This window comes from Escherichia sp. MOD1-EC5433 (assembly GCF_002966005.1).
Lineage (GTDB): Bacteria > Pseudomonadota > Gammaproteobacteria > Enterobacterales > Enterobacteriaceae > Escherichia > Escherichia ruysiae.
In genome coordinates this window covers 115343-230685 of record NZ_PTRL01000001.1, presented here as the reverse complement: position 1 = coordinate 230685, position 115343 = coordinate 115343, and the positions used below count along the sequence as shown (strand labels likewise).

Sequence of the window (115343 nt, the reverse complement as noted above, 5' to 3'; positions counted from 1 at the left end):
AGTGGTCGGATCACCTGCATACGATAAGAAGGAAACACTATGACCCTACGCAAGATCCTCGCGCTGACTTGCTTGCTACTGCCGATGATGGCCTCCGCGCATAAATTCGAAACTGGTCAGCGCGTACCGCCGATTGGTATTACCGATCGTGGCGAGTTGGTGTTTGATAAAGATCAGTTTAGCTACAAAACCTGGAACAGTGCGCAGTTAGCGGGAAAAGTGCGAGTACTACAACATATTGCCGGTCGCACCTCCGCAAAAGAGAAAAATGCGACGCTGATTGAAGCAATTAAATCGGCGAAATTGCCGCACGATCGCTACCAGACGACCACCATTGTCAACACCGACGACGCTATCCCTGGTTCCGGTATGTTTGTACGCAGCAGCCTGGAGAGCAATAAAAAGCTCTATCCGTGGTCGCAGTTTATTGTCGACAGCAATGGCGTCGCGCGCGGAGCCTGGCAACTGGATGAAGAGAGTTCCGCCATTGCAGTGCTGGATAAAGACGGTCGCGTACAGTGGGCGAAGGACGGGGCGTTAACCCCGCAAGAAGTGCAGCAAGTCATGGACTTGCTGCATAAATTGCTTAATAAATAGAAACCCGGAAGCCGGGGTTAAGGAACGATTCGCGCGGAGTGTAATCCAGCGGTTTGCCCTGCCAGTTGTGAACGTGTGCTCCGGCGGCGGCGGCCACGGCATGACCGGCAGCGGTATCCCAAATATTCGTCGGCCCGAAACGCGGGTAGAGCTGCGCCTGACCTTCCGCCACCAGGCAGAATTTCAGTGAAGAGCCGATGGATGTCGTCTGGTGTTCACCAAGCTGTTGCAGATACTCTTTCAGCTCAGCATCCGCATGGGAACGGCTGATGACGACTAGCGGCGGACGGGCGTCGCGTACCTGAATCTGCTTGCACACGCCGCACTCTTCTTTCCAGGCTTTGCCTTCCGCCGCGCTGTACATGACGTTCATTACCGGCGCATACACCACACCTAATACCGGTTTGCCTTTGTCAATCAGCGCAATGTTAACGGTAAATTCACCATTTCGTTTAATAAACTCTTTGGTGCCGTCCAGCGGATCTACCAGCCAGTAACGTTGCCAGTGCTGGCGGACTTCCCAACCGGGAGGATCTTCTTCGGAAAGAACCGGAATATCCGGCGTCAGGGTACGTAAACCGTCCATGATTACGGTGTGCGCGGCAATGTCCGCCGCCGTCACCGGAGAGTTATCCGCCTTGCTGACGACGTCCATCGGTTTCGTCCCGTCGTAGACCTGCATAATGGCATCGCCCGCATTCCGTGCGAGTTGACATACTTGTTCTAACATTCTCCACCTCTTTTGTTTCAGTGGTGTTAACTTGTTGTTTTACTTATACCCTATCGTTACAGAATCCGCCAACTGTGATGGCGTCATCGTTTCCTGATTTATTATTTATGGCATCCTTCACGCTCCATATGAAAGACGTCTCATCTTCTTGTTCATAAAAGGATGCCCAGATGGTTAAGTTTAGTGCAACGCTTCTTGCTACGCTGATTGCCGCCAGTGTGAATGCGGCAACAGTCGATCTCCGCATAATGGAAACCTCTGATTTGCATAGCAACATGATGGATTTCGATTATTACAAAGATACATCCACAGAAAAATTTGGACTGGTACGTACCGCGAGCCTGATTAATGACGCGCGCAACGAAGTGAAAAATAGCGTACTGGTCGATAACGGTGACCTGATCCAGGGTAGCCCGCTGGCAGATTACATGTCGGCGAAAGGATTAAAAGCAGGCGATGTTCATCCGGTCTATAAGGCGCTGAATACGCTGGATTATACCGTCGGCACACTCGGCAATCATGAATTTAACTACGGTCTGGATTATCTGAAAAATGCGCTGGCTGGAGCGAAATTCCCCTATGTGAATGCCAACGTCATCGACGCTAAAACCAAACAGCCGATGTTTACACCGTATTTAATTAAAGACACCGAAGTGGTCGATAAAGACGGCAACAAACAGACGCTGAAGATTGGCTACATCGGTGTTGTACCACCGCAGATTATGGGGTGGGATAAAGCCAATTTGTCCGGCAAAGTCACCGTTAACGATATAACAGAAACTGTGCGCAAATACGTGCCTGAAATGCGTGAGAAAGGTGCCGATCTCGTTGTCGTTCTGGCGCATTCCGGGCTGTCTGCCGATCCGTATAAAGTGATGGCGGAAAACTCAGTTTATTATCTCAGTGAAATTCCGGGTGTTGACGCCATTATGTTTGGTCATGCTCACGCTGTTTTCCCGAGTAAAGATTTTGCGAATATCAAAGGGGCTGATATCGCCAAAGGCACGCTGAACGGTGTTCCGGCGGTAATGCCGGGCATGTGGGGCGATCATCTCGGCGTGGTCGATCTGCAACTCAATAATGACAGCGGAAAATGGCAGGTGACGCAGGCGAAAGCGGAAGCACGGCCGATTTACGATATCGCCAATAAAAAATCCCTTGCGGCGGAAGACAGCAATCTGGTCGATACGCTTAAAGCCGATCACGACGCCACTCGCCAGTTTGTCAGCAAGCCAATCGGTAAGTCTGCCGACAATATGTATAGCTATCTGGCGCTGGTGCAGGACGACCCGACCGTGCAGGTGGTGAATAACGCGCAAAAAGCGTATGTCGAGCATTACATTCAGGGCGATCCCGATCTGGCAAAACTGCCGGTGCTCTCAGCTGCCGCACCGTTTAAAGTCGGTGGTCGCAAAAATGACCCGGCAAGCTATGTAGAGGTGGAAAAAGGTCAGCTGACTTTCCGTAATGCCGCCGATCTTTATCTCTATCCCAATACGCTGATTGTGGTGAAAGCCAGCGGTAAAGAGGTGAAAGAGTGGCTGGAGTGCTCCGCCGGACAATTTAACCAGATTGATCCTAACAGCACGAAACCACAGTCACTCATCAACTGGGATGGTTTCCGCACCTATAACTTTGACGTTATTGATGGTGTGAATTATCAGATTGATGTTACCCAGCCCGCCCGTTATGACGGCGAGTGCCAGATGGTTAATGCCAATGCGGAAAGGATTAAGAACCTGACCTTTAATGGCAAGCCGATTGATCCGAACGCCATGTTCCTGGTTGCCACCAATAACTATCGCGCTTACGGTGGCAAATTTGCCGGTACGGGCGACAGCCATATCGCTTTTGCTTCACCGGATGAGAACCGCTCGGTGCTGGCAGCGTGGATTGCTGATGAATCGAAACGTGCGGGGGAAATTCACCCGGCGGCAGATAACAACTGGCGTTTAGCACCGATTGCTGGCGATAAGAAACTGGATATCCGTTTCGAAACCTCTCCGTCAGATAAAGCCGCAGCGTTTATTAAAGAGAAAGGGCAATATCCGATGAATAAAGTCGCGACCGATGATATCGGGTTTGCGATTTATCAGGTGGATTTGAGTAAGTAATACACTTCTTTTTCGGCCTATAAATCATCAACCGCATCCGGCATTTATTGGCGGATGCGATGCTGGCGCATCCGGCAGTTATGCCGCACGTTCATCCCGCACCGCCAACACCTCGGGCAAATTCAACTCAATCCAGTCCGCCAGTGCAGCAACCTTTTCGCTCACCTGCTCGCCCAGCGGCGTGAGGCTATATTCCACATGCGGCGGCACCACCGGATACGCGATACGGTTAAGAAAACCATCCTGCTCTAGCGCCTGTAACGACTGCGCAAGCATCTTTTCACTCACCCCGCCCATTTTGCGCCGCAGGTCGCTAAAGCGATGAGTGCCTTCGCGTAGCGCCACCAGAATCAATACCCCCCAACGGCTGGTGACGTGTTTCAACACCTCGCGCGACGGGCACTGTTCCGCAAAGAGATTTCCCTCTTTCAGTTGTTGCGACAGGCTAACCTGACTCATTTCATACTTACCTTTTTGTGCGTACTTACTAAAAGTAAGTTTAGGTGTTAGCGTATTTAAACACAAGACAAAACGATGGAGACTTCCCATGATCGCTATTACTGGTGCCACTGGCCAACTTGGTCACTATGTTATTGAATCCTTGATGAAAACGGTTCCTGCCAGCCAAATAGTGGCTATCGTTCGTAATCCGGCAAAAGCCCAGGCCCTGGCAGCACAAGGCATTACCGTGCGTCAGGCTGACTACGGCGATGAAGCCGCACTGACATCTACACTTCAGGGAGTGGAAAAACTACTGCTGATCTCTTCCAGCGAAGTGGGTCAACGTGCCCCGCAGCATCGTAATGTTATTAATGCCGCAAAGGCGGCTGGCGTGAAATTTATTGCGTACACCAGTCTGCTGCACGCGGATAAATCTCCGCTCGGCCTGGCTGCTGAGCATATCGAGACGGAGAAAATGCTGGCTAATTCTGGCATCGCTTATACCCTGCTGCGCAACGGCTGGTATACCGAGAACTACCTCGCCAGCGCCCCGGCAGCACTGGAGCACGGCGTATTTATCGGTGCGGCGGGCGATGGCAAAATTGCCTCAGCAACGCGGGTAGATTATGCAGCCGCTGCCGCGCGCGTGATTAGCGAAGCCGGTCACGAAGGCAAGGTTTACGAACTGGCGGGCGATAGTGCCTGGACGTTGACACAGTTAGCGGCAGAGCTGACCAAACAGAGCGGCAAGCCGGTTACCTACCAGAACCTGAGCGAAGCCGATTTCGCCACTGCGCTGAAAGGCGTTGGTCTTCCTGTCGGACTGGCGGACATGCTGGCTGATTCTGACGTTGGCGCATCGAAAGGTGGTCTGTTTGATGACAGCAAAACGCTGAGCAAATTGATTGGTCGCCCAACGACAACGTTAGCCGAAAGCGTAAGCAATCTTTTTAATGTTAATAACTAGTTAATTAAAGTGGCATCCTCCCGCATCCTCTCTGATAATGACGGGATGCCGGGAGCAACCATGTCTGCTTCCTGAACATTTCTTCTGACAGACCAGTGGATGCCAGTGATGATTAGCGGCGTGCTGTACGCCCTGCTAGCAGGGTTGATGTGGGGGCTTATTTTTGTCGGGCCGTTGATCTTGCCGGAATACCCGGCGATGTTGCAGTCGATGGGGCGTTATCTGGCGTTAGGATTAATTGCACTGCCCATTGCCTGGCTGGGACGCGTGCGTCTGCGTCAGTTGGCGCGTCGCGATTGGTTTACCGCCTTGATGCTCACCATGATGGGCAACCTGATTTATTATTTTTGCCTTGCCAGTGCCATTCAACGTACCGGCGCGCCTGTTTCCACGATGATTATCGGCACCCTGCCGGTGGTTATTCCTGTCTTCGCCAATCTGCTTTATAGCCAGCGCGACGGCAAACTCGCATGGGGAAAACTCGCTCCGGCGCTGGTTTGTATTGGCATCGGCCTGGCGTGTGTGAATATTGCTGAGTTAAACCACGGACTCCCCAATTTTGACTGGGCACGTTATACCTCGGGTATCGTGCTGGCGTTAGTTTCCGTGGTCTGCTGGGCGTGGTATGCCCTACGCAACGCCCGCTGGCTGCGGGAAAACCCAGACAAACATCCAATGATGTGGGCGACGGCGCAGGCGCTGGTCACGCTGCCGGTTTCTCTCATCGGCTATCTCGTCGCCTGTTACTGGCTGAATATACAAACGCCGGACTTCTCCTTACCTTTTGGCCCCCGTCCGCTGGTGTTTATTAGTCTGATGGTTGCGATAGCCGTGCTTTGCTCATGGGTTGGCGCACTCTGCTGGAACGTCGCCAGCCAGCGATTACCGACAGTGATTCTCGGGCCGCTGATTGTTTTCGAAACGCTGGCAGGTTTGCTGTACACCTTTTTACTCCGCCAGCAAATGCCGCCGCTAATGACGCTGAGCGGTATCGCGCTGTTAGTGGTTGGTGTGGTCATTGCAGTCAGAGCAAAACCAGAAAAACCTTTAACCGAACCTGTCTCTGAAAGTTGACACCTTGCCAGTCTGTTAAATAAGCCTCTGCTACGTAAGGGTTATAGCTTTTAACTTAAAGATGCATTTAAAATACATCTTATCTTATTAAGAATGAGGTATCAGCTATGGCTTATCGCGACCAACCTTTAGGTGAACTGGCGCTCTCTATTCCTCGCGCTTCGGCTCTGTTTCGTAAATATGATATGGATTACTGCTGCGGCGGTAAGCAGACGCTGGCGCGCGCAGCGGCACGTAAGGAGCTGGATGTTGACGCCATTGAAGCCGAACTGGCAAAGCTTGCTGAACAACCGATTGAGAAAGACTGGCGTAGCGCGCCGCTGGCGGAAATCATCGACCATATCATCGTGCGCTACCACGATCGTCACCGCGAACAACTGCCGGAACTGATTCTGCAAGCCACCAAAGTCGAGCGCGTTCACGCCGACAAACCGAGCGTGCCAAAAGGGCTGACAAAATACCTGACCATGCTGCATGAAGAGCTTTCCAGCCATATGATGAAAGAAGAGCAAATTCTCTTCCCGATGATTAAACAAGGCATGGGCAGCCAGGCGATGGGACCTATCAGTGTGATGGAAAGCGAGCATGATGAAGCGGGCGAACTGCTGGAAGTGATTAAACACACGACCAATAACGTCACACCGCCGCCGGAAGCCTGCACCACCTGGAAAGCGATGTATAACGGCATTAATGAACTGATTGATGACCTGATGGAGCACATCAGTCTGGAAAACAATGTACTGTTCCCACGCGCACTGGCGGGTGAGTGATCTAAAAGCTGGATGGCATTGCGCCATCCAGCATGATAGTGCGGCTATTTCCGCAGTTCAGCAGCCCGCTTCTTACCAATAAACAGCCAGCCCAGCCCCAGTACAATAAACCACAACGGGGTAACCAGCAGCGCCTGGCGGGTGTCATCTTCCAGCGTCAGCAGCACGATGACGAATACAAAGAATGCCATACATACCCAGCACATCAGTTTGCCGAGCGGCATCTTGTAGATCGACTTCTCATGCAGGAGCGGACGTTGTTTGCGGTACACCAGGTACGAACAAAGGATAATCGTCCAGACGAACATAAACAGAATCGCGGAAACTGTAGTGATCATCGTGAACGCGCCAATCACGCTTGGATTCACATACAACATCACCACGCCGCCGAGCAGACAGATGCAGGAGAAGGTCAGCCCTTTCGCTGGTACTGCGCGTTTAGAGAGTTTAGCGAACGCTTTCGGCGCGACGCCTTCCTGTGCCAGACCAAACAACATACGGCTGGTAGAAAATACGCCACTGTTAGCAGAAGAAGCCGCAGAGGTCAGCACCACAAAGTTAATCACGCTTGCCGCCGCAGGCAGCCCCACCAGCACAAACAGTTCAACAAATGGGCTTTTCTCCGCGACCACAGAACTCCACGGCGTCACGGACATAATTACAATCAGCGCGAAGACGTAGAACATAATGATGCGGATCGGAATGGAGTTAATTGCGCGTGGCAGTGATTTCTCCGGATCTTTCGTTTCCGCAGCCGTTGTACCGACCAACTCAATCCCCACGAAAGCGAAAACCGCTATCTGGAATCCGGCAAAGAAGCCGCTTAAGCCTTTCGGGAACCAGCCGCCGTCATTCCACAAATGCGCGAACGACGCTTCCACACCGGTCGGAGACTGGAAGTGCATCATCACCATGATCAGACCAACGACAATCAGCGACACGATGGCGACGATTTTGATCATCGCAAACCAGAACTCCATCTCACCGAACATTTTTACCGTGGCGAGGTTTAGAACCAGTAACAGAATGATCACGGATAACGAAGCAACCCAGTCAGAAAGCCCCGGGAACCAGAACTGCGCATAAGCGGTAATAGCGACAACATCCGCCATACCAGTAACTACCCAACAGAACCAATAAGTCCAGCCGGTGAAATATCCTGCCCACGGACCCAATAAATCGGAAGCGAAGTCACTAAAAGATTTATATTCCAGATTCGAAAGCAGCAATTCCCCCATTGCCCGCATCACGAAAAAGAGCATAAAACCGATGATCATATAAACGAAAATGATCGACGGCCCGGCAAGACTAATTGTTTTACCGGAACCCATAAACAACCCTGTACCTATGGCACCGCCAATGGCAATAAGCTGAATATGTCGGTTTGTGAGATTGCGCCGTAGCGACTGTTCAGCCGGAGCCTGATCATCGGCAACGACTTTTACCTGATCTACCATGTTTTTTTCTTCCTGTACCTGTCTGTGTTGTTCAGGCTCTGCGGCCTTTAGTCAGTCTATGATACGACGAATCTGTATCGGGACTCATCGATATTAGGTAACAATACGCGGGATGAATACTAAGATTTAGATCTAATGTTAATTTAATGTTTAAAGTGAGTGTCATATCACGGTGATAACGCGAAACAGCTCACAAAAATACACGCTTACGTGGTCTTTGCAACACAAAATAGCGTCGTTTGGCAAACTGAAGGGGTTATTGCTGAATGCCTGCTCCCCTCTGGCTCGAGGGGAACAGAATGCGCTGCTTAGAGGATTTCCAGCAGTTCGACTTCAAACACCAGGGTGCTGAACGGAGGGATGGACGCGCCTGCGCCACGCTCGCCATAAGCCAGTTCCTGCGGGATGGTCAGTTCCCATTTAGAACCCACCGGCATCAGAGTCAGTGCTTCAATCCAGCCTGGAATCACGCCGTTAACCGGGAATTCAGCCGGTTCACCACGGGCAACGGAGCTGTCAAATACAGTACCGTCGATCAGCTTACCGGTGTAATGAACGCGAACGCGGTCGGTACGCGCAGGAATTGCGCCTTCGCCCTGATTGATCACGCGGAATTGCAGGCCAGATTCGGTGCTGTTCACGCCCTCTTTTTTGGCGTTTTCTTCCAGGTATTTCACACCTTCGGCAGCCATCGCCTGGAAACGCTGACGACGAACGGCATCGGCACGTTCGTGAATTTCACGCAGCGCGCGGTGCACCACATCAACCGGAACAGCCGGATGTTTACCTTCCAGCGCATCGGCAATGCCCGCAACCAGTGCTTCTGGCAGCAGCCCTTGCAGACCAGATTCACTCAGTTGTTGCCCTACCTGCAAACCAATACCGTAGCTTGCTTGCGCTTCGATGGTATCAAAAGTTGGAGTGGTCATCGTATTTCCTTTCTTCGGGTATAAAGTAGCGGCAGCATATCAGCCACACTTCCTTGGGTAAAACTTTGTCGCGGGAATGATGACAAATCACGGGGAAAAAGAAACAATAGCAATATCCCGTATGAATATAATAAAGGCGGGTTTACCACGGACATCATAGCGTTAGCTTATTCATAGGCTATGATTGAGGAACAAGACGCGGAGCAGGAGGAAACCATGCCCGGGCGCTTTGAACTAAAACCAACCCTGGAGAAAGTCTGGCACGCGCCGGACAATTTTCGCTTCATGGACCCGCTGCCGCCGATGCATCGTCGGGGGATCATTATTGCCGCCATTGTATTGGTGGTCGGTTTTCTGCTTCCGTCTGATGATACGCCCAACGCGCCGGTGGTGACGCGTGAAGCGCAGCTGGATATTCAGTCGCAATCACAACCGCCAACGGAAGAACAACTGCGGGCGCAATTAGTTACCCCACAAAATGATCCTGATCAGGTGGCTCCGGTCGCCCCTGAACCGATACAGGAAGGCCAGCCGGAAGATCAGCCACAAACTTCGCAAACGCAACCTTTCCAGCCAGATGGTGGAATTGATAATCAGTGGCGCTCTTATCGTGTCGAACCGGGTAAAACGATGGCGCAATTGTTCCGCGACCACGGACTACCCGCTACCGATGTCTATGCGATGGCGCAGGTAGAAGGCGCGGGCAAGCCGCTAAGTAATTTGCAAAATGGGCAATTGGTACAAATCCGCCAGAACGCCAGCGGCGTAGTGACGGGCTTAACCATTGATACGGGGAATAATCAACAGGTTCTGTTTACCCGCCAGCCGGATGGCAGTTTTATTCGTGCGCGGTAGATGAAGGGTCAACGAGAAGCCAGCTAAGGATCGTCTCTTTGATGACCTTACGTCTGGCTTCCAGCGCCTGCGGTGAAACCATACTGATGTGATAAACCAGGCCAAGCGTATGCTGGTTGATCAAATAATATCCCCCGAGCGCGGCAATATTAATATTCACCTGCAACGGGTCGATATCAGCCTTAAAAATATTGAGTCTCTTCCCTTCAGCCAACAAAGATTCCATTAACTGCAAGTGCGCATGGTTAATTTCTAAAAGTCGCTGTGATTTTGCATAATGCACACCTTTACTCTGGTTTTCACTATGCACAATTTTTAAAAACCAGGGGTTAGCAATGTAATAATCCCAGGTAAAATCGATGATTTTTTCAATTGCTTTTTGTGGAGGAAGACCTGAAACATCCAGGGATTTTTCTTTTTGTCGAATATCGTTCCAGGTATATTCCAGCACTTCGATAAATAAATTTTCTTTATTACCAAAGTGGTGATAAACCGTCTGTTTACTGCACCCTGCGGCCTTAACAATATTATCGACTCTGGCTCCTTCGTAACCATATTCGGCAAATTCATTAACCGCACATAACAGCAGCTTTTCCTTCAGGCTCTGTACGTTGCTGGTATCAAGATACATAACGCTTCCCCACGACCTCTTCAAGATGACTATCTTAACCCGATTAATTAGAAGCTCCAGTAAAAAGGCTAAAAACTTGTACTTTCATCGGGTTATCAAATGTCCTGTGATCACTATCGCATATCAACCAACCAGATGGTTGATCTTTCTTGCCGCACGTCGCAAGCTAATCGTCACTTAGGGAAACAATATTCAAAAAGAGAGCTATTGTATGAAATCCACTCGTCCTGTTGCCGTCATCACTGGAGCCGCACGTGGCATTGGTAAGGGGTGTGCGCTGGAGCTTGCCCGTGGCGGATTTAATCTGTTGATTAACGATCGCCCCGATGCCGACAGCGTAGAAAAATTACATGCCACGCAACAGGAATGTATGGCAGAAGGCGTGGAAGTGATTTGCTTCCCTGCCGATGTTGGCGATCTCTCCCTGCATGAAGAGATGCTCGACGCGGCGCAAAATCAGTGGGGGCGTCTGGACTGCCTGCTCAATAACGCGGGCATTTCTGTGAAAAAACGCGGTGATCTCCTCGACCTCGAACCAGACAGTTTCGACCAAAACATTGCTATTAACACCCGCGCGCCGTTCTTCCTCGCACAGGCATTCAGTAAACGTCTGCTCGCACAGCCAAAACCAGAAACAGAATTCCCGCACCGCTCGATTATTTTTGTCAGCTCAATCAACGCCATCATGCTGGCGATGAATCGCGGCGAATATACCATCGCTAAAACCGCCGTTTCTGCCGCTACTCGTCTGTTTGCCGCTCGCCTTTGCAACGAACAAATTGGCGTCTATGAAGTGCGCCCTGGTCTAATCAAAACCGATATGACTATTCCGGCAACGGCTTATTACGACGAACTGATCGCTAAGGGACTGGTGCCGTGGGGACGTTGGGGTTATCCGGCTGATATCGCCTCCACTGTCCGCGCGATGGCGGAAGGCAAACTGATTTACACCTGTGGTCAGGCCGTCGCCATCGACGGTGGCTTAAGTATGCCGCGTTTCTGAGGCTGAACCATGAGAGATCTGTTACAACGCCCGGATTTATTCAGCATCAATACCGCGACGCTGGGCTATAAAACCCCGCTACCCGCCATTATTGATGCCTGCGCCGCACGCGGTATAGGTGCGATCGCCCCCTGGCGCAGAGAGTTGCAGGGCGAAGATCTTCAGCAGATCGCCCGTCAGCTTGCCGCCAGTAACATGAGCGTTTCCGGTTTATGTCGTAGCACCTACTACACCGCGCCGACGCTGGCAGAGCGCAAACTGGCGATTGATGATAACCGCCGGGCGCTGGACGACGCAGCGGTGCTGAACGCCGCCTGTTATATGCAGGTGGTTGGCGGCTTACCACAGGGCACAAAAGATCTGTATGAAGCACGGCAACAGGTGAAACAAGGGATACGCCAGTTACTGCCACATTCGAAAGAAGTTGGCGTGCCGATTGCGCTGGAGCCACTGCACCCAATGACCGCCGCCGATCGTTCTTGTTTGTGCACGTTACGCCAGGCGCTGGACTGGTGTGATGAACTCGATCCCGATGGGGAGTTTGGCCTCGGCGTGGCTGTGGATGTTTACCATGTCTGGTGGGATCCGGATCTGGCCAGCCAGATCCTGCGCGCCGGAAAACGTATTCTCGCGTTTCATGTTTCCGACTGGTTAGTGCCGACCACCGATCTGGTCAATGACCGGGGAATGCCGGGAGATGGCGTGATAAATATTCCGTCAATTCGTCGACTGGTTGAAAACGCCGGATTTAATGGCGCTATTGAACTGGAAATATTCTCACCGTACTGGTGGCAGGAAGATATTAACAGCACGCTGGATATTAGCGTCGATCGCATCGCGCATTATTGCTAAGGAATAATCATGAGTGACCAACCCGTTCTGTTCAGCAGAGCGGCGGCTTCCTGCCGTCTGACGTTGAACCGTGAAGATAAATGTCATGCTATTAACGAAGAGATGATTGAATCTCTCGACCATTATTTAAATGAAATTGAAAACGACACCACATTACGATTAGTCGAATTAACGGCAACCGGCGATAAATTCTTTTGTGCGGGCGGTGATATTAAATCGTGGTCGGCCTATTCGCCATTAGATATGGGCAGAAAATGGATTAAACGCGGTAATGACGTTTTTAATCGCCTGCGCAATTTACCGCAATTAACGGTTGCGAATCTCAACGGTCATACCATCGGCGGCGGTATTGAACTTGCCTTGTGCTGCGATATTCGAATCGCTCGCCCCAGCGCGAAATTTTCTAACCCGGAAGTCATGCTCGGCATGGTGCCTGGCTGGATGGGCATTGAACGCGTGCTTAATCAGGTTGGCCCGGTGGTCGGTCGCCAGATGCTGATGCTAGGTAAACGTCTGACGGCGCATGAAGCCCAGGCGGCGAATTTAATTGATGAAGTAGTAGAAAAAGAACAGGTGGAAAGCTGGATGGCGAACCAGTTAGCGCAGCTGGAAAAATGTGGTCCGGTGGCACTGGCGCATATTAAGCAGCTGATTCTGGCACTGGAAAATAAACACGCTGAATACCCACACCAGTTACTGGCTGGATTAATGTCCGCCACTCAGGATTGCCAGCAGGCGACGCAGGCATTTGCCGAAAAAAGTAGCGTGAGCTTCCATAATCAATAAGGAAATTGTATGCGTAAGATAACAACCGCCGAGGCACTGGCGGCGCAAATTCAGGATGGCGCAACCATTGCCATTAGCGGTAACGGCGGCGGTATGGTGGAAGCCGACCATATTTTGGCAGCTATTGAAGCGCGTTTCCTGCAAACCGGACATCCACGCGACCTGACGCTAATCCACTCGCTGGGCATTGGCGATCGCGACTGCAAAGGCACGAACCGCTTCGCTCATGCTGAAATGCTCAAACGCATTATTGCCGGACACTTTACCTGGTCGCCCAAAATGCAGGAACTGGTGAAGAACAATGCCATTGAAGCCTACTGCTTCCCAGGCGGTGTGATTCAGGCATTGCTGCGGGAAATTGGTGCCGGACGTCCAGGACTTTTTACCCACGTTGGCCTGGGATCATTTGTTGATCCACGCAATGGCGGCGGAAAGTCGAACGCTTGCACCACCGAGGATCTGGTAGAACTGATCGAAATTGATGGCGAAACCAAACTCCGCTATCGCCCTTTCAAAGTGGACTATGCCATTTTGCGGGGCACCTATGCCGATCCGAGTGGCAACGTCAGCCTCGAAGAAGAAGCGATTGATATGGATAGCTATTCGATGGCGCTGGCAGCACACAACAGCGGTGGCAAAGTGTTCGTACAGGTGCGCGATGTACTGGAAGCTGGCGCTATTGAACCACGTCGGGTCAAATTACCGGGGATTCTGGTTGATGGCATCGTTGAATACCGCGAACAACCGCAAACCTATCTTGGCGGTTACGACCTGACGATCAGCGGTCAACATCGCCGTCTGAGTTCTAACGGCGCTATTGAACTGGTTAGTCATCCGGTACGTCGCTTAATTGCCCGTCGGGCAGCGCGCGAGCTGGTGGCAGGCGCTTCAACCAACTTTGGCTTTGGTATTCCCGGCGGTATTCCTGGGGTTGCGTTGCGTGAAGGCGTTCCTTACCAAAGTTTATGGCTAAGCGTCGAGCAAGGCGTGCATAACGGTATGATGCTTGATGACGCGTTTTTCGGCTGCGCCCGTAACGCCGACGCCATTATCCCTTCGCTGGATCAATTCGAGTTCTACAGCGGCGGCGGCATCGACATTACTTTCCTCGGCATGGGCGAGATGGATCAACATGGTAACGTCAACGTCTCACACCTGAACGGCAATTTAATCGGCCCCGGCGGATTTCTCGAAATTGCGCAAAACGCCCGTAAGGTGGTGTTCTGCGGCACGTTCGACGCCAAAGGCAGCAAGATTGATGTAACGCCAGATGGCTTGCATATCGCCCAGTCAGGTCAAATCCCTAAACTGGTTACTCAGGTGGAAAAAATCACTTTTAGCGCCGCCTACGCACAGCACAGCGGTCAGGAAGTGTTGTATATCACTGAACGCGCGGTATTCCAGTTAACGGCAGAAGGCGTTGAATTAATTGAAATCGCGCCGGACGTGGAGATTGACCGCGACATTCTGCCGTATATGGCCTTCCGTCCAATTATCAACCAGCCGCGCCTGATGGAAAGTAGCCTTTTTACGCCGATGGAGGACGCATGAGCCAGCCTGATGACGCCATCCTCGATGCGCTGACCCACGTCACCTTCCCGAAGGGTTTTGTGTCAACAGAGCCAGCGTCAATTGTCACGGTGGACGGTGTTGATTACCCACTCTGGCAAGTTGATGCTCTGGTCGTTGGTAGCGGCGCGGCAGGATTACGTGCGGCGGTTGAACTGAAACGTCGCCAGCAAAATGTGCTGATCGCCACCGCCGGGTTATATATGGGAACATCGGCCTGCTCCGGTTCCGATAAACAGACGCTGTTTACCGCCGCTACGGCGGGCAACGGCGATAACTTCGCCAAACTTGCCGAAGCACTGGCGAGCGGCGGTGCGATGGATCACGACACGGCGTATGTTGAAGCAGTCGGTTCCCTGCATACCCTTGGCGGGCTGCAATATCTCGGTCTGGAATTACCGGAAGATCGCTATGGTGCAATTCTCCGTTATCAGACCGACCATGACGAAGCCGGACGCGCAACCTCCTGTGGGCCGCGCACTTCTCGTCTGATGGTGAAAGTATTGCTCGAAGAAGTGCAGCGTCTTTCCATCCCATTGTTAACCAGCGCGACAGTTATCAAACTGCTGCATCAACGCGGTGAGAATGGCGAAGATCGCGTGGCAGGAGCTATCCTCGCAACCGGTTCCCGCGCCCATAACCCGTGGGGACTGGCAATTGTTACTGCGCCCAATGTGGTACTGGCAACAGGCGGGCCGGGAGAGCTTTATCGCGACAGTGTTTATCCGCATAAATGCTTTGGCTCGCTGGGGCTGGCGCTGGAAGAAGGTCTGACGCTAACCAATCTGACCGAAAGCCAGTTTGGTATAGGCACGCCGCGCAGCACGTTTCCGTGGAATTTGTCCGGCACCTATGTGCAGGTGATCCCGTATATCTATTCCGTGGATGCCGAGGGCAACGAGTATAACTTCCTCGCGGATTACTATCGCACCACCCAGGAACTGGCTTCAAACATCTTCCGTAAAGGCTATCAGTGGCCGTTCCACGCCACGCGGGTGATGGGTTTTGGCTCAAGCCTGTTGGACATGGCGGTAGCGCAAGAGCAGCAATCAGGCCGCCAGGTTTTTATGGATTTCAAGCGAAATCCTGAAGCGGTGCCTGGTGATTTGCCATTCTCATTAGATCGACTGGACGACGACGTTCGCACGTATCTGGAAAATAACGATGCTCTGGCACCATCACCCATCGAACGCCTGCAACGAATGAATCCATTGTCCATCTCGCTGTATAAGATGCACGGTTACGATCTCACCACGCAGCCGTTGCAGTTTGCCATGAATAATCAGCATATGAATGGCGGCATTGAGGTTGATATCTGGGGGCAAACTTCTCTGCCCGGTTGTTTTGCGGTGGGAGAAGTCGCCGGAACTCACGGTGTTACCCGACCTGGCGGCGCGGCGCTGAATGCCGGACAGGTTTTTGCCGTGCGTCTGGCGCGTTTTATTGGCTGCACACAAAAGCGATCTGTTGAAGATGATGTCGCACAACTGGCATCTCCGGCACTAAATTCAATCAGAGAGATCATCACTCAGGCGCTGGCAAACGAAAATGGAATGGCGCTGGTAACGGTGAGGGAAAAAATCCAGGCACGAATGTCTGACTACGCTGGGTTTATTTGCCATGGCGATAAAGTCCGGCGCGCCACTCGCGATGCCCTGCTATTGAATGAATTTGTACAACGGCATGGTTTGGCTATCAAACACGTGGGCGAAGTTGCCGAATTGTTTATGTGGCGGCATATGGCGCTGACGTCTGCCGCCGTCTTAACACAATTAACGCATTTTATTGACGCAGGCGGCGGCAGTCGTGGGGCGCGGATGATTATTGATCCCCAGGGTGAATATCTACCGCAAACTCGTCAGGGGGCAAAAGAAGAATGGCGTTTTCGCTCTGAACAAGATGATGATAAAAATCACAAATTAACTATTCATTATTCACAAGACTCTTTTATTACTGAAGTGAAGTCTTTACGTGTGCTACCGCGTATTAATGGTATTTACTTTGAAAAAAACTGGCCAGATTTTCTAAAGGGAGAGATTTACACACAATAATTTTTAATATGTTCTCTGTACCTGATTTTTATTAACTATTACACGGAATTACCAACAACCAGGGTTTATTAATATAATTAAAAGGTTTAAACATGAATAAAATAAAGAATTACCGGTGGCATATGATTGCCCTCGTATGCTTTATCACTGTAATCAATTATCTGGACAGAACGGCGTTAGGTATTGCAGCTCCAACTATTATGGAGACAACTGGAATAACCAAAGAGCAATATTCATGGATTGTCAGTGCATTCCAGTTGGCCTATACATTGGGTCAACCGGTAATGGGATTCTTTATTGACACTGTTGGTCTGAAATTGAGTTTTGCGATTTGTGCCGCAGTATGGGGGCTGGCAACAATGGGTCATGCGCTGACCGGAACATGGTCAGGTCTGGCATTTATGCGCGCCCTGATGGGTTTCAGCGAAGCGTCGGCAATTCCGGCCGGTGTAAAAACCGCATCAACATGGTTCCCGGCAAAAGAGCGTGGCGTGGCAACAGGTGTTTTCAATATGGGCACCTCACTCGGCGCGATGCTTGCACCACCGCTAATTGCCTGGTGCATTATGTTTCATAGCTGGCAATTTGCGTTTATTGTCTCAGGTAGCCTTGCTTTGCTCGCGGCTTTATTTTGGTTCTTTTGTTATAAAGATCCAAAAGATGCCAAACGCCTTTCTGATGAAGAGCGCCACTATATTGAATCAGGGCAAGAACAGCATCTTAAAACAGATAAGAAAGAAAAAACATCAATCAAGCATATCCTCAGCCAACGTAATTTCTGGGGGATTGGCATCGCGCGTTTTCTCGCTGACCCGGCATGGGGAACCATTAACTTCTGGGTGCCGATTTTCTTTGTTGAAACACTGCATTTTAGCCTGAAAGAAATTGCCATGTTCGTCTGGCTACCTTTCCTGTTGGGCGACCTTGGCTGTTTAGCCAGTGGTTTTGTAGCGAAGTTCTTCCACGATCGCGGCGTGAGTTTAATTAACTCACGAAGAATTACCTTCACTATTGCAGCCGTCATTATGATGACGATTGGTCTGGTGAGTATTGTCGAAAATCCCTACATTGCCGTGTTACTGATTAGTATTGGCGCGTTCTCGCATCAATGCCTTTCTACTGTGGCAGCAACTCTGGGCGGCGATCTGTTCAAAAAAGACGAAGTGGCTACCGCAGTGGGTATGGCAGGAGCCTGTGCGTGGAGCGGTCAGTTGATTTTCAACCTGTTCATCGGGGCATTCGTTCACATTATCGGCTTCGCGCCGTTCTTTATTGCCCTGGCTTTCTTTGACATTATTGGTGCCATTGCGTTGTGGACGCTTATCAAAGTTAAAGATGAAGAATCGCAAGTACAGTTAGCGACAAGCTAATTAATAGATATCAGAGCGTTATACTGCCAGTTGTAACGCTTTCGCTATAAAGCAAAACGCCGACCAATGGTCGGCGTTTTTACGTCTCGTTGAATAACGAATTATTCAGCTACTACGTTTACGATCACTTTCGCGAATACTTCGCTGTGAACCTGGAAGCTCACTTCGTGTTCGCCAGTGGTACGCAGAACGCCGTTCGGCAGACGAACTTCGCTCTTAGCCACTTCAACGCCAGCTGCAGTTACAGCGTCAGCGATGTCGCGAGTACCGATGGAACCGAACAGTTTACCTTCGTCGCCAGCTTTAGACGCGATGGTAACAGTTTCCAGTGCATTGATTTTCTCAGCGCGAGCGTTAGCTGCTGCCAGAACTTCAGCCAGTTTAGCTTCCAGTTCAGCGCGACGTGCTTCGAAGAATTCAATGTTTTTCTTGGTAGCTGGAACAGCTTTACCCTGCGGTACCAGGAAGTTACGAGCGTAGCCCGCTTTAACGTTTACCTGATCACCCAGGCTACCCAGGTTTGCTACTTTATCAAGCAGAATAACTTGCATTACCTTATCCTCTCAAAGTCGTATTAATGGACCGTGACCGATTACTGATGGCGATCAGTGTACGGCAGCAGGGACAGGTAGCGAGCGCGTTTGATAGCGCGAGCCAGCTGACGCTGGTATTTTGCACGGGTACCGGTGATACGGCTTGGGACAATCTTACCGCTTTCGGTGATGTAGTTTTTCAGCGTAGCGATATCTTTATAGTCGATCTCTTGAACGCCTTCCGCGGTGAAACGGCAGAACTTGCGACGACGGAAATAACGTGCCATATGGCTAGTCTCCAGAATCTATCAATTCAATCTGCTCGGCATGCAAAACCATTTTGCTCAGTCCGTTCTTCGCCTTGTGGCATGAAATGAACCCCTGAACGGTTATGCGACTGCCGACCGTTATACTGTGAGTAATGGCCTGGTTTTCGTGTCCGCTAATAATAACGGGCATTTGACACCACGCCTGCCGGTGAAAACCGGCTTCCTCCTGCACAGAACGATGCTCAAGCACGAACTGGCAGTGAGGAATTCCTGATGGACTGACCTTTCGAAGGGGAGTCCTGCACACGGTGCCGGACAACACCAGACGGTTGGTCATCAGAAATTACTCTTCAGAATCCCCAGCTTCAGCATCATCAGCGGTTTCGTTTGCGAAATCATCGCGACGCTCACGGCGCTCGTCTTTCGCTTTAACCATCGGAGATGCTTCGGTAACGGCGTGCTTAGTACGCATTACCATGCTACGGATAACGGCGTCGTTGAAGCGGAAGGTAGTTTCCAGCTCATCGATCACTTCCTGCGGCGCTTCAACGTTCATCAGAACGTAGTGAGCTTTGTGCAGTTTGTTGATCGGGTAAGCCAGCTGACGGCGGCCCCAGTCTTCCAGACGGTGGATCTTGCCTTCTGCACCAGTGATGGCAGCAGTGTAGCGCTCGATCATGCCCGGAACCTGTTCGCTCTGGTCAGGATGGACCATAAAAACGATTTCGTAATGACGCATCGAATTGCTCCTTACGGATTATTCAGCCTCCTGTCTGGGTCAGCCGCAGCCCATGGAGGCAAGGAACGTGTTAAAGGGCGGCTGAAAAATGACGCGTTATAGTACTGGTATACCCCGCTAAACTCAAGGCCAGCCGACAAATAAATCTCACCTTTCGCCAAATCGTACTAACCCGCTGATTTGAAGTTCATCACATTCCATTACGGTGTTTTTTTGAACAACTGCATCAGAAATGGTCACCATCAACTTCTTTATCATTGATTAAAATTAAATCAGAAGATCATCACAGAGGAGAGCACACAAAGACAGCCGTCGAGGAGGTATCTATGTTCAGCCGTGTTTTAGCCCTTCTGGCTGTGCTTTTGCTAAGTGCAAATACATGGGCAGCCATTGAAATTAATAACCACCAGGCCAGAAATATGGACGACGTACAGAGCTTAGGCGTGATTTATATCAACCATAACTTCGCCACTGAAAGTGAAGCTCGCCAGGCACTGAATGAAGAGACAGATGCGCAAGGCGCAACGTACTACCACGTGATTCTGATGCGGGAACCGGGGAGTAACGGCAACATGCACGCCAGCGCGGATATTTATCGCTAGCACCAGGTATAACCAACGAAACATTGCCATAGTTTGCTTTGCCCCCTTCTCAGGGGGCTTTTTTTGAAAACGGCTGCGGAATCAGACCAGTTATCTCCCGAAGAAGGAAATTTCCGCAGCACGTGTTTTACTTCTGCCCGTAATAGGCGTTGGGGCCATGCTTACGCATGAAGTGTTTATTCATCAGGTAGCTGTCGATGGGATTAAGCTGAGGGTTAATGCCGCGCGCAATCCACGCCATCTTCGCCACTTCTTCCATCACGACCGCGTTATGCACCGCATCGTGAGCATCTTTCCCCCAGGCAAATGGTCCGTGCTGATACACCACAATTCCCGGTGTATGCAGCGGCTCGGCATCGCCCAGCGTTTCGATAATCACTTTGCCGGTGTTTAGTTCATACTCGCCCTGCACCTCTTCTTCGCTTAATCCACGCGTACACGGGATGTCGCCAAAGAAGTAGTCAGCGTGCGTGGTGCCTAACGCCGGAATTGCCAGCCCCGCCTGCGCCCATGCGGTGGCATGAGTGGAGTGGGTATGGACAATGCCGCCAAGCGACGGGTAACGGCGGTAGAGTTCGAGATGCGTCGCGGTGTCTGATGAGGGGCGATACTGACCGTCCACCACCTTGCCACTCATATCGACCACCACCATATCGTCCGCTTTCATGGTTTCGTAGGCGATACCGCTGGGCTTGATCACCACCAGCCCGTGCTCGCGATCAATGGCGCTAACGTTGCCCCAGGTAAAGGTCACCAGCCCGTAACGCGGCAGATCCATATTGGCTTCAAACACCTGCTGTTTCAGCTTTTGCATTATGCCGCCTCCACCATACCTGCTTTGGCCATGCGCGCTTTCACCCAATCACGCGCTTTCGCCACTTCCGCCGCCGGGTCTTCCGCCGTTTCACTCCACATCTCAATCAGGTAAGGCCCGCAATAACCACTCTGTTTGAGCGTTTCAAAGCAACGTTCGAAATCCACCACGCCTTCACCAAACGGCACGTTTTTGAAGACGCCCGGTTTGGTGTCTTTCACATGCACTGCGACGATATGCCCGATTCCGGCCTGCAATTCCATCTGCACGTCGTTATCCCACGCCGACAGGTTGCCGATATCCGGGTAGAGCTGGAACCACGGGTTGTTGAGATAGTGCGCGTAGCCCAGCGCCTTGCTGATGGAGTTCATCAGGGGGTAATCCATAATCTCCATCGCCAGCGTCACCTGCGCGCGGCTCGCCATCTCAACGCTCTCTTTCAGGCCATCACGGAAACGACGACGCGTTTCGTTATTGGCTTCCTGGTAGTAAACGTCATAGCCCGCCAGTTGGATCACGCGAATGCCGACGTCCTGCGCGAACTGGATGGCCTTACGCATAATCTCCAGCCCCTGCGCCCGCACTGCGTCATCTTCACTGCCCAGCGGAAAACGACGATGAGCAGAAAGGCACATAGACGGCACGCGCACGCCGGTTTCCACAATTGCATTCACCAGCGCCAGACGCTGCTCGCGGCTCCAGTCGAGGCGCGACAGGCGATCGTCAGTTTCATCTACCGACATCTCGACAAAATCGAAGCCTAACGTTTTTGCCAGTTGCAGCCGTTCCAGCCAGCACTCCCCGGCGGGGAGTGCTTTTTCATAGATGCCAAGCGGGATTTGTTTAGACAACATATCCGCTCCTTAGCCCCACAGTTCGGCGATGGAACGTTTGAACTGACGTGCGGCTTCAACCGGAGAAGCGGCATCACGGATGCTGCGACCTGCGATAAACACATGAATCGGAATGCCTTTGAACAGCGGCAGATCTTCCAGCGCCAGGCCACCGGTGACGGTCACTTTGAAGCCCATATCGGAAAGGCGTTTGATCGCGGTAATGTCCGCTTCGCCCCAGGCCACGCCGGCGGCCTGCGCGTCACGGCTGCGATGATAAACCACCTGCCCAATGCCTGCGTCACGCCACTGCTGCGCCTGTTCCCAGGTCCAGTAACCGGTCAGTTCAATCTGCACATCACCGTTAAACTCTTTCGCCACGTCCAGCGCGCCTTTGGCGGTGTTGATATCCGCGCAGCAAATCACGGTCACCCAGTCAGCGTTGGCTTCGAAGCACATACGCGAAAGGATTTTGCCCGCATCGGCAATTTTGGCGTCTGCCAGCACAATTTTATGCGGGTAGAGTGCTTTAAGATCGCGAACCGCACGCACGCCTTCGCCCACGCACAGAATGGTGCCCACTTCGATAATGTCGACTTCTTCGGCAATCAGGCGAGTGGTTTCGTAGGCGCTATCCATAGTCTGGTTGTCCAGCGCGACTTGCAACATGGGTAATGACATCTTCAATTCCTTCTTAAGCTGCCGCGTTGGTGCGGTCAATGAGATCCAGTACTTCCTGCTCGGTACGGCAGGCGCGTAAACGGTCGAAATTCTCTTCATCTTCAAACAGGTTGACGATCTGCATGATGCCCACTTCCTGGTGAGTGTTGGCATCGACCGCCGCCATGGTGATGAGGATATCCACCGGATCGTTATCTTCGTGGTTGAACTCCAGCGGCTTTTTCAGCGTCACCAGTGCAAAGCCGGTTTTCTTAACGCCCTCTTCCGGGCGTCCGTGCGGCATTGCCAGGCCTGGTGCGAGCACGAAGTACGGGCCGTGCTGTTCAACCGCATCCAGAATCGCCTGGTAGTAACGCGGCTCGACGACATCCGCAGCCACCAGCAGATCAACGCCGATTTTCACCGCGTCCTGCCAGGTTTCAGCTTCGGCCTGCAGACGAATGGATTTATTTTCCGCCAGCGAATCACGTAATGTCATGGCGCGTCCTTACTTCACGTCCTGCGGGAAATGCTCTTTGATCACTTCCAGCAATTTCGGGCCAAAGTCGGCAGGAGAGAGCATATTGCGCACACCAACGACATATTTGTTGCCGGTAACGGTGATTTCGCCCGCAATATGCGTAGAAGCGATGATGATATCCGCGCCGCTCAACTCGCTTTTGTATTCGCCAACCGCGCAGCTATTTACCGAGTGGTCGATGTTCGACTGGGTTAAAAACTGGTCCACTTTCATCTTCATGATCATGGAACTACCTTGTCCGTTGCCACACACAGCCAGAATACGTACGGTCATAATCAAAACTCCTTATTAAGCAGACTGTTCTGCCAGTTGTTTTTCTGCATTTTCTTCTGCGCGCAGTGCGCGGCCAGCGAAGAACATATAAGTCAGTGCAATGACGATGATGACGGCCATAAAGGCGATACCGATGGAGAAGAAGCCCTGCATCATCGGTGGTGCCAGAATCGACCAGTCCGCCATGCCCATCCAGGCGCTCATACCGGTGAGTTTCACCGCCCAGACGCAACCGAAGATTTCGATCACCCCCATCACCAGGCAAATTTTGAGTGCTGCACGCCAGCCGCCGAAGTGGTTAGCAAATACGCCGATGGTGGCGTTGGAGAAGAACATCGGGATAAAGCCAGGAATAATCAGGATCGAGGAGCCGCAGGCAACCAGGATGCCAACCGCAATCAGCTGACCGATGGTGCCCCACATAAAGCCCCAGACCACGGCGTTCGGCGCGAAGCTATAGATAGCCGCACAGTCAATCGCCAGAACCGCACCCGGGATCAGGCGCTGGGAGATACCGTTAAACGCTTCAGAGAGTTCCGCCACAAACATGCGCACGCCCTGAGTGATGATGAAAATCGCTACCGCAAAGGAGAAACCGGTTTGCAGGATGTAGACCGTCCAGTGCACTTTGCCTGCCATCGCCTGTACGGTGTCGATACCGAAGGAGAGCAGAATGGCGCCAAAGAAGATGGTCATCACAATCGCCGTGGAGACGATGTTGTCGTGGAAAATATTCAGCCAACCTGGCAGTTTGAGGTCTTCAACGCTCTCCTCTTTCTTGCCCAGGAACGGCGCGACTTTGTAGGCAATCCATGATGCAAACTGCTGCTGGTGACCGATGGAGAAACCGCAGCCGTCTGTCACTTCCTGAGTCGGCTTGTACATCATGTTGGAGGTGATGCCCCAATAGAGCGAAACCAGAATCGCAGTGCAGATAATGGTCGTCCACATGGAGTAGCCGAAGATAAACAGCGTTACCGCAATCAGCCCTGCCTGCTGGAACATAATGTGACCAGTCAGCATGATGGTACGAATGCCAGTAATTCGACGCAGCAGCACGTAACAGATGTTCAACGCCAGAGCCAACAGCACCGCATAACCCACCCAGCTATAGGCATCACCCATACGTTCGATGGTCGCCATCATTGAGGCATAGGTATCTGAAATCGCACCGTTAATGCCATAAACTTCCGACATTTTCGCCACTACCGGTTTGAAGGTACTGGTAAGGATGCCGGATCCTGCCTGCAACAACATGAAACCAATAATGGTTTTAATCGTACCTTTGATAATCACGCTGACACTTTTGCGCAGCAGGATGTAGCCCAGACAGGTCACAATACCCAGCAACAATGGGGCATTGGTCATGACCTGGTTAAAAAACACGGTAAAGATGTTGTAGAGGATCTCCATAACGATCTCCTGAAGAAGAGGTAACCGGGTATTCCACACACCCGGAATGTTGTGTACTCACTCTAATTTTCAAAAGTAATCACAACAAGATTATTTATGATTAAATGTGACGCGACACGCAAATAATTCCACAACGAAAGTAAGTGATTCACATAAAGAAACAATTAATCATTTAAATTCATTAAGTTAACTTTATTACACATTCCATTAAATCTTTCCACAGCCAAAATTCACAACAACTTTCCAGGCCAAAAGTCAAAAAATGGTCATTGCCTTCCTGAAAAAATAGTGTCAGGATTAATCAAAACCAATCAATTATTGATTCGAATTGAACCATCATGAAGGTAAATGGCGATGAGTAAAGTGAAAAGTATCACCCGTGAATCCTGGATCCTGAGTACTTTCCCGGAGTGGGGTAGCTGGCTGAATGAAGAAATTGAACAGGAGCAGGTCGCACCAGGCACATTCGCGATGTGGTGGCTCGGCTGTACCGGGATCTGGTTGAAATCAGAAGGTGGCACCAACGTTTGCGTCGATTTCTGGTGCGGTACTGGCAAACAAAGCCACGGCAACCCGCTGATGAAACAGGGTCACCAGATGCAGCGCATGGCGGGCGTGAAAAAACTGCAACCAAACCTGCGTACCACGCCGTTTGTTCTAGATCCGTTTGCTATTCGCCAGATCGACGCCGTGCTGGCGACGCACGATCACAACGATCATATCGACGTGAACGTGGCAGCCGCCGTGATACAAAACTGCGCTGATGACGTACCGTTTATCGGGCCGAAAACCTGCGTGGATTTATGGATTGGCTGGGGCGTGCCGAAAGAACGTTGCATCGTGGTCAAACCAGGCGATGTAGTAAAAGTGAAAGACATTGAAATTCATGCACTTGACGCGTTTGATCGTACTGCACTGATTACCCTGCCTGCGGATCAAAAAGCGGCTGGCGTACTGCCGGACGGCATGGACGATCGCGCGGTGAACTACCTGTTCAAAACGCCTGGCGGCTCCCTGTATCACAGTGGCGATTCCCACTACTCTAACTACTATGCGAAACATGGTAACGAGCATCAGATCGATGTGGCGTTAGGCTCGTACGGTGAGAACCCGCGCGGTATTACCGACAAAATGACCAGTGCCGATATGCTGCGTATGGGTGAAGCCCTGAATGCGAAAGTGGTTATCCCGTTCCACCACGATATCTGGTCAAACTTCCAGGCCGATCCGCAAGAGATCCGCGTACTGTGGGAAATGAAAAAAGACCGCCTGAAGTATGGCTTCAAGCCGTTTATCTGGCAGGTTGGTGGCAAGTTCACCTGGCCGCTGGATAAAGACAACTTCGAGTACCACTATCCGCGTGGTTTTGACGATTGCTTCACTATTGAACCGGATCTGCCGTTCAAATCGTTCCTGTAATCGTGTCGTTTATACCGGATAGCGTAGAGATGTTCGCGCTATCCGGCGTAGTATTTCCTGGCTATTTCAAATATCATCTAAAAAAATCAAATTTTATCGGAATAGCTCATGACTGAAGCACAAAGACATCAAATTCTCCTGGAAATGCTCGCACAACTGGGCTTTGTGACTGTTGAGAAAGTCGTTGAGCGTCTGGGAATTTCGCCTGCTACCGCGCGGCGTGATATCAATAAACTCGACGAAAGCGGCAAACTGAAAAAAGTGCGCAATGGCGCAGAAGCCATTACCCAGCAGCGCCCGCGCTGGACGCCGATGAATCTGCATCAGGCGCAAAATCACGATGAAAAAGTACGTATCGCTAAAGCGGCCTCGCAGCTGGTCAATCCGGGCGAAAGCGTGGTCATCAACTGCGGTTCCACCGCATTCCTGCTTGGGCGGGAAATGTGTGGCAAGCCAGTGCAAATTATCACTAATTATCTGCCGCTGGCGAATTACCTGATCGATCAGGAACATGACAGCGTGATAATCATGGGCGGGCAATACAACAAAAGTCAGTCCATCACCTTAAGCCCACAGGGCAGCGAAAACAGTCTCTATGCCGGGCACTGGATGTTTACCAGTGGCAAAGGACTAACAGCGGAAGGGTTGTATAAAACTGATATGCTGACGGCGATGGCAGAACAGAAAATGCTGAGTGTAGTAGGAAAACTGGTGGTACTGGTTGATAGCAGCAAGATTGGCGAACGCGCGGGGATGCTCTTTAGCCGTGCCGATCAAATCGATATGCTGATCACCGGCAAAAATGCTAACCCAGAAATCCTGCAACAACTGGAAGCGCAAGGGGTCAGCATTCTGCGTGTTTAAAGATGTTGGCGGAAAAATGTCACAGCGGCATCTAACGCCTCGGGTGTAATACGGTGGCGCACGCATGGCTGCCATGAACAGGTTAACTGTTTATCCCGTCCCGTTTCTCTTAATGCCTGCTGCAAACGTAGTGATTCGTCGGCAGGCACTACATCATCGTCAAGGCCATGCCACAGCAGGAGCGGCCTGTCCCCGAGTTGTTCCAGGTGGTTTGTCGCTTCCCACTCCACCAGTGGCGCAATAACATTATTAAATTCATTCTGTTGTGCTGCCGTTTCAGGTATTAGCGGTGGAAACAGTGAACGGGCAAGCGATGTGAAATAGCCCGAGCCCATCATGCTGGCAGTACATTTCACCGTTGGGTGGCGAGCGGTAATCCCCAGCGCCGTCATCGCGCCCATCGATGCGCCACCAACCGCCAGACGTTCATCAAGCAGCCATTTTTCTTCGGCTATTGCCGCACGTAAGGTAGTGAACTCCTGCATACTTTGTAGCAAGATTTGCCAGAATTGATTTAACCGTCGCGGTGCGTCGCCACTAAAACGGCTACCGTGATCGGGCGCATCCGGCATAATCACCCGCAAACCAGTCTGCGCCAGCGCGACGGCAAAATAGCTATACACCAGGCTGGATGAAGTAAAGCCGTGATAAAAAATCACGCATGGTAACGGGGTTTCTTTTTGCCCTGTGGGATAAGCGTGAAGAACGGGAATATCTGCCAGCACGCGCGATTCTAATTCAATCATCTGTTTCTCCTTTGGGTCTGGTATGACATGAACAAACCCTTAGCACAAGTTTCTGCTGGCAGTATTAGTTCATAATGTTGAGATGTGGATTACGCTTTCGCCACGTTTTCATTCGAAAATCGCGTACCAGGTAACAATTCGGGAACATTCCCCCAAAGTTAAATTAATAAGGCACTACACTATGGTTAGCAGGAAACGTAATAGCGTTATTTCCCGGTTTGCCAGTTTATTATTGGTGTTGATGTTAAGCGCCTGTAGCGCACTGCAAGGTACGCCACAGCCAGCACCACCAGTAACAGACCATCCGCAAGAAATTCGCCGCGACCAAACCCAGGGGTTGCAGCGAATAGGTAGCGTAAGCACGATGGTTCGGGGTTCTCCGGATGACGCATTAGCAGAAATCAGGGCGAAAGCTGTCGCTGCAAAAGCTGATTATTACGTTGTCGTCATGGTGGATGAAACCATCGTGACAGGACAGTGGTATTCACAAGCCATTTTATACCGTAAATAAATCAGACAACTTACATAGTAAGCTTTACATTGCTTTGCGTCCCTATGCGTTTACCTGTGCACAATAAATTACCGACTGGAAGCTCGGGCGTTTATTACCGCGATGGAATGCCCTGCAACATGTGGGGAAACGAAAAATGGAGCTGACGATGAAACAATTACTTGCCTCACCCTCGCTACAATTAGTGACTTATCCTGCGAGCGCCACGGCACAGTCTGCAGAATTCGCCAGTGCTGACTGCGTGACGGGCCTGAATGAAATAGGTCAGATCTCGGTTAGCAATATTTCAGGGGATCCGCAGGACGTGGAACGTATCGTGGCGTTAAAGGCCGATGAACAGGGGGCGTCATGGTATCGCATTATTACCATGTACGAAGACCAGCAGCCCGATAACTGGCGTGTACAGGCGATACTGTATGCATGAATGTCATCAACATCGAATGAACAATGCCGGATGCGGCGCCTGCGCCTCACCCGGCCTACAAATCTCATACACTTCATTTAGTGAAGCGAAAACAGCATCGCATCACGCATGAACGCTTACAAACACACACCTCCCGTCGCCCGCAGTAATAAATCATTCTGGATCTGCTCTGACAACCGTACGCCGCCGCGCGTATCTAACATCACCTGACACCACGCCTGCGCCATTGGCGGTGAAGCATATTTCAACATTTGTGCGCCGCAACCCAGCAGGAATAGCTGATGAGTGATCTCTCGCCCAAGCTCTTCAGTCGGTTTGCGCAGTTGCTGCTGTAATCGACGAACCGCGCGATCAAAATAGCGATCCTGCCCTTTCACTTCCATAAACGCTTCCGCCAGTAAATCGTATACACCAGCCTGCTTATTGAGCACACGCAGAACATCCAGACACATGATGTTGCCAGAGCCTTCCCAGATGCTATTTACCGGCATTTCCCGGTAAAGACGCGGCAGCTCGCTCTCCTCGCAATAACCAATGCCGCCCAGCACCTCCATCGCTTCGGCCACAAACGGCATACCACTTTTGCAAATCACAAACTTCGCCGTTGGAGTGAATAGGCGCGCCCACAGGGCTTCTTTAGCATCGGCACGCCGATCCCACGCTCGCGCAAGACGAAACAGCAACGCCGTTTGCCCTTCAAGCAGAAGTGCCATACGACTTAAGACATGACGCATAAGGGGCTGTTGGATCAATGGATTACCAAAAACATGACGTTGATGTGCATGATAAATCGCCAGCGAGAATGCACGGCGCATCATGGCATGGCTACCCAGGGCGCAATCAAAACGCGTCATCCCGCCCATTTTCAGGATCAGGCGAATACCTTCTCCTTCCTGACCCAATAACCAACCGATGGCATCCTGAAACTCCACTTCGCAACTGGCGTTGGAGCGATTACCCAGCTTGTCTTTCAGCCGCTCCAGGCGAATCGCATTCCGTTGCCCATCAGGCAGAAAGCGCGGCACAAAAAAGCAGGACAACCCCCCCGTGGTCTGCGCCAGCACCAGATGCGCATCGCTTTGCGGCACCGAGAAAAACCATTTATGCCCCACCAGCCGATAAGAACCATCTTCCAGACGTTCTGCCCGAGTGGTATTGCTCATAACATCAGAGCCGCCCTGCTTTTCCGTCATTCCCATGCCAATCAACAGGCCGCGTTTTTGCCCGCCGGGTAATAGGTGGGAATCGTAGCGATCGCTCAACAACGGCGTGCTCCAGTCCTTAAACGGCGCAGGTAGCATCTGTAACAACAATGGCATGGCGGCAAAGGTCATGGTTATCGGGCATAACGATCCGGCCTCAACCTGCGCGTGTAACATAAAACGCGCTGCCCGCGCCACAAATGCGCCAGAGCGAGCGTCTTCTTCCCAGGCCAGATTGTGCACCCGATTGGTACATAACGCCTGCATCAGCAGGTGCCAGGCAGGGTGAAAACGCACATCGTCCAGACGGCGTCCCTGCGCATCGTAGCGCAACAATTCAGGCGGATTCACATTTGCCAGCCGCCCCAGTTCAAGGGATTCAGCCGTTCCTAGTTGCTGACCAATACTGGCAAGAAAATCGCTATCCCAGCCAGCACCTTCACGCGTTACCGCTTCGCAGAGCGCGCCATCAGACAGGTATAAGTTGCTGTTATTTAATGGTATCGGTTGATTGAAAACGGTGTGAGTTTGCCAGTGCACTGTGTCTCCCTCCATCAATGGCAGTCACCATTAGTATGGTCACTGCCACGGATTCCTGACAGAAAGAGATTGCTAAAACATTCTTAACCAGCAATGTAATGCGGAACAAAACGCGAGGTGTCTTTAGTGATCAGCGTGTTATCTTCACGGATCCCCATTCCGCACGCTTCATCATCGACAACCCAGCTACCAATCAGTGTGTAGCTATCGCCAAATCGCGGCAGCGGTTGAAACGCCTGGTAGATCATCGGTTCATCGGCGTAATCACCATCAGCATGGTCAACGACATTATTCTGACCGTTGAAAATGGTGACGTTACCACCTTCGCGCGAGTAGATCGGTTTACGTACGTAGCTTTCGCCAGCGGCAATCTGCGGTTTTTCGCCCTCAAACCAGGATGCCAGAAGGTTAGGATGCCCAGGGAAGAAACGCCACAGCAGCGGCATTAACCCTTTATTGCTCAATATGCTTTTCCATAGCGGCTCCACCCATTGCTCACGGCGCTTGCGCAGCAAAGGACCGTTATCGTCACGCATCATCCACTCCAGCGGATACAGCTTAAATGCACGCTGGATGACGTTATCATCAAGATCGGTCAACACGCCGCCGACGCCCAGACCGAGATCTTCAATGTAGATAAACCGTGACTCCTGCCCTGCCTGCTGAGCACAGTCCTGCAAGTAGAGCACGGTAGTCCGGTCTTCGTCGGTATCCTGACAGCAGCAAAAATAAAACGGCTCCCGGCTATAAAGCTCGCTAAAGCGCGAGATCAGGCGTTCCTGAATGGCATTGTACTGATCGGCGTCACGTGGAATAACGCCGCTGCGCCGCGCATCCTCCAGCCATAGCCACTGGAAATATGCCGACTCATACAACGAAGTCGGCGTATCGGCGTTGTACTCCAGCAGCTTCACCGGCGCATTACCACACCAGGCAAAATCCATACGGCCATACAGCGAAGGATCGCGCGCACGCCAGCTTTCAGCGATCACATCCCAGTACAACGGCGGGATCGCCAGTTGCGTCAGGATCTGTTCATCTTTAACGGCACGCTCCACCACCTCAAGACACATCTGATGTAACTCTGCGGTTGGTTTTTCGATCTGCTCTTCTATCTGGCGCAGAGTAAAGCGATAGGCTCGACTCTCATCCCAATAGATCTCATTATCGATGATATGAAAGTCGAAACCGTTGTCGGCGGCAATCTGGTCAAGATCCTGCCGTACAGGGACGTTATGTCTCAGCATAATTACCCTCCCCAATGCCCACGGGCGCTGGAAGAACGACCATAGCCGCCGCGAGAAACCGTTGAGGCTTTTCTGGTGGTAAAGCCGCCCGAGGAGTAAGACTCTTTTTTGCCAGAACCGGAGCGCCAGGAGTAATCACCGGAAGTGCTGCGCCAGACGGGGCGCGAAGCAAATGAGGATCCTCCGCTGTTATAGACGAACGGCTCATCGCGATCTTTACGAATAACCCGGCTTAACAAAAATCCTGAAATGACTGGAATCCAGCTCTGTTCAACATTGTCGTAGTAGCAATTTTCGTACTTAGACTGACAATTCTGCTGAGTCATATTCTTCGGAACATCGGCATAAAATGCCGCTTTGGCATTGTTCCAGCCACGCGCACAGATGTCTGAATTATTACCATCATCAATACAATCCTGTACTGTCGAATAAAACGTTCCGTCGCCGTCGTTATCGACGTCGCTACTATCGGCACATCCTTTCAATACGAAAAAAGCGGCACCGCCCATTAGCGCCAACGTTAAGTATTTTTGTGCGTAACGATTGCGACGCGGTTCAAAAGGATTATTCGGTCTACTAATGCGACTGATCGCTCCTTGACCAATTTTACTGTTATTTCTTGATTTGCGTTTTCTGGCCATGATTGTCCATTACCATGTCATACAAGCTGCGTTAAAAATACCGCCAGCCAGCGCGGCGGTTCCCATAAACATTCCTGCCGCAGTGTTGTGATTAATAATTTTATCGCTTAACGCCGGCATATAAAGTCTGACGCCAGCAAAAACGAGTAACTGAATCACCAGTGCGATTCCGCCCCAGGCAAAATAATCTGGAATACTCACCGCATTGATTGCCGCACTGGATAATGGAATAACGTAACCCAACAACGTGCCACTGAACGCCAGCGACGCCGCAGTGTTATTATTCTTGATCAACTGCCATTCATTATGTGGAGTAATTTTGGAATAGATAAAAAGAAAGATAATCACCATAGCTACGCCGATAAAAAAATAGGCGCTAAAAGCAAGGAGTGAATCCAGTATATGCATTATAAACGTCCCTGTAATTAACCAATAATATGAAGTGATGTCAGTGGGATATCGACACCCAGCGCGCGAGAAAATAGCCACTCCGGCTCGCCGAGGTCGTTAAATGATTCCTCACCATTTAACAGCAAATATTCGTAAGTATCTTCGGTCACCTGCCGTTGGTAGCCCATGGTAAAATTATGCACTTCCCATTTGGCATGGTTTTGATTTTCTACTTTTTCCAGCATGTAGACGGGTTCGATATATCCCGGTTCTTCGCTGTTAAAAAATCGCTGCCAGCGTTTTTCCTGCCAGTTTAGGGTTATCGCCCCCATCGCTTTGGCGTTGATCGCCTCGCGCCAGTGGCTTTCTTTGCTGATACCGTAGCTCTCTTCATAGACAAATAGCTTGATATCATCAATGTCATCAATATCTTCGCCGCCGGTGGTGTTAATTTGCAGAAATTCATCGCCAGAAGTGTAATAGCGGAAAATCTGGCTACCGCCGCCCAGATCGATGCAGCTGACGGCGGCCACGGTATATTCTTCACCCGGTAACTCGATCAGCAATGCCTCTTCCAGCAAACGAAACGCTAACGTATCGAGCGTGAAACCACTATTGAGATGGAGTCCCAGCGGACCACGATTAATAGCAGGCTTATCATCCTTGCCAAACAGGCGCTGGAAAAAACCAGACATATTTTATCCTTAAAATAGTTGCCAGCCTTGCAGTGAGGCTGGCAAAAAAATTACTCACCCTGTTGGCGTTGCAGTCTCGCCAGCACATCCTGGGCACTGCTTTTATTGGTGCCGCCAATTCCGGCCTCCGCCAGCTTTTCGTCAAGATCGCGACCGTCTGCGACTTTCTCCAGCTGTGCGGCGGCATCCAGTCGAGCCTGACGTTCAGCCTGACGCGTTTGCAGGCGTTTTAATGACTCTGCCGCTGTCGAAACGCTGGAAGACGCGCCGACTGTAGATGTCGTCACAGCCTGCTGCGCACGTTGCATCGCTTCAGTGGCCTTAACGACTTCCATTTGTTGTTCAAATTGGGCAATACGCTGTGCCGTCGCCGCAACCGCTTTTTCTACGCCATCGCGGGAGACTTCCAGATTCGACAATACTTGTTCTTCAGCGGTAATGAGATTCTCAAGACGCGCGATTTCTTCAGCAACTTCGTTAATCAACGACGGATTAACGTTCTTACTCAACGCTTCCAGCGCACGGGCTTCCAGACCCGCTTTACGTTCGCGTAAATCTTTCAGTTTGTCGTTGCTTAATTTCACTCGCGCCAGCAGATCGACGCGAGATTTTCCGGCTTTATCCAGTTCAGCTTTAGCGTCGCGAATATGTTGTTCCAGCATCCGCACACCCTGGGTTTCTTCAATGGACTCTTCCGCCTGTGCGATAAATGATTTACCCAGCGTAAATAAACTTTTTAAAATCCCCATAAATACGAATCCTTGTAATTAGTGTGAATATTCTTCAGTAATTTCAGCCAGATCCAAGGCGTTATCCACCAGTGTGGTTATCTCCAGCAGAATGTCGTCAAGGGAAGATTTAAGCGATAACGCCCCGAAAACGATGTAATACTCTTCCTGTTGCACACTGGAGATCCCTACCGATGACAGCGGCATAATCTTCTGATTTCTTAATAGAAAGGTATTAAATTCATCTGGATTGCTGATATAACAAACCGGACAAATGAAGGTTTCGATAATCATCTGGCGAGAAGTAAAAAGAATATTGATCTGCAAATCGCCATAATCATTCATTTTAATAATTAATGCGTTTTCGCTATTTGTTATATCAATATTTTGTTCAGGTACAGCTTGCAGCGCCGCCGCCAGCGCCAACGGATTCCATGTCATATATTATTCCATATAGATTAAATTTAATTATTAATAAAATGAATATTTATAGAGCGTAATTATCTTACCAGCTATAGATAAAAAAAAACCATCCAAATATGGATGGTTTTTCATAATTCAGAAGAATTAGCTACGCTGGCGAACTGCTTCAAATAAGCAAATTCCGGTCGCAACCGAAACGTTCAGGGAAGAAACGCTACCTGCCATCGGAATACTAATCAGTTCATCGCAATGTTCACGGGTCAGGCGACGCATACCTTCACCTTCCGCGCCCATCACCAGCGCCAGACGACCGGTCATTTTGCTCTGATAAAGCGTATGATCCGCTTCACCTGCCGTACCGACGATCCAGATGTTCTCTTCCTGCAACATACGCATAGTGCGCGCCAGGTTGGTTACCCGAATCAGCGGGACACTTTCTGCCGCGCCGCAAGCCACTTTTTTCGCCGTGGCGTTGAGTTGAGCGGAGCGATCTTTCGGCACAATCACTGCATGAACGCCAGCGGCGTCAGCACTACGCAGGCACGCACCGAGGTTATGCGGATCGGTTACGCCGTCGAGGATCAGCAGGAACGGTTGATCGAGCGAAGCGATCAGATCCGGCAGATCGTTTTCCTGATACTGACGTCCAGGCTTCACGCGGGCGATAATGCCCTGATGCACGGCACCGTCGCTTTTCTCGTCGAGATATTGGCGGTTTGCCAGCTGGATAACCACGCCCTGGGACTCAAGGGCGTGAATCAGCGGCAACAGACGTTTATCTTCACGGCCTTTTAAAATAAAGACTTCCTGAAAACGTTCAGGGGCACGCTCCAGCAGGGCCTGCACTGCGTGGATGCCGTAAATCATTTCGCTCATTAATGTACTCGTTGTTTACGTTTTGCCTGATGCGCTACGCTTATCTGGCCTACATGATTCCTGCAATATATTGAATTTGCGTGATTATGTAGGCCGGATAAGGCGTTCACGCCGCATCCGGCATGAACAAAGCGCATTTTGTCAGCAATCTGCCCCTCTTCTGTTTGAAGAGGGTAATGATCACTCTGCCACTTTTTTCTTCGCCGCACGCTTCGCTTTGGTTGCAGCGGCTATTTTCTGCGTTTTCGCCGATGGCTTTTTCGCTTTTTTCGCGTCTTTCTTCGCCGCTTTCGGCTTCGTTTTTTTCTCACCACGGAAGGCGCTGTCTGGCTCAAAGTTTACCTTTTTACCGACCTGACGACGCTTACCGCCTTTTTTGCCTGCATCGCCTTTTTTCGCTTTCTCGCGCGCCGTTTTACCGACGTTGCGCGGTGCGCGTTCGCTGGAGATCAGGCTAAAGTCGATTTTGCGCTCGTCCATATTAACCGCTTCGACGCGAACTTCCACGCGATCGCCCAGACGATAAGTCTGACCGCTGGATTCCCCCATCAGGCGTTGTCCGACTTGATCAAAGCGATAGTAGTCGTTGTCCAGCGAAGAGACGTGAACCAGACCATCGATGAACAAGTCGTCCAGACGGACGAAGAAGCCAAAGCCAGTGACGCTGGAAATCACGCCTTTAAAGACGTTACCTACCTGGTCGAGCATGAAGTCACACTTCAGCCAGTCAGCCACATCGCGCGTTGCTTCGTCGGCACGGCGTTCCGCCATCGAACAGTGCTGACCCAGTTGCAGCATCTCTTCCATCGAATAATGGTAGCCGCCGGTTTCAGTGGTGTTGCCCTGATGCCCCTGCTCTTTCGCCAGCAGATATTTAATGGCGCGGTGCAGCGTCAGGTCAGGATAACGACGAATCGGCGAAGTAAAGTGCGCATAGGACTGCAATGCCAGACCGAAGTGACCACGGTTTTCCGGGTCATAAATCGCCTGTTTCATTGAACGCAGCAGCATGGTTTGCAGCATTTCTGCATCAGGACGATCGGCAACCGACTCCAGCAGCTCCGCGTAGTCACGTGGTTCCGGCTTGTTACCACCCGGCAATTCCAGCCCCAGCTCCGCCAGCACTGAACGGAAAGAGGTAATCGCTTCGGTGCTCGGCTTGTCGTGAATACGGAACAGTGCCGGTTCTTTGGCTTTCTCAACGAAACGTGCCGCTGAGATATTCGCCAGAATCATACACTCTTCAATTAATTTGTGCGCGTCGTTACGCTGAGTCTGTTCGATACGTTCAATACGACGTTCGGCGTTGAAAATGAACTTCGCTTCTTCGCTCTCAAACGAGATCCCGCCGCGCTCTTCACGGGCTTTATCCAGCACTTTATAGAGGTTATGCAACTCTTCGAGATGCTTAACCAGCGGGGCGTACTGCTCGCGCAGATCCTGATCGCCCTGCAGAATATGCCAGACTTTGGTGTAGGTCAGACGCGCGTGAGAGCTCATCACCGCTTCGTAGAATTTGTAGCCAGTCAGGCGGCCTTTCGACGAAACCGTCATCTCGCACACCATACACAGGCGGTCTACCTGCGGGTTGAGCGAGCACAGGCCGTTAGAGAGCACTTCCGGCAGCATCGGGATAACCTGCGACGGGAAGTAGACCGACGTACCACGGTTACGCGCTTCTTTGTCCAGCGGGGTTGGCGGACGCACATAGTAGCTGACGTCGGCAATTGCGACCCATAAACGCCAGCCGCCGCCGCGTTTTTTCTCGCAGTAAACTGCATCGTCAAAGTCACGGGCGTCTTCGCCATCAATGGTGACCAGCGGTAAATCGCGCAGATCGACACGACCCGCTTTTGCTTCTTCCGGCACTTCTTCTTTCAGTCCGGCAACCTGTTGCTCAACGGCCTGTGGCCAGATGTACGGGATTTCATGGGTGCGCAGAGCGATATCAACCGCCATGCCGGTGCCCATATTATCGCCAAGCACTTCGACGATTTTACCCACCGCTTTGGTACGGCGAGTCGGGCGTTGGGTCAGTTCGACCACCACCACAAAGCCCATCCGCGCGCCCATGATCTGATCTGGCGGGATTAAGATATCGAAGCTCAGACGGCTGTCGTCAGGAACCACAAAGCCGACGCCCGCTTCGGTAAAGTAGCGACCAACAATCTGGCTGGTTTTTGGCACCAGTACGCGGACAATACGCGCTTCACGGCGACCTTTACGGTCAGCGCCCAGCGGCTGCGCCAGCACCTGATCGCCATGAATGCAGGTTTTCATCTGCTCGCTAGAGAGATACAAATCATCTTTACGTCCTTCAACCCGCAGAAAGCCGTAGCCATCACGGTGGCCAATAACGGTACCTTTCACCAGGTCGAGGCGTTCCGGCAGCGCATAGCACTGACGGCGAGTGAAGACCAGTTGACCGTCGCGCTCCATCGCGCGTAGGCGGCGGCGCAGGCCTTCAAGCTGCTCTTCGCCTTCAATGTGCAGTTCAACCGCCAGCTCATCACGGCTGGCCGGTTTTTCACGTTTGGTTAAATGTTCGAGGATAAATTCCCGACTAGGGATGGGATTCGCGTATTTTTCAGCTTCGCGTTCCTGGAAAGGATCTTGTGACATCTCGGTTCCTCCGTTGTCATCTCTGATGAAGATTTTCGTCACTCCACCAGCAATAATTTATAAAGCGGTTGATTCTCTTCAACCAAATCGGCAAGCGTGTAGTTATCCAGTTCCGTAAGAAAACTTTGCACGGCCTTAGAAAGTGCCTGTTTCAACCGACAGGCAGGTGTAATGTGGCAAAACTCGCTACTGCAATTCACCAGCGATAAGGGTTCCAGCTCGCGCACCACATCACCAATACGTATCGCACTCGCTGGTTTACCCAGGCGAATGCCGCCATTTTTTCCACGAACAGCAGTCACGTAGCCGGCACGACTAAGTTGATTGATTATTTTGACCATATGATTACGGGAGACGCCGTAGACGTCAGTCACTTCAGAAATACTGGTCATCCGCCCTTCTGGCAATGACGCCATGTAGATCAGCGCACGTAATCCGTAATCAGTGAAACTCGTTAACTGCACATCAACCTCAAAAGGGAAATCGGGAAAAAATACATTTACATTGATGATAAACCAGCCACAAGCTGTGTCGCTAATTTATTTCAGTTTGGGGAAGGAAAAAAGCGAGGATTTAACACTGCGTCGGAAAGCGTAATGGCTTACTCGACGCAGTAATGTATCACACTGCTAGCCCAGCAGGCAAAATATCTGCCGGGCACACCAGAATTACGCGTCGAACGGGTCGCGCAGAATCATGGTTTCAGTACGATCCGGACCGGTAGAGATGATATCGATCGGCACACCAGTCAGCTCTTCGATACGCTTGATGTAGTTCAGCGCCGCCTGCGGCAGGCCGCTACGATCTTTCACGCCGAAGGTGGATTCAGACCAGCCCGGCATGGTTTCGTAAATCGGCTCTACACCTTTCCAGTCGTCAGCTGCCAACGGAGTGGTGGTCACTTCGCGACCATCCGGCATACGGTAAGCCACGCAGAGTTTCACCTCTTTCAGACCATCCAGTACGTCCAGTTTGGTCAGGCAGAAGCCAGACAGGGAGTTCAGCTGTACCGCACGACGAACGGCAACGGTGTCCAGCCAGCCGGTACGACGACGACGACCCGTAGTTGCGCCGAATTCGTTACCCTGCTTGCAGAGGAACTCGCCAGTTTCATCAAACAGTTCAGTCGGGAACGGACCTGCACCTACACGAGTGGAGTAAGCTTTGAGGATACCCAGAACGTAATCAACATAACGCGGGCCCAGGCCAGAACCGGTCGCCACGCCACCCGCAGTGGTGTTGGAAGAAGTTACGTACGGATAAGTACCGTGGTCGATATCCAGCAGCGTACCCTGCGCACCTTCGAACATGACGAAATCGCCACGCTGACGCGCCTGGTCGAGCAGGTCAGAAACGTCAACAACCATAGAAGTCAGGATGTCGGCAACAGCCATCGTATCATCGAGAACTTTCTGGTAATCAACCGCTTCAGCTTTGTAGTAGTTAACCAACTGGAAGTTGTGATATTCCATCACTTCTTTCAGTTTTTCAGCGAAGGTTTCTTTGTCGAAAAGGTCGCCAACACGCAGACCGCGACGTGCAACTTTATCTTCATAAGCAGGCCCGATACCACGACCCGTGGTGCCGATCGCTTTCGCGCCACGCGCTTTCTCACGTGCGTTATCCAGCGCAACGTGATAATCAAGGATCAGCGGACATGCTTCAGACAGCAGCAGACGCTCACGAACGGGGATGCCACGGTCTTCCAGTTCTTTCATCTCTTTCATCAGCGCGGCCGGAGACAGCACAACACCGTTACCGATGATGCTGGTTACATTCTCGCGGAGAATACCTGATGGAATAAGATGGAGAACGGTTTTTTCACCGTTGATTACGAGAGTATGGCCTGCGTTGTGACCGCCCTGGTAGCGTACAACATATTTAGCCCGTTCAGTCAGAAGATCGACGATCTTACCTTTACCTTCGTCACCCCATTGGGTGCCCAGTACGACGACGTTGTTACCCATTTTTCAAAATCACCGTTTGCTTAAAAATGGATTCTACCATCGCTTTTTCAGAGTTACAGCACTTTTTGCATCCAAAAATGACCTTAATCAGTCTATTTTTTGTTCAGCCAATCGTTTTCCTCAACATGTAGTAGACCACAACGCCCGCAACCACAAGTCCCCCACCAAAACGACGTAAAATATTATCGGGCAAATTGGTCATCGCAGAGATCATCTTCTTCCATGCCTGCGGGTAAAGCATCGGCCCTAAACCTTCCAGCACCAAAACCAGGGCAAGCGCCAGCCAGATTGTCGAATTCATTCATTATCCTTATAGAAAAAGAAAACCACCGACATCCCTGAGGATGCGGTGGCTTTATTGACCTGTACCGCAGTCGTTATCTTAACGTGTCGCGGAGCTCGGCGTCTTCATGTAGCGGAAGAAATCGCTGTCCGGGCTCATGACCATCACGTCCTGATTACCGGAGAAGCTATTCTCGTAGGCACGCAGGCTACGGATGAATGCGTAGAAGTCCGGATCTTTGCTGAATGCATCAGCAAACAGTTTGGCAGCTTCAGCGTCGCCTTCACCGCGCATGATACGACCCTGACGCTCTGCTTCTGCCAGCGTTCTGGTCACTTCATAGTCAGCAGTCGCGCGCAGTTTCTCCGCTTCTTCCTGACCTTGTGAACGGTGACGACGCGCTACCGCTTCACGCTCGGCGCGCATACGGTTGTAGATCGCTTCAGACACTTCGGTCGGCAGGTTGATCTGCTTAATACGCACATCGACAACTTCAATACCCAGCGCCGCCATACTGTTCGGGTTGATGACCGGAACTTTGCCCTTCGTCTCAGCCGTTACGCGCTCTGCCGCTTCGGCAATGGCGTTATCTGCTGCTGGGGTAGTAACTTCATCTTCTGTACCCGCAGAACCAGAGTTCAGCGCGTCACGCACTTCCAGGGTCAGACGACCACGGGAATCGGTGACGATGTCTTTCACGTCCAGGCGACCAATTTCAGAACGCAGACGGTCAGAGAACTTACGTTTCAACAGCACTTCCGCTTGCGAAATGTCGCCACCGCCCGTTGCCAGGTAGTAACGGCTGAAATCGCTGATGCGCCATTTGATGTAAGAATCGACGATCAGGTCTTTCTTCTCTTTGGTCACAAAGCGGTCGGCCTGGTTGTCCATGGTTTGAATACGCGCATCGAGCATTTTCACCGTTTCAATGAACGGTATCTTGAAATGCAGACCCGGCTCATAAACCAGAGGTTTGTTGTCATCGTCACGCAGTACCTTACCAAAACGCAGCGTAATACCGCGCTCACCTTCTTTGACGACAAAGACAGACATGTAAAGCACTACCAGCACGATGATGATAATCGCGATAACTGACTTACGCATCGTTATTCCCCCTGACGCTGGTAGTCGTTACGCTGCGCGTTGGCGCGGCGTTGGTCCATAATATCGCCCTGACTGGTGGACGACGTGTTGCTTGCCCCACTGGTCGTGGAGGAAGAGGCTGGCGGCAGACGCAGCAGATTGCTGGCACCGTTGTCGCTCTTCGCCGCAGGCGCGTTACCCCCTTTCAGCATCTGGTCTAACGGCAGAACCATCAGGTTGCCACCTTTGTCGTTAACCAGCACTTTGCGGGTATTGCCCAACACTTTTTCCATCGTCTCGATATACAGACGCTCGCGAGTAATTTCCGGCGCGGCTTTATATTCCGGCAGAAGTTTAGCAAAGCGCGCCACTTCACCCTGGGCTTCCAGGATAGTCTGCGCCTTGTACGCACGCGCCTCTTCGAGGATACGTTGCGCCTGACCGTTCGCACGCGGCTGAACTTCGTTGGTATACGCTTCTGCTTCGCGAATGTATTGCTGTTCGTTTTCACGTGCGGCAATCGCATCGTCAAACGCTGCTTTTACTTCTTCCGGCGGACGAGCAGCCTGGAAGTTGACGTCCAGCAGCGTGATACCCATGTCATACGGGCGGATAGTCTCTTCCAGTTCGCGCTGAGTATCGCTACGAATCACGGTACGACCTTCCGTCAGAATGCGGTCCATGGTGTATTTACCGATAACTCCACGCAGGGCGCTGTCGGTAGCCTGACGCAGGCTGTCATCCGGGCTGGTCACGCTATACAGATATTTTTCCGGATTGGTGACGCGGTACTGCACGTTCATCTCAACGCGCACTACGTTCTCGTCTGACGTCAGCATCACACCAGAAGCTGCCAGTTCACGCACGGCTTCCACGTTCACCGGTTTTACTTCGTCGATAAACGTCGGTTTCCAGTTCAGACCCGGCTCAACCAGATGGCTGAATTTACCAAAGCGTGTTACCACGCCGCGTTCGGCTTCTTTAATGGTGTAGAAACCACTGGCCGCCCAAATAATGACAATCGCTGCCGCTGCGATGGTAACGACACGACCGCCAAGCTGCGGGCGCGGGCCTTGCGATGAACTACCACCGCCAGATCCAGTGCCTTTACCGCCGCCCAGACCACCGAGCTTTTTGCTCAGTTTACGGAAGATATCATCTAAATCAGGTGGCCCTTGATCGCGACCGCCTTTGTTTCCATTTCCCTCAGAGTTGCCGCCAGGTTTGCTGCTTCCCCACGGGTCGCGGTCTTGTCCGTTATTACCGGGCTGATTCCACGCCATGTTTGTGCTCCATATTTGTTATGCGGTGATCCCTGTTGTCTTTCGACGCCAGAGGATATGACTCCACGCTTCAGACGCTTTGCCGGTTAGATCAGGTAATCGATCAACGCCGGTTCTTGTTTACAGAGGCGACGCCAGTCAACGATCGGCATACGAACTTGCAGACTTACACTGCCGTCCTCCTCCATCCACTCTTTTTCTATTGCCTGAAGCTGATAAAAACGACTTCTCAGACGCCCTTCCTGCGGCGGCAGACGCAATGTATGCTGCGCCACCTCACCGGAAAGCCGCTCCGTCAAAGCCTGAAAAAGCTGTGGTATCCCCGCTCCGGTCTGCGCAGAAAGCCAGACACGGATCGGTTTGTTCTCTTCGTCCCGATCAATACGCGGTTCGAAATCTTCCAGCATATCGATCTTATTCATCACCAGCAGGGTTGGGATCTCGTGAGCATCGATCTCTTCAAGAACCGTATTCACCGCTTCGATGTTTTCTTGTACACGCACATCTGCCGCATCAATGACGTGCAGCAGCAATGTGGCTTGCCGCGTCTCTTGTAACGTGGCTTTAAACGCCGCCACCAGATCGTGCGGTAAGTGGCGAATAAACCCTACGGTATCTGCCAGCACGGTTTCACCGACATCCGCGACGTCAATACGCCGCAATGTCGGATCGAGGGTGGCAAACAACTGGTCTGCCGCATAGACCCGTGCTTCGGTAATGCGATTGAAAAGGGTAGATTTACCGGCGTTGGTATATCCCACCAGCGAAACAGTAGGAACGTCGGCTTTGATACGCGATTGCCGCCCCTGCTCACGCTGCTTTTCAACTCTTTCCAGGCGCGACTGTATCTGCACGATGCGATTACGCAACAAACGACGGTCGGTTTCGAGCTGGGTTTCACCCGGACCACGCAAACCGATCCCGCCTTTCTGTCTTTCAAGGTGGGTCCAGCCACGCACCAGGCGCGTAGCCAGATGGCGCAGCTGCGCCAGCTCAACCTGCAACTTACCCTCATGGGTACGCGCACGTTGGGCGAAAATATCTAAAATAAGGCCGGTGCGGTCGATGACACGACACTCGCACAAACGCTCCAGGTTACGCTCTTGCGCTGGGCTCAGGGCATGGTCAAAAAGAACGACCGAAGCACCCGTCGCTTTGACAGCTTCCGCAATTTCAACTGCTTTACCTTCACCTACAAAATACTTTGGGTGTGGCGCTTTACGGCTACCGGTAATCACCTGCAATGCTTCGACACCGGCGGAAGAAACCAGAGATTCAAACTCCTGGAGGTCTTCCATATCTTTGTCTTGCGTAAAATAGATGTGTACCAGCACCGCCTGCTCACCAGCATCATAACGGTCAAACAAGCGTAAAACCCTCTAAATAGATCAGCGGGGAACGCAGGATCGCTGGCTCCCCGTGTAAAAAAACAGCCCGAAACCTTATTCGGTTTCTTCGCTGTCCTGTTGCGCGGAAGTATTCTGCGCGCTACTACCATGATGGTAGTTACTGCTCGTACCGCCACCGGCGTTGTTACTGTGATGAGAAACCGGACGAGACGGGACAACAGTAGAAATCGCGTGCTTATAAACCATCTGGCTGACCGTGTTTTTCAACAGGATCACGAACTGATCAAAAGACTCGATTTGTCCTTGCAGCTTAATACCATTCACCAAATAAATAGAAACTGGAACACGTTCCCGACGCAGTGCGTTCAGGAACGGATCTTGTAAAGATTGCCCCTTAGCCATTCTCTCTTTTCCTTATATGCTTATTTGTACTTTGAACCTTTCGATTCTGAAAAAATTGCGCACGATACGTCTCAATTGTACACATTCAGCCTGCGATAGCACCAACAACCTGTAATACTTCGTCACGCGCCTGTTCTGGTTTTTCACTGTCAAGCCAGTGAACCCCTTCCCAACCACGCAGCCAGGTTATCTGCCGCTTCGCCAACTGTCTCGTGGCGCAAACACCTCGATAAACCATTTCATCGTATGAGATTTCGCCTTCAAGGTAAGACCACATCTGGCGATAACCCACGCAACGAATGGAAGGCAAATCCGTATGCAAATCTCCTCGGGCAAAAAGCGCCCGGACTTCTGCTTCAAAACCTGAAGCCAACATCTGATGAAAACGCTGCTCAATTCGTTGATGGAGCAGTTCACGGCTCGCCGGGGCGATGGCGAACTGATGCACCTGATACGGTAGAGCGTCTCCTGACGTTTGCGTCAGTTCCGTTAAAGTTTTACCCGAAATGAAAAAAACTTCCAGTGCCCGGGAAAGCCTTTGTGGATCATTTGGATGAATCCTTGCTGCCGCAACAGGATCTATCTCCTGCAGTTGACGATGCAATGACTCCCAACCTTGCTCTGCCGCTTGTTGCTCAATTCTGGCTCGTACTTCCGGGTCCGCCGACGGTAGCGGCGACAACCCCTCCAGTAACGCCTTGAAATACAACATAGTACCGCCCACTAACAGCGGGATTCGCCCCGCCGCCGTGATATCGGCCATTTCCGCCAACGCATCGCGACGAAAATCAGCAGCCGAATAAGCCTGCGACGGATCGCGAATATCCAGCAATCGGTGCGGCGCGGCGAGTAACTCTTCAGCGTTCGGCTTCGCCGTCCCGATATCCATCCCTTTGTAAATAAGGGCAGAATCAACGCTTATCAACTCTACTGGTAAAATTTTACGCAGCTCAATAGCCAGCGCCGTTTTACCGGAGGCCGTCGGCCCCATCAAAAAAATTGCCTTAGGCAGGCTCGCCTTACTGATATCACTCATCTTTCAGGGCTTTTATCGCCGGATGTAAATCAACAGATTGTAACAGACCACCCGGCGGCGTTTTCACAAGCTGCGGACATAACCGTTCTACATCCGCCAGCAGGGTAATAGCCTGAGCCATTGACCACTGCGTGTGTTCGCTCATCAGATTTCGTGCAATCCACTGCGCAATATTGCCAGGTTCGAATACGGACTGCTTCGCCAGGTAGCCTATCAGTTCAGGAATCAAGATTTGTAAATTTTGTTGGCGTAAGGGTAAAGGCACGGCTCTGATGGTCACATGCTGCGCATCAGACTGAAATTCAATGCCTAACTCCGCCAGAGCAGACTGCGCTTTTTCTAATGCCGATTTTTCTTCACCAGAGACTTTTAACCGCAACGGAATAAGCAACGGCTGAGCGCAAACTGGCGATTCCCCCGGCGTCAGTTGCACCTGACGCAGCCAGCGTTCCGCTACCGCCAGGGCTAAAAGTGAAATGTTGCCGTCGCGCTCCAGCAGCGCACAGTCGGAATGGACAATAGTCAGCACCCGACCAAAGCTTTGACCATTCGATGCCAGCGTAAGTTCCTGAGGTTCTGGCGCTTTTGGTTTGAGCGTCGGCGCAGGCGTTTGCAAAAGCTGGCGATACACTTCACCTTGCTGTTTCTGGTAGCCCGGTTGCGCGTTCGGCCAGGGAGCAGACTGGCGACTGCCTGATGCTGGCGCAGGAGTGTAGCGTGGAGCTACCGGCTCACGAACTGCCGGTTCTGCAAAATGATTACGCCCTGCGGCTACGCGGTTTTCCGGGATGGCGCGCGGTGCAGGTTGTGGTTCATCATCCAGCGGCAGCGGCGTTTCCAGTTGCTGTTGTAGCACGCTCAGCACGCCCTGATAGATAAAGTCATGCACCAGACGCGACTGATGGAAACGCACTTCGTGTTTGGCGGGGTGCACGTTGACATCCACCTGATGCGGGTCGATCTCCAGATACAGCACAAACGCCGGTTGCTGATCGGCGCCCAGTTTATCTTCGCAGGCCTGGCGGATCGCATGATTGATCAAGCGATCGCGCATCATGCGCCCATTCACGTAGCAATACTGAATTTCCGCCAGTGCGGGCGTGGTGTGATTCGGATCTGCCACCCAGCCGCGCAGCGTGAGATCGCCGTGCTGCCATTCAATCGCCAGCGCATGTTCGAGAAAAGCGGTGCCACAAATCGCCCCTAAACGGCGTTCTTTTTGTCCGCCTTCCGGCACTGCGCGGTACTGGCGTACGATTTTGCCGTTATGCGATAAGTTGATAGTGACGTCAAAACGTGCCAGCGCGATGCGGCGGATGATTTCATCGATATGGTTAAATTCGGTTTTCTCGGTGCGCAGGAATTTGCGCCGCGCCGGGGTGTTGTAGAACAGATCCAGCACCTCCAGCGTCGTTCCCACCGGATGCGCCGCCGGTTTAACCGTCACGTCCATATCACGCCCTTCGGCATAAGCCTGCCAGGCTTCCTGCTGTTCCGCAGTGCGCGAAGTGAGCGTCAGGCGGGAAACCGAACTGATACTCGCCAGCGCCTCACCGCGAAAACCCAGGCTGATAATGGCTTCGAGATCGTCCAGAGAGGCGATTTTACTGGTGGCATGACGAGCCAGCGCCAGCGCCAGCTCATCTTTTTTGATACCGCAGCCGTTATCACGAATGCGGATAAGTTTCGCCCCGCCACGTTCGATATCAATATCGATACGCGTCGCACCCGCATCGAGGCTGTTTTCCACCAGTTCTTTGACTACCGACGCAGGTCGCTCGACCACCTCACCTGCGGCAATCTGATTCGCCAGTTGTGGCGGTAAGACCTGAATTGGCATCAATAATCCTTAGTTTGGCAGCGTGCGATCTGGCGTCGTCACCGTGCTGGCCGTTTGTGCCGTTGCACCCTGCGGCGCAGACTGCATCGGATGCGCAAGGAAGTAATTGCGCAGGCCTTTGTAAATGGCTTCTGCCAGCTGTTGTTGGTAATCGTCGCTCGCCAGCAAACGTTCTTCGCTGTTGTTGCTGATAAAACCGGTTTCTACCAGTACTGACGGGATATCCGGCGAACGCAGAACGCCAAGGCTGGCGTGTTCTGGTCGACGTTTATGAATTTCGCCAATGCGTTGCAACTGGCTGATCATACTGGTCGCCACATCATACCCTACCCGCTGGGAATGACCGAACTGTAAATCCAGCACCGCCTGGCTTAAATACGGGTCAGACTGACTGTTCGCCAGCACATCGCCTGCCCCGCCCAGCAGCTCCGACTGTTTCTCGTGCTGTTCCAGCCAGCTTGCCATTTCACTGTTTGCGCGACGGTTAGAGAGCACCCACACGGAAGCGCCGGTAGCACTGCGGTTCGGTGCGGCATCAGCGTGAATCGACACAAGGAAATTGGCGTTTCGCTTACGTGCCACATCGCTGCGCCCCATCACCGAGATAAAGTAATCTCCGTCACGGGTTAGAACGCCCTTAAACATCGGATCATCATTGAGCAAAGTACGCAATTTACGTGCGATGGCGATGGTGACGTTTTTCTCCCGCGTACCGCCAGGGCCGATAGCGCCAGGATCCTGGCCGCCGTGTCCGGCATCAATAGCGATGACAATTTTATCGCCAGTGTTAGCCGTCGCGCGCGCTGCCGGACGCGTCACCGTATTGCTACTGATGACACCCGTAGCCCGGTTGCTCTCGGTTTTAAACGGATTGCGCGCCGGTTCGCTGACGCGCGGTGCGACAACGGCTGGCGTTTCAACACGTTTAGCAACCACTGGCGGCGGAGGAGGCGGTGGCGGCGCATCGGCGTTAATCGTAAAGACAACGGTGTAATTGCTACCATTCTGCCGCTTCACCGCTTCGGTTTTACCGTTTTCGGTGAGATCCACCACCAAACGCAGCGTTTGCGCATCTTTTGGCGTTCCAGAGCGAATCGCCTTCACCAGATTATTACCACTGAACAACAACGGCAGCCCCTGAATCACACCCGTTTGTTTGATATCGAGCGCCACGGTGCGTTTGCTTTGATGGCTAAATGCATAGTCAGGATCGCCAATAAAACTTAACGTTATCCGCGCCTGTTGATTGCCATTAGAAACCTGAATATCAGAGAGCGTAGCGGCGCCAGCCTGCGCGCACAGCAACACCAACGTCGCTACCAACCAATTTCTGATGCGATACATCATCCCGCCACCTTCAAAGGTTAACCGGCTAAACGCGCCAGCAACAATTCACCCGCAGAGGAGACCGCACTCACGCGCGCCTCACGGCCTTGTGCCTGATAATCAATGTGTATTTCGACATCCGGGTCAGGAAGAACACCTGTACCTTGTTGTGGCCACTCCACCAGGCAGATGGCATCGTTGGCAAAATAATCGCGGATCCCCATAAACTCCAGCTCCTCGGGATCGGCAAGGCGGTACAAATCAAAGTGATAAACCATTAAGTTGTCGAGCGTATAGGGTTCGACCAGCGTATAAGTGGGGCTTTTGACATTACCCTGATGACCCAGAGCCTGTAAAAAGCCCCGGCTAAAGGTGGTTTTACCTGCGCCTAAATCGCCATACAGATAGATTACGGTTGCGCCATCGCAGGCTTTGGCTACCCGCTCGCCCAGGTCTAATGTTGCCTGCTCATCAGGGAGCGGAATTACTCGATTCATCATGGTTTTTATCAGTCACTTCCGGGTTAACAATACGCTGTAGCGTGGAAAAGAGATCGGTTGCCAGCATCCCGCGCGTACCAAAACGCGCCGCCAACACGTCAGCCGCCGCGCCGTGTGCGATACATCCAGCACAGGCGGCATCATATGGCGACAGTTTTTGCCCAAGCAATGCACCAATAATACCAGAGAGCACATCGCCCATGCCGCCAGTGGCCATACCTGCATTCCCGGCATCAATAATGCCTAAGTCATCAGGGTTTGCTGCGACCACGGTTCCGGCACCTTTCAGCACCGCTACGCCGCCATAACGTTGTACCAGACGTTGGGCGCAATGTAAGCGGTCACTTTCAATTTCTGCTACGGAACAGCCCAACAACCGTGCGGCCTCGCCAGGATGCGGCGTGATCACGCGATTGTGACGCTTATCGGGATTGATTGCCAGCAGGTTCAATGCATCGGCATCCCACAACATCGGTTTGCGAAAATTCTCCACTTTTTGCAGGGCTTTTTTCCCCCACTCTTGCTGGCCCAGACCGGGACCAATCACCACCACATCGGCCCATTCCAGGCTTTCAGTTAAAGATTTATCCGTCAACTCGAACACCATCAATTCCGGACGTGCGGTCAGCAGCGGCGCAATGTTTTCGCTGCGGGTCAGCACTCTGACTAAACCTGCTCCAGCACGCAGCGCCGCTTCTCCCGTCATACGAATAGCCCCTGCCGTGCCGTGATCGCCACCGATAATCACCAGCCGCCCATGATCGCCTTTATGCGAAGACGGGCGACGCGGTTTCAGCCAGTGAGAAAGTTGTTCTGCAGAAAACCGCTGAATTTTCGTCTTCTGACTTGCCAGCCAACAGTCCAGTCCCAGCGAGTCAAAATGCAGTTGCCCGGTAACATCCCGCGCTTTGCCGGTTAACAAACCTGGTTTCAGCGCAATAAAAGTGATGGTGTGATCGGCGTTGATCACCGCGCCTGGCGCGGCTCCGGTTTGTGCCAGCAGGCCGGAAGGGATATCAATCGCCACAATCGGCGCAGGACAGGAATTAGCATGGTCGATTAATTGGCTAATAGATTCGCGGGGCGCTTGCTGCAAGCCTGTGCCGAGCAGCGCATCAACAATCAACTCCACCGACTCGGGCCAGACAATATTCGAGGCATGGATCTCGCCTCCCGCGTTTAACCATGCTTCGCATGCCAGCGCAGCCTCTTCCGGTAACGGTTTGTCGCTCTCCAGAGCCAGCAACGTAACCTCAATACCGACCGCTTTTGCCAGCCGCGCGACCACGTAGCCATCGCCGCCGTTATTGCCATGACCGCACAGCACCAGCCAGTGGCGGGCGTCAGGATAAGCCGAACGACACACCTGAAACGCGGCTTCACCCGCGCGAAGCATCAGCTCATAGAGCGTTAGCCCCAGCGCGTCTGCCGCTTCGCGTTCACCACGTCGGATATCGTCGGCGTGCCAGACGGTGTGTGGTATACTTACGGGGTTTTTCTTCATTGTATGGTCCGTCATGTCAGAGCCCCTCGATCTCAATCAGTTAGCGCAAAAAATTAAACAGTGGGGACTGGAACTGGGCTTTCAGCAGGTGGGTATTACCGACACCGATCTCAGCGAGTCCGAGCCAAAACTGCAAGCATGGCTGGACAAACAATACCACGGCGAAATGGACTGGATGGCACGTCACGGTATGCTGCGCGCCCGCCCCCACGAGTTATTGCCCGGTACGCTGCGTGTGATCAGCGTGCGGATGAATTACCTGCCTGCCAACGCCGCATTTGCCAGCACGCTGAAAAATCCTAAACTCGGCTATGTTAGCCGTTATGCGCTGGGCCGTGATTATCACAAACTTCTGCGCAACCGACTCAAAAAGCTGGGCGAGATGATTCAGCAACATTGTGTTTCGCTGAATTTTAGACCGTTTGTCGATTCTGCGCCTGTTCTTGAGCGCCCGTTGGCTGAAAAAGCGGGACTTGGCTGGACAGGTAAGCACTCACTTATCCTCAATCGCGAAGCTGGTTCGTTCTTCTTTTTAGGCGAACTGCTGGTTGATATTCCGTTACCTGTGGATCAACCGGTCGAGGAAGGATGCGGTAAATGCGTGGCCTGTATGACGATTTGCCCGACCGGAGCCATTGTCGAGCCATATACCGTAGATGCTCGCCGCTGCATTTCTTATCTGACGATAGAACTGGAAGGGGCAATCCCGGAAGAGTTACGCCCGTTAATGGGAAACCGTATTTACGGTTGCGATGATTGCCAGCTTATCTGCCCGTGGAATCGCTATTCGCAACTGACAACTGAAGACGATTTCAGCCCACGCAAACCATTACACGCACCGGAACTCATTGAGTTATTCGCCTGGAGCGAAGAGAAGTTTTTAAAAATAACAGAAGGTTCAGCGATTCGCCGTATAGGCCACCTGCGCTGGCTGCGTAATATCGCCGTAGCATTAGGCAATGCCCCCTGGGATGAAGCGATTCTGGCGGCGCTGGAAAGTCGTAAAGGTGAGCATCCACTTCTTGATGAACACATAGCGTGGGCGATTGCGCAGCAAATCGAGCGACGAAATGCATGCGTGGTTGAGGTTCAACTACCGAAAAAACAGCGTCTTGTTCGGGTGATTGAAAAGGGCTTACCACGCGACGCCTGATTCATCCACAGCTTGTGAATAAAAATAAAAACGTATTGCAATTCAAGCCGGAAAAAATCGTCAAGCGATCAATACGACAAATCGAAACCTTAATTTTCAATTTAAATATCAACACGTTAAGAATTTACTATTCACCGTGCGAAGTTTTTCTGAAATTAAGATTACAGCCTGAACCTGTGGATAACTCTGTTTACAAGAGTTTGTCAGAGACAACAAAAACCAGCAATAACGCATCGCGTCGCTGTGGATAGTTTATTGAGAGGAGAATTTGGAGCGGGAAACGAGACTCGAACTCGCGACCCCGACCTTGGCAAGGTCGTGCTCTACCAACTGAGCTATTCCCGCTTGGGTGGTCTGTGCTTTACAGCACCTTCAAATTTTGGAGCGGGAAACGAGACTCGAACTCGCGACCCCGACCTTGGCAAGGTCGTGCTCTACCAACTGAGCTATTCCCGCTTGGGTGGTCTGTGCTTTACAACACTTTCAAATTTTGGAGCGGGAAACGAGACTCGAACTCGCGACCCCGACCTTGGCAAGGTCGTGCTCTACCAACTGAGCTATTCCCGCGTACTACTTAATTTTTGCTTTCGTAATTTCGCATTTCTGCGTCGTTACGGGAGGCGCATTATACGAGAAATCTTTCCCTCTGCAACCCCCCTAAAAATTTTTTTTTGAGTTTTTATCTCAAGTGCTGAAATTATCAGCAAGACGTTCAATTTAGCGCCAAACCCACGCCGCCGCAAGTGGAATCCGGCGGTTACGTGACCAGGAAAAATTTTACAGCTTGATAAAATGTTCGCGGTAGTAAGCCAGCTCCGCCACCGATTCACGGATATCATCCATCGCCTGATGCGTCCCCTGCTTGGTAAAACCATCAAGAATTTCCGGCTTCCAGCGGCGCGCCAGCTCTTTCAGGGTGCTGACATCAAGATAACGGTAGTGGAAGTAGGCTTCCAGCTCCGGCATGTATTTAAACAGGAAGCGACGGTCCTGACCGATGCTGTTACCGCAAATCGGCGATTTTCCCGCAGGCACCCACTGTTTTAAAAATTCGAGCGTTGCCAGCTCAGCTTCCCGATCGCCCATCGTGCTCGCTTTCACGCGCTCCACCAGCCCGCTGGCGGTATGGGTACGGACATTCCAGTCATCCATCAACGCCAGCTGTTCATCAGACTGGTGTACTGCAATGGTCGGCCCTTCTGCCAGAATATTCAGGTTGGCATCGGTCACCAGCGTGGCAATCTCAATAATGCGATCGCGCTCGGGATCCAGACCGGTCATCTCAAGATCGATCCAAATCAGGTTGTTTTCATTGGCACTCATGCTATTTTCCACCCATTCACAGTGACTATATTGATCCACAATTGCGTGTATCATAGATGTTTTGCCCATCAGGGGCGACCAGGAGTCAGTACGATTGAGTAAAAATAAACTCTCCAAAGGCCAACAGCGCCGTGTGAACGCCAATCACCAGCGTCGTCTTAAAACGTCTAAGGAGAAGCCCGACTACGACGACAATCTGTTTGGCGAGCCTGATGAAGGTATCGTCATCAGCCGTTTTGGTATGCACGCTGATGTGGAATCCGCAGACGGCGAAGTTCACCGCTGCAATATTCGCCGTACCATCCGTTCGCTGGTAACCGGCGATCGCGTGGTCTGGCGTCCGGGTAAACCAGCGGCAGAAGGCGTAAATGTCAAAGGGATCGTGGAAGCGGTGCATGAGCGCACCTCGGTGTTGACGCGCCCGGATTTCTACGACGGCGTGAAACCTATTGCCGCCAACATCGACCAGATTGTCATTGTCTCCGCTATTTTGCCGGAGCTGTCGCTCAATATTATCGACCGTTACCTGGTGGCCTGCGAAACCTTGCAGATTGAACCGATTATCGTGCTCAACAAGATAGACCTGCTGGACGACGAAGGCATGGCATTCGTCAACGAGCAGATGGATATTTATCGCAACATCGGTTATCGCGTATTGATGGTTTCCAGCCATACTCAGGATGGGCTGAAACCGCTGGAAGAGGCGTTGACCGGGCGCATCAGCATTTTTGCCGGACAGTCCGGCGTCGGCAAATCCAGTCTGCTTAACGCGCTGCTGGGGCTGCAAAAAGAGATCCTGACCAACGATGTCTCGGACAACTCCGGTCTCGGTCAGCACACCACCACTGCTGCCCGGCTGTATCACTTTCCGCACGGCGGCGATGTCATTGATTCCCCTGGCGTACGTGAATTTGGCCTCTGGCATCTGGCACCGGAACAAATCACTCAAGGCTTTGTCGAATTTCATGATTACTTAGGCCTGTGTAAATATCGCGATTGCAAACACGATACCGATCCGGGCTGCGCAATCCGTGAAGCGGTTGATGAGGGGAAAATCGCGGAAACTCGTTTCGAAAACTATCACCGTATTCTGGAAAGCATGGCGCAGGTAAAAACGCGTAAAAACTTTTCTGATACGGATGACTGACAATTAAGCTAACCGTCGTTAGAATCGTCCCTTTTTTTCAGGATCCGGCATGAACGCCGGATCAGGAACGACAAAACAATGGCCTGGAGGCTACCTTGTTAAATTCATTTAAACTTTCGCTACAGTACATTCTGCCAAAACTATGGCTTACTCGCCTGGCGGGTTGGGGCGCAAGCAAGCGGGCAGGATGGCTGACAAAACTGGTTATCGATCTGTTCGTTAAATACTACAAGGTCGACATGCAAGAGGCGCAAAAGCCGGACACCGCCAGTTACCGCACCTTTAACGAATTTTTTGTCCGTCCGTTGCGTGACGAAGTACGCCCAATCGATACCGATCCAAATGTCCTGGTCATGCCTGCCGATGGCGTTATTAGCCAGTTAGGTAAAATCGAAGAAGATAAAATCCTGCAAGCCAAAGGCCACAACTACAGCCTCGAAGCCCTGCTGGCGGGTAACTACCTGATGGCGGATCTCTTCCGCAATGGTACGTTTGTGACCACTTACCTCTCCCCGCGTGACTACCACCGCGTGCATATGCCGTGCAACGGCATTCTGCGGGAGATGATCTACGTGCCGGGCGATCTCTTCTCCGTTAACCATCTCACCGCTCAGAACGTGCCGAATCTGTTTGCCCGTAACGAACGCGTAATCTGCCTGTTCGATACCGAATTTGGCCCGATGGCGCAGATTCTGGTCGGTGCGACGATTGTTGGCAGCATTGAGACGGTCTGGGCGGGCACCATTACGCCACCGCGCGAAGGCATCATCAAACGCTGGATCTGGCCTGCAGGGGAAAGCGACGGCTCCGTGGCACTGCTGAAAGGCCAGGAAATGGGGCGCTTTAAACTCGGCTCTACCGTTATCAACCTGTTTGCGCCAGGTAAAGTGAATCTGGTTGAGCAACTGGCAAGCCTTTCTGTCACTAAGATTGGTCAGCCACTGGCAGTATCTACCGAAACCTTTGTGACGCCAGAAGCTGAACCTGCCCCGCTTCCTGCTGAAGAGATCAAGGCAGAACACGACGCCAGCCCATTGGTTGACGACAACAAAGACCAGGTCTAATCCATCAAAGGAAACGCTGACGTGCGCCTGATTATCACTTTTCTGATGGCCTGGTGCCTCAGTTGGGGGGCGTACGCCGCGACGGCCCCCGATAGCAAACAAATCACCCAGGAACTGGAGCAGGCAAAAGCGGCGAAACCCGCGCAGCCAGAAGTCGTAGAGGCGCTCCAGTCTGCCTTAAATGCGCTTGAGGAGCAAAAAGGCTCCCTTGAGCGCATCAAGCAATATCAGCAAGTTATCGATAATTACCCGAAGCTCTCCGCTACTCTGCGCGCGCAGTTAAACAACGTGCGTGACGAGCCGCGCAGCGTGTCACCGGGAATGTCTACCGACGCGCTGAATCAGGAAATTCTCCAGGTCAGCAGCCAGTTGCTGGATAAAAGCCGTCAGGCTCAGCAAGAACAGGAGCGCGCCCGCGAGATTGCGGATTCGCTGAATCAACTGCCGCAACAGCAAACCGACGCACGCCGTCAGTTGAATGAAATCGAGCGTCGTCTCGGGACACTTACGGGAAATAGTCCACTTAATCAGGCGCAAAATTTCGCGTTGCAGGCCGACTCCGCACGTTTGAAGTCATTGGTCGATGAGCTCGAACTGGCACAACTTTCTGCCAATAACCGTCAGGAACTGGCGCGTCTGCGTTCGGCACTGGCAGAAAAAGAGAGTCAACAACTGGATGCGTATTTGCAGGCATTGCGTAACCAGTTGAATAGCCAACGCCAGCTTGAGGCTGAACGGGCACTCGAAAGCACTGAATTACTGGCAGAAAGCAGTGCCGATTTGCCGAAAGATATCGTCGCTCAATTCAAAATTAACCGCGAACTGTCGGCGGCGTTGAATCAGCAGGCGCAGCGGATGGATCTCGTCGCTTCACAGCAACGTCAGGCTACCAGCCAGACGTTACAGGTTCGGCAGGCGTTGAATACGCTACGTGAACAATCACAATGGCTGGGTTCGTCAAACCTGCTCGGCGAAGCACTGCGGGCGCAGGTGGCACGGCTGCCAGAAATGCCCAAACCGCAGCAACTGGATACTGAAATGGCGCAGTTGCGCGTGCAACGGTTACGTTATGAGGATCTCCTCAATAAACAGCCGCTGCTACGGCAAATCCATCAGGCCGACGGTCAACCACTTACCGCCGAACAAAACCGTATTCTTGAAGCACAATTGCGTACTCAGCGTGAGTTACTGAACTCCTTACTCCAGGGTGGCGACACGCTACTGCTTGAACTGACCAAGCTGAAAGTCTCCAACGGACAACTGGAAGATGCGCTGAAAGAGGTCAATGAAGCGACGCACCGCTATCTGTTCTGGACCTCTGACGTGCGCCCGATGACCATCGCCTGGCCGCTGGAGATCGCTCAGGATCTGCGCCGTCTGATCTCGCTGGACACCTTCAGCCAGTTAGGTAAAGCCACCATGATGATGCTGACCAGCAAAGAGACGATTTTGCCGCTGTTTGGCGCGTTGATTCTGGTCGGTTGCAGTATTTACTCGCGCCGCTATTTCACCCGTTTTCTTGAACGTTCGGCAGCGAAAGTCGGCAAAGTCACCCAGGATCACTTCTGGCTGACGTTGCGCACCCTTTTCTGGTCGATTCTCGTCGCATCACCGCTGCCAGTGCTGTGGATGACGCTGGGTTACGGCTTGCGCGAGGCGTGGCCTTATCCGCTGGCGGTAGCGATTGGCGATGGCGTAACGGCCACCGTGCCGCTGCTGTGGGTAGTGATGATTTGTGCCACCTTTGCCCGCCCGAACGGCTTGTTTATCGCTCATTTTGGCTGGCCGCGCGAACGGGTTTCCCGTGGGATGCGCTACTATCTGATGAGCATCGGGCTTATTGTGCCGCTGATTATGGCGCTGATGATGTTCGATAATCTCGACGACCGCGAGTTTTCCGGTTCGCTGGGACGTCTTTGCTTTATCCTCATTTGCGGTGCACTGGCGGTAGTCACACTCAGCCTGAAAAAAGCCGGTATCCCGCTGTATCTCAACAAAGAAGGTAGCGGTGACAACATTGCTAACCATATGTTGTGGAACATGATGATTGGCGCACCGCTGGTCGCTATTCTCGCCGCAGCGGTGGGTTATCTGGCAACGGCGCAAGCTCTGCTGGCAAGGCTGGAAACATCGGTCGCCATCTGGTTCCTGTTGCTGGTGGTTTATCATGTTATCCGCCGCTGGATGCTGATCCAGCGACGCAGGCTGGCGTTTGACCGGGCGAAGCATCGCCGGGCAGAGATGTTAGCGCAACGTGCGCGTGGCGAAGAAGAAGCGCATCATCACAGTAGCCCGGAAGGGGCAATTGAAGTCGATGAAAGCGAAGTCGATCTCGATGCTATCAGCGCACAATCCTTACGGCTGGTGCGTTCAATCCTGATGCTGATCGCCCTGCTTTCGGTCATTGTGCTGTGGTCGGAAATCCATTCCGCTTTTGGCTTCCTCGAAAATATTTCGCTATGGGATGTCACATCCACAGTGCAGGGCGTGGAAAGTCTGGAACCGATTACCCTCGGTGCGGTACTGATTGCCATTCTGGTGTTTATTATCACCACGCAGCTGGTGCGCAACCTGCCCGCGCTGCTGGAGCTGGCGATTTTGCAGCACCTCGATTTAACGCCGGGTACGGGCTACGCCATCACCACCATCACCAAATATCTGCTGATGCTGATTGGCGGGCTGGTCGGCTTCTCGATGATTGGTATTGAGTGGTCGAAATTGCAGTGGCTGGTCGCTGCGCTCGGTGTTGGTCTCGGCTTTGGTTTGCAGGAGATTTTCGCCAACTTTATCTCTGGCCTGATTATCCTGTTCGAAAAACCGATTCGCATTGGCGATACGGTGACAATTCGCGATCTCACCGGTAGCGTGACGAAAATTAACACCCGTGCAACCACCATCAGCGACTGGGACCGTAAAGAGATTATTGTGCCAAACAAGGCGTTTATTACTGAGCAGTTTATCAACTGGTCGCTCTCTGACTCAGTCACACGCGTGGTGTTGACGATTCCGGCTCCTGCCGATGCCAACAGTGAAGAAGTGACGGAGATCCTGCTAACCGCAGCACGCCGCTGTTCGCTGGTAATCGACAATCCGGCGCCGGAAGCCTTCCTGGTGGATCTGCAACAGGGGGTTCAGATTTTCGAATTGCGTATTTACGCCGCTGAAATGGGACACCGGATGCCACTGCGCCATGAGATCCACCAGCTGATTCTGGCAGGCTTCCACGCCCACGGTATTGATATGCCATTCCCGCCCTTCCAGATGCGTCTGGAAAGCCTGAACGGTAAACAAACGGGAAGAACATTAACTTCTGCGGGTAGACGTCGCCAGGCGGGAAGTTTGTAATGTGTGAAGCTGCCAAATGACGCCAACGTGGCTAATTTAGCTGCTTAGCATCATCTACAGTTATCTCCGGCTCCGGAGAGTATCATCCATAACGCATTTCTTCCTGACAACTCATCGCCGGACTGGCGATGAGTTGTTATTGCAGACAATCAATCTAAAGTTAACTCAGGCTGACTCGCCATGCGGCTGCAATAGTTCTGGTAAATCGCCATCGCTAACAGAGAGAAGAAGACAGGGCCGCCAATCATCCACAATGTGCTGTCCCAGTCTCCGGCCTCAACCACTGGCTGGATGATGGTGAAGACGTTCGCAAAAGTCACCACCAGTACAACAACCACAGTCGCGATCATTGCCGACATATGCGTTTTGAAAATCACAAACGGTCTGTCGAGATCCTGACGCGCTTTAAAGAACGGGAAAGCCAGCGCGAGGAACAGATACGGAATGGTCATGGAAACGTTCGCCATCAGCGTCAGCTTGTTAAAGAATGCCGATGCGGTGCCGCCGCCAAAGGAAACCAGCAGGATGAAGACAGTAACCAACCCACACTGCATCCACATGGCAATGGACGGCATCCCCATGGCGTTCAGGCGCGTCATCGGCTCCGGCCACAAGGCTTTCGGCGTTCCCTGGATGATTGCTTTCAGTGGTGAATAGCAGAGCGTAAAGAACGCACCGGTGTAAGCGAGGAACATGGAAAGTCCGGTAATACGCGCAAACCATACGCCCAGCGACAATGACGCTTCAGGTGATAAATGCAGCACGTTACCCAGCGACATCCCCAGGCTCTTCATCAGCACATAGGTAATATTGCCGAGGTTAACAGAACCATTACTTAATACCTGCTGCCAGTTAGTGCTGACGCCCCATAAGAATATTGCCAACGAATAACCGATTGAAATAACAATAGCGGCAAAAACAATACCTTTAGCAAAGTTCTTTTCTGGGTTTTCCGTTTTATCTACCAGTCCACCTACAGCCTCAATTCCGCCATAAGCAAAAATGGCAAATACGACAAAAGATAACATCGCCAGTCCGGACTGATATCCCGGATTTGGTGATGCCAAGAAATTAATATCTTGCGCGAAATGCCCACCATTTAATAACAAAATAGTAATGCTTACTAACAGCAATACTAAATTAAGACACATTACTGCAATACCGCCCACCGCAGTAATACGGGCAATTTTATTAATCCCTTTCGAGGCAACGACGGTAACCAGAATCATCCATGCTACAGCCAGCAGCCCAACCACCTGCGTAGGCTCAAGCCCAGCAATGCGCCAGTGCTGGGTCATATCGCTACCATAGAGGAAAGTAGAAAACGGCACCCAGACTTTAGCGGAGGTACTCACCATCCAAATGATATAAGAGGAAAACCACATAAATGTGCCGATGAAAGCAAAACGTGGTCCAACGCTATTATTCATCCAGGAATAGATACCGCCTTCTTCTTTGCGATAGGCAGCCCCCATTTCAGCCATCATTAAGGCGAATGGAATAAAGAATAATAATGCAGAAAATATATACCACGGAATCGCACTATATCCCATTAAATAATAAGCCGAAGGGCTATTCGCAAAACCGAATACTGAAGTAAAGATCATCAGTATGAGTCCAATTAGACTCATCTTTTTTATCGTGTGAGGCATGAAATCATCCTTCATTTCAGCGCGCATATTAAACGCGCCAACTAACTGCACTACCCACCGATTGGTGGGCAACAATAAAACTAAAACAGAATTGATACCCGGATGATAGCAAACATCCAGTCTTAAATTGTGCGCTTTAGCGGAAAAATGAAAACATATGCTACAGAATGGCGCTGACTACGCCATTCTATGTTGATTTATGGCTAATTTTTCAGAATTATGCCCGATCGACACTAAAGGCGATCACTTCTGCCAGTGTCTCCGCGCCCAGTGCTAACATCACCAGGCGGTCAACACCTAACGCCACGCCGGAACAGTCGGGCATACCAACTTCAAGAGCTTCGATCAGGTTATGGTCGATAGGATGCTGCGGTAAACCACGTGCCGCACGTTTACGGTTATCCTGTTCAAAGCGTTGTTGCTGTTCACGGGCATCCGTCAATTCATGGAAACCATTCGCCAGCTCAATACCTTTGTAGTAGACCTCGAAGCGTTCTGCGACCCGATGATCCTCGGTACTGATTTGTGCCAGTGATGCCTGAGTGGCTGGAAAATGGTACACAAAAGTTGGTTTCTCTTTACCAATGTTCGGTTCCACACCAAAGGTAAACAACAGTTGCAGCAGCGTGTCGCGGTCTTCTTCGGTATCTGCAACGTTGCTGAGATCCAGCTTTGCCGCCACTTCCCGCAACTGCGTTTTATCAGCAGAGAGCGGATCAATTTCCAGATAACGCAAGAAGGCTTGCTGATAAGAAAGGCTTTCTGCTGCCGGGCAGTCCAGCACCTGTTGCAGGAGATCGTCCACCTCGTTCATCAACCGGTACATATCATAGTGCGGTCGATACCACTCCAGCATCGTGAACTCAGGGTTGTGATAACGCCCCATCTCTTCATTACGGAAGCTGCGGCACAGCTGGAATACCGGACCACAACCGGCAACCAACAGGCGTTTCATGTGGTATTCCGGGCTGGTCATTAACCAGAGATTCATCCCCTGTGAATGCCCGGGGCCAACGAAACGTGTCTCAAACGGGACCAGATGAATATCGGTTACCGTCGCCTGGCTCATACAAGGCGTCTCCACCTCCAGCACTCCACGATCGGCAAAGAAACGACGGATCTCCGCCATAATCGCCGCGCGCTTTAATAAGTTAGGAATGGATGCGCTCGGCTGCCAGGATGCCGTTTCGCTCATAGTAAAATCTCCAGTTTTTAACAAGGGCACGAAGTCTACTCGCAACGCGACGGCGAGACAAATTTTACGCAGGAATCAATCAACGGTGGGCAGTGACTAAAAAAACCACAACATGATGCTTTAGTAATTAAATTAATCATCTTCAGTGATAATTTAGCCCCCTGGCACGCTAAAAAAATCGATCTCGTCAAATTTCAGACTTATCCATCAGACTATACTGTTGTACCTATAAAGGAGCAGTGGAATAGCGTTCGCAGACCGTAACTTTCAGATACTTACCCTGAAGTACGGTGCTGCGGGATAAAAACAATCTGGAGGAATGTCGTGCAAACCTTTCAAGCCGATCTTGCCATTGTAGGTGCCGGTGGCGCGGGATTACGTGCTGCAATTGCTGCCGCGCAGGCAAATCCAAATGCAAAAATCGCACTAATCTCAAAAGTATACCCGATGCGCAGCCATACCGTTGCCGCTGAAGGGGGCTCAGCCGCTGTCGCGCAGGATCATGACAGCTTCGAATATCACTTTCACGATACAGTAGCGGGTGGCGACTGGTTATGTGAGCAGGATGTTGTGGATTATTTCGTCCACCACTGCCCAACCGAAATGACCCAACTGGAACTGTGGGGATGCCCATGGAGCCGTCGCCCGGATGGTAGCGTCAACGTCCGTCGCTTCGGCGGCATGAAAATCGAGCGTACCTGGTTCGCCGCCGATAAGACCGGCTTCCATATGCTGCACACGCTGTTCCAGACCTCTCTGCAATTCCCGCAGATCCAGCGTTTTGACGAACACTTCGTGCTGGATATTCTGGTCGATGATGGTCATGTTCGCGGCCTGGTAGCCATGAACATGATGGAAGGTACGTTGGTGCAGATCCGCGCTAATGCAGTAGTTATGGCAACCGGCGGTGCGGGTCGCGTATATCGCTACAACACCAATGGCGGCATCGTAACTGGCGACGGTATGGGTATGGCACTGAGCCATGGCGTTCCGCTGCGTGATATGGAATTTGTTCAGTATCACCCGACCGGCCTGCCGGGTTCCGGTATCCTGATGACCGAAGGCTGCCGTGGTGAAGGCGGTATTCTGGTCAACAAAAATGGCTACCGTTATCTGCAAGATTACGGCATGGGCCCGGAAACTCCGCTGGGCGAGCCGAAAAACAAGTATATGGAACTGGGTCCACGCGACAAAGTTTCTCAGGCCTTCTGGCACGAATGGCGTAAAGGCAACACCATCTCCACACCGCGTGGTGATGTGGTTTATCTCGACCTGCGTCACCTCGGCGAGAAAAAACTGCATGAACGTCTGCCGTTCATCTGCGAACTGGCGAAAGCGTACGTTGGCGTCGATCCGGTTAAAGAACCGATTCCGGTACGTCCGACCGCACACTACACCATGGGCGGTATCGAAACCGATCAGAACTGTGAAACCCGCATTAAAGGTCTGTTCGCCGTGGGTGAATGTTCCTCTGTTGGTCTGCACGGTGCAAACCGTCTGGGTTCCAACTCGCTGGCGGAACTGGTGGTCTTCGGTCGTCTGGCGGGTGAGCAAGCAATGGAACGCGCATCTACTGCTGGTAATGGCAACGATGCGGCAATCAATGCCCAGGTTGCTGGCGTTGAGCAGCGCCTGAAAGATCTGGTTAACCAGGATGGCGGCGAAAACTGGGCGAAGATCCGCGACGAAATGGGCCAGTCCATGGAAGAAGGTTGCGGTATCTACCGTACACCGGAACTGATGCAGAAAACCATCGACAAACTGGCGGAACTGCAAGAACGCTTCAAGCGCGTGCGTATCACCGACACTTCCAGCGTGTTCAACACCGACCTGCTCTACACCATTGAGCTGGGTCATGGGCTGAACGTTGCTGAATGTATGGCACACTCCGCGATGGCACGTAAAGAATCTCGCGGCGCGCACCAGCGTCTGGACGAAGGTTGCACCGAGCGTGACGACGTCAACTTCCTCAAACACACCCTCGCCTTCCGCGATGCTGATGGCACTACTCGCCTGGAGTACAGCGACGTGAAGATTACTACGCTGCCGCCAGCTAAACGCGTTTACGGTGGCGAAGCGGATGCAGCCGATAAGGCGGAAGCAGCCAATAAGAAGGAGAAGGCGAATGGCTGAGATGAAGAACCTGAAAATCGAGGTGGTGCGCTATAACCCGGAAGTCGATACCGCACCGCATAGCGCATTCTATGAAGTGCCTTATGACGCAACCACCTCATTACTGGATGCGCTGGGCTATATCAAAGACAACCTGGCACCAGACCTGAGCTACCGCTGGTCCTGCCGTATGGCGATTTGTGGTTCCTGCGGCATGATGGTTAACAACGTACCGAAACTGGCATGTAAAACCTTCCTGCGCGACTACACCGACGGTATGAAGGTTGAAGCGTTAGCTAACTTCCCGATCGAACGCGATCTGGTCGTCGATATGACCCACTTCATCGAAAGTCTGGAAGCGATCAAACCGTACATCATCGGCAACTCCCGCACTGCGGATCAGGGTACTAACATTCAGACCCCGGCGCAGATGGCGAAGTATCACCAGTTCTCCGGTTGCATCAACTGTGGTCTGTGCTACGCCGCGTGCCCGCAGTTTGGCCTGAACCCAGAGTTCATCGGTCCGGCTGCCATTACGCTGGCGCATCGTTATAACGAAGATAGCCGCGACCACGGTAAGAAGGAGCGTATGGCGCAGTTAAACAGTCAGAACGGCGTATGGAGCTGTACTTTCGTGGGCTACTGCTCCGAAGTCTGCCCGAAACACGTCGATCCGGCTGCGGCCATTCAGCAGGGCAAAGTAGAAAGTTCGAAAGACTTTCTTATCGCGACCCTGAAACCACGCTAAGGAGTGCAACATGACGACTAAACGTAAACCGTATGTACGGCCAATGACGTCCACCTGGTGGAAAAAATTGCCGTTTTATCGCTTTTACATGCTGCGCGAAGGCACGGCGGTTCCGGCTGTGTGGTTCAGCATTGAACTGATTTTCGGGCTGTTTGCCCTGAAAAATGGCCCGGAATCCTGGGCGGGATTCGTCGACTTTTTACAAAACCCGGTTATCGTGATCATTAACCTGATTACTCTGGCGGCAGCCCTGCTGCACACCAAAACCTGGTTTGAGCTGGCACCGAAAGCGGCCAATATCATTGTAAAAGACGAAAAAATGGGACCAGAGCCAATTATCAAAAGTCTCTGGGCGGTAACTGTGGTTGCCACCATCGTAATCCTGTTTGTTGCCCTGTACTGGTAAGGAGCCTGAGATGATTAATCCAAATCCAAAGCGTTCTGACGAACCGGTATTCTGGGGCCTCTTCGGGGCCGGTGGTATGTGGAGCGCAATCATTGCGCCGGTGATGATCCTGCTGGTTGGCATTCTGCTACCACTGGGGCTGTTTCCGGGTGATGCACTGAGCTATGAGCGCGTTCTGGCGTTCGCACAGAGCTTCATTGGTCGCGTATTCCTGTTCCTGATGATCGTCCTGCCGCTGTGGTGTGGTTTACACCGTATGCACCACGCGATGCACGATCTGAAAATCCACGTGCCTGCGGGCAAATGGGTTTTCTACGGCCTGGCTGCTATCCTGACAGTTGTCACGCTGATTGGTATCGTTACAATCTAACGTATCGCCAATGTAAATCCGGCCCGCCTATGGCGGGCCGTTTTGTATGGAAACCAGACCTATGTTCAAAACGACGCTCTGCGCCTTATTAATTACCGCCTCTTGCTCCACATTTGCTGCCCCTCAACAAATCAACGATATTGTGCATCGCGCAATTAATCCGCTTATAGAGCAACAAAAAATCCCTGGTATGGCGGTTGCGGTGATTTATCAGGGCAAGCCCTATTACTTTACCTGGGGCTATGCGGACGTAGCAAAAAAGCAGCCCGTCACACAGCAAACGTTGTTTGAGTTAGGTTCGGTCAGCAAAACATTTACGGGTGTGCTCGGTGGCGACGCTATTGCACGAGGGGAAATCAACCTAAGCGATCCCGCGACAAAATACTGGCCTGAACTTACTGCTAAACAGTGGAACGGGATCACGCTATTACATCTTGCAACCTACACCGCTGGCGGCCTGCCGTTACAGGTGCCCGATGAAGTGAAGTCCTCAGGCGACTTGCTACGTTTCTATCAAAACTGGCTGCCCACCTGGGCACCAGGAACACAGCGTCTGTATGCCAACTCCAGTGTCGGTTTGTTCGGCGCGCTGGCTGTGAAGCCATCTGGTTTGAGCTTTGAACAGGCGATGCAAGCTCGTGTCTTCCAGCCACTCAAACTCACCCATACGTGGATTAATGTGCCGCCCGCAGAAGAAAAGAATTACGCCTGGGGATATCGTGAAGGTAAGGCAGTGCATGTTTCGCCAGGGGCGTTAGATGCTGAAGCGTATGGTGTGAAATCAACCATTGAAGATATGGCTCGCTGGGCGCAGAGCAATATGAATCCCCGTGATATCAACGACAAAACACTTCAGCAAGGTATCCAGCTGGCGCAGTCGCGCTACTGGCAAACTGGCGACATGTATCAAGGTCTGGGCTGGGAAATGCTGGACTGGCCGGTAGATCCAGACAGCATCATTAATGGCAGCGACAGTAAAATTGCGCTGGCAGCACGACCAGTAAAAGCGATTACGCCCCCTGCCCCTGCGGTACGTGCATCATGGGTACATAAAACAGGCGCGACCGGCGGATTTGGTAGCTATATAGCATTTATTCCAGAGAAAGAATTGGGGATTGTGATGTTGGCTAACAAAAACTATCCCAATCCAGCGAGAGTCGCCGCCGCCTGGCAGATTCTCAACGCTTTGCAATAACAACGCAGATGGTCCGAATTTTCGGACCTTTTATCCGCTTTTCCTTGCTGTCATCTACACTTAGAAAAAAACCAGTAAGGAAACATCTATGCGCCTGCTCCCTCTCGTTGCCGCAGCGACAGCGGCATTTCTGGTCGTTGCCTGTAGTTCACCTACACCGCCGCGTGGCGTTACTGTGGTAAATAATTTTGATACCAAACGCTATCTGGGTACGTGGTATGAGATTGCCCGTTTTGATCACCGCTTTGAACGTGGACTGGAAAAAGTCACCGCAACATACAGCCTACGGGATGATGGCGGCCTGAATGTCATTAATAAAGGCTATAACCCTGACAGAGAAATGTGGCAGCAGAGTGAAGGGAAAGCGTACTTTACCGGCGCACCAACTCGCGCCGCGCTGAAAGTGTCGTTCTTTGGCCCTTTCTATGGCGGCTATAACGTCATTGCGCTAGATCGGGAGTACCGCCATGCGCTGGTTTGCGGCCCGGATCGCGATTACCTGTGGATACTCTCCCGCACCCCAACCATTTCTGACGAAGTTAAACAGGAGATGCTGGCAGTCGCGACCCGGGAAGGGTTTGATGTCAGTAAGTTTATTTGGGTACAGCAGCCCGGCAGTTAATGGGTGCTAAGTTTCAGACCAATAATCCCCAGTACGATTAATGCCAGACTTGCCAGGCGCATCGGGTTAGCGGACTCACCGAGCAGTACAATGCCGGTAATCGCCGCACCGACTGCGCCAATTCCCGTCCAGACCGCATAAGCCGTCCCTACAGGTAACGATTTCATCGCCCAGGCAAGTAGCGCCATACTGATGATCATCGCCGTCACGGTAATAACACTTGGCGTCAGGCGACTAAAACCGTGGGTATATTTCAGGCCAACGGCCCATACCACTTCCAGCAGACCAGCAATAACTAAGATAATCCAGGACATATCAGACTCCGGAGAATTGGGGCCGTCCCCGGTGAAAAGACGCGTTTGCAGGTCGTCCTGCAAAGCTGATGGTGAAGGAGGTATTTTGCCGATTTAAGAGGAAATTTCAACGGTTACGGCAGTGATTACCGCCGAGAAAAACAAACGGCACGACAAATCTGCCGTACCGTTATTGCTTATTGCTGCGCTTTCGTCGCTGCGCCTGAAATCGCGTTACCGCCATCAGAGATGTCTTCACCAACGCCACGCGTGGTGTTGCAGGCGGTTAATACTGTTGAAAGCACCAGAACAGAAAAGATCGCTGCAATTGTCTTCTTAACCATAATGTCTTCCTTTTAGGTAATGTTATTTGTGTTTGCCTATAGCAAATTAATAATAGACAACATCACCAAAAATGACGGAAATCTGATGATTTTTAGGAAGTGAAGAATAAATTAGCTGGCAGCGCGGGAGATGGAATTACCAAGATGTTTGATGTCTTCGCCGAAACCCCGAGCGGTGTTACAGCCCGTAAGCAGCGTGCTGGCAAGCAAAACAAGAACGATAAGGCGTTTCATCATCTCTGACCTGAATAAGTGATGGTGCAGCCAGCAGGCCGCACCACAACCGCATTACTTCACGCGAGAGACGTATTCACCAGAGCGGGTATCCACTTTGATGACTTCGCCGATCTGTACGAACAGCGGAACTTTAACCACAGCACCAGTAGACAGGGTAGCCGGTTTGCCGCCAGTACCTGCGGTATCGCCTTTCAGACCCGGATCGGTATCAACGATTTCCAGTTCAACGAAGTTCGGCGGAGTAACGGAGATCGGCTGACCATTCCACAGAGTTACAATACACTCTGCCTGATCCAGCAGCCATTTAGCGTTGTCGCCAATTGCTTTCGCATCAGCAGACAGCTGCTCGAAGGTTTCGTTGTTCATGAAGTGCCAGAACTCACCGTCGTTGTACAGGTAAGTCAGGTTCATATCGACAACATCAGCGCCTTCAGCGGAATCAGTAGATTTGAAAGTTTTTTCTACGCGAGTACCAGTCAGCAGACGACGCAGTTTAACGCGAGCAAATGCCTGGCCTTTACCCGGTTTTACGAATTCACTCGCTTCAACCGCGTAAGGTTCGCCGTCTAACATGATTTTAAGACCAGCACGAAAATCGTTGCTATAGTACGTTGCCATAAGGCCCTCTGAAATTTGTTAATTGGTAGCTAAGCCACAAAATGGCGCATATTGTAACCCTAAATACCCCATCCAGAGAAGATTGGTTAACGCAACTTGCCGATGTTGTGACCGATCCTGATGAACTTCTGCGTCTTTTGAATATAGACGCAGACGAAAAACTGTTGGCCGGACGCAGCGCCAAAAAGCTGTTTGCCCTGCGCGTGCCCCGCTCATTTATCGATCGCATGGAGAAAGGCAATCCTGACGATCCGCTTTTGCGTCAGGTACTTACCTCGCAAGATGAGTTTGTCGTCGCGCCCGGATTCTCCACCGACCCGCTGGAAGAACAGCACAGCGTAGTGCCTGGTTTGTTGCATAAATACCACAACCGGGCGCTACTGTTGGTTAAAGGCGGCTGCGCGGTAAATTGTCGCTACTGTTTCCGTCGCCACTTCCCGTATGCCGAAAATCAGGGCAACAAGCGTAACTGGCAGGCGGCGCTTGAGTATGTTGCGGCGCATCCGGAACTGGACGAGATTATTTTCTCCGGCGGCGATCCGTTGATGGCGAAAGATCACGAGCTGGACTGGCTGCTGACGCAACTGGAAGCAATCCCGCATATCAAACGTCTGCGCATCCACAGCCGTCTGCCGATTGTGATCCCCGCGCGCATCACAGAGGCGCTGGTTGAACGCTTTGCCCGTTCTACGTTGCAAATCTTGCTGGTGAATCACATCAACCATGCCAATGAGGTAAATGAAACATTCCGTCAGGCAATGGCTAAGTTGCGCCGCGTGGGCGTTACTTTGCTGAACCAGAGCGTTCTGTTACGTGGCGTGAATGACAACGCGCAAACGCTGGCAAACCTGAGTAATGCGTTGTTCGATGCGGGCGTGATGCCCTATTACCTGCATGTGCTCGATAAAGTGCAGGGCGCAGCGCATTTTATGGTGAGTGATGATGAAGCACGGCAGATTATGCGTGAGTTGCTGACACTGGTGTCGGGATATCTGGTGCCGAAACTGGCGCGCGAGATTGGCGGTGAACCCAGCAAAACGCCTCTGGATCTCCAGCTACGCCAGCAGTAACTGATTAACAGGGAAGTTAAACAGAAAATTGCCTGATGCGCTTCGCTTATCAGGCCTACATCGCGCATTGAAACTCAATGAGCTGTAGGCGGGATAAGGCATTTACGCCGCATCCGCCAAGAGCAACGAATACGAGAACAGAGACAGGTTATTAAACAGGGAAGTTTAATCTTTGCCCGTTGCATAACCTTTAATTATTCATTTACGTTGCTATTTTTACTCTTTATATAGCCAACACCAATAATTAAGTTTTCTTTTCTGTTTATATATAGAGTGAGCACTGCTATTTATGTTATTTTAACAACTATTACTAGCAAGCCCATTTACCTGGCTTATTAATTAAAATTAATTATTTGATTGAAAAATGGTTAGGGAGAACCTACATGGCCATAAGCATCAAGGGTGTTAATACCGGTGTTATTCGCAAGAGTAATAATTTCATTGCACTGGCGCTGAAAATTAAAGAGCCTCGCAATAAAGAATCGTTATTCTTTATGTCTGTTATGGAACTACGCGACCTACTGATTGCGCTAGAAAGTCGTCTGCATCAAAAGCATAAACTGGATGCTGATACACGTATTCAGTATGAGCAGGCTCGCGATAAAGTTATGAAGAAAATGGCAGAGAATATCCCAGAAATTCTGGTTGATGAGCTTAAAAATGCCGATATTAATCGCCGGGTTAACACGCTGGAACTTACCGAAAATCAGGGCGAAAATCTTACCTTCGTATTAACGCTACATGACGGTAGCAAATGTGAGTTAGTCGTTAATGAGTTGCAGATTGAAATGCTGGCGCGAGCAATCATTCATGCAATTAATAATGCTGAAATGCGTGAACTGGCATTGCGTATTACATCGCTATTAGATTTCCTGCCGTTATATGACGTCGACTGCCAGGACAATGGCAATCTGGAATATGACACCTATTCTCAGCCGGAATGGAAACATAATCTGTTTAGCCATTATCTGGCGGTGCTTTATCGCTTTAAAGATGAAAGTGGCAAAGAACAATTTAGCGGCGCGGTGGTGAAAACGCGTGAAGCGAAAGCGGGTAAAGAAATTGAGGCTATCACACGCCGGATGCTTGATTTCAGTCCACGGCTGAAAAAACTCGCGGGTGTGCCATCTCAGGTTTACGTTCGTACAGTAGCAGCAAATAACGCCCAACCGCTGACTCAGGATCAATGCTTACGCGCAATACATCACTTACGAGTTCAGTCCATCAGCAAGGCCGCGCCACAGGCGAAATAATCTCATCTTTTTGAATGCGAGGCTGGAGCCATCCAGCCTGGAATTACTGATAACGTGATCGTTGATCATGCCGGATGCGGCGAAAACGCCTTATCCGGCCTACAAATTCTCGAATATTCAATCAGTTGCAATGCTCGATGTAGGCCTGATAAGCGAAGCGCATCAGGCAATTACACGTTTGTCAGCCAGCCTCTGAATCACATCAGTTCGGGCACTTATAAACCTGGCCGATAATCTGGCTATCAGTCGGAACAAAACTGGACAACATCCCCTGCGACGGGCTGCTGATACCATAAATCACATTACCGCCCATTGCTGCCGCCTGGTTGCGCAGATCGTTTGCTGCACCGCGCATAGAACCGCCTTCTTCACCGTGTTGCCCGGAAAGCCAGTTACTTTGCTTACCTGTCGCAGTACCAATCAGTTGGCACTCGGCACCTGGCTGCTCGTCAACAATGCGTACACTCTGACCGGCAGCACTCAATTCGTTGCTGGAGCTACAACCCGCCATCAGTAGCGCGGCACCGACAATCCCTGCTAAGTATTTTACGTGCATGTTATTCCCCATAATCAATGAGCTGGACGCAACTCGCGTCGTCCGTGTCTGAATCTTATACTAGAAAGATGACCAAAAGAAAAACCCCCAGACATTTCTGCCCGGGGGTTTCTTTATTTCTGCGAGGTGCAGGGCAATTACATCATGCCGCCCATGCCACCCATGCCGCCCATACCGCCAGCAGCGCCTAAGTCAGCTGCATCGTTTTTCGGCAGGTCGGTAACCATGCACTCGGTGGTGATCATCAGACCAGCCACAGAAGCTGCGTACTGCAGAGCAGAACGAGTTACTTTGGTTGGATCCAGGATACCCATGTCGATCATGTTGCCGTATTCTTCGGTTGCTGCGTTGTAACCGTAGTTGCCGTCGCCGCCTTTAACGGTGTTAGCAACAACAGACGGTTCTTCACCGCAGTTCAGGACGATCTGACGCAGCGGAGCTTCCATTGCACGCAGTGCAACTTTGATACCCACGTTCTGGTCTTCGTTCTGACCACGCAGGTCAGCCAGTTTAGACGCTACGCGGATCAGCGCAACACCACCACCAGCAACCACGCCTTCTTCTACCGCAGCACGGGTCGCGTGCAGGGCGTCTTCAACGCGTGCTTTTTTCTCTTTCATTTCAACTTCGGTAGCAGCACCTACTTTGATAACTGCAACGCCGCCTGCCAGTTTCGCTACGCGCTCCTGCAGTTTTTCACGGTCGTAGTCAGAAGTTGCTTCTTCAATCTGCTGACGGATCTGAGCAACACGGCCCTGGATTGCAGCTTCTTCACCCACGCCATCGATGATGGTGGTGGTATCTTTGTTGATCACAACACGTTTAGCCTGACCCAGGTCTTCCAGAGTCGCTTTTTCCAGCTCCATACCGATCTCTTCAGAGATTACAGTACCGCCAGTCAGGGTTGCGATATCCTGCAGCATTGCTTTACGACGATCGCCGAAGCCCGGTGCTTTAACCGCAGCGACTTTCACGATGCCGCGCATGGTGTTAACAACCAGAGTTGCCAGTGCTTCGCCTTCAACATCTTCAGCGATGATCAGCAGCGGTTTGCCTGCTTTTGCAACAGCTTCCAGAACTGGCAGCATTTCGCGGATGTTGGAGATTTTCTTGTCAGCCAGCAGGATGAACGGGCTTTCCAGTTCTACTGCGCCAGTTTCCGGCTTGTTGATGAAGTAAGGAGACAGGTAGCCACGGTCGAACTGCATACCTTCAACCACGTCCAGTTCGTCCTGCAGACCAGTACCGTCTTCAACGGTGATAACGCCTTCTTTACCGACTTTGTCCATCGCTTCAGCGATCAGTTTACCTACGGTTTCGTCGGAGTTAGCGGAGATAGTACCAACCTGAGCAATAGCTTTAGAGTCAGAGCACGGTACGGACAGCGTTTTCAGTTCTTCAACTGCAGCGGTAACGGCTTTGTCGATACCACGTTTCAGATCCATCGGGTTCATGCCCGCAGCAACAGCTTTCAGACCTTCAGTGATGATAGCCTGAGCCAGTACGGTTGCAGTGGTAGTACCGTCGCCTGCAGCGTCGTTCGCTTTAGAGGCAACTTCTTTCACCATCTGCGCACCCATGTTTTCGAACTTGTCTTCCAGTTCGATTTCACGAGCAACGGAAACACCATCTTTGGTGATGGTCGGTGCACCGAAAGATTTATCCAGAACTACGTTACGGCCTTTCGGACCGAGGGTAACTTTCACTGCATCTGCCAGTACGTTTACGCCGCGCAGCATTTTCACACGAGCGTCGTTACCGAATTTTACGTCTTTAGCTGCCATTATCTTTATTCCTTAAATTCGTATGTTCAGTGTCGTGCGCGGATTACGCTTCAACAATTGCCAGAATGTCGCTTTCGGACATGATCAACACTTCTTCATTGTCGATCTTCTCAGATTTCACACCGTAGCCATCGTTGAAAATAACGATGTCGCCAACTTTCACGTCCAGCGGCTTCACTTCGCCATTTTCAAGGATACGGCCATTGCCGACAGCCAGCACTTCGCCACGGGTAGATTTAGCCGCTGCAGAGCCGGTCAGAACGATGCCGCCAGCAGATTTAGTTTCAACTTCTTTACGCTTGACGATCACGCGATCATGCAATGGACGAATATTCATTGATAACTCTCCTTTGAGAAAGTCCGTATCTGTTATGGGTGACGCCGGAGCTTACGTGGTTTCCCGGCTGGTGACCAGAGAAATGGGGATGAGGCATCTCCCCTTCAAGGGGGAAAATGAAAAAAAATTCTGATCAGCACAAAATCGGGTGAAAACCCTGATTCACCTCACGTTTCATCGCAATTTCGACATCGCCGTCATAAGTGAATCTGATTGTGCTACCATCGAAAATCTACGCAGTTGCCCAAAATTTGGGCGCAATCGGACTTCAACCCATGAGTGGACTCAAACAAGAATTGGGGCTGGCCCAGGGTATCGGCCTGCTATCGACGTCATTATTAGGCACTGGCGTGTTTGCCGTTCCGGCGTTAGCTGCTCTGGTGGCAGGCAATAATAGCCTGTGGGCGTGGCCAGTTTTGATTATCTTAGTGTTCCCGATTGCAATTGTGTTTGCGATTCTGGGTCGCCACTACCCCAGCGCGGGCGGCGTCGCGCACTTCGTCGGTATAGCGTTCGGCTCGCGACTTGAGCGAGTCACCGGCTGGCTGTTTTTATCGGTTATTCCCGTGGGTTTGCCCGCCGCGCTACAAATTGCTGCCGGGTTCGGTCAGGCGATGTTTGGCTGGCATAGCTGGCAACTATTGTTGGCAGAACTCGGTACGCTGGCGCTGGTGTGGTATATCGGTACTCGCGGTGCCAGTTCCAGTGCTAATCTACAAACGGTTATTGCCGGACTTATTGTCGCGCTGATTGTCGCCATCTGGTGGGCGGGCGATATCAAACCTGCGAACATCCCCTTCCCTGCGCCAGGTGATATCGAACTTACCGGGTTATTTGCTGCGTTATCAGTGATGTTCTGGTGCTTTGTCGGTCTGGAAGCATTTGCCCATCTTGCCTCGGAATTTAAAAATCCAGAGCGTGATTTTCCGCGCGCTTTGATGATTGGTCTACTGCTGGCAGGATTAGTCTACTGGGGCTGTACGGTAGTCGTCTTACACTTCGACGCCTATGGTGAAAAAATGGCGGCGGCTGCATCGCTTCCCAAAATTGTGGTGCAGCTATTCGGTGTAGGGGCGTTATGGATTGCCTGCGTGATTGGCTATCTGGCCTGCTTTGCCAGTCTCAACATTTATATACAGAGCTTCGCCCGCCTGGTCTGGTCACAGGCGCAACATAATCCTGAGCACTACCTGGCACGCCTCTCTTCTCGCCATATCCCGAATAATGCCCTCAATACGGTGCTCGGCTGTTGCGTAGTAAGCACGTTGGTGATTCATGCTTTAGGGATCAATCTGGACGCACTCATTATTTATGCCAACGGCATCTTTATTATGATTTACCTGTTGTGCATGTTGGCAGGCTGTAAATTATTGCAAGGACGTTATCGCGTACTGGCGGTGATTGGCGGGCTGTTATGCGTTCTGTTACTGGCAATGGTCGGCTGGAAAAGTCTCTATGCGCTAATCATGCTGGCGGGGTTATGGCTGTTTTTGCCAAAACGAAAAACGCCGGAAAATGGCATAACCACATAATCCGGCGTTTTGACATTAATCCTGGCGATCGTCTTTATGATCAAGACAGTCGTGGTCATTATCCTTTCGCTGATACTCACCATCAAAAGTATTACCACCACCGGTCCCGGCGCTAAAACCGCCGCCCGGCATTCGGGAGAAACGCAGATGCGGCATCAGCTTCACTGTCAGATGCTTTTGCACCGGCGGTAATAAAAGCAGAAGCCCCAGGAAATCGGTGAAAAAGCCCGGCAATAAAAGCAGCAAACCGGCAATGATCAACGAAACACTTTTAATCATCTCCGCCGCTGGGTTTTCACCCGCCGCCATTTTTTGCTGCATCAGCACGAAATTCTTAAAGCCCTGGTTACGTACCAGTGACATACCGATAACTGACGTGAATATAACCAGCACGAGGGTCAGCAATACCCCCAATACATGGGCAACCTGAATAAAGATTGAAATCTCAATATAGACATAAAGGAAAATGGCAATAAAAGGTAACCAGCGCAAAGGTTTCTCCTGTAATAGCAGCCGGTTAAACCCGGCTACCTGAATGGGTTGCGAATCGCGTTCAGCTTATATTGTGGTCATTAGCAAAATTTCAAGATGTTTGCGCAACTATTTTTGGTAGTAATCCCAAAGCGGTGATCTATTTCACAAATTAATAATTAAGGGGTAAAAACCGACACTTAAAGTGATCCAGATTACGGTAGAAATCCTCAAGCAGCATATGATCCCGGGTATTCGGCCGATGCAGGGGATAATCGTCGGTCGAAAAACATTCGAAACCACATATATTCTGTGTGTTTAAAGCAAATCATTGGCAGCTTGAAAAAGAAGGTTCACATGTCAAACAACATTCGTATCGAAGAAGATCTGTTGGGTACCAGGGAAGTTCCAGCTGATGCCTACTATGGTGTTCACACTCTGAGAGCGATTGAAAACTTCTATATCAGCAACAGCAAAATCAGCGATATTCCTGAATTTGTTCGCGGTATGGTAATGGTTAAAAAAGCCGCAGCTATGGCAAACAAAGAGCTGCAAACCATTCCTAAAAGTGTAGCGAATGCAATCATTGCCGCATGTGATGAAGTCCTGAATAACGGAAAATGCATGGATCAGTTCCCGGTAGACGTCTACCAGGGCGGCGCAGGTACTTCCGTAAACATGAACACCAACGAAGTGCTGGCCAATATCGGTCTGGAACTGATGGGTCACCAGAAAGGTGAATATCAGTACCTGAACCCGAACGACCATGTTAACAAATGTCAGTCCACTAACGACGCCTACCCGACCGGTTTCCGTATCGCGGTTTACTCTTCCCTGATTAAACTGGTAGATGCAATTAACCAACTGCGTGAAGGCTTTGAACGTAAAGCTGTCGAATTCCAGGACATCCTGAAAATGGGTCGTACCCAGCTGCAGGACGCAGTACCAATGACCCTTGGTCAGGAATTCCGCGCTTTCAGCATCCTGCTGAAAGAAGAAGTGAAAAACATCCAACGTACCGCTGAACTGCTGCTGGAAGTTAACCTCGGCGCAACGGCAATCGGTACTGGCCTGAACACGCCGAAAGAGTACTCTCCGCTGGCAGTGAAAAAACTGGCTGAAGTCACTGGCTTCCCATGCGTTCCGGCTGAAGACCTGATCGAAGCGACCTCTGACTGCGGTGCTTACGTTATGGTTCACGGCGCGCTGAAACGTCTGGCTGTGAAGATGTCCAAAATCTGTAACGACCTGCGCTTGCTCTCTTCTGGCCCACGTGCCGGCCTGAACGAGATCAACCTGCCGGAACTGCAGGCGGGCTCTTCCATCATGCCAGCTAAAGTAAACCCGGTTGTTCCGGAAGTGGTTAACCAGGTATGCTTCAAAGTCATCGGTAACGACATCACTGTTACCATGGCAGCAGAAGCAGGTCAGCTCCAGCTGAACGTTATGGAGCCGGTCATTGGCCAGGCCATGTTTGAATCCGTTCACATCCTGACCAACGCTTGCTACAACCTGCTGGAAAAATGCGTTAACGGCATCACTGCTAACAAAGAAGTGTGCGAAGGTTACGTTTACAACTCTATCGGTATCGTCACTTACCTGAACCCGTTCATCGGTCACCACAACGGTGACATCGTGGGTAAAATCTGTGCCGAAACCGGTAAGAGTGTACGTGAAGTCGTTCTGGAACGCGGTCTGTTGACTGAAGCGGAACTTGACGATATTTTCTCCGTACAGAATCTGATGCACCCGGCTTACAAAGCAAAACGCTATACTGATGAAAGCGAACAGTAATCGTACAGGGTAGTACAAATAAAAAAGGCACGTCAGACGACGTGCCTTTTTTCTTGTGAGTAGTAACCTAAAAATAACAATCTAATATCAACTTGTTAAAAAACAAGGAAGGCTAATATGCTAGTTGTAGAACTCATCATAGTTTTGCTGGCGATCTTCTTGGGCGCCAGACTGGGGGGAATAGGTATTGGTTTTGCAGGCGGATTGGGGGTGCTGGTTCTTGCCGCTATCGGCGTCAAACCTGGTAACATCCCGTTCGATGTCATTTCCATTATCATGGCGGTTATCGCCGCTATTTCTGCCATGCAGGTTGCTGGCGGTCTGGACTATCTGGTTCATCAGACAGAAAAGCTGCTGCGCCGTAACCCGAAATACATCACGATCCTCGCTCCGATCGTGACTTATTTCCTGACAATCTTTGCGGGTACTGGCAACATCTCTCTGGCAACGCTGCCAGTGATCGCTGAAGTTGCGAAGGAACAAGGCGTTAAACCTTGCCGTCCACTGTCTACTGCAGTGGTTTCCGCGCAGATTGCGATCACCGCATCGCCAATCTCAGCGGCAGTGGTTTACATGTCTTCCGTAATGGAAGGTCATGGCATCAGCTACCTCCACCTGCTCTCTGTGGTCATCCCGTCCACCCTGCTGGCGGTTCTGGTGATGTCCTTCCTGGTCACTATGCTGTTCAACTCCAAACTGTCTGACGATCCGATTTATCGTAAGCGTCTGGAAGAAGGCCTGGTTGAACTGCGCGGTGAAAAGCAGATTGAAATCAAATCCGGTGCAAAAACTTCCGTCTGGCTGTTCCTGCTGGGCGTTGTTGGCGTGGTTATCTATGCAATCATCAACAGCCCGAGCATGGGTCTGGTTGAAAAACCGCTGATGAACACCACCAACGCAATCCTGATCATCATGCTCAGCGTTGCAACTCTGACTACCGTTATCTGTAAAGTTGATACCGACAACATCCTCAACTCCAGCACCTTCAAAGCAGGTATGAGCGCCTGTATTTGTATCCTGGGCGTTGCATGGCTGGGCGATACTTTCGTTTCCAACAACATCGACTGGATCAAAGATACCGCTGGTGAAGTGATTCAGGGTCATCCGTGGCTGCTGGCTGTCATCTTCTTCTTTGCTTCTGCTCTGCTGTACTCTCAGGCTGCAACCGCAAAAGCACTGATGCCGATGGCTCTGGCACTGAACGTTTCTCCGCTGACCGCTGTTGCTTCTTTCGCTGCGGTGTCTGGTCTGTTCATTCTGCCAACCTACCCGACGCTGGTTGCTGCGGTACAGATGGATGACACGGGTACAACTCGTATCGGTAAATTCGTCTTCAACCATCCGTTCTTCATCCCAGGTACTCTGGGTGTTGCCCTGGCCGTTTGCTTCGGCTTCGTGCTGGGTAGCTTCATGCTGTAATGACAAATCGCGGGGCGTTCACGCCCCGCTTTCTTTCCCGCCGACTAACATCCTTCCCTCGTCCGTTGTATAGTGACCTCTCTCTTGCGGTTCCATCTGTTCTTGCGAGGTGTTTATGCTTGATGATAAAAGTTCGAATACCGCGTCTGTCGTGGTGCTGTGTACTGCGCCGGATGAAGCGACAGCCCAGGATTTAGCCGCCAAAGTGCTGGCAGAAAAACTGGCGGCCTGCGCAACCCTGATCCCCGGCGCAACCTCTCTCTATTACTGGGAAGGTAAGCTGGAACAGGAATATGAAGTACAGATGATCTTAAAAACCGACAAAGCTCACCAGCAGGCGCTGCTGGAATGCCTGAAGTCTCATCATCCATATCAAACCCCGGAGCTTCTGGTTTTACCTGTTACACACGGAGACACAGATTACCTCTCATGGCTCAACGCATCTTTACGCTGATCCTGCTACTTTGCAGCACTTCCGTTTTCGCCGGATTATTCGACGCGCCAGGACGTTCACAATTTGTCCCAGCGGATCAGGCTTTTGCTTTTGATTTTCAGCAAAACCAACATGATCTTAATCTAACCTGGCAGATCAAAGACGGTTATTACCTTTACCGTAAACAGATCCGCATCACGCCTGAACAAGCGAAAATTGCCGACGTGCAGTTACCGCCAGGCGTCTGGCATGACGATGAGTTTTACGGCAAAAGCGAGATTTATCGCAAGCGGCTGACGCTTCCAGTGACCATCAACCAGGCTACGGCTGGCGCGACATTAACTGTCACTTACCAGGGCTGCGCTGACGCTGGTTTCTGCTATCCGCCAGAAACCAAAACCGTACCGTTAAGCGAAGTGGTTGCCAACAACGCAGCGCCACAGCCGATGTCTGTTCCGCAGCAAGAGCAGTCCGCCGCGCAATTGCCCTTTTCTGCGCTCTGGGCATTGTTGATAGGCATCGGCATCGCCTTCACACCCTGCGTACTGCCGATGTACCCACTGATTTCCGGCATCGTGCTGGGCGGTAAACAGCGACTTTCCACCGCCAGAGCATTGTTGCTGACCTTTATTTATGTGCAAGGGATGGCGCTGACCTACACGGCGCTGGGTCTGGTAGTTGCCGCAGCCGGATTACAGTTTCAGGCGGCGCTACAGCACCCTTACGTGCTCATTGGCCTCGCCATCGTCTTTACCTTGCTGGCGATGTCGATGTTTGGCTTATTTACCCTACAACTCCCCTCTTCACTGCAAACGCGCCTCACGCTGATGAGCAATCGCCAACAGGGCGGCTCGCCCGGCGGTGTGTTTGTTATGGGGGCGATTGCCGGTTTGATCTGCTCACCATGCACCACCGCGCCACTTAGCGCAATTCTGCTGTATATCGCCCAAAGCGGTAACATGTGGCTGGGCGGCGGCACGCTTTATCTCTATGCGCTGGGCATGGGTCTACCGCTGATGTTAATTACCGTCTTTGGCAACCGTCTGCTGCCGAAAAGCGGTCCGTGGATGGAACAGGTCAAAACCGCGTTTGGTTTTGTGATCCTCGCGCTGCCGGTCTTCCTGCTTGAGCGGGTGATTGGTGATATATGGGGATTACGCTTGTGGTCGGCGCTTGGCGTCGCATTCTTTGGCTGGGCCTTTGTCACCAGCTTACAGGCCAAACGCGGCTGGATGCGCGTAGTGCAAATAATCCTGCTGGCAGCGGCGCTGGTTAGCGTGCGCCCACTCCAGGACTGGGCATTTGGTGCGACGCATACCGCACAAACTCAGGCGCATCTCAACTTTACACCAATCAAAACGGTGGATGAGTTAAATCAGGCGCTCGTTGAAGCCAAAGGCAAACCGGTAATGTTAGATCTCTACGCCGACTGGTGCGTTGCCTGTAAAGAGTTCGAGAAATACACCTTTAGCGACCCACAGGTGCAAAAAGCGTTGGCTAACACGGTCTTACTTCAGGCCAATGTCACCGCCAACGACGCACAAGATGTGGCGCTGTTAAAACATCTAAATGTCCTTGGCCTGCCGACAATTCTCTTTTTTGACGAACAAGGCCAGGAGCATCCACAAGCACGCGTCACGGGCTTTATGGATGCTGAAACCTTCAGCGCACATTTGCGCGATCGCCAACCGTGAACGACACTTGCAGTGGGAAAGACGGAGGAAAATAGCGTGCAACGTGAAGATGTACTGGGAGAAGCCCTGAAATTATTAGAATTACAAGGGATTGCCAACACCACGCTGGAGATGGTTGCTGAACGTGTGGATTATCCGCTGGACGAGCTGCGCCGCTTCTGGCCGGACAAAGAGGCGATCCTCTACGACGCGCTGCGCTATCTTAGCCAACAGATAGATGTCTGGCGTCGTCAGTTGATGCTGGACGAAACGCAAACCGCCGAACAAAAGCTGCTGGCGCGTTATCAGGCGTTATCAGAGTGCGTTAAAAACAACCGCTATCCGGGCTGTCTGTTTATCGCTGCCTGTACGTTTTATCCCGATCCTGGCCACCCTATTCATCAACTGGCCGATCAGCAAAAAAGCGCGGCCTACGATTTCACCCACGAACTATTAACCACGCTGGAAGTTGACGATCCGGCGATGGTGGCAAAGCAGATGGAACTGGTGCTGGAAGGCTGTTTAAGCCGAATGCTGGTGAATCGTAGCCAGGCGGATGTCGACACCGCACACCGGCTGGCGGAAGATATTCTGCGCTTCGCCCGCTGCCGCCAGGGTGGCGCATTGACCTGACAAAAACACAGAAAAGAAGCAATTTGCCGCAATCTTAAGCAGTTGAATCGCTTTTACTGAAATTAGGTTGACGAGATGTGCAGATTACGGTTTAATGCGCCCCGTTGCCCGGATAGCTCAGTCGGTAGAGCAGGGGATTGAAAATCCCCGTGTCCTTGGTTCGATTCCGAGTCCGGGCACCAAAATTTATAACCCTCGCTACGGCGGGGGTTTTCTTTTTTGAGCCAACACGTTTTGGTTTATAAGTAGTTACCCTTTTTAAATTTCCTCCGACCCCGCTCCCCGGTGGTACAAAATGGGCCTTATTATAAAGCCTATCAAATACCGGAATGGCACCTGACACATCCGAAAAACAGTTCCTCAGATTGTAGTGATGTGACGCCCTTTCCTGGAGCAGTCAGTGCCATACTTTTACTGTCTGCGTTTGCTACGGGAGTAAATCACATGAGTACGATCAGAGTTGTTGGTATTGATATCGCCAAATCAGTTTTTCAGGTCTGTGTCTGGATGGTCAATGCCTCCGTCGCATGGAACACCACGCATTTCCCAGGCCATTTCCAGCGTTTTTATAGTCAGTCTGCTGTCCGGTGAGAACGACATTGCCCATCCCACAAGGCTTTCTGGCGAACAGATTAAGTATTACTGCGAGATATCCCCATCGTTTACCTGTCCAGATATACGTCACGTCGCCACACCACACTTGATTTGGCTCTGTCACGGCGAACTGCCGGCAACATGTTCATGACCGCCACGCTTGTACCGGCGAGTCGGATACTGGCAACTGACCAGCCCCAACTCTTTCATAGCCAGCGCCCCATCTGATAGCCTCTCTGGGTTGCCATTGTGGCGATGATTCTTACTCCGACCGAACCATGGCTGATGCCATGTAGCTCAAGTACCTGACTGCATAATACAGCCCGTCTGCCGTCTGGTTTTCCAGAACGTTTTTTCCAGTATTTGTAGCTACTGCGATGAACCCCGAATACATGGCAGAGAGTGACCACAGGATAACGCGCCCTGCGTTTCCCGATTATCGGGAACTGTTCAGGGAGTCCGACATCAAGAGCGTGGTAGCGTTTTTTAATATTTCGTTTCCATTTAAATTCGTTATAGCTTTTTCTTTTAAAGGTAAAAGCGACAGCGAAACCATCTGCGATGGCTGGCGTTAACGTTGCGTTCTGATCCAAAAGCCAGGGGATGTCTCCTGGCTTTTTCCTGCGAAGTACCTTAAAGGTATCGAAGCATGATTTAGGATATATTATCTATATAACTCATCATGACTGTTTTTTGACTTTCAAAGAAAATTGTTTCGGCGTAATGCCAAAGAACTCTTTAAAGTTACGAATAAAATAAGACGTACTGGTATAACCCACTTCATTGGCAATACTGTTTATATGCTTTTCGGTAGTCGTGATGAGTTTAGCCGCCTGATGCATGCGGATATCCAACACCAGCGAATTAAAATTATTACTCTCTTTCTCAAGCTTCTTACGAATCGACACCGCCGACATATGCAAAATGCCTGCAAGATCCACCAGCTTCCACGATTTTGTGAGATCGGCTTCAATGATTGTCTTTAATCGCTCAGTAAAGGTAGTATCCGTTGATACCGACAGAGAATAAACTAACGATTCAATGTCCCTGATTTTAGAAAGAAGATAAGTAATCTTATAAACTTGTCTGTGTTGAGGAACGTCACTCCCAATTAATCGTTTGAATATTTTAATATCTGTTTCATCAACAGAACAGGTGAATATTTTACGTCGCATCTGGCTGACATTTTGCGGTTCCAACAAAAGCGGCTCCATCACCTTACAGATACAACTGAGCACATCACTGTCAATGTGATAGATCTCGTAGGGTACACCTTGGCCTAATACTTTTAATGCAACATCAATCACTGTGTTTTTTTCGACATAACAAAGTGATTCAGGGGGTACATTAAAGGATTGCCCATCTTTCGTTTTTACAAGCAGTTGTGCATCGTGCAAATAAATAATAGCACAGTTGTAAAAGCGAATTTTCTTCAGCACTAACACATTGTTATGCGCATAACTTTCCTTAACCGGGAAAGTAAGGTTACTTAAAGCACTTTGACTATTCATACAGTCACCCCATGCTTTATATGCATATAATTTCACGGGTTATCAGCCATGTAAACTCGGAATTTTTTATTTATCGAAATATCTTATAATTTTAATTATTCATTTTTTAACTATACATCTCTTTAAAATACAAAGCATTACAAACTGGCCTTGTCGTGATTATTAACAATTTTAATATTTCAAAAAGAAAACAATACGTAAATGCAGCAATAACACATTTGGCAAAAGAAAAGAATTTTTAAGTAAGACTGGAAGCTTTCTGGTGGACTCCGCACCCAGTTTTAGTTTTATCGAACGTATTTTATAATAAATACTGTACTCTTTGAGCTGTGTTATCGTCGCTATCTCTCTAATTTTCTTCCTCTTAAAAAAATACAAATAGACTATTTTCCTCTCATCCTCCGTAAAGTTGTTAAACACCGAAACAGGCGAGGGACTACGACTCTCAAAAACACATAGTTTCTTCTGCCTCCAGGATATTTGCTCAAGGTATAAACATATGACTGGGTGTTTCTCCATAAGAAAGCAATAAGAGAAGTAATCATCCCTGTCGCAAATCAGGTAGACTTTACGATATTTATTACGCATCTCTTTGGCTGAATCAACATCTCTGTACTCGAAACATTTAATATCTGAATTATCGTCAGAGAGCAATGACAACCCATAATTAAAAAATGTATTTTTACTTGCCAACAAAAAAGCAACAGGCATAAGAACCCTTATTCATAAAATATATTAGGCGCCTTAACTAAAAGTGACTATAATGTATAGAAACGTCAAAAACCATCCTAAAAAATAACGCTATGCGATAAAATTATGTTAACCCAAAATGGTTGTAAATACATTTAATTCTCACTTACAATTAATTTATTAAAAAGTCTGAACTATCCGCTCAGACTTTTATGTTCTTAAAAATCAAAATCAGAATGAATAACGGACATTGGCATTAATTGCCTTATCAATATCGTAATGACCGAAAGCTGAACGCTCTACATTGAGACTAATCCTGGTGTTTTCTTTAATTTCAGCATTGACACCTAAATTAAAATTTACACGGCTATCTTTACCGTTTCTGATAGATGTTTCCCCGGCAAGATCACGAACGACCGTTTTCTCAGGATTAAACAGGTCATACTGATAATGAACGCCCGCTAGCGCAGTCAGCTTATAGTCTCCACCTGTAAAGGTTTTACCGATTTCAACGCCAGTACGACCAATCAATGGGTTCTCCTGTTTACGCTGCATACTGATGTCATAACCTTCAGACTGCCAGGCAAAACGGTTTCCTGACACCGCGCCATAGACCAGTTCCGTCTGCGGCTCGATAAATGCCTCTCCCGGAAGCGAGAAGCGCCAGCCCGTTTCCGTACCCAGATACCAGGAGTGCGAGCTGTAATCCTGCTCCGACATCGATACTTCCGTTGCCGAGTAGTGGTTGTCGTGGCGAACATACTTACCGATCACATCTATATACAGCCCGGAATCAAACATTGTGGACGCATAGAGACCAATACCGGCTGATTTCGTCTGACCGGACCAGCCTGTGCCATGACTATTACTGTTAGTGAATGTTGCTGTCACACCGGTAAACAGAGAGCCACCGTTAAATGACTGTTTTCTGTCAGCCCCTATCTGCAGGTGCGTCCAGCTGTTGGAATAACCCGCATCTGCGGACCCCGTACCACTATAGATGCGCGCCCATGTGCCAGTATCTCCATGAGTATTACGCAGATCACCCATACGGTAGTTCAGATTGTTCATTTCCGTCAGGAAGCTTTTATATCCGACGTCCATTACGGATTTACCTGCCTGAAGCGCCGCTTTATCCTGCTGAACGTCAAATCCTTCCAACTGCCATTGCTTGCTGTTCTCCGTTTCCACCATACTCAGTTGCGGTGTATAGGTATGGAAACCCGTACGTTGTGTGATTGGCTTTAACATAAACACATCGCTTTCCGTGGCTTTCGGCGCGTTGACCAGTGGGAGAGTTGAAGTTGCTTCGCTGGCAGCAGAAAGCTTCGGTACAACAACCAGCGAGTTATTTTTCCCATTCAGCGACTGATTAACCGTTACCGTATCCGCTGTTTTACCGTTGGTATTGATGATGAACATGCTGTTATTGGCAGTCAGAGTATCCACATTCAGCGCACCGGCGGTGCCGGCATTGCTGAAGCTCACTTGCGACCCCTTCAGCTCGAGGGATTTCACAGCAGACTGACCCTCTGCCCGCCAGAGGGTATTCGTCATCATCACACGTGCCAGTGGCGCACTCAGGTTGCCACTATAAGCTGTGAACAGATTCTGATCGGCTTTATTCGTTACACCAAAATTCAAACTAGCAGCATCATTTGCCTGAATATTACCTGCCATTACGCTACCCGCGCCGGCATTCAGCGTTGAGCCCTGCCCGATAAAGCTCCAGCGCCCGGCGGTGTACTTTCCGGATAACATTGAAAGTGTTGACCCCGAACCGGCTGTCACTTCTCCGTCAGAGATCAGCCCCGATGTCGCCGTCAGATTCGCGCCATCCGCCAGCGCGAGTGCTGAGCGGGTGAAACGACTGAACACATTGAGGGTGGCATCGCCAGAGGTCACGGTCGTCGTACTGTCAGTGCTCTCTATACCGCCAGAAAAATGTTCATTAATAGTAAGCGTGGAACCATTTTTCAACGTTACCAGCCCGTTGAACCGGCTCTGGTCAGTCTCAGTTGTCGCTTTTGACTGACCCAGTGAGGGCGTAGTTTGTACACCATTCCCGTCATTAATATCGATGTAGAGATCTTCACTACCCAACGTCACGGTGGAGTGGTTCGCATTGATGTTCGTGCTGAGACTGGCGTTTCTCGCCAGGTCGAACGCTGCATTATTCAGGTTAAGCTGCTGCATACTGAAATGTCGTGTTTCCCAGTCATCCTGAGTAAAAGACACGGGCTGAGTCAGTACAGAATTGTCGCCAAGCGTCTTAAGTTTATCTGCCACGGCCTGAGTACTGACAGCATGAATAACTGGATGCCCCTGAATAAACAACCGGCCATTTTCTTGGGTGAAGCTTCCCTGCGTGTTCACTCCGCCATCCATTACAAAGTCGTTCTGCGTTCCGGGCGTAACGGTATTATTAACATCAATATTGCCTGTGAAGTGACCGTGCCAGATGTTAGCAACTGCCGTCGTGGCATCTGCCTTGTTAAAATCCAGATTCACCGAGGCCTGCGCTCCACTGTTAGTCAGCACTGCGCCTTCATCTGCGCCGTTGAGCTTATGGAAGGTGAGGTTGTTACCGTTGATATCGAGCTTACCGCCGCGGTAACCCCACTTCACATTGTCGGGATTCACCTGCTTAGCATCACTCAGTACCACCGTTGGCCTGCCGCTGACAATGCTGACATTTTCAAAGGCCTGAACGTTGCCATTGCTGTCAGGTCGTTGCGCCAGGATGACCGTCCCCTCACCGACATTCAGTCCACCTGGATTAAGGCCCGTACCGTTCACTTTCAGTGTTCCGGTTCCAAGCTTATGCAGGTTATCGCTCTGAACACCGTTCACCTGCCAGTCAACGGTACTATCGCCATTAATAATGATCCCGCCGCCTTTCCAGGTCTGAGAATCGAGGGGCTTAATACTATAATCATCATTAAACGTCAGCGTTCCCGCTCCCTGATCAACGGTGTTTTCTAACACCACAGAACCACCACTCTGGAAGGTGAGATCTTTACCACTGTTTAATGAAGCAGGTGACGTTGGGCCAGAATTGCCATGCATTGACCAGGAGGTCGCGCCCTGGGTTAATGTGCCGACCCCCGTCGTTTCATCATATGACCAGTGAATATCGCCTCTACTTTGTTGTGAATTGACCGGGGCATCAGCATCCTGCTTCATGATATTGTCAACGTAGCTAACGGGAACTATCGTATACCAGTTAGTTCTCCCGGTGACCTTCCTGTCCGCGGCATGTAGTACAGCCAAGACAACCCATTTGTTTTGTTGTGCATCCCAGGCAAAAAGCGGGGATCCACTGTCACCTGCCATCCCCCAGGAAGTGAGAGGCGAATTATCTATATTGGTCGTAAAACGTAAGTTTGAAGAAAAAGGCGGATTAACTATTCCTCCCGTTTTGTAGGCATACCCACCGGCAATACGGACAGGATTGCCATCTTTATCCATTACATATTGCGTGCCTGTACCGACACGGTAGAAAACGGGGAAACGCTCTTGATTCTGATATGTGCCATTTGCAGTTCCGGCATTGGTTATATCAAGCGGAATAACCTCAGTTACGATTTTGTTCAGCCGAGGCAAATGAAAGTCTAACCCCCCCTGGTAGTTATTTCGACTTACCAACGTATAATTCGTGTCATCTCCATAACCAAATCTTACATTTTTATATCCTGTATTATGTTTTACACTCACGATATATTGTGGAAAGGCCAATGTTGCAAAACCCGTTCTTGCATTGGAACTGAAGTCGATCATGGGTGCCTTATCTAACGTAGCAACGACTTTCCCAGATTTATCATACAATGGGATATCCATCGCACCAGGCTTGAAAAGTCCTTTATTTTCAGAAAAATCACGATAAGTCTGATAGGGTATATCATAAACCGCTCTGGAAGCGGTTGATTCGGCGGAATATAACACCCCAAACATACTGACTAAAAGGATACTCAGTGATATTCGTGAGGTGGCTCGTTTTCTTATACCCTCACTAACTTCTGAAACGACAACCACCTCGCCTTTGCTGTTCTTTTTTATTGCATATATTTTATTCATGTCATTCCCCGGGAATTACCTGCTTAAATAACAAACAGTCAAGCAACCAACGGCATCAGTCAATAAATAAATTAGTGGTTTGCTATTTTTTTATCTCGAAAAGACACCCTGAAAATAAACTAATAATAGCACTGTTTATTTTTCCCTTTACCTCAAAATAAAAAAAATATCACCAAAAATAAAATCAACATAAGCAATTACACCATGAATAAAAAAAAGAGATACAAAAGTAACAATCACTCATTTTAAGGTTTGCCTATAAATTTTCAGGGCAATATATTCTGTATCGCTCATTAAGATGGTTATGAGCTGACTTAAGAATTAAGCCTATTATTATGGAGTATAAAATGAAAAAACTGATTTTAGGTTCGGCAATTTTGGCAATTCTGGGTGTAGCGTCTAATGCTATGGCTGCGCCAAACACGGGGACCGTAAACTTTACGGGTAGTGTTTCTACTGCTACTTGTGAGTTTTCTGTGAAAGATAGCGCAGGCGGAAATATGACTAATGTTAATTTAGGTACATTGTCAACGGCGGCTACCGGTAATGGTACCCCCGTAGTATTTAAGCTGGTTCCTGCTGATAACGCATGTCTTGCTAAAACATCTGCAAATGTATCATGGTCTTCTCCGACTTTAAATGCTTCTGGTATTGCTAACTCTGCCGCTGGTGGAACAAATGCTTATCTGCAAGTTTCAGCAACAAATGCTACTCAAACAACTACTGCAGCACTTATTAAACAAGGTCAAACCTCATTCGATTATACTAATGCGAAAGGTCTGGCGTCATTTGATTACAGTGCTGTGCTTACCAAACCAGCAGCAGGTACTACCATGACGGCTGGTCCATTCAATGCATCTGCAAGCTATGTTGTAACCTATAAATAATTATCTTTTGATTAAAAGGGAGTGTTTACTCCCTTCTTAAATAAGTTACCCGTCGGCAAGGAATAAAAATGAAAATAAAAGTATTATGTGTCGCTATCATTTTTCATTTATGGTCGAATGAAATTCTTGCCGACGATTTTAACTATAGCTTTATCCGCGGCGGCAGCAAAGAGGTGCCCGTGGTGTTGAAAAACTCCGGGCAAAACATACCCGGAAAGTACGTTGTCGATCTGCTCTTTAATGGTTCTAAAACTGCGACCTCTGTAGATTTAGCGATCAGCAATGATGATGCAGAGCATATTTGTCTTTCTGATGAATGGTTGCAGGAAAAAGGCATTACTATCAATAAAGAATTTTATAAAGCGTATCTTAATCCGGCACGCAACTGCTATCTCATAGATAAAGAGAAGAACAGCCGAGTATTTTTTGATCCTTCCCTGCAAGAGTTGTCAATCGATATGCCGCAGGCGGGTTTTATCGATACCAAAAAAGAAGGCAACTCCTGGGATTATGGTAGTACCGGTTTTAAACTCGCCTATGATCTTAATACTTCAAAATCCAGCAACCAGGATCGGACAACATACGGTAACATTGAAGGCCAGATCAATATTGGCGAATGGGTCCTGCTTGGCAGGGGATACGCGTATAAAGGGGAAAAATTTCAGAGCAATAACCTGTTGTTAACACATGCAATTAAATCGATTAAATCAGATATTCTGATTGGCAAAACCCAGTCCTACAATACCCTGAATGACGGATTTACCTTTTATGGCGCACAGTTAAAGTCCAATCAGGATATGTATCCCTGGAACTCACAATCCTATGCCCCGGTTATCAACGGCATTGCCAGAACACATGCCCGCGTCACTGTCGAACAAGGCGGTTATACATTGAAATCGTTCGTGGTTCCGCCTGGTCCTTTTGTGATTAATGATCTGACAGGTGTGTATTCAGGCGATATTATTTTAAAGATCTATGAAGAAGATGGCACGGTCAAAGAACAACGCTTCCCGGTTGCTGTTCTGCCGAATTTATTGAAACCTGGCAATTATAATTACAATATTGCCATAGGTAGCAAAGTTGATCAGTACAGTGACAAGCGTGATGAGGACAGCTTATTCGCGCAAATGACCTATGATTACGGTTTTGTGCCCTTTACGCTCAATACATCTGCACTGGTGGACAAAAACTATACTAACGTTGGCCTGGGGTTCATCCGCTCCTTTGGCTGGTTTGGCGCAGTCGCGATGAGCGGCAATCTGTCGCAAGCCAAATATCATAATGGTAAAGCCATGAATGGTTTTAGCGCATCGGTAAAATATGCCCGCGCCTTAGGGGAAAACGCAAATTTACAGCTAATCGGTTATCGTTTTAACTCAGAGAATTATATTGATTATTCAGATTTCAACTATCGCTATTACAGCCTGTTAAACAACAGGCCTAAACAGCGGTATGAATCGATTATTACCTATCAATTACCAGAAATGAATGTCTTTTTAAATATGTCTGCCTGGAAGGAGGACTACTGGGATCGTTCCAGTGAGGTCGGTGCAAACTTAAATCTTAGCAAAAGCTTTAATAATATCTCGGTCTCTCTGAATGCCGGGTATTCCAGACTGCAAGGCATGGAAAACGATTATAACGCCGGGGTATCCCTTAGCGTGCCCTTTAGCGTGTTTGATAAATCGCACTATAGCTTCTCTGGTATAAACTATGATCGCCGTAACGGTACCAATTTCAACACCGGCGTTTCCGGAAGTATTAATTCACGTTTAAGCTATAACGCATCCATCAACCAGTCACGCAACACTACAGGAAGCGCAGTTTCTGCTTCTTATCTGTTTGATGGTGTGCAAACCTCGGCAAGCTATTCGCAAATGGGGAGCACGTCGAGTTCGTCATTCCAGGTTGGCGGCAGTATTATCGGAGTGCCTGATGCAGGTATCCTTTTTACCCCTGTGAAAAATGATGAAATTGCAGTTGTACAAATGGAAGATGTTCCTGGCGTTAGATTTAATGGTTCCATGCCTGGCGATAAAAAAGGACGCGCAGTGATACCGTTAACGGCGTATAACAATAACACCATCACGGTGAATGCGGACAATCTACCGCAGAGCGTTGAATTAATCGAAAACGCAATCAATGTAACGCCGACAGAAAACGCGATTATCTATAAAAAGGTGAAATACAGAAAAATCAACACCTATATTGTTAAAGTCATCAGCGGTAATGGTTTCGTTATTCCAATGGGGAGTATTGCTAAAAACGCGGAAAATCAGGAAATCGGCTACGTCAACAACGGCGGTATTTTATTAATGAATCTGGAAGAAAAAGATGAAGGGATAATTTCTGTCGGTGATTGCAAATTCGACTCTCGATCGCTGAAGAAAGATATGGGTAAAGTACAGGAGATTAAGTGTGGCTAAGAAAAATACACTACAGAAATTATTCACGTTCGCATCACTGTGTTTATTTACGGCATCAAGTCATGCGGCTTTCGTCCTTAACAGCACACGCTATGTTTTTGATGAAAAAAGAGAGAATATCTCTGTACAGGTTGATAACCAGTCTACTCAGGAATATGGCGGACAAATATGGATTGAAAATCAGGATCAGAACGATAAAAACGTCTATTTTGTGCCCAGCCCCACTTTTTTTAAAGTGACTGAACAACATAAACAAATTCTGCGTATCCTGAAAATTAATGATGCGCTTCCAAAGGACAAAGAATCGCTATTTTGGATCAACATCCAGGAGATCCCTAAAGCGCCGAAGGACGGTACTAATACCTTATCGATTGCGCTGCATACTCAGGTCAAAATGTTTTATCGTCCTGACACATTGAAAGAGAAAAGGGAAAACGCCGAGCAGAATATTAAGGCGATAAGCAGTGAGGGGAACACCGTTCTCTGGAACGACACCCCCTACTACTTTGCAATAATCAGTGTTAAACAAAATGGAACACCCATAAAAGTTAGCGAGGATATTAAAGATAAACTATCTGTGTTTGCTCCGGGTGAAAAAGTATCGCTGGGTAAGTCAGTCACCAGTAACAGCCTGAGTATTGTGGCATTCGATGATTATGGCGTTGATAAAGAGTATAAATTAAATAAATCCTGAAGCACATAAGGTTTTTGCTATGTATAGATCCATACTTGCTCTTTTATTTGCTTTTTTATCACTTAATTCTTTACCCGCCATGGCATCAAATTGTAGTGGAGGATCAATATATTTTAATACTGATCCCAGTGACCGTGGTTATTGGACTTCTGCTGGCTCTGGCTATACGCCAGCAAATAATGATCCATTGCTAATAATGCAAGTAACCGTACAAGGTGGAATGACTTGTGAGCCTGATTATATAGAGAATTCAACCAAGAAGAGTCAAATGCTCATGAGGATGACAGGTGGAGGAACTTGTAAAAACTCCACAACCATAACCACTTCCTATCCAGGAATTGAATGGAAACTTGAAGGTATGCAGTGTCAAGGTAATGATATTCGCTCTGACATTATCAAATCTGCTCCATGGGATGGAAACGTTACGTGGCCAGCAGGAACTGTTCTTGGTAAAGCCAAACTTATCGTGAACGATGAGTACTGGATGCAAAACACACAAACTGGTAGTTACAGCATTAATATCAAACCCCTATCCGTTGGAAATACTTTAGTGTATAGTCCAAATATATATGTCAGCAGCGCTTTTCCTGATGTGATTCCGTTTCGATTTCAGGATACTGCCACTTGTTCAATGAGTCTTTCTACAGAGAATTTAGATTTTGGTAGATTAACGCCAAGTGATGTCAATAATAACTCTTTATATAAAGAGTTATCAGTCTATTACTCATGTAAAAATAAAGCTCTTATTAATGGGTTATATGTTCGCTTTGACCCGGAGAACGTGGTTGACGCAGCAAATGGGTTGTTTAGTGCCAGTGATAGTAATGGACGAAAATTAAACTTCCAAATAACCAGACAGTATGGGAATTTATACACCATTCCCCTTAATGCGAATTATAAAATATTTGATCCATACAAATATAATCTTGATGCTACTGCAACATTCAGAATTAACGTCAAGCCTTCAACACCGTTTCCTGTCGGGAAGGTTTCAACGTACCTGAATGTTTCGCTAATCTACAGATAGGCTGAATGACGTTATGCATAGATGGCTACTATTTTTTTTGATACTTTTTTCATTTCACGACGCCTCTGCGTCGAAATCAGTACAGAAGAGAGTGATGATAAACGCCGAGTTAGCCGTAAATACGTGTGCATTGTCACTCTCTCCGGCAAACCTTAACTTTCAACAGGTCAGCTTTAGTCAGTTTGAAAATAGCGCAACAACGGCTCAGACCGTCGATTTGAATATTTCCTGCAGTTGGCCTGCAACGGGGATCTCCATAAAATTTTCGCCAGCCGCTGGCGTTGCTGCGAGCAGCACCAGTCTGATGAAAACGGGTTTATCTGGCGTTGGGCTTGCGTTGTCATGGAAAAATGCAACCGGTACGGATTTTGCGCCGCTTGAATTGAATAAGCCTTTTGCACCTGCATCGACGGCATTAAGTAAAAATAGTGAAACGCTTGGCCAGTTTCAGCTTTTACCCAAACAAATTCCCGGTGAAACGCTCCAGGCAGGGAATGTTAATACCAGTTTGACGGTCGAGGTGACCTATGATTGACAAGCGTTGTCTCCTTTTTCCCTTGCTTATGGGACTCTTAAGCGCATCCACACCGTTGGCGGGTTATGCTGCGCAAACAGCAAACGTTAGCTTACCCATCAACATGACCGTGACCAATCCACAATGTCAGATCAATAATGGAACTGGTCTGCCTGAAAATGTTCAGCTTCCCCTTATAACGACATCAGGCGCTTTATTAGGTGACAATAATGTTGAAGTCCCAATTTTAATAAATTGCTTAAGTAATATTACCAAATTTGAAGTGACGTTTACTGGAGGCAATAACTCTAAAATCACGACCTCCAACAATATGGTAGATCTTACGCTGTCATGGAAAAAAGGCGGGGGAGCCGTTACATTTGGCTCACCGGTTGAGTTGAGTAAAGCCCCTTTTCTTGTGAGTCCAAAACAGTTTGACGGAAGCTTACTGGTCAGAGTTTCACCACGTACAGGGACGATTCCTGCTGGAAGTTACACCGCCAGTTTGCCGGTTACATTTACCTATTATTGAGATGGTGCCGGGGAACGCTCCCCCGGCTTTTAACCAGGTTAATCAAACACACCGTTAATAATTGCGGTTACCACTGAGGTACTCAACCAATCAGTACCAGATTATCCCCTATGATCATCATGATAGAAGAAATCTTCGATTTCGAGTCCGGGCACCACTAATTCCTGAGAACCCGCCTACAAGGCGGGTTTTTGCTTTTGGGAATACGTCCTTCCTGCCTTCGCCCCATCAACTGCGAATATCATCATACTCACGCGTTTTATCAAATTCGTGTTTCGCAAACGGGCACAGTGGGATAATTTTCCGTTTTTCCTGGCGCATTTTTTCCACGACTTTCGCTACCAGCTGTTTACCAATCCCCTGCCCTTTCAGGCTTTCATCAACATCGGTATGTTCAATAATCGCTAAATTCTCTCCAGTCGGCACAAAGACAATTTCAGCTATTTGATTTCCCTGCGCATCATTGATGTAAAATTTATTATGACCCTCACGTATTTCCATTTTCCCCTCACTTATTTATGACGGTATTTCAGTGCACCGCTGGGACATGTATCAATAACATTCACGACGGTGGCGACGTCTACTTCATCCGGCATGATCCACGGCTTACGTTTGAGATTAAACAGTTTGCTATTACCGCGAACACAATTACCGGAATGCTGACATATTGCGGTGTTGAAATAGACATCGACCTTTTCGCCGGTATAGCAGCGATAACCAACATCCAGTAGTTCCTGATCCATGACCTTCTCTCCCTCATAAGTATGGTTTTCGCTATAAGCATAGCTCCCGAATCGCCAGACGACACCGGAAGTTTCAGTTACCAAATCCGCTTCCCCGGATGGCCAATCCCCTTACTCCCTTTGAATTACCCGCAGCATCAGAGATAATGCTTAGGAAATTTGTCATACAAGGAAGCTGATGAGACATTCACTGCCCTGCCGCATGTTACGCAAACGTCCGATGAAACTCAGTACCACGGTGATCTTAATGGTCAGCGCAGTGCTGTTCTCGGTGCTGCTGGTAGTGCATCTGGTTTACTTCTCGCAAATCAGCGATATGACGCGTGACGGGCTGGCTAACAAGGCGCTGGCCGTGGCGCGTACCCTTGCCGACTCGCCAGAAATTCGTCAGGGCTTGCAGAAAAAACCGCAGGAGAGCGGTATCCAGGACATCGCCGAAGCTGTACGCAAACGCAACGATCTGCTGTTTATTGTCGTTACCAATATGCAAAGCCTTCGCTACTCGCACCCTGAAACCCAACGCATTGGTCAGCTCTTTAAAGGGGACGACATCCTGAAGGCGCTCAACGGCGAGGAAAATGTCGCGATTAATCGCGGTTTTCTGGCACAGGCTTTACGCGTATTTACCCCTATCTACGACGAAAATCATAAGCAGATCGGCGTGGTGGCGATTGGTCTGGAGCTAAGCCGCGTAACGCAGCAGATCAATGACAGTCGCTGGAGCATTATCTGGTCAATTTTATTCGGTGTGCTGGTTGGCGGGCTGGGTACATGGATTTTAGTCAAAGTACTTAAGCGCATCCTGTTCGGCCTGGAGCCTTACGAAATCTCAACTCTGTTTGAGCAACGCCAGGCAATGCTGCAATCAATCAAGGAAGGTGTCGTTGCCGTAGACGCGCGCGGCGAGGTCACACTCATCAATGATGCTGCGCAAGAACTGCTTAATTATCACAAATCCCAGGATGACGAAAAGCTATCGACACTGAGTCAGGCATGGTCGCAGGTGGTGGATGTCTCGGAAGTATTACGTGACGGCACGCCGCGACGAGATGAAGAGGTTACCGTCAAAGATCGGCTATTACTCATCAACACCGTACCCGTACGCAGCAATGGCGTTATCATCGGAGCCATCTCCACCTTCAGGGACAAAACGGAAGTTCGTAAACTAATGCAACGGTTGGATGGGCTGGTCAACTATGCCGACGCACTTCGTGAACGCTCCCACGAATTTATGAACAAATTACACGTGATTCTCGGATTATTACATCTGAAGAGTTATAAGCAGTTGGAAGATTACATTCTAAAAACAGCCAACAACTATCAGGAAGAGATTGGCTCTTTGCTGGGTAAAATCAAATCTCCGGTTATCGCTGGTTTTTTAATCAGCAAGATTAACCGCGCGACCGATTTAGGCCATACGCTGATATTAAATAGTGAGAGCCAGTTGCCAGACAGCGGTAGTGAAGATCAAGTCGCAACGTTAATTACCGCACTGGGAAATCTGATAGAAAACGCGCTGGAGGCATTAGGGCAAGAACCCGGTGGTGAAATCAGCGTTACGTTGCACTACCGTCACGGCTGGCTGCACTGTGAAATTAACGATGATGGTCCGGGAATTTCCCCCGACAAAATCGATCACATTTTTGAAAAAGGTGTCTCGACAAAAGGAAGTGAACGAGGCGTCGGTCTGGCACTTGTCAAACAACAGGTTGAAAATCTCGGCGGCAGCATTGCCGTGGAATCGGAACCCGGGATTTTCACACAATTTTTTGTCCAGTTACCCTGGGATGGGGAGAGGTCGAGCAAATGATCAATGTATTAATTATCGATGACGACGCAATGGTGGCGGAGTTGAATCGCCGATACGTGGCGCAGATCCCTGGTTTTCAATGCTGCGGAACAGCCTCGACACTGGAGAAAGCCAAAGAGATTATCTTCAACAACGAAACGCCTATCGACCTGATCTTGCTCGATATCTATATGCAAAAAGAAAACGGGCTCGATTTACTGCCTGTCCTGCACAACGCTCGATGCAAAAGCGATGTGATTGTCATCTCCTCGGCTGCTGATGCCGCAACCATTAAGGATTCTCTGCATTATGGCGTCGTTGATTATCTCATCAAACCGTTCCAGGCATCACGTTTTGAAGAGGCACTCATCGGCTGGCGACAAAAGAAAATGGCGCTAGAGAAACATCAATACTATGACCAGACCGAACTGGATCAGCTAATTCATGGCAACTCATCTAACGAACAGGATACCCGCCGACTGCCGAAAGGCTTAACGCCGCAGACTTTACGCACGCTGTGCCAGTGGATTGACGCTCACCAGGACTATGAATTTTCAACCGACGAGCTGGCCAACGAGGTTAACATCTCTCGCGTTTCCTGCCGCAAATATCTGATCTGGCTAGTAAATTGTCACATCTTAGTTACCAGTATCCATTATGGCGTCACCGGTCGTCCGGTTTATCGCTACCGTATTCAGGCAGAGCATTACTCATTACTGAAGCAATATTGCCAATAACGCGTTATTAGTTATCTGGAAGTAACAATTATTGCAGTAATGCAAACCAGCACTGGCACAAGTTACATCAGCCATCAGTAAAACTTGTGCCAGATCAAATATAATTATCCCTCTTCATCCCCTGCGAATTAATATCAATTCGGATAAATAGAGTTTTTAATTTCAAAACGCTAACAAAAGTTAATTAACTATTATGTCACCCGTATTATGTGTATTTTTACCCACAAATAGGTAGATCAGAATAATCTATAAACTTGATGATATCTGTCTGTAGAACAAAAATTATACCAATAAATATCAACAAGATAGAGCAAAACAGATCTTTAACATCTGCGAAACACAAACTATAACCCCATCGCCAGAGAGTATTTTCCTCTGAAAAAGTCACTTATCACAGTGCATAAATTTACCGCTGTCTGAATCAGCCAATATTCACTGTGAAGTATTTACTCAAGCCAGTAACGACCAAACAGATATTTAGTCAGTCTCTGATAACAGTTCATCCAAAACAGAATGTGGCTGTGATCTATTTGGCAAGAATTTAAATGGGATTATCGCGAGGGTTTACACATGTTATTTACCATCCAACTTATCATAATACTGATATGTCTGTTTTATGGTGCCCGAAAGGGCGGTATCGCGCTGGGTTTATTAGGCGGTATCGGCCTGGTCATTCTGGTATTCGTCTTCCATCTTCAGCCGGGTAAACCACCGGTTGATGTCATGCTGGTTATCATTGCGGTGGTGGCGGCATCGGCGACCCTGCAAGCCTCTGGCGGCCTGGATGTTATGCTGCAAATTGCCGAAAAACTGCTGCGTCGCAATCCGAAATATGTTTCCATCGTCGCACCATTTGTCACCTGTACGCTGACCATTCTTTGCGGTACGGGTCACGTGGTTTACACCATCCTGCCGATCATCTACGACGTTGCGATTAAGAACAACATCCGTCCGGAACGCCCAATGGCGGCGAGCTCTATCGGCGCGCAGATGGGGATTATCGCCAGTCCGGTGTCGGTTGCCGTTGTATCGCTGGTCGCAATGCTGGGGAACGTAACCTTTGATGGTCGTCACCTTGAGTTCCTCGACCTGCTTGCGATTACCATCCCCTCTACCTTGTTAGGTATCCTGGCGATCGGTATTTTCAGTTGGTTCCGTGGTAAAGATCTGGACAAAGACGAAGAGTTCCAGAAATTCATCTCCGTACCAGAAAACCGTGAGTACGTTTACGGTGACACTGCCACGCTGCTGGATAAAAAACTGCCGAAAAGCAACTGGCTGGCAATGTGGATCTTCCTCGGGGCAATCGCGGTGGTCGCACTTCTTGGTGCTGATTCTGACCTGCGTCCGTCTTTTGGCGGCAAACCGCTGTCGATGGTACTGGTTATCCAGATGTTTATGCTGTTGACCGGGGCGCTGATTATTATCCTGACCAAAACCAATCCCGCGTCCATCTCAAAAAATGAAGTCTTCCGTTCCGGTATGATTGCCATCGTGGCGGTATACGGTATCGCGTGGATGGCGGAAACCATGTTCGGTGCGCATATGTCTGAAATTCAGGGCGTACTGGGCGAAATGGTGAAAGAGTATCCGTGGGCTTATGCCATTGTTCTATTGCTGGTCTCCAAGTTTGTTAACTCCCAGGCCGCTGCACTGGCAGCAATTGTTCCGGTTGCACTGGCGATTGGCGTTGACCCGGCATACATCGTGGCTTCAGCACCGGCTTGCTATGGTTATTACATCCTGCCGACCTATCCGAGCGATCTGGCAGCGATTCAGTTTGACCGTTCCGGAACCACCCACATCGGCCGCTTCGTCATCAACCACAGCTTTATTTTGCCAGGGTTGATTGGTGTGAGCGTATCGTGCGTCTTCGGCTGGATCTTCGCTGCGATGTACGGGTTCTTGTAATTGCACTCTGCGTGCTGCCCGTCGCTGTGCGGCACGCCATTTTCGTATAACAAATACAGAGTTACAGGCTGGAAGCTATGTCAAATAAAGAGTTTATTTATCAGGCGCCTTTCCCGATGGGGAAAGACAATACCGAGTACTATCTGCTCACATCCGATTACGTTAGTGTTGCCGAATTTAACGGCGAAACCATCCTGAAGGTGGAACCTGAAGCCCTGACCTTGCTGGCGCAGCAAGCCTTCCATGACGCTTCTTTCATGCTCCGCCCGGCACACCAGCAACAGGTAGCTTCTATTCTTCACGACCCTGAAGCCAGTGAAAACGATAAGTATGTGGCGCTGCAATTCTTGAGAAACTCAGAAATCGCCGCCAAAGGTGTATTGCCGACCTGCCAGGATACCGGCACCGCCATCATCGTCGGTAAAAAAGGTCAGCGAGTGTGGACCGGCGGCGGTGATGAAGAAGCCTTGTCAAAAGGTGTCTATAACACTTATATCGAAGATAACCTGCGCTATTCACAAAACGCACCGCTGGACATGTACAAAGAGGTCAACACCGGCACTAACCTGCCTGCGCAAATCGACCTGTACGCGGTAGATGGCGACGAGTACAAATTCCTCTGCGTTGCCAAAGGCGGCGGTTCTGCCAACAAAACGTATCTCTATCAGGAAACCAAAGCCCTGCTGACTCCGGGTAAACTGAAAAACTTCCTCGTTGAGAAAATGCGTACCCTCGGCACCGCAGCCTGCCCGCCGTACCATATCGCGTTTGTGATTGGCGGCACGTCTGCGGAAACCAACCTGAAAACCGTCAAGTTGGCAAGTGCTCACTATTACGATGAGCTGCCGACTGAAGGGAACGAACACGGTCAGGCGTTCCGCGATGTTCAGTTAGAACAAGAACTGCTGGAAGAGGCTCAGAAGCTCGGCCTCGGCGCGCAGTTTGGCGGTAAATACTTCGCTCACGACATCCGCGTAATCCGCCTGCCGCGTCACGGCGCATCCTGCCCGGTGGGTATGGGCGTCTCCTGCTCCGCTGACCGCAACATTAAAGCGAAAATTAACCGCGAAGGTATCTGGATAGAAAAACTGGAACACAACCCAGGTCAGTATATTCCTGAAGAGCTGCGTCAGGCGGGTGAAGGCGAAGCGGTGAAAGTCGATCTCAACCGTCCGATGAAAGAGATCCTCGCCCAGCTTTCGCAGTATCCGGTATCCACCCGCTTGTCACTCACCGGCACAATTATCGTCGGTCGTGATATTGCGCACGCCAAGCTGAAAGAATTGATCGACGCCGGTAAAGAACTGCCGCAGTACATCAAAGATCACCCGATCTACTACGCAGGTCCGGCAAAAACGCCAGCCGGTTATCCATCGGGTTCTTTAGGCCCAACCACCGCAGGCCGTATGGACTCTTACGTAGATCTGCTGCAATCCCACGGCGGCAGCATGATCATGCTGGCGAAAGGTAACCGCAGTCAGCAAGTCACCGACGCATGTCATAAACACGGCGGCTTCTACCTCGGCAGCATTGGCGGCCCGGCGGCAGTGCTGGCACAGCAGAGCATTAAGCATCTGGAATGTGTCGCTTATCCGGAACTGGGTATGGAAGCTATCTGGAAAATCGAAGTAGAAGATTTCCCGGCGTTTATCCTGGTCGATGACAAAGGCAACGACTTCTTCCAGCAAATCGTCAACAAACAGTGCGCGAACTGCACTAAGTAACTTCTTTGGCCCAGCGCCTGGCGGCATACTGCCAGGTGATCCCCCTGGGCCACCTCTTTTGCGATTGTAATTTCACGCTTGCTGGTGAATAGTCAGTATTTTCCCTGACTTGCGAACTCACCATGACCCGCACACTCAAGCCGTTAATTCTTAACACTGGCGCGCTGGCGCTGACGTTAATCCTGATTTACACCGGAATTTCGGCTCATGACAAACTCACCTGGTTGATGGAAGTGACGCCGGTAATTATTGTCGTACCGTTGCTGCTTACCACCGCCAGACGTTATCCGTTAACGCCGCTGCTCTATGCACTGATTTTCTTTCACGCCATCATCCTGATGGTCGGCGGTCAGTACACCTACGCGAAAGTCCCCATCGGTTTTGAAGTACAGGAATGGTTGGGGTTAAGCCGTAATCCGTATGACAAGCTGGGGCATTTTTTCCAGGGGCTGGTGCCTGCACTGGTGGCGCGAGAAATCCTCGTGCGTGGGATGTACGTGCGCGGACGCAAAATGGTGGCGTTTCTGGTCTGCTGCGTAGCACTGGCGATAAGCGCCATGTATGAGTTGATCGAGTGGTGGACGGCGCTGGCGATGGGTCAGGGAGCGGATGATTTTCTCGGCACCCAGGGCGACCAGTGGGACACGCAATCCGATATGTTCTGCGCGCTGCTGGGCGCATTAACTACGGTGATATTGCTTGCTCGCCTTCACTGTCGCCAGCTCCGGCGCTATGGCTTAATTACCAAAGCGCCGGAAGCGATTATCCCTTAACGATGCAACCAGCCTGGCAGCCAGTCGCCGTGGGCGGAAATCAGATCGTCAACAAGGGCATATATTTCGTCAATTCCCAACACGGCGGCAGTGTGCGGGTCCATCATCGCAGCGTGGTAAACACGGTCACGATTTTCGGTGAGAATGGCTTCGGTAAGCAGCGTCTGTACGTTAATATTGGTTTGCATCAGGGCTGCCAGATGCGACGGTAGCGTACCGACTTTGGTCGGCTGAATGCCATTTGCATCAACCAGGCAGGCCACTTCCACACAACATCCTTGCGGCAGGTTATCAATCAAGCCATCGTTACGGACGTTGCCATAAATCACGCTCGGTTCGCCGGTCCAGATAGCGTTCATGATGGTGCTGGCATATTCCCGTGACGGTTTAATATCAATCCGGGAGGCGTTCTTATACTCCTCCAGCTCTTTGTGCCAGTTCTCCAACTGCTCGACGCAGCGTTTCGGGTACTCATCCAGCGGTACTTTATAACGCTCAATCAAATCCTCACGGCCTGGCTTAATAAACCACGGCGTATATTCGGCAAAATGTTCTGACGACTCCGTGACGAAGTAGCCCAGCTTTTTGAACATTTCATAGCGCACAATATTCTGGCAGCGAGGATTACCATGAATATTCGGCTTCGGTGCCTGACCTGCGTCATACGCTGCCAGCAGTTCCGGGTAGAGATTCACGTAACTGCCGTCGGCGGTTTTGCGCTCCAGTTCCAGGTAAAACGCCATATGGTTGATACCCGCACAACGATAACGCAGCGTAGCGGGGTCAATATTGAGGTCACGCGCCAGCTCTTCCGCCGTTCCCTGCACCGAATGGCACAGCCCTACCTGTTTGATATGCGGATAGCGGGCATACATCGCCCAGGTATTCATCGCCATCGGGTTAACGTAGTTGAGCATGGTGGCATCGGGGCAGACTTCTGTCATGTCTTCGCAAATTTGCCACAGGTGCGGAATGGTACGCAGCGCGCGCATAATGCCGCCCGGCCCCAACGTATCGGCAATAGTTTGTTCCAGACCGTGGCGCTTACAGACCTCGAAATCAGTCACCGTGCAAGGTTCATAACCACCAATCTGAAATGCCACCACGACAAAATCGGCATCCTGTAAGGCTTCTTTCTGTTGCGTGTGGCAGGTGATTTTGCCGCTGGCTCCTGCTGAATCCATCAGCTTACGCACCACAATGTGCGACTCTTCCAGGCGAGTTGGATCAATATCCATCAGAGCAATATGCGCCGTTTTCAGCGCCTCGCGATGAAACACATCACCAAGAATATTTTTTACGAAAATTGTCGAACCAGCGCCGATAAAAGTAATTTTGGGTGCAGACATCATTCAGGTCTCCAGGCTTGCTTGAATGATTTCATCATGACAGGCGATTTCGCAGAAAGCCTCCGGCTTCCCGATTGAGCATTCCCAAAAACTCAGATCTGGGGTTACTTAGCAGTAAATCTGAGTTTTTGGGACTAAATTACCTGAAAAACAGAGTAATTAGCCCTTAGAAAATCCTCTCTCTTTACGTTTTGTGTCGTCATTCGCAGTCATCCTCAGCCACTCATGCCATAATTCTGATAATCCAGGAAAGAGAGCCATCCATGAATACAGATACCTTTATGTGTAGCAGCGATGAAAAACAGACCCGCAGCCCGCTGTCTCTGTACTCAGAATACCAGCGGATGGAGATAGAGTTTCGTGCACCGCATGTCATGACCACCAGCCACTGGCATGGTCAGGTTGAGGTAAATGTGCCTTTCGATGGCGATGTGGAATACCTGATTAACAATGAAAAAGTGAATATCAATCAGGGGCATATCACGCTGTTCTGGGCCTGTACGCCACACCAACTAACCGATACCGGAACCTGTCAGAGCATGGCGATTTTTAATCTGCCGATGCATCTGTTTCTCTCCTGGCCTCTGGATAAAGACCTTATAAACCACGTCACTCACGGCATGGTGATTAAATCGCTGGCGACACAGCAACTTAGCCCCTTTGAAGTGCGCCGCTGGCAGCAGGAATTGAACAGCCCGAATGAGCAAATCCGCCAGCTCGCCATTGATGAAATTGGCCTGATGCTCAAGCGATTTAGCCTCTCCGGCTGGGAACCGATTCTGGTCAATAAAACCTCGCGCACGCACAAAAACAGCGTCTCGCGCCATGCGCAATTTTACGTCAGCCAGATGCTGGGCTTTATTGCAGAAAACTATGACCAGGCGCTGACCATCAACGACGTGGCTGAGCACGTCAAACTAAACGCCAACTATGCGATGGGGATATTTCAGCGAGTCATGCAGTTGACGATGAAACAGTACATTACCGCGATGCGCATCAACCACGTTCGCGCGTTACTGAGCGATACCGATAAAAGTATTCTCGATATTGCCCTGACGGCAGGTTTTCGTTCGAGCAGTCGTTTTTACAGTACTTTCGCCAAATATGTCGGTATGTCGCCGCAACAATACCGCAAACTTAGCCAACAACGCCGCCAGACACTTCCCGGTTAAAAACGATATCAGTATCAGCCAAAAAAATAATTTAGCTGTCGATAATAAACATTGAAAATTAATTGAAAAATTAATATAAGCTTCTGTTTATAATAACAAAAAATTAAAACCGCTTATTTTTCAATCGCTTTACAGCCTGAAATGCCCGGAAGATACTTGCCCGCAACGAAGATTCCTTCACAACCGGGTAAACAATGATGAAAGTATTAATTGTTGAAAGCGAGTTTCTACATCAGGACACCTGGGTCGGTAGCGCCGTTGAACGTCTGGCGAATGCCTTGAGCCAACAAAATGTTACCGTCATTAAATCAACCTCATTTGATGATGGTTTTGCCATTCTCTCTTCAAATGAAGCTATTGATTGTCTGATGTTCAGTTATCAAATGGAGCATCCAGACGAACATCAAAACGTCAGAGAATTGATCGGTAAACTTCATGAACGCCAGCAAAACGTGCCGGTATTCCTGCTAGGCGATCGGGAAAAATCAATCGCCGCGCTGGATCGCGACCTGCTGGAGCTTGTCGATGAATTCGCCTGGATTCTGGAAGATACTGCCGATTTTATTGCCGGACGCGCCATCGCCGCGATGACCCGCTACCGTCAACAGCTGTTACCGCCACTGTTCAGCGCGCTGATGAAATATAGCGACATCCATGAGTATTCCTGGGCCGCGCCGGGTCACCAGGGCGGTGTAGGGTTCACTAAAACGCCAGCCGGACGTTTCTACCATGACTATTATGGTGAAAACCTGTTCCGCACCGATATGGGTATCGAACGAACTTCTCTCGGTTCTTTGCTTGACCATACTGGCGCATTTGGCGAAAGCGAAAAATATGCCGCGCGCGTATTTGGTGCCGATCGCTCCTGGTCAGTCGTTGTCGGCACTTCAGGTTCTAACCGCACCATCATGCAAGCCTGCATGACCGATAACGACGTGGTCGTTGTTGACCGTAACTGCCACAAATCCATTGAACAAGGCTTAATGCTGACTGGCGCGAAACCGGTATACATGGTGCCAAGCCGCAACCGCTACGGTATTATCGGGCCAATCTACCCGCAGGAAATGCAGCCTGAAACCTTGCAGAAGAAAATCAGTGAAAGTCCGCTGACTAAAGACAAAGTCGGGCAAAAACCGTCTTACTGCGTGGTGACCAACTGCACCTACGACGGCGTGTGTTATAACGCCAAAGACGCGCAGGATCTGCTGGAAAAAACCTCTGACCGTCTGCATTTCGACGAAGCCTGGTATGGCTACGCACGGTTTAACCCGATCTATGCCGATCACTATGCAATGCGCGGTGAACCGGGCGATCACAATGGCCCAACCGTTTTCGCTACCCACTCCACACATAAACTGCTGAATGCGCTGTCGCAGGCGTCTTATATTCATGTACGTGAAGGTCGGGGCGCGATTAACTTCTCCCGCTTTAATCAGGCATACATGATGCATGCCACCACTTCCCCGCTGTATGCCATCTGCGCATCAAACGATGTAGCTGTATCAATGATGGACGGCAACAGCGGTCTGTCACTGACTCAGGAAGTGATCGATGAAGCGGTCGATTTCCGCCAGGCAATGGCACGGTTGTATAAAGAGTTTACTGACGAAGGTAGCTGGTTCTTTAAACCGTGGAATAAAGAAGTGGTTACCGATCCGGAAACCGGCAAAACCTATGACTTTGCCGACGCGCCGCGCAAACTGCTGACCACCGTTCAGGACTGCTGGGTAATGCATCCGGGCGAAAGCTGGCACGGCTTTAAAGATATCCCGGACAACTGGAGTATGCTCGACCCGATTAAAGTCAGCATCCTCGCACCGGGGATGGGTGAAGACGGTGAACTGGAAGAGACTGGCGTACCTGCCGCACTGGTTACCGCATGGCTTGGTCACCACGGCATCGTGCCAACTCGCACCACCGATTTCCAGATTATGTTCCTGTTCTCAATGGGCGTGACCCGAGGGAAATGGGGAACTCTGGTTAACACCCTCTGTTCCTTCAAACGCCACTACGACGCCAACACACCACTGGCGCAGGTGATGCCGGAACTTGTTGAACAATATCCTGACACTTACGCGAACATGGGGATTCACGATCTGGGCGACAAAATGTTTGCCTGGCTGAAAGAAAACAACCCAGGTGCACGGTTAAACGAAGCCTATTCTGGCCTGCCGGTGGCTGAAATCACTCCGCGTGAAGCGTACAACGCGATTGTCGACAACAACGTCGAGCTGGTATCCATTGAAAATCTGCCAGGACGCATTGCGGCGAACTCAGTCATCCCGTATCCGCCAGGAATCCCGATGCTGCTGTCTGGTGAAAACTTCGGCGATAAAAACAGTCCACAGGTAAGTTATTTACGCTCGCTGCAATCCTGGGATCATCATTTCCCTGGATTTGAACACGAAACTGAAGGTACTGAAATTATTGACGGTATTTACCACGTAATGTGTGTGAAAGCGTAACCACTATTCCGCTGAAGGCGTAATTGTTTTAATAACATTACGCCGCCTGGCCTGAGGCCTTTTGAGTATGGCAACGTTTTCATAAAAATTGCTGCAAACAAAAATGTCATACTTTTTGCGCGGTCCCACCCCGCGCTTTTTTTGTTTATTATTTACCCTTCACCACTCTGTAAAAATTTTTGTACATGAGAAATTACTATAAAAATTTGTAATATTAGTAAAACACGTTATTTTTATGCATGTTTTGATTCGTCATACAATTATATAACCAGTCCCCGGTATCTCTCTATGTTGGCGAGATCCACTATTTTTCTTTGCATTTCAGGAGTACATGTATGAGGATTTGCAGCAACCAACCTTGTATAGTTTTATTAACTGAAAAAGATGTCTGGCTAAGAGTGAATGGGAAAGAGCCTATAAGTTTGAAGGCTAACCATATGGCGTTATTAAGTTGTGAAAATAATATTATCGACGTCTCCTCTCTGAATAACACTTTGATTGCGTATATTAGCCTCGACATCATCAAAGATTATCTCCGTTTTCTGAATAAAGATCTCTCGAAAATACCGGTCTGGCAACGTAGCGCCACACCGATTATTTCCCTGCCATGCCTTACACCAGAGGTGTTTCGCGTTGCGGCGCAACATAGCACAGCGCCTGCTGAAACAGAGTCGGAAAAAGAACGAACACGTGCATTATTATTCACTGTGCTCTCTCGCTTTCTCGACAGTAAAAAATTCCTTTCTCTACTTATGTATATGTTACGTAATTGTGTTAGCGACAGCGTTTATCAAATCATTGAAAGCGATATCCATAAAGACTGGAATCTTAGTATGGTAGCCAGTTGTTTATGTCTTAGCCCAAGTTTGTTAAAGAAAAAGCTGAAAAGCGAAAACACCAGTTATAGCCAAATAATAACCACCTGCCGGATGCGTTATGCTGTAAATGAATTAATGATGGATGGAAAAAATATCTCACAGGTGTCACAGTCCTGTGGCTACAACAGCACGTCTTACTTTATTTCTGTATTTAAAGACTTCTATGGCATGACGCCACTCCATTATGTTAGCCAACACAGAGAACGTTCTGTCGCCTGATTTATAACCTTTACGAAGAGATATATTAATAACGGCATCAGCGATAACCCGACTGACGATAATTCAATGCGCGAATGCAGGCGTATGATATGACGTAATTTATTGTCACGAAGCTCGCCTTCGCAGGAGTTTAATTATGTCTTCGGATGCTGATGCTCACAAAGTGGGCTTAATCCCCGTTACTCTGATGGTGTCGGGGAATATTATGGGGTCAGGTGTATTTCTGTTACCTGCAAACCTGGCCTCAACTGGCGGTATTGCCATATATGGTTGGTTGGTGACGATTATCGGTGCTTTGGCTTTATCGATGGTCTACGCCAAAATGTCGTTCCTCGATCCCAGCCCTGGCGGTTCATATGCCTACGCGCGCCGCTGTTTCGGTCCTTTTCTCGGATATCAAACCAACGTTCTCTACTGGCTGGCCTGCTGGATTGGCAATATCGCCATGGTGGTCATTGGCGTCGGCTATTTGAGCTATTTCTTCCCGCTCCTGAAAGATCCGTGGGTATTAACCATCACCTGCGTGGTGGTGCTGTGGATCTTCGTTCTGCTTAATATCGTCGGTCCGAAAATGATCACCCGCGTGCAGGCCGTCGCTACCGTGTTGGCGCTGATCCCAATCGTCGGGATTGCCGTATTCGGCTGGTTCTGGTTCCACGGAGAAACCTATATGGCGGCATGGAACGTCAGCGGCCTGGGCACCTTCGGCGCGATTCAAAGCACCTTAAACGTTACGCTGTGGTCATTTATCGGGGTGGAAAGTGCGTCTGTTGCAGCGGGTGTGGTTAAAAACCCGAAACGCAACGTCCCTATCGCCACCATTGGCGGGGTATTGATTGCCGCCGTTTGCTATGTGCTCTCGACCACCGCGATTATGGGGATGATCCCCAACGCCGCACTGCGCGTTTCCGCCTCACCTTTCGGTGATGCTGCACGGATGGCGCTGGGTGATACCGCAGGGGCCATTGTCTCCTTCTGTGCGGCGGCTGGTTGCTTAGGTTCGCTGGGCGGCTGGACATTACTGGCCGGGCAAACGGCGAAAGCCGCTGCTGATGACGGTCTGTTCCCACCGATTTTTGCCCGCGTCAACAAAGCTGGCACACCGGTAGCTGGGTTGATTATCGTCGGTATCCTGATGACTATCTTCCAGTTCAGCAGCATTTCGCCAAACGCAACCAAAGAGTTCGGTCTGGTCTCTTCCGTATCGGTAATCTTTACCCTGGTGCCTTATCTTTATACCTGTGCAGCTTTACTGCTTTTAGGCCACGGTCACTTTGGTAAAGCGCGTCCGGCGTATCTGGCCATCACCACTATCGCCTTCCTTTACTGCATCTGGGCGGTGGTCGGTTCTGGCGCACAAGAGGTTATGTGGTCATTCGTCACGCTGATGGTGATTACCGCAATGTACACGCTGAACTACAACCGACTGCATAAAAACCCCTATCCTTTAGATGCACCAATAAGCAAAGATTAAGCCCCCTTAATCCAGCAAACATAAAAGCCAACCTTAAGAACTTAAGGTTGGCTTAACTTTGCTTTGCGAGCATATGCGCACTTTGTTCGATGGAAACACCGTGATGTTGAAGCGCCTTCTAAAAAGACCCTCTTTGAATTTACTCGCCTGGCTATTGCTGGCCTCTTTTTATATTGCTATCTGCCTGAACATTGCCTTTTTTAAACAGGTGTTACAGGCGTTACCGCTGGATTCAATGCATAGCGTACTGGTTTTCTTATCGATGCCGGTCGTCGCGTTCAGCGTGATTAATATTGTCCTGACGCTAGGCTCTTTCTTATGGCTTAATCGTCCACTGGCCTGCCTGTTTATTCTTGTCGGCGCGTCTGCACAATATTTCATAATGACTTATGGCATCGTCATCGACCGTTCGATGGTTGCCAATATCATGGATACCACACCTGCGGAAAGCTACGCGTTAATGACACCGCAGATGTTATTAACCCTGGGATTAAGCGGGGTTCTTGCTGCACTGATTGCCTGCTGGGTAAAAATCAAACCCGCAACCTCACGCCTGCGTAGCGTTCTTTTCCGTGGGGCCAATATTCTGATTTCTGTACTGCTGATTCTGCTGGTCGCCGCGTTGTTTTATAAAGACTACGCCTCGCTGTTTCGCAACAACAAAGAGCTGGTGAAATCCTTAAGCCCCTCCAACAGCATTGTTGCCAGTTGGTCATGGTATTCTCACCAGCGACTGGCAAATCTGCCGCTGGTTCGCATTGGCGAGGATGCACACCGCAACCCATTAATGCAAAAAGAGAAGCGTAAAAATCTGACCATCTTGATCGTCGGCGAAACCTCGCGGGCAGAGAATTTCTCACTCAACGGCTACCCACGTGAAACCAATCCGCGTCTGGCGAAAGATAACGTGGTCTATTTCCCCAATACCGCGTCTTGCGGCACGGCAACGGCTGTCTCTGTGCCATGCATGTTCTCGGATATGCCGCGTGAGCATTACAAAGAAGAGCTGGCACAGCACCAGGAAGGCGTGCTGGATATCATTCAGCGAGCGGGCATTAATGTGTTATGGAATGACAACGACGGTGGCTGCAAAGGTGTCTGCGACCGCGTACCACACCAGAATGTCACCGCGCTGAACCTGCCCGGCCAGTGTATCAACGGCGAATGCTATGACGAGGTACTGTTCCACGGGCTGGAAGAGTACATCAATAACCTGCAAGGTGATGGCGTGATTGTCTTACACACCATCGGTAGCCACGGACCGACCTATTACAACCGCTATCCGCCGCAGTTCAGGAAATTTACCCCCACCTGCGACACCAACGAGATCCAGACCTGTTCCAAAGAACAACTGGTGAACACTTACGATAATACGTTGCTCTACGTCGACTATATTGTTGATAAAGCAATTAATCTGCTGAAAGAACATCAGGATAAATTTACCACCAGCCTGGTTTATCTTTCTGACCATGGTGAATCGTTAGGTGAAAATGGCATCTACCTGCACGGCCTGCCTTATGCCATCGCACCTGACAGCCAAAAACAAGTACCGATGCTGCTGTGGTTATCGGAGGATTATCAAAAGCGGTATCAGATTGACCAGAGCTGCCTGCAAAAACAGGCACAAACGCAGCACTATTCACAGGACAATTTATTCTCAACCCTGTTGGGATTAACCGGCGTCGAAACGAAGTATTACCAGGCTGCGGATGATATTCTGCAAACTTGCAGGAGAGTGACTGAATGAAAATTCTGATTGTTGAAGACGATACACTGTTATTGCAGGGGCTGATTCTGGCGGCACAAACCGAAGGCTACGCGTGCGATGGCGTTACGACCGCGCGAATGGCGGAGCAAAGCCTTGAGGCCGGTCATTACAGCCTGGTGGTGCTGGATTTAGGGTTACCCGACGAAGATGGGCTGCATTTTCTCGCCCGTATCCGGCAGAAAAAATATACCCTGCCGGTACTGATCCTCACCGCTCGCGACACCCTGACCGACAAAATAGCGGGGCTGGATGTCGGTGCCGATGACTATCTGGTAAAACCTTTTGCGCTGGAAGAGTTACACGCCCGCATCCGCGCTCTGCTGCGACGCCATAATAATCAGGGCGAAAGTGAGCTGATTGTTGGCAATCTGACGCTGAATATGGGTCGCCGTCAGGTATGGATGGGCGGCGAAGAGTTGATTCTGACGCCCAAAGAATATGCTCTGCTCTCGCGGCTGATGCTCAAAGCAGGCAGCCCCGTGCATCGGGAAATTCTCTACAACGATATCTACAACTGGGACAACGAACCCTCGACCAACACCCTGGAAGTGCATATCCACAACCTGCGCGACAAAGTGGGCAAAACACGTATCCGCACCGTGCGCGGCTTTGGCTATATGCTGGTCGCGAATGAGGAAAACTAATTGAATCTGATGCGTTTTCTGCGCCGCCCAATGTCGCTGCGTCAACGGCTGATATTGACCATCGGCGCCATTCTGCTGGTTTTTGAGCTGATTAGCGTCTTCTGGCTATGGCATGAAAGTACCGAGCAAATTCAGCTCTTTGAGCAGGCGCTACGTGACAATCGCAACAACGATCGCCACATCATGCGTGAGATCCGCGAAGCGGTCGCCAGCCTGATTGTTCCCGGCGTATTTATGGTCAGCCTGACACTATTTATCTGCTATCAGGCGGTGCACCGCATCACACGCCCGCTGGCGGAACTGCAAAAAGAGCTGGAAGCGCGCACCGCTGACAACTTAACGCCCATAGCCATTCACAGTGCCACTCTCGAAATCGAAGCGGTGGTTTCTGCATTGAACGATCTGGTCAGTCGCCTGACCAGCACGCTGGATAACGAAAGGTTGTTTACCGCTGACGTCGCTCACGAACTGCGAACGCCGCTGGCGGGGGTGCGTTTGCATCTGGAACTGCTGGCGAAAACGCATCACATTGATGTAGCGCCGTTAGTCGCACGGCTTGATCAGATGATGGAGAGCGTCTCCCAGTTGTTGCAACTGGCACGCGCCGGACAGTCATTTTCTTCCGGTAATTATCAACATGTAAAACTGCTGGAAGATGTGATCCTGCCCTCCTATGACGAACTCAGCACCATGCTCGACCAGCGTCAACAAACCCTGCTGTTACCAGAGAGCGCCGCCGATCTCACCGTTCAGGGCGACGCGACCCTGCTGCGGATGTTATTGCGTAACCTGGTAGAAAACGCCCATCGCTATAGTCCAGCAGGCAGCAACATTATGATTCAGCTGCAAGAAGATGGCGGTGCGGTAATGGCGGTTGAAGATGAAGGGCCTGGCATTGATGAGAGTAAATGCGGAGAGTTGAGCAAAGCGTTTGTACGAATGGACAGCCGTTATGGCGGGATTGGTCTGGGATTAAGCATTGTCAGCCGCATCACACAGTTGCATCACGGGCAGTTTTTCCTGCAAAACCGGGAAGAGGCTTCCGGCACGCGCGCCTGGGTACGGCTGAAGAAAGATCAGTACGTGGCAAACCAGATATAGAGAAAGCTGCTGACGACCAGCACGCTAAACACAGTCGTTAAACTTTCATAAACACGGTTTTTCATTGCACTCTCCTCCGTTGTCCTGGAGGAGAGTATGCGCGTCAGAGATTAAGTGAACCTTAAGAGTTCGATTGTTGGCCTGATAAGAGAGTGCCGCATCAGGCAATCCGTTTCAGCTTACTCATCAATTCGCGGATGTTGCTGCACCAGGCGGGTACGTTTCGCCTGCAAATCGGCAATCTCCTGGTCAATATCCTCGATTTTCTGCTCGATATTATCGTAATGCTCGACGAGAATTTCCTTCGCTTCCTGCAAATCTGACGCCGCTGGCGTCGCACCTTTCAGTGGACGATTCGCCGTCTCTTTCATGGTCACGCCGGTAATCAAACCAATCACCGCCACTACCATCAGGTAATAGGCAGGCATCATCAGATTATGCGAGCTTTCCACCAGCCAGGCTGCCAGCGTTGGCGTCAGACCGGCAACCAGCACCGAAATATTAAATGCCGCCGCCAGCGCACTGTAACGGATATGCGTCGGGAACATCGCAGGCAGCGTTGAGGCCATTACGCCAGTAAAGCAGTTAAGGATCACCGCCAGCATCAGCAACCCGGCGAAAATCAGGCCGATAATATTACTGTTAATCAGGATAAACGCCGGGATCGCCAGCGCAAACAACGCAACACTGCCGAGGATCACAAACGGACGACGGCCAAAACGGTCACTCAGCAAGCCCATCACCGGCTGAACAAACAGCATACCGATCATAATCGCGATAATAATCAGCACCCCGTGGTCTTCGGAGTAATGCAGGTTATGCGACAAATAACTCGGCATATAAGTCAGCAACATGTAGTAAGTCACGTTGGTGGCAATCACCAGACCAATACATGTCAACAGACTGCGCCAGTGTTTGGTGGCAATCTCTTTAAACGAGACTTTCGGGCCATCCTGCAAACCTTCGCGGTCACCCTGTTCCAGTTTCTCAACATGTTGCTGGAACGCTGGCGTCTCTTCTAAAGCATGACGAAGATAAAGCCCAATAATTCCCAGCGGCAGCGCGATAAAGAACGGAATACGCCAGCCCCAGTCAAGGAAGTTCTCTTCACCGACAATGGTCGAAATCAACACCACCACGCCCGCACCCAGCACAAACCCGGCAATAGAACCGAAATCCAGCCAGCTGCCCATAAAGCCACGTTTACGGTCAGGTGAGTATTCCGCAACAAATATCGACGCTCCGGTATATTCGCCGCCGACCGAGAAACCTTGTGCCATCTTACAGATCAACAGCAAAATCGGCGCCCAAATACCAATAGAGGCGTAGGACGGTATTAAACCGATACAGAACGTACTGATCGACATAATCACAATAGTGATAGCGAGGATCTTCTGGCGACCATATTTATCGCCCAACATACCAAAGAAGAGTCCGCCAAGCGGTCGAATCAGAAAGGGAACGGAAAAGGTGGCAAGTGCAGCAACCATCTGCACGCTGGGGTCAGCCCCTGGGAAAAATACTTTACCTAATGCGTAAGCAACAAAGCCATAAACACCAAAATCGAACCATTCCATTGCATTACCCAGCGATGCTGCAGTAATGGCTTTTCGCAGTTTACCGTCATCAATAATGGTGACATCACGAAGGGTTATCGGTTTTACTTTTTTCCTTTTCAGCATAGCTTTCCTCGCAGAGTAAGCCCATTTCCGCACGCGTCAGGCAAATCGACGCGGCGCCCGCAAAAGGGGAGCGGGAATTGCAGGGTGCAATCTCTGTAACAAGCGTAGCTGGTTTGCTTACACGATCCGATTAAGGATTGTACAATCAAACCTGTTGACGCCTGAATTGGGCAGTTAATGACCTTTTTACCCTACCAGTGTTTAAATTTGTGATCAACTTCACACATGGATTTCGTTGAGCACTCATTGATGTAACTGATCATTTACAGTCAATTTACAGAGAAGATTTCCTCAACCATCGCGCCCGCCAGACGCTGTGCTGAACAGAGCCGTGGCATCCCCAGCGCGACGGTTTGCCAGCGTTGGGTTACTGACCAGCAAACGGGCTGCTTATCGGCATCGGACCACT

Annotated in this window: 110 protein-coding genes, 4 tRNA genes and 1 pseudogene (1 of these 115 cut by a window edge); 54 read left to right on the top strand and 61 right to left on the bottom strand. The window is 50.3% G+C overall.

Going from position 1 to position 115343, the window contains the following annotated elements; translation table 11 throughout:
- Positions 1–39 precede the first annotated feature (39 nt).
- A complete protein-coding gene (locus C3D30_RS01180; RefSeq protein WP_000175263.1) occupies positions 40–597 on the top strand; it encodes a YtfJ family protein in 558 nt (185 codons plus the stop codon).
- Here C3D30_RS01180 and cysQ read toward each other — a convergent pair.
- A complete protein-coding gene (cysQ, locus tag C3D30_RS01175) occupies positions 587–1327 on the bottom strand; it encodes a 3'(2'),5'-bisphosphate nucleotidase CysQ (RefSeq protein WP_105285659.1) in 741 nt (246 codons plus the stop codon). The two genes, C3D30_RS01180 and cysQ, sit on opposite strands and share 11 nt — an antisense overlap.
- A gap of 170 nt (positions 1328–1497) precedes the next feature.
- Between cysQ and cpdB the strand changes: the two genes are divergently transcribed.
- Positions 1498–3441, top strand: coding sequence for a 2',3'-cyclic-nucleotide 2'-phosphodiesterase (gene cpdB, locus C3D30_RS01170; protein WP_105286355.1), 1944 nt, complete (start codon positions 1498–1500; stop codon positions 3439–3441).
- Between the two features lie 78 nt (positions 3442–3519).
- On the opposite strand, the gene C3D30_RS01165 is transcribed toward cpdB, so the two are convergent.
- Positions 3520–3900, bottom strand: a complete 381-nt coding sequence (locus C3D30_RS01165) for a winged helix-turn-helix transcriptional regulator (protein ID WP_001317588.1) — start codon at positions 3898–3900, stop codon at positions 3520–3522.
- Positions 3901–3988: 88 nt separating this feature from the next.
- Here C3D30_RS01165 and qorB point away from each other — a divergent pair, with 88 nt between their 5' ends.
- From qorB to ytfE, 3 genes are all read left to right on the top strand, one after another.
- On the top strand, positions 3989–4849 hold the full coding sequence (qorB, locus tag C3D30_RS01160; RefSeq protein ID WP_105286354.1) for an NAD(P)H:quinone oxidoreductase: 861 nt from the start codon (positions 3989–3991) through the stop codon (positions 4847–4849).
- Positions 4850–4957: 108 nt separating this feature from the next.
- The gene (locus C3D30_RS01155) at positions 4958–5923 is read left to right on the top strand and encodes a DMT family transporter (RefSeq protein ID WP_105285661.1); all 966 of its coding nucleotides are present in this window, start codon (positions 4958–4960) and stop codon (positions 5921–5923) included.
- A gap of 107 nt (positions 5924–6030) precedes the next feature.
- Entirely contained in the window at positions 6031–6693 is a 663-nt protein-coding gene (gene ytfE, locus C3D30_RS01150; RefSeq protein ID WP_016159984.1) for an iron-sulfur cluster repair protein YtfE, read from the top strand.
- Positions 6694–6737: 44 nt separating this feature from the next.
- Here ytfE and cycA read toward each other — a convergent pair whose 3' ends face one another.
- Positions 6738–8150, bottom strand: coding sequence for a D-serine/D-alanine/glycine transporter (cycA, locus tag C3D30_RS01145; RefSeq protein ID WP_105286353.1), 1413 nt, complete (start codon positions 8148–8150; stop codon positions 6738–6740).
- A 308-nt stretch (positions 8151–8458) separates the two neighbouring features.
- Positions 8459–9079 (bottom strand): BamJ family beta-barrel-assembly machinery protein, encoded by a 621-nt coding sequence (gene bamJ / locus C3D30_RS01140; RefSeq protein ID WP_000211237.1) that lies wholly within the window; start codon positions 9077–9079, stop codon positions 8459–8461.
- Positions 9080–9295: 216 nt separating this feature from the next.
- Between bamJ and ytfB the strand changes: the two genes are divergently transcribed.
- Positions 9296–9934 (top strand): cell division protein YtfB, encoded by a 639-nt coding sequence (gene ytfB, locus C3D30_RS01130; protein ID WP_001119466.1) that lies wholly within the window; start codon positions 9296–9298, stop codon positions 9932–9934.
- Here ytfB and C3D30_RS01125 read toward each other — a convergent pair.
- Entirely contained in the window at positions 9918–10565 is a 648-nt protein-coding gene (locus C3D30_RS01125) for a TetR/AcrR family transcriptional regulator (RefSeq protein WP_021551493.1), read from the bottom strand. The two genes, ytfB and C3D30_RS01125, sit on opposite strands and share 17 nt — an antisense overlap.
- A 211-nt stretch (positions 10566–10776) precedes the next feature.
- On the opposite strand from C3D30_RS01125, the gene C3D30_RS01120 reads away from it, so the two are divergent.
- From C3D30_RS01120 to C3D30_RS01095, 6 genes are all read left to right on the top strand, one after another.
- The gene (locus C3D30_RS01120; protein WP_105286352.1) at positions 10777–11568 is read left to right on the top strand and encodes a 3-ketoacyl-ACP reductase; all 792 of its coding nucleotides are present in this window, start codon (positions 10777–10779) and stop codon (positions 11566–11568) included.
- A 9-nt stretch (positions 11569–11577) separates the two neighbouring features.
- Positions 11578–12420, top strand: coding sequence for a sugar phosphate isomerase/epimerase family protein (locus C3D30_RS01115; RefSeq protein WP_105286351.1), 843 nt, complete (start codon positions 11578–11580; stop codon positions 12418–12420).
- A 9-nt stretch (positions 12421–12429) separates the two neighbouring features.
- Complete coding sequence (locus tag C3D30_RS01110; protein ID WP_016159981.1) at positions 12430–13206, top strand: enoyl-CoA hydratase/isomerase family protein; 777 nt, start codon at positions 12430–12432, stop codon at positions 13204–13206.
- 9 nt (positions 13207–13215) lie between these two features.
- The gene (locus C3D30_RS01105; RefSeq protein WP_105286350.1) at positions 13216–14757 is read left to right on the top strand and encodes an acyl CoA:acetate/3-ketoacid CoA transferase; all 1542 of its coding nucleotides are present in this window, start codon (positions 13216–13218) and stop codon (positions 14755–14757) included.
- A complete protein-coding gene (locus C3D30_RS01100; protein ID WP_105286349.1) occupies positions 14754–16826 on the top strand; it encodes an FAD-dependent oxidoreductase in 2073 nt (690 codons plus the stop codon). The genes C3D30_RS01105 and C3D30_RS01100 overlap by 4 nt, the downstream gene beginning before the upstream one ends.
- A gap of 92 nt (positions 16827–16918) precedes the next feature.
- On the top strand, positions 16919–18196 hold the full coding sequence (locus C3D30_RS01095; RefSeq protein WP_105286348.1) for an MFS transporter: 1278 nt from the start codon (positions 16919–16921) through the stop codon (positions 18194–18196).
- A 101-nt stretch (positions 18197–18297) separates the two neighbouring features.
- Here the strand turns inward: C3D30_RS01095 and rplI are convergent, their stop codons facing one another.
- From rplI to rpsF, 4 genes are read right to left on the bottom strand one after another with little or no spacing between them, the layout of a single operon-like run.
- On the bottom strand, positions 18298–18747 hold the full coding sequence (gene rplI / locus C3D30_RS01090) for a 50S ribosomal protein L9 (protein WP_001196062.1): 450 nt from the start codon (positions 18745–18747) through the stop codon (positions 18298–18300).
- Positions 18748–18788: 41 nt separating this feature from the next.
- Positions 18789–19016, bottom strand: a complete 228-nt coding sequence (rpsR, locus tag C3D30_RS01085; protein ID WP_000135199.1) for a 30S ribosomal protein S18 — start codon at positions 19014–19016, stop codon at positions 18789–18791.
- A gap of 4 nt (positions 19017–19020) precedes the next feature.
- Positions 19021–19335 carry a primosomal replication protein N gene (gene priB / locus C3D30_RS01080; protein ID WP_016159978.1) on the bottom strand — a complete coding sequence of 105 codons (315 nt, stop codon included), beginning with the start codon at positions 19333–19335 and terminating at the stop codon, positions 19021–19023.
- Positions 19336–19341: 6 nt separating this feature from the next.
- Positions 19342–19737, bottom strand: a complete 396-nt coding sequence (rpsF, locus tag C3D30_RS01075; protein WP_001216676.1) for a 30S ribosomal protein S6 — start codon at positions 19735–19737, stop codon at positions 19342–19344.
- A 326-nt stretch (positions 19738–20063) separates the two neighbouring features.
- Here rpsF and yjfY point away from each other — a divergent pair, with 326 nt between their 5' ends.
- On the top strand, positions 20064–20339 hold the full coding sequence (gene yjfY / locus C3D30_RS01070) for a DUF1471 family protein YjfY (protein ID WP_000492914.1): 276 nt from the start codon (positions 20064–20066) through the stop codon (positions 20337–20339).
- 127 nt (positions 20340–20466) lie between these two features.
- On the opposite strand, the gene ulaF is transcribed toward yjfY, so the two are convergent.
- From ulaF to ulaA, 6 genes are read right to left on the bottom strand one after another with little or no spacing between them, the layout of a single operon-like run.
- Positions 20467–21153, bottom strand: a complete 687-nt coding sequence (gene ulaF / locus C3D30_RS01065) for an L-ribulose-5-phosphate 4-epimerase UlaF (RefSeq protein WP_001170783.1) — start codon at positions 21151–21153, stop codon at positions 20467–20469.
- Positions 21153–22007: an L-ribulose-5-phosphate 3-epimerase UlaE gene (gene ulaE / locus C3D30_RS01060; RefSeq protein WP_000949498.1), complete on the bottom strand. Its 855-nt coding sequence runs from the start codon at positions 22005–22007 to the stop codon at positions 21153–21155. The genes ulaF and ulaE overlap by 1 nt, the downstream gene beginning before the upstream one ends.
- A 9-nt stretch (positions 22008–22016) precedes the next feature.
- Complete coding sequence (gene ulaD / locus C3D30_RS01055; RefSeq protein ID WP_000056749.1) at positions 22017–22667, bottom strand: 3-keto-L-gulonate-6-phosphate decarboxylase UlaD; 651 nt, start codon at positions 22665–22667, stop codon at positions 22017–22019.
- 13 nt (positions 22668–22680) lie between these two features.
- On the bottom strand, positions 22681–23145 hold the full coding sequence (gene ulaC / locus C3D30_RS01050; RefSeq protein ID WP_105286347.1) for a PTS ascorbate transporter subunit IIA: 465 nt from the start codon (positions 23143–23145) through the stop codon (positions 22681–22683).
- A 9-nt stretch (positions 23146–23154) separates the two neighbouring features.
- Complete coding sequence (gene ulaB, locus C3D30_RS01045; RefSeq protein WP_000218350.1) at positions 23155–23460, bottom strand: PTS ascorbate transporter subunit IIB; 306 nt, start codon at positions 23458–23460, stop codon at positions 23155–23157.
- A 15-nt stretch (positions 23461–23475) separates the two neighbouring features.
- On the bottom strand, positions 23476–24873 hold the full coding sequence (gene ulaA / locus C3D30_RS01040) for a PTS ascorbate transporter subunit IIC (RefSeq protein ID WP_105286346.1): 1398 nt from the start codon (positions 24871–24873) through the stop codon (positions 23476–23478).
- A 354-nt stretch (positions 24874–25227) separates the two neighbouring features.
- On the opposite strand from ulaA, the gene ulaG reads away from it, so the two are divergent.
- Positions 25228–26292 carry an L-ascorbate 6-phosphate lactonase gene (gene ulaG, locus C3D30_RS01035; protein WP_010351293.1) on the top strand — a complete coding sequence of 355 codons (1065 nt, stop codon included), beginning with the start codon at positions 25228–25230 and terminating at the stop codon, positions 26290–26292.
- 108 nt (positions 26293–26400) lie between these two features.
- Entirely contained in the window at positions 26401–27156 is a 756-nt protein-coding gene (gene ulaR, locus C3D30_RS01030) for an HTH-type transcriptional regulator UlaR (protein WP_000133631.1), read from the top strand.
- Here ulaR and yjfP read toward each other — a convergent pair.
- A complete protein-coding gene (yjfP, locus tag C3D30_RS01025; protein WP_105286345.1) occupies positions 27153–27902 on the bottom strand; it encodes an esterase in 750 nt (249 codons plus the stop codon). The genes ulaR and yjfP overlap by 4 nt on opposite strands.
- Before the next feature lie 181 nt (positions 27903–28083).
- On the opposite strand from yjfP, the gene bsmA reads away from it, so the two are divergent.
- Positions 28084–28413, top strand: a complete 330-nt coding sequence (gene bsmA / locus C3D30_RS01020; protein ID WP_000254627.1) for a biofilm peroxide resistance protein BsmA — start codon at positions 28084–28086, stop codon at positions 28411–28413.
- 148 nt (positions 28414–28561) lie between these two features.
- Positions 28562–28837 (top strand): DUF1471 family protease activator YjfN, encoded by a 276-nt coding sequence (gene yjfN, locus C3D30_RS01015; protein WP_000811566.1) that lies wholly within the window; start codon positions 28562–28564, stop codon positions 28835–28837.
- 116 nt (positions 28838–28953) lie between these two features.
- Here yjfN and C3D30_RS01010 read toward each other — a convergent pair whose 3' ends face one another.
- The 21 genes from C3D30_RS01010 to nnr form a co-directional block, all read right to left on the bottom strand.
- Positions 28954–30579, bottom strand: coding sequence for an isovaleryl-CoA dehydrogenase (locus C3D30_RS01010; protein ID WP_105286344.1), 1626 nt, complete (start codon positions 30577–30579; stop codon positions 28954–28956).
- Positions 30580–30662: 83 nt separating this feature from the next.
- On the bottom strand, positions 30663–31826 hold the full coding sequence (locus tag C3D30_RS01005) for a glutathionylspermidine synthase family protein (protein ID WP_105286343.1): 1164 nt from the start codon (positions 31824–31826) through the stop codon (positions 30663–30665).
- A gap of 2 nt (positions 31827–31828) precedes the next feature.
- A complete protein-coding gene (locus C3D30_RS01000) occupies positions 31829–32467 on the bottom strand; it encodes a DUF1190 domain-containing protein (RefSeq protein ID WP_105286342.1) in 639 nt (212 codons plus the stop codon).
- A 9-nt stretch (positions 32468–32476) separates the two neighbouring features.
- The gene (locus C3D30_RS00995) at positions 32477–32875 is read right to left on the bottom strand and encodes a DUF350 domain-containing protein (protein WP_000547757.1); all 399 of its coding nucleotides are present in this window, start codon (positions 32873–32875) and stop codon (positions 32477–32479) included.
- Between the two features lie 17 nt (positions 32876–32892).
- Complete coding sequence (locus C3D30_RS00990; RefSeq protein ID WP_105286341.1) at positions 32893–33552, bottom strand: YjfK family protein; 660 nt, start codon at positions 33550–33552, stop codon at positions 32893–32895.
- 50 nt (positions 33553–33602) lie between these two features.
- Complete coding sequence (locus C3D30_RS00985; RefSeq protein ID WP_000511940.1) at positions 33603–34301, bottom strand: PspA/IM30 family protein; 699 nt, start codon at positions 34299–34301, stop codon at positions 33603–33605.
- Positions 34302–34319: 18 nt separating this feature from the next.
- Positions 34320–34721, bottom strand: coding sequence for a YjfI family protein (locus C3D30_RS00980; protein WP_000220110.1), 402 nt, complete (start codon positions 34719–34721; stop codon positions 34320–34322).
- Between the two features lie 126 nt (positions 34722–34847).
- Positions 34848–35579: a 23S rRNA (guanosine(2251)-2'-O)-methyltransferase RlmB gene (rlmB, locus tag C3D30_RS00975; protein WP_001293282.1), complete on the bottom strand. Its 732-nt coding sequence runs from the start codon at positions 35577–35579 to the stop codon at positions 34848–34850.
- A 180-nt stretch (positions 35580–35759) separates the two neighbouring features.
- Positions 35760–38201 carry a ribonuclease R gene (gene rnr, locus C3D30_RS00965; protein ID WP_105286340.1) on the bottom strand — a complete coding sequence of 814 codons (2442 nt, stop codon included), beginning with the start codon at positions 38199–38201 and terminating at the stop codon, positions 35760–35762.
- Between the two features lie 38 nt (positions 38202–38239).
- Entirely contained in the window at positions 38240–38665 is a 426-nt protein-coding gene (gene nsrR / locus C3D30_RS00960; protein WP_001177639.1) for a nitric oxide-sensing transcriptional repressor NsrR, read from the bottom strand.
- A gap of 204 nt (positions 38666–38869) precedes the next feature.
- Positions 38870–40168 carry an adenylosuccinate synthase gene (gene purA / locus C3D30_RS00955; RefSeq protein ID WP_000527955.1) on the bottom strand — a complete coding sequence of 433 codons (1299 nt, stop codon included), beginning with the start codon at positions 40166–40168 and terminating at the stop codon, positions 38870–38872.
- 103 nt (positions 40169–40271) lie between these two features.
- Positions 40272–40469: a DUF2065 domain-containing protein gene (locus C3D30_RS00950; RefSeq protein ID WP_001089300.1), complete on the bottom strand. Its 198-nt coding sequence runs from the start codon at positions 40467–40469 to the stop codon at positions 40272–40274.
- Between the two features lie 81 nt (positions 40470–40550).
- Positions 40551–41555: a protease modulator HflC gene (gene hflC / locus C3D30_RS00945; protein WP_001232411.1), complete on the bottom strand. Its 1005-nt coding sequence runs from the start codon at positions 41553–41555 to the stop codon at positions 40551–40553.
- A 2-nt stretch (positions 41556–41557) separates the two neighbouring features.
- A complete protein-coding gene (hflK, locus tag C3D30_RS00940; RefSeq protein ID WP_000312488.1) occupies positions 41558–42817 on the bottom strand; it encodes an FtsH protease activity modulator HflK in 1260 nt (419 codons plus the stop codon).
- A gap of 86 nt (positions 42818–42903) precedes the next feature.
- Complete coding sequence (gene hflX / locus C3D30_RS00935; RefSeq protein WP_000460360.1) at positions 42904–44184, bottom strand: ribosome rescue GTPase HflX; 1281 nt, start codon at positions 44182–44184, stop codon at positions 42904–42906.
- Positions 44185–44259: 75 nt separating this feature from the next.
- A complete protein-coding gene (hfq, locus tag C3D30_RS00930; protein WP_001051883.1) occupies positions 44260–44568 on the bottom strand; it encodes an RNA chaperone Hfq in 309 nt (102 codons plus the stop codon).
- An 85-nt stretch (positions 44569–44653) separates the two neighbouring features.
- Positions 44654–45604 (bottom strand): tRNA (adenosine(37)-N6)-dimethylallyltransferase MiaA, encoded by a 951-nt coding sequence (gene miaA, locus C3D30_RS00925; RefSeq protein WP_001280339.1) that lies wholly within the window; start codon positions 45602–45604, stop codon positions 44654–44656.
- Positions 45597–47444 (bottom strand): DNA mismatch repair endonuclease MutL, encoded by a 1848-nt coding sequence (gene mutL, locus C3D30_RS00920; RefSeq protein ID WP_105286339.1) that lies wholly within the window; start codon positions 47442–47444, stop codon positions 45597–45599. The genes miaA and mutL overlap by 8 nt, the downstream gene beginning before the upstream one ends.
- 9 nt (positions 47445–47453) lie before the next feature.
- Positions 47454–48791, bottom strand: a complete 1338-nt coding sequence (gene amiB, locus C3D30_RS00915) for an N-acetylmuramoyl-L-alanine amidase AmiB (RefSeq protein ID WP_105286338.1) — start codon at positions 48789–48791, stop codon at positions 47454–47456.
- Positions 48792–48808: 17 nt separating this feature from the next.
- Positions 48809–49270 (bottom strand): tRNA (adenosine(37)-N6)-threonylcarbamoyltransferase complex ATPase subunit type 1 TsaE, encoded by a 462-nt coding sequence (tsaE, locus tag C3D30_RS00910; protein WP_000981977.1) that lies wholly within the window; start codon positions 49268–49270, stop codon positions 48809–48811.
- Entirely contained in the window at positions 49242–50789 is a 1548-nt protein-coding gene (nnr, locus tag C3D30_RS00905) for a bifunctional ADP-dependent NAD(P)H-hydrate dehydratase/NAD(P)H-hydrate epimerase (RefSeq protein ID WP_105286337.1), read from the bottom strand. The genes tsaE and nnr overlap by 29 nt, the downstream gene beginning before the upstream one ends.
- Here nnr and queG point away from each other — a divergent pair.
- Entirely contained in the window at positions 50788–51927 is a 1140-nt protein-coding gene (gene queG, locus C3D30_RS00900) for a tRNA epoxyqueuosine(34) reductase QueG (protein WP_105286336.1), read from the top strand. The two genes, nnr and queG, sit on opposite strands and share 2 nt — an antisense overlap.
- On the opposite strand, the gene C3D30_RS00895 is transcribed toward queG, so the two are convergent.
- The 5 genes from C3D30_RS00895 to orn all read right to left on the bottom strand — a co-directional run bounded on the left by C3D30_RS00895 (position 51910) and on the right by orn (position 53250).
- Positions 51910–51963, bottom strand: coding sequence for a hypothetical protein (locus C3D30_RS00895; RefSeq protein WP_105285681.1), 54 nt, complete (start codon positions 51961–51963; stop codon positions 51910–51912). The genes queG and C3D30_RS00895 overlap by 18 nt on opposite strands.
- 233 nt (positions 51964–52196) lie before the next feature.
- Positions 52197–52272: transfer RNA gene (locus C3D30_RS00890), tRNA-Gly, on the bottom strand.
- A 35-nt stretch (positions 52273–52307) separates the two neighbouring features.
- Positions 52308–52383: transfer RNA gene (locus C3D30_RS00885), tRNA-Gly, on the bottom strand.
- A gap of 35 nt (positions 52384–52418) precedes the next feature.
- Positions 52419–52494 (bottom strand) — tRNA-Gly (locus C3D30_RS00880).
- Between the two features lie 210 nt (positions 52495–52704).
- Positions 52705–53250: an oligoribonuclease gene (orn, locus tag C3D30_RS00875; protein ID WP_001295188.1), complete on the bottom strand. Its 546-nt coding sequence runs from the start codon at positions 53248–53250 to the stop codon at positions 52705–52707.
- Between the two features lie 94 nt (positions 53251–53344).
- Here orn and rsgA point away from each other — a divergent pair, with 94 nt between their 5' ends.
- The 3 genes from rsgA (at position 53345) to mscM (ending at position 58806) form a co-directional block, all read left to right on the top strand.
- On the top strand, positions 53345–54397 hold the full coding sequence (gene rsgA / locus C3D30_RS00870; protein ID WP_000041984.1) for a small ribosomal subunit biogenesis GTPase RsgA: 1053 nt from the start codon (positions 53345–53347) through the stop codon (positions 54395–54397).
- 95 nt (positions 54398–54492) lie between these two features.
- On the top strand, positions 54493–55461 hold the full coding sequence (gene asd / locus C3D30_RS00865; protein ID WP_105286335.1) for an archaetidylserine decarboxylase: 969 nt from the start codon (positions 54493–54495) through the stop codon (positions 55459–55461).
- 21 nt (positions 55462–55482) lie between these two features.
- Complete coding sequence (gene mscM / locus C3D30_RS00860; protein WP_105286334.1) at positions 55483–58806, top strand: miniconductance mechanosensitive channel MscM; 3324 nt, start codon at positions 55483–55485, stop codon at positions 58804–58806.
- Positions 58807–58955: 149 nt separating this feature from the next.
- On the opposite strand, the gene yjeM is transcribed toward mscM, so the two are convergent.
- Together yjeM and epmA are read right to left on the bottom strand one after the other, a co-directional pair.
- Positions 58956–60458: a glutamate/gamma-aminobutyrate family transporter YjeM gene (yjeM, locus tag C3D30_RS00855; RefSeq protein WP_105286333.1), complete on the bottom strand. Its 1503-nt coding sequence runs from the start codon at positions 60456–60458 to the stop codon at positions 58956–58958.
- 217 nt (positions 60459–60675) lie between these two features.
- Positions 60676–61653, bottom strand: coding sequence for an elongation factor P--(R)-beta-lysine ligase (epmA, locus tag C3D30_RS00850; RefSeq protein ID WP_000004775.1), 978 nt, complete (start codon positions 61651–61653; stop codon positions 60676–60678).
- 324 nt (positions 61654–61977) lie between these two features.
- On the opposite strand from epmA, the gene frdA reads away from it, so the two are divergent.
- The 6 genes from frdA (at position 61978) to blc (ending at position 67106) form a co-directional block, all read left to right on the top strand.
- Entirely contained in the window at positions 61978–63786 is a 1809-nt protein-coding gene (gene frdA / locus C3D30_RS00845) for a fumarate reductase (quinol) flavoprotein subunit (RefSeq protein WP_001192969.1), read from the top strand.
- Positions 63779–64513: a fumarate reductase iron-sulfur protein gene (gene frdB / locus C3D30_RS00840; protein ID WP_000829498.1), complete on the top strand. Its 735-nt coding sequence runs from the start codon at positions 63779–63781 to the stop codon at positions 64511–64513. Before frdA ends, frdB begins: the two co-directional genes overlap by 8 nt.
- A 10-nt stretch (positions 64514–64523) precedes the next feature.
- A complete protein-coding gene (frdC, locus tag C3D30_RS00835; RefSeq protein WP_000208763.1) occupies positions 64524–64919 on the top strand; it encodes a fumarate reductase subunit FrdC in 396 nt (131 codons plus the stop codon).
- Between the two features lie 10 nt (positions 64920–64929).
- Positions 64930–65289 (top strand): fumarate reductase subunit FrdD, encoded by a 360-nt coding sequence (gene frdD, locus C3D30_RS00830; RefSeq protein ID WP_001299198.1) that lies wholly within the window; start codon positions 64930–64932, stop codon positions 65287–65289.
- 61 nt (positions 65290–65350) lie between these two features.
- A complete protein-coding gene (locus tag C3D30_RS00825; RefSeq protein WP_105286332.1) occupies positions 65351–66484 on the top strand; it encodes a BlaEC family class C beta-lactamase in 1134 nt (377 codons plus the stop codon).
- Positions 66485–66572: 88 nt separating this feature from the next.
- Complete coding sequence (gene blc, locus C3D30_RS00820; protein WP_001238382.1) at positions 66573–67106, top strand: lipocalin Blc; 534 nt, start codon at positions 66573–66575, stop codon at positions 67104–67106.
- On the opposite strand, the gene sugE is transcribed toward blc, so the two are convergent.
- The 4 genes from sugE to efp all read right to left on the bottom strand — a co-directional run bounded on the left by sugE (position 67103) and on the right by efp (position 68598).
- Entirely contained in the window at positions 67103–67420 is a 318-nt protein-coding gene (gene sugE, locus C3D30_RS00815; protein WP_000118476.1) for a quaternary ammonium compound efflux SMR transporter SugE, read from the bottom strand. The two genes, blc and sugE, sit on opposite strands and share 4 nt — an antisense overlap.
- A gap of 176 nt (positions 67421–67596) precedes the next feature.
- Entirely contained in the window at positions 67597–67743 is a 147-nt protein-coding gene (gene ecnB / locus C3D30_RS00810) for a lipoprotein toxin entericidin B (protein ID WP_000239596.1), read from the bottom strand.
- A gap of 111 nt (positions 67744–67854) precedes the next feature.
- Entirely contained in the window at positions 67855–67980 is a 126-nt protein-coding gene (ecnA, locus tag C3D30_RS00805; protein ID WP_000977757.1) for a lipoprotein antitoxin entericidin A, read from the bottom strand.
- A 51-nt stretch (positions 67981–68031) separates the two neighbouring features.
- Positions 68032–68598: an elongation factor P gene (gene efp / locus C3D30_RS00800; protein WP_000257278.1), complete on the bottom strand. Its 567-nt coding sequence runs from the start codon at positions 68596–68598 to the stop codon at positions 68032–68034.
- A gap of 41 nt (positions 68599–68639) precedes the next feature.
- Between efp and epmB the strand changes: the two genes are divergently transcribed.
- Together epmB and C3D30_RS00790 are read left to right on the top strand one after the other, a co-directional pair.
- The gene (gene epmB / locus C3D30_RS00795) at positions 68640–69668 is read left to right on the top strand and encodes an EF-P beta-lysylation protein EpmB (protein WP_105286331.1); all 1029 of its coding nucleotides are present in this window, start codon (positions 68640–68642) and stop codon (positions 69666–69668) included.
- Positions 69669–70051: 383 nt separating this feature from the next.
- Positions 70052–70921, top strand: a complete 870-nt coding sequence (locus tag C3D30_RS00790) for a YjeJ family protein (RefSeq protein ID WP_001008065.1) — start codon at positions 70052–70054, stop codon at positions 70919–70921.
- A 202-nt stretch (positions 70922–71123) separates the two neighbouring features.
- On the opposite strand, the gene C3D30_RS00785 is transcribed toward C3D30_RS00790, so the two are convergent.
- The 3 genes from C3D30_RS00785 to C3D30_RS00775 form a co-directional block, all read right to left on the bottom strand.
- Positions 71124–71477, bottom strand: a complete 354-nt coding sequence (locus C3D30_RS00785; protein WP_000558209.1) for a DUF4156 domain-containing protein — start codon at positions 71475–71477, stop codon at positions 71124–71126.
- A gap of 137 nt (positions 71478–71614) precedes the next feature.
- Complete coding sequence (gene groL, locus C3D30_RS00780) at positions 71615–73261, bottom strand: chaperonin GroEL (protein ID WP_000729121.1); 1647 nt, start codon at positions 73259–73261, stop codon at positions 71615–71617.
- A gap of 43 nt (positions 73262–73304) precedes the next feature.
- A complete protein-coding gene (locus C3D30_RS00775; RefSeq protein ID WP_001026276.1) occupies positions 73305–73598 on the bottom strand; it encodes a co-chaperone GroES in 294 nt (97 codons plus the stop codon).
- Between the two features lie 275 nt (positions 73599–73873).
- Between C3D30_RS00775 and yjeH the strand changes: the two genes are divergently transcribed.
- Complete coding sequence (gene yjeH / locus C3D30_RS00770; RefSeq protein WP_105286330.1) at positions 73874–75130, top strand: L-methionine/branched-chain amino acid transporter; 1257 nt, start codon at positions 73874–73876, stop codon at positions 75128–75130.
- A 15-nt stretch (positions 75131–75145) separates the two neighbouring features.
- Here the strand turns inward: yjeH and C3D30_RS00765 are convergent, their stop codons facing one another.
- The gene (locus C3D30_RS00765) at positions 75146–75622 is read right to left on the bottom strand and encodes an FxsA family protein (RefSeq protein WP_105286329.1); all 477 of its coding nucleotides are present in this window, start codon (positions 75620–75622) and stop codon (positions 75146–75148) included.
- 336 nt (positions 75623–75958) lie between these two features.
- Between C3D30_RS00765 and aspA the strand changes: the two genes are divergently transcribed.
- The 6 genes from aspA to C3D30_RS00735 all read left to right on the top strand — a co-directional run bounded on the left by aspA (position 75959) and on the right by C3D30_RS00735 (position 81735).
- On the top strand, positions 75959–77395 hold the full coding sequence (gene aspA / locus C3D30_RS00760; RefSeq protein WP_010349613.1) for an aspartate ammonia-lyase: 1437 nt from the start codon (positions 75959–75961) through the stop codon (positions 77393–77395).
- 117 nt (positions 77396–77512) lie between these two features.
- Positions 77513–78814 (top strand): anaerobic C4-dicarboxylate transporter DcuA, encoded by a 1302-nt coding sequence (dcuA, locus tag C3D30_RS00755; protein ID WP_000961959.1) that lies wholly within the window; start codon positions 77513–77515, stop codon positions 78812–78814.
- Positions 78815–78929: 115 nt separating this feature from the next.
- Positions 78930–79268, top strand: coding sequence for a divalent cation tolerance protein CutA (gene cutA, locus C3D30_RS00750; RefSeq protein WP_000883313.1), 339 nt, complete (start codon positions 78930–78932; stop codon positions 79266–79268).
- Positions 79244–80941, top strand: coding sequence for a protein-disulfide reductase DsbD (gene dsbD, locus C3D30_RS00745; RefSeq protein WP_105286328.1), 1698 nt, complete (start codon positions 79244–79246; stop codon positions 80939–80941). Before cutA ends, dsbD begins: the two co-directional genes overlap by 25 nt.
- 36 nt (positions 80942–80977) lie before the next feature.
- Entirely contained in the window at positions 80978–81553 is a 576-nt protein-coding gene (locus C3D30_RS00740; RefSeq protein ID WP_001188520.1) for a transcriptional regulator, read from the top strand.
- A 106-nt stretch (positions 81554–81659) separates the two neighbouring features.
- A tRNA-Phe gene (locus C3D30_RS00735) sits at positions 81660–81735 on the top strand.
- A gap of 278 nt (positions 81736–82013) precedes the next feature.
- Here C3D30_RS00735 and C3D30_RS00725 read toward each other — a convergent pair.
- The 3 genes and pseudogenes from C3D30_RS00725 to C3D30_RS00710 form a co-directional block, all read right to left on the bottom strand.
- A pseudogene (locus C3D30_RS00725) lies at positions 82014–82638 on the bottom strand (DDE-type integrase/transposase/recombinase); the annotation flags it as partial.
- Between the two features lie 189 nt (positions 82639–82827).
- Positions 82828–83658 (bottom strand): AraC family transcriptional regulator, encoded by an 831-nt coding sequence (locus tag C3D30_RS00720; protein ID WP_105285906.1) that lies wholly within the window; start codon positions 83656–83658, stop codon positions 82828–82830.
- A 921-nt stretch (positions 83659–84579) separates the two neighbouring features.
- A complete protein-coding gene (locus C3D30_RS00710; RefSeq protein WP_123058511.1) occupies positions 84580–88425 on the bottom strand; it encodes a S6 family peptidase in 3846 nt (1281 codons plus the stop codon).
- A gap of 347 nt (positions 88426–88772) precedes the next feature.
- Here C3D30_RS00710 and C3D30_RS00705 point away from each other — a divergent pair, with 347 nt between their 5' ends.
- From C3D30_RS00705 to C3D30_RS00680, 6 genes are all read left to right on the top strand, one after another.
- Positions 88773–89312: a fimbrial protein gene (locus C3D30_RS00705; protein ID WP_105286325.1), complete on the top strand. Its 540-nt coding sequence runs from the start codon at positions 88773–88775 to the stop codon at positions 89310–89312.
- 68 nt (positions 89313–89380) lie between these two features.
- A complete protein-coding gene (gene pefC / locus C3D30_RS00700) occupies positions 89381–91738 on the top strand; it encodes a PefC/AfrB family outer membrane usher protein (protein ID WP_105286324.1) in 2358 nt (785 codons plus the stop codon).
- Positions 91731–92432: a fimbrial chaperone gene (locus C3D30_RS00695; protein ID WP_105286323.1), complete on the top strand. Its 702-nt coding sequence runs from the start codon at positions 91731–91733 to the stop codon at positions 92430–92432. The genes pefC and C3D30_RS00695 overlap by 8 nt, the downstream gene beginning before the upstream one ends.
- Before the next feature lie 19 nt (positions 92433–92451).
- On the top strand, positions 92452–93459 hold the full coding sequence (locus C3D30_RS00690) for a fimbrial protein (RefSeq protein WP_105286322.1): 1008 nt from the start codon (positions 92452–92454) through the stop codon (positions 93457–93459).
- 94 nt (positions 93460–93553) lie between these two features.
- Complete coding sequence (locus C3D30_RS00685; protein ID WP_105286321.1) at positions 93554–93994, top strand: fimbrial protein; 441 nt, start codon at positions 93554–93556, stop codon at positions 93992–93994.
- Positions 93987–94505 carry a fimbrial protein gene (locus C3D30_RS00680; protein ID WP_105286320.1) on the top strand — a complete coding sequence of 173 codons (519 nt, stop codon included), beginning with the start codon at positions 93987–93989 and terminating at the stop codon, positions 94503–94505. Before C3D30_RS00685 ends, C3D30_RS00680 begins: the two co-directional genes overlap by 8 nt.
- 228 nt (positions 94506–94733) lie before the next feature.
- Here C3D30_RS00680 and C3D30_RS00675 read toward each other — a convergent pair whose 3' ends face one another.
- A complete protein-coding gene (locus tag C3D30_RS00675) occupies positions 94734–95006 on the bottom strand; it encodes a GNAT family N-acetyltransferase (RefSeq protein ID WP_000405640.1) in 273 nt (90 codons plus the stop codon).
- Positions 95007–95017: 11 nt separating this feature from the next.
- On the bottom strand, positions 95018–95248 hold the full coding sequence (gene yjdI, locus C3D30_RS00670) for a 4Fe-4S mono-cluster protein YjdI (protein ID WP_000371865.1): 231 nt from the start codon (positions 95246–95248) through the stop codon (positions 95018–95020).
- A 178-nt stretch (positions 95249–95426) separates the two neighbouring features.
- Here yjdI and C3D30_RS00665 point away from each other — a divergent pair, with 178 nt between their 5' ends.
- From C3D30_RS00665 to C3D30_RS00645, 5 genes are all read left to right on the top strand, one after another.
- Entirely contained in the window at positions 95427–97058 is a 1632-nt protein-coding gene (locus tag C3D30_RS00665) for a sensor histidine kinase (RefSeq protein ID WP_016159910.1), read from the top strand.
- On the top strand, positions 97055–97774 hold the full coding sequence (gene dcuR, locus C3D30_RS00660) for a two-component system response regulator DcuR (protein WP_021551520.1): 720 nt from the start codon (positions 97055–97057) through the stop codon (positions 97772–97774). Before C3D30_RS00665 ends, dcuR begins: the two co-directional genes overlap by 4 nt.
- Positions 97775–98344: 570 nt before the next feature.
- A complete protein-coding gene (gene dcuB, locus C3D30_RS00655; protein WP_000899528.1) occupies positions 98345–99685 on the top strand; it encodes an anaerobic C4-dicarboxylate transporter DcuB in 1341 nt (446 codons plus the stop codon).
- Between the two features lie 77 nt (positions 99686–99762).
- Positions 99763–101409 carry a class I fumarate hydratase gene (fumB, locus tag C3D30_RS00650; RefSeq protein WP_000066142.1) on the top strand — a complete coding sequence of 549 codons (1647 nt, stop codon included), beginning with the start codon at positions 99763–99765 and terminating at the stop codon, positions 101407–101409.
- A gap of 122 nt (positions 101410–101531) precedes the next feature.
- Positions 101532–102182 (top strand): DUF2238 domain-containing protein, encoded by a 651-nt coding sequence (locus tag C3D30_RS00645; RefSeq protein WP_000198758.1) that lies wholly within the window; start codon positions 101532–101534, stop codon positions 102180–102182.
- Here C3D30_RS00645 and melA read toward each other — a convergent pair.
- The gene (gene melA / locus C3D30_RS00640) at positions 102179–103534 is read right to left on the bottom strand and encodes an alpha-galactosidase (protein WP_000986615.1); all 1356 of its coding nucleotides are present in this window, start codon (positions 103532–103534) and stop codon (positions 102179–102181) included. The two genes, C3D30_RS00645 and melA, sit on opposite strands and share 4 nt — an antisense overlap.
- A gap of 260 nt (positions 103535–103794) precedes the next feature.
- On the opposite strand from melA, the gene melR reads away from it, so the two are divergent.
- From melR to pmrB, 7 genes are all read left to right on the top strand, one after another.
- A complete protein-coding gene (gene melR, locus C3D30_RS00635; protein WP_001090774.1) occupies positions 103795–104703 on the top strand; it encodes a transcriptional regulator MelR in 909 nt (302 codons plus the stop codon).
- A 197-nt stretch (positions 104704–104900) separates the two neighbouring features.
- A complete protein-coding gene (gene adiA / locus C3D30_RS00630) occupies positions 104901–107168 on the top strand; it encodes an arginine decarboxylase (protein WP_077629234.1) in 2268 nt (755 codons plus the stop codon).
- Positions 107169–107503: 335 nt separating this feature from the next.
- Positions 107504–108265 carry a DNA-binding transcriptional activator AdiY gene (gene adiY / locus C3D30_RS00625; RefSeq protein ID WP_001217092.1) on the top strand — a complete coding sequence of 254 codons (762 nt, stop codon included), beginning with the start codon at positions 107504–107506 and terminating at the stop codon, positions 108263–108265.
- Positions 108266–108401: 136 nt separating this feature from the next.
- Entirely contained in the window at positions 108402–109739 is a 1338-nt protein-coding gene (adiC, locus tag C3D30_RS00620; RefSeq protein WP_000093133.1) for an arginine/agmatine antiporter, read from the top strand.
- Between the two features lie 103 nt (positions 109740–109842).
- A complete protein-coding gene (eptA, locus tag C3D30_RS00615) occupies positions 109843–111486 on the top strand; it encodes a phosphoethanolamine transferase EptA (RefSeq protein WP_105286319.1) in 1644 nt (547 codons plus the stop codon).
- Positions 111483–112151, top strand: coding sequence for a two-component system response regulator BasR (gene basR, locus C3D30_RS00610; protein ID WP_000697918.1), 669 nt, complete (start codon positions 111483–111485; stop codon positions 112149–112151). Before eptA ends, basR begins: the two co-directional genes overlap by 4 nt.
- Positions 112152–113252, top strand: a complete 1101-nt coding sequence (pmrB, locus tag C3D30_RS00605) for a two-component system sensor histidine kinase PmrB (protein WP_176242000.1) — start codon at positions 112152–112154, stop codon at positions 113250–113252.
- Here pmrB and pmrR read toward each other — a convergent pair.
- The 3 genes from pmrR to C3D30_RS00590 all read right to left on the bottom strand — a co-directional run.
- Positions 113228–113317, bottom strand: coding sequence for an LpxT activity modulator PmrR (gene pmrR / locus C3D30_RS00600; protein WP_000797657.1), 90 nt, complete (start codon positions 113315–113317; stop codon positions 113228–113230). The genes pmrB and pmrR overlap by 25 nt on opposite strands.
- 114 nt (positions 113318–113431) lie before the next feature.
- Positions 113432–114934 carry a glycine betaine/L-proline transporter ProP gene (gene proP, locus C3D30_RS00595; protein WP_010353876.1) on the bottom strand — a complete coding sequence of 501 codons (1503 nt, stop codon included), beginning with the start codon at positions 114932–114934 and terminating at the stop codon, positions 113432–113434.
- A gap of 269 nt (positions 114935–115203) precedes the next feature.
- A protein-coding gene (locus C3D30_RS00590; RefSeq protein WP_105286318.1) for a diguanylate cyclase regulator RdcB family protein crosses the window boundary here: on the bottom strand, positions 115204–115343 show its end. Its footprint extends 733 nt past the window's final position; the window shows 140 of its 873 coding nt (coding positions 734–873); the start codon falls outside the window, past its right edge; its stop codon occupies positions 115204–115206.

Bases quoted from the DNA above. Each gene is read 5' to 3' on its own strand.
- aspA (WP_010349613.1), top strand. From the start codon at position 75,959: ATGTCAAACAACATTCGTATCGAAGAAGATCTGTTGGGTACCAGGGAA.
- yjfN (WP_000811566.1), top strand. From the start codon at position 28,562: ATGAAACAATTACTTGCCTCACCCTCGCTACAATTAGTGACTTATCCT.
- C3D30_RS01005 (WP_105286343.1), bottom strand. From the start codon at position 31,826: ATGCTGAGACATAACGTCCCTGTACGGCAGGATCTTGACCAGATTGCC.
- priB (WP_016159978.1), bottom strand. From the start codon at position 19,335: ATGACCAACCGTCTGGTGTTGTCCGGCACCGTGTGCAGGACTCCCCTT.
- C3D30_RS00705 (WP_105286325.1), top strand. From the start codon at position 88,773: ATGAAAAAACTGATTTTAGGTTCGGCAATTTTGGCAATTCTGGGTGTA.
- hflC (WP_001232411.1), bottom strand. From the start codon at position 41,555: ATGCGTAAGTCAGTTATCGCGATTATCATCATCGTGCTGGTAGTGCTT.
- ulaA (WP_105286346.1), bottom strand. From the start codon at position 24,873: ATGGAGATCCTCTACAACATCTTTACCGTGTTTTTTAACCAGGTCATG.
- C3D30_RS00645 (WP_000198758.1), top strand. From the start codon at position 101,532: ATGACCCGCACACTCAAGCCGTTAATTCTTAACACTGGCGCGCTGGCG.
- pefC (WP_105286324.1), top strand. From the start codon at position 89,381: ATGAAAATAAAAGTATTATGTGTCGCTATCATTTTTCATTTATGGTCG.
- C3D30_RS00775 (WP_001026276.1), bottom strand. From the start codon at position 73,598: ATGAATATTCGTCCATTGCATGATCGCGTGATCGTCAAGCGTAAAGAA.
- purA (WP_000527955.1), bottom strand. From the start codon at position 40,168: ATGGGTAACAACGTCGTCGTACTGGGCACCCAATGGGGTGACGAAGGT.
- ulaR (WP_000133631.1), top strand. From the start codon at position 26,401: ATGACTGAAGCACAAAGACATCAAATTCTCCTGGAAATGCTCGCACAA.
- dcuR (WP_021551520.1), top strand. From the start codon at position 97,055: ATGATCAATGTATTAATTATCGATGACGACGCAATGGTGGCGGAGTTG.
- C3D30_RS01110 (WP_016159981.1), top strand. From the start codon at position 12,430: ATGAGTGACCAACCCGTTCTGTTCAGCAGAGCGGCGGCTTCCTGCCGT.
- dcuB (WP_000899528.1), top strand. From the start codon at position 98,345: ATGTTATTTACCATCCAACTTATCATAATACTGATATGTCTGTTTTAT.
- queG (WP_105286336.1), top strand. From the start codon at position 50,788: ATGTCAGAGCCCCTCGATCTCAATCAGTTAGCGCAAAAAATTAAACAG.
- C3D30_RS01155 (WP_105285661.1), top strand. From the start codon at position 4,958: ATGATTAGCGGCGTGCTGTACGCCCTGCTAGCAGGGTTGATGTGGGGG.
- mutL (WP_105286339.1), bottom strand. From the start codon at position 47,444: ATGCCAATTCAGGTCTTACCGCCACAACTGGCGAATCAGATTGCCGCA.
- epmA (WP_000004775.1), bottom strand. From the start codon at position 61,653: ATGAGCGAAACGGCATCCTGGCAGCCGAGCGCATCCATTCCTAACTTA.
- qorB (WP_105286354.1), top strand. From the start codon at position 3,989: ATGATCGCTATTACTGGTGCCACTGGCCAACTTGGTCACTATGTTATT.
- yjdI (WP_000371865.1), bottom strand. From the start codon at position 95,248: ATGGATCAGGAACTACTGGATGTTGGTTATCGCTGCTATACCGGCGAA.
- ytfE (WP_016159984.1), top strand. From the start codon at position 6,031: ATGGCTTATCGCGACCAACCTTTAGGTGAACTGGCGCTCTCTATTCCT.
- amiB (WP_105286338.1), bottom strand. From the start codon at position 48,791: ATGATGTATCGCATCAGAAATTGGTTGGTAGCGACGTTGGTGTTGCTG.
- C3D30_RS00685 (WP_105286321.1), top strand. From the start codon at position 93,554: ATGATAAACGCCGAGTTAGCCGTAAATACGTGTGCATTGTCACTCTCT.
- C3D30_RS00675 (WP_000405640.1), bottom strand. From the start codon at position 95,006: ATGGAAATACGTGAGGGTCATAATAAATTTTACATCAATGATGCGCAG.
- frdB (WP_000829498.1), top strand. From the start codon at position 63,779: ATGGCTGAGATGAAGAACCTGAAAATCGAGGTGGTGCGCTATAACCCG.
- melA (WP_000986615.1), bottom strand. From the start codon at position 103,534: ATGATGTCTGCACCCAAAATTACTTTTATCGGCGCTGGTTCGACAATT.
- C3D30_RS00680 (WP_105286320.1), top strand. From the start codon at position 93,987: ATGATTGACAAGCGTTGTCTCCTTTTTCCCTTGCTTATGGGACTCTTA.
- ulaF (WP_001170783.1), bottom strand. From the start codon at position 21,153: ATGCAAAAGCTGAAACAGCAGGTGTTTGAAGCCAATATGGATCTGCCG.
- C3D30_RS01125 (WP_021551493.1), bottom strand. From the start codon at position 10,565: ATGTATCTTGATACCAGCAACGTACAGAGCCTGAAGGAAAAGCTGCTG.
- C3D30_RS01000 (WP_105286342.1), bottom strand. From the start codon at position 32,467: ATGGCCAGAAAACGCAAATCAAGAAATAACAGTAAAATTGGTCAAGGA.
- C3D30_RS01115 (WP_105286351.1), top strand. From the start codon at position 11,578: ATGAGAGATCTGTTACAACGCCCGGATTTATTCAGCATCAATACCGCG.
- C3D30_RS01105 (WP_105286350.1), top strand. From the start codon at position 13,216: ATGCGTAAGATAACAACCGCCGAGGCACTGGCGGCGCAAATTCAGGAT.
- dcuA (WP_000961959.1), top strand. From the start codon at position 77,513: ATGCTAGTTGTAGAACTCATCATAGTTTTGCTGGCGATCTTCTTGGGC.
- ecnA (WP_000977757.1), bottom strand. From the start codon at position 67,980: ATGATGAAACGCCTTATCGTTCTTGTTTTGCTTGCCAGCACGCTGCTT.
- ytfB (WP_001119466.1), top strand. From the start codon at position 9,296: ATGCCCGGGCGCTTTGAACTAAAACCAACCCTGGAGAAAGTCTGGCAC.
- C3D30_RS00825 (WP_105286332.1), top strand. From the start codon at position 65,351: ATGTTCAAAACGACGCTCTGCGCCTTATTAATTACCGCCTCTTGCTCC.
- fumB (WP_000066142.1), top strand. From the start codon at position 99,763: ATGTCAAATAAAGAGTTTATTTATCAGGCGCCTTTCCCGATGGGGAAA.
- C3D30_RS00710 (WP_123058511.1), bottom strand. From the start codon at position 88,425: ATGAATAAAATATATGCAATAAAAAAGAACAGCAAAGGCGAGGTGGTT.
- tsaE (WP_000981977.1), bottom strand. From the start codon at position 49,270: ATGATGAATCGAGTAATTCCGCTCCCTGATGAGCAGGCAACATTAGAC.
- C3D30_RS00950 (WP_001089300.1), bottom strand. From the start codon at position 40,469: ATGAATTCGACAATCTGGCTGGCGCTTGCCCTGGTTTTGGTGCTGGAA.
- eptA (WP_105286319.1), top strand. From the start codon at position 109,843: ATGTTGAAGCGCCTTCTAAAAAGACCCTCTTTGAATTTACTCGCCTGG.
- epmB (WP_105286331.1), top strand. From the start codon at position 68,640: ATGGCGCATATTGTAACCCTAAATACCCCATCCAGAGAAGATTGGTTA.
- rlmB (WP_001293282.1), bottom strand. From the start codon at position 35,579: ATGAGCGAAATGATTTACGGCATCCACGCAGTGCAGGCCCTGCTGGAG.
- frdC (WP_000208763.1), top strand. From the start codon at position 64,524: ATGACGACTAAACGTAAACCGTATGTACGGCCAATGACGTCCACCTGG.
- ecnB (WP_000239596.1), bottom strand. From the start codon at position 67,743: ATGGTTAAGAAGACAATTGCAGCGATCTTTTCTGTTCTGGTGCTTTCA.
- yjfY (WP_000492914.1), top strand. From the start codon at position 20,064: ATGTTCAGCCGTGTTTTAGCCCTTCTGGCTGTGCTTTTGCTAAGTGCA.
- basR (WP_000697918.1), top strand. From the start codon at position 111,483: ATGAAAATTCTGATTGTTGAAGACGATACACTGTTATTGCAGGGGCTG.
- cycA (WP_105286353.1), bottom strand. From the start codon at position 8,150: ATGGTAGATCAGGTAAAAGTCGTTGCCGATGATCAGGCTCCGGCTGAA.
- C3D30_RS00990 (WP_105286341.1), bottom strand. From the start codon at position 33,552: ATGTCTGGTTTTTTCCAGCGCCTGTTTGGCAAGGATGATAAGCCTGCT.
- proP (WP_010353876.1), bottom strand. From the start codon at position 114,934: ATGCTGAAAAGGAAAAAAGTAAAACCGATAACCCTTCGTGATGTCACC.
- C3D30_RS00665 (WP_016159910.1), top strand. From the start codon at position 95,427: ATGAGACATTCACTGCCCTGCCGCATGTTACGCAAACGTCCGATGAAA.
- yjeM (WP_105286333.1), bottom strand. From the start codon at position 60,458: ATGCCTCACACGATAAAAAAGATGAGTCTAATTGGACTCATACTGATG.
- C3D30_RS01095 (WP_105286348.1), top strand. From the start codon at position 16,919: ATGAATAAAATAAAGAATTACCGGTGGCATATGATTGCCCTCGTATGC.
- yjfP (WP_105286345.1), bottom strand. From the start codon at position 27,902: ATGATTGAATTAGAATCGCGCGTGCTGGCAGATATTCCCGTTCTTCAC.
- cpdB (WP_105286355.1), top strand. From the start codon at position 1,498: ATGGTTAAGTTTAGTGCAACGCTTCTTGCTACGCTGATTGCCGCCAGT.
- rpsR (WP_000135199.1), bottom strand. From the start codon at position 19,016: ATGGCACGTTATTTCCGTCGTCGCAAGTTCTGCCGTTTCACCGCGGAA.
- adiC (WP_000093133.1), top strand. From the start codon at position 108,402: ATGTCTTCGGATGCTGATGCTCACAAAGTGGGCTTAATCCCCGTTACT.
- blc (WP_001238382.1), top strand. From the start codon at position 66,573: ATGCGCCTGCTCCCTCTCGTTGCCGCAGCGACAGCGGCATTTCTGGTC.
- orn (WP_001295188.1), bottom strand. From the start codon at position 53,250: ATGAGTGCCAATGAAAACAACCTGATTTGGATCGATCTTGAGATGACC.
- hfq (WP_001051883.1), bottom strand. From the start codon at position 44,568: ATGGCTAAGGGGCAATCTTTACAAGATCCGTTCCTGAACGCACTGCGT.
- ulaB (WP_000218350.1), bottom strand. From the start codon at position 23,460: ATGACCGTACGTATTCTGGCTGTGTGTGGCAACGGACAAGGTAGTTCC.
- C3D30_RS01100 (WP_105286349.1), top strand. From the start codon at position 14,754: ATGAGCCAGCCTGATGACGCCATCCTCGATGCGCTGACCCACGTCACC.
- ulaG (WP_010351293.1), top strand. From the start codon at position 25,228: ATGAGTAAAGTGAAAAGTATCACCCGTGAATCCTGGATCCTGAGTACT.
- C3D30_RS01180 (WP_000175263.1), top strand. From the start codon at position 40: ATGACCCTACGCAAGATCCTCGCGCTGACTTGCTTGCTACTGCCGATG.
- rplI (WP_001196062.1), bottom strand. From the start codon at position 18,747: ATGCAAGTTATTCTGCTTGATAAAGTAGCAAACCTGGGTAGCCTGGGT.
- yjeH (WP_105286330.1), top strand. From the start codon at position 73,874: ATGAGTGGACTCAAACAAGAATTGGGGCTGGCCCAGGGTATCGGCCTG.
- frdD (WP_001299198.1), top strand. From the start codon at position 64,930: ATGATTAATCCAAATCCAAAGCGTTCTGACGAACCGGTATTCTGGGGC.
- C3D30_RS01165 (WP_001317588.1), bottom strand. From the start codon at position 3,900: ATGAGTCAGGTTAGCCTGTCGCAACAACTGAAAGAGGGAAATCTCTTT.
- C3D30_RS00720 (WP_105285906.1), bottom strand. From the start codon at position 83,658: ATGAATAGTCAAAGTGCTTTAAGTAACCTTACTTTCCCGGTTAAGGAA.
- groL (WP_000729121.1), bottom strand. From the start codon at position 73,261: ATGGCAGCTAAAGACGTAAAATTCGGTAACGACGCTCGTGTGAAAATG.
- ulaD (WP_000056749.1), bottom strand. From the start codon at position 22,667: ATGTCATTACCCATGTTGCAAGTCGCGCTGGACAACCAGACTATGGAT.
- C3D30_RS01120 (WP_105286352.1), top strand. From the start codon at position 10,777: ATGAAATCCACTCGTCCTGTTGCCGTCATCACTGGAGCCGCACGTGGC.
- adiA (WP_077629234.1), top strand. From the start codon at position 104,901: ATGAAAGTATTAATTGTTGAAAGCGAGTTTCTACATCAGGACACCTGG.
- ulaE (WP_000949498.1), bottom strand. From the start codon at position 22,007: ATGTTGTCTAAACAAATCCCGCTTGGCATCTATGAAAAAGCACTCCCC.
- cutA (WP_000883313.1), top strand. From the start codon at position 78,930: ATGCTTGATGATAAAAGTTCGAATACCGCGTCTGTCGTGGTGCTGTGT.
- cysQ (WP_105285659.1), bottom strand. From the start codon at position 1,327: ATGTTAGAACAAGTATGTCAACTCGCACGGAATGCGGGCGATGCCATT.
- C3D30_RS00785 (WP_000558209.1), bottom strand. From the start codon at position 71,477: ATGCACGTAAAATACTTAGCAGGGATTGTCGGTGCCGCGCTACTGATG.
- ulaC (WP_105286347.1), bottom strand. From the start codon at position 23,145: ATGACATTACGTGATTCGCTGGCGGAAAATAAATCCATTCGTCTGCAG.
- bsmA (WP_000254627.1), top strand. From the start codon at position 28,084: ATGGTTAGCAGGAAACGTAATAGCGTTATTTCCCGGTTTGCCAGTTTA.
- C3D30_RS00995 (WP_000547757.1), bottom strand. From the start codon at position 32,875: ATGCATATACTGGATTCACTCCTTGCTTTTAGCGCCTATTTTTTTATC.
- adiY (WP_001217092.1), top strand. From the start codon at position 107,504: ATGAGGATTTGCAGCAACCAACCTTGTATAGTTTTATTAACTGAAAAA.
- bamJ (WP_000211237.1), bottom strand. From the start codon at position 9,079: ATGACCACTCCAACTTTTGATACCATCGAAGCGCAAGCAAGCTACGGT.
- efp (WP_000257278.1), bottom strand. From the start codon at position 68,598: ATGGCAACGTACTATAGCAACGATTTTCGTGCTGGTCTTAAAATCATG.
- C3D30_RS00985 (WP_000511940.1), bottom strand. From the start codon at position 34,301: ATGGGGATTTTAAAAAGTTTATTTACGCTGGGTAAATCATTTATCGCA.
- C3D30_RS00980 (WP_000220110.1), bottom strand. From the start codon at position 34,721: ATGACATGGAATCCGTTGGCGCTGGCGGCGGCGCTGCAAGCTGTACCT.
- C3D30_RS00790 (WP_001008065.1), top strand. From the start codon at position 70,052: ATGGCCATAAGCATCAAGGGTGTTAATACCGGTGTTATTCGCAAGAGT.
- rnr (WP_105286340.1), bottom strand. From the start codon at position 38,201: ATGTCACAAGATCCTTTCCAGGAACGCGAAGCTGAAAAATACGCGAAT.
- pmrR (WP_000797657.1), bottom strand. From the start codon at position 113,317: ATGAAAAACCGTGTTTATGAAAGTTTAACGACTGTGTTTAGCGTGCTG.
- miaA (WP_001280339.1), bottom strand. From the start codon at position 45,604: ATGAGTGATATCAGTAAGGCGAGCCTGCCTAAGGCAATTTTTTTGATG.
- nnr (WP_105286337.1), bottom strand. From the start codon at position 50,789: ATGACGGACCATACAATGAAGAAAAACCCCGTAAGTATACCACACACC.
- dsbD (WP_105286328.1), top strand. From the start codon at position 79,244: ATGGCTCAACGCATCTTTACGCTGATCCTGCTACTTTGCAGCACTTCC.
- hflK (WP_000312488.1), bottom strand. From the start codon at position 42,817: ATGGCGTGGAATCAGCCCGGTAATAACGGACAAGACCGCGACCCGTGG.
- melR (WP_001090774.1), top strand. From the start codon at position 103,795: ATGAATACAGATACCTTTATGTGTAGCAGCGATGAAAAACAGACCCGC.
- sugE (WP_000118476.1), bottom strand. From the start codon at position 67,420: ATGTCCTGGATTATCTTAGTTATTGCTGGTCTGCTGGAAGTGGTATGG.
- rpsF (WP_001216676.1), bottom strand. From the start codon at position 19,737: ATGCGTCATTACGAAATCGTTTTTATGGTCCATCCTGACCAGAGCGAA.
- C3D30_RS00690 (WP_105286322.1), top strand. From the start codon at position 92,452: ATGTATAGATCCATACTTGCTCTTTTATTTGCTTTTTTATCACTTAAT.